This window comes from Streptomyces sp. NPDC048696, assembly GCF_043198895.1.
Classification (GTDB): Bacteria; Actinomycetota; Actinomycetes; order Streptomycetales; family Streptomycetaceae; genus Streptomyces.
Map to the genome: position 1 here is coordinate 120,700 of NZ_JBICVJ010000007.1, position 114,411 is coordinate 235,110.

Genomic DNA, 114,411 nt, shown 5'->3' on the forward strand with positions numbered 1-114,411 from the left:
AAAAAAACAACCCCAAACCAAACAAAAACACCCACCACAACAAAAACCCCCCCGCGCCGGCCCCCCGCCCGCCGCCGGCCCCCATCATCGTGCCGGCCCGCCCCCCACGGCCGTCTCGTTTTCATCACTGTCTTCACAGGTGGCTCAAATAACCTTCACAGAAATTCGTGACTCTCATTAGAGTGACAGGTGCCGCGGTCGTGGACCCGGCGCGGGGGCATTCATGGGGGAGGCAGCGAGCTTTTTGGCGTGCCCGCGTGCATGTCTGCGCTCGTGACCCCTGTGAGGAGCCCTTTCCTTATGCTGAGTTCAGTCAGCCGCTCGGTTCGACGGGTGGTGGTGTACGCAACGGCTTTCGCCCTGGCCGTTGTCGCGGTGTTGGTGGCGAGATCGGCTTTGCCGGTCATCGGGGATCGGACAGCGGATACAGCGGCACAGAAAGCGAGTGCGGCGGACGGTTCGCCCCCAACCCCGCAGATGTTCCCGCTGTTTGGCCGGAAGGCGAACGGCCACCTGGTCGACTACGAGCCAAGCGGCACCGGTGGCGTCAAAGCCGGGGTGGACATGGGCGGTGGGTTCGGCGACATGACGGCCATCGTCCAGGCGAATGTCTCGGCCAATGGCACGGGTAATGATCTCTACTACCGGATGAACGGCAACCTCTACTACACCGCCGAGCGCGACAACGACACCAAACTGATCGGCGGCGGGTGGGACATGTTCAACCTCCTGGTCTCGGTGGGGAATATGGGCGGCAGCCCGCAGCCCGATCTGATCGGGCGGGACGCGGCAGGAGCGCTCTGGCTCTACCAGGGCCGGGCCGACGGCCAGCTGGAGACCAGGATCAGGATCGGGAGTGGTGGCTGGAACGGCATGGACCGTCTGGTCGGCCGAGGTGACTACACCGGTGACGGCAAAGCCGATCTCATAGCCCGTGGAACAGACGGCACCCTCTACATCTATCCGGGTACGGGCAACGCCGTGGCGGATGCCGCGCTCGGCAACCGCATCACGGTCGGCAAGGGGTGGGACGCGTACGTACTGCTGGCCTCGACCGGCGACAACGACGGTGACGGCAAAGCGGACTTGATCGCCAGCGACAAGGCCGGAGCGCTGTGGCTGTTCAAGGGCACCGGCAACCCGAGTGCCCCCTTCGCCCCCCGGGTGCAGATCGGCACCGGCGGCTGGGACGGCTTCGACACTCTCTTCTGAGCGCCGCGTTCCCTCCCTCACCCAGCAGAAGGCTGATTCCCCATGCGTACGAACGCACCCTGGACCAGACGCCGGCGCCTCGGCAGATGGTCGAAACTCCTGGCCTCCACGGCCTTGGCCACATCGGTGGCTGTCACCGTCTCCGGCAGCGGAGTGCAACCCTTCCCCGCCACCCGCTCGGCCGCGGCAAGCTCAGATGGACCCGACCAATTCGATCTCAACGCGGCGGCGCAGGTCCGTGAGGACCAATGCAGGCTCGGCTTCGTCCTGCGCAAGGGCGGCGCCGAGATGAAAGCTGTGGCTCGGGCCGGCCTGCACGGAACCGACGCCGAACTGCACACCGCTGCAGCCCCCAACTTCTGGGATCACACGCCGCTCAGCCAGGCCTATGCCAAGGACCGGGAGTGGGCGAGTGTGAAAATGGCTGAACTGTCCAGCCCCTTCGATGACGACCACGGCCGCGTCACGGTCTGGCAGAAGGAGATACCGCTCCTATGGCCCACCGGCGCTGACGTTCCGAGCTACAACCTGCGAGACCTGTTCGGTGAAACGGGGTATGCGAATTGGATTGCAGCCCAGTTCTGGACCACTGAGAGCGACTTCTATGCGGATCTCACTCCGCTGGCGAGCAAGGAGTCGGCGGCCGCGGTCACGGAGATCGGGAAGACCCGCTACTCCTCGGATTCCGGCAGCACCCTCGAAGAGCGTCAAGCTCTTGAGGACATGACGTCCATGCATGGCATGTATGCGGATGACGCGCGCCTCTTCCTGCAGACCGGCGGATTCCCCACCGCCGCGCCGGACTCGGGCTCTCTGGAGTTCCGGATCGATGTCGAAAATCTCAAGGCGCGCTTCGCTTCCTGTGCCAGCAAGAACCCGCACGACCCGAACAAGGTGCTCGGCCCCGAGCTGACCATCGCGTCCACAGAGTGGCAGTCGGAGATAGCAGGCCAGAAAGACCAGCGCGACACCATCCTCGCTGCCGAGGCCAATGCCAACAAGGATCTGCAGGTCGCCGCGCAGGCGATGGGTGAAGCCATTGCCCAGTCGACGATCGCGAGCGTTTTGACGTCCTGGCAGGATTCTTGGGCCAAGAGTGACCCGAAGACGGATCCGCGCCCTCCCACGCCGGACCAATTCGCCGAGGTAAAGAGACGCATCGGCAATGCTCAGGCCCGCGCCACCGGCCGGGTGTTCGTGGCCTCACGTGCCGCTTTGGACGCGAACACGCAAGCCGCCGCAGTGGACCCCGCTCAGCAGGCGGCCTATGCCATCGCCGACGCCGCAGGACTGCCGCGTGGCCGCGGCCTGATGTACGCGCAGCAGGCCGCTCAGATCACCAAGGCGTCGGCAGCCGCCACCCTGGCCGCATCGAAGGCCACGGAGACCGCGATGAACGCGACCCGTGCCTCGGTTGCGGACGGTAAGACCCTCAGCGCCCTGGCCATGACGCAGGCCCACGCCTCCAAGGCGGAGTTCCGCCGAAAGGCGGCCGAAGAGGCAGCGGCGCAGGCCAAGGCTGCTGCCGACGGTGCTGCTCTTCAGGCCACCAAGGCCGCCGAGAACGCGGCCAAGGCCAAGGCCGCCCAGGCCAAGGCGGAGGCTGCCGAGACGACGGCCAAGAACGCCGCGGCCGACGCCAAGGCGAAGCGGGCCACCGCCGAGGCGGAGCGCGACAACGCCAAGGCACAGAAGGAAGTCGCGGCCGCCGAGCAGGCCAAGGCCGCCGCTGCCGACAAGCAGGCTCAAGGCCAACGGGACATCGCCGCAACGAAGTTGAGCGAGGCGCAGGCGGCGGGCAAGACCGCGTCGGAGAAGAAGGACGCGGCGGTGGCTGCCGAAGGCAAGGCGGCCACGGCGCGCAACGGTGCCCTTGAGGCCGAGGCCAACCGGGACGCCCTGGCGGCCAAGGCGAACGCTCTCGAAGCGAAGGCCGACGCTGACGAGAGCACCGATGCGGCTCAAGCATCGCGCGCAGCTGCAACCCAGGCGCGGACCGCTGCCAATGAGGCGGCAACCGCGGCTACCAACGCCCGCGCGGCGGCGAACACGGCCACCACAGCCGCAGCCAACGCCCGCGAAGCGGCGACAAAGGCCGAAGCGTCGGCAGCGCGTGCCAAGGCGGCGTCGGACGGCGCACAGCGGGATGTCGCGACTACCCACGCCGCCGTGACGAAGGCGCACGCAGCAGCTGCCGACGCGATCTCCGCGTCCGAGGCGGCGGCGCAGAACGCCCGTACCGCCAAGGCGCTGGCCAATACGGCCCGAGCCAAGGCGACCGAGGCCAAGGCTAATGCCGCCATCGCCCGCACCGAGGCGAACGCGGCTTCGGACACCTCGATTCAGGCGGCGGGCTTCGCCTACGCCACTTCGCTGGCGTCCTTGGCTGCCCGCGACTCCGCAGCTCAGGTTGTGCAACCTGCCAACGATGCTATCGAGTTGGGTTCTCCGTACAAGGAAACCGACTCCTCGGCGGGCCTAGCCGTGCTGACCGGTCAGGCAGCCAAGAACGCAGCCGAGCAACAGCAGGCGGTTGCCAAGGCGAAGGCTGATCAGGCCGCGAAAGCGGCGGCCGACGCAGCCAAGCTCGCTGCCCAGGCCGACGCTGACGCGAAGGCTGCCGCCACCGCTGCCGCAGAGGCCGCCGCCTCCGCCGCGCAGGCCGTGGTCTCCCTGGCGAAAGCCCAGGCATCGGCGAAGGAAGCAGCGGACGCGGCCAAGGCAGCGAAGAGGGCTGAAGCCAACACCATTGAGTACGACCGCCAGGCGACGGAGGACGCAGCGGCAGCACTTGCCGCGTCCACCGAGGCCGGCGGCTATGCCACGGATGCCCGTGGTTCGGCAGACGCGGCCGAATCGGACGCTTCATCTGCCCGCAAGGCCGCTGATGAGGCCGAATCGGACGCTGCCACCGCAAGCGGCGTCGCCGACCAAGCCGAAAAAGATGCCACGACCGCCGAGACAGCAGCCGCGCACGCGCAGGAGCTCGCGACGGAAGCCCAACAGGCGGCTCAACGAACGGAAACCACCCAGGACGAGGCGAAGCGGGAGAGCGACAGGTCTACTGATGGTCCTGTCGGACTGGACGGCGTGGTGATGCGCCCCAGCCCGGACACGCTCGTCGATATCGATCCCAAGAGCGACTGCGTTGGTACGCACAGTGGTGGTGGGATCGGCTGCGAGATCGATCTTGAGTACCACGTGTACGGCCACATGGACTTCTTCCTGGAGACGTGCCCCCTGCCCGGCGTCTCGCGTGCGAATTGTGGCGCGAGTATCCAGCGCGACTACTTGGCGAGTTCGCCGCTGGACGTCCGCTTCCAGGAGAACAGCGTTCACATCGACGGATTGAAGCTGACTGAAAGCATCCTCAAGGCGTTGGTCACCGCGGCATTCAGAGACGTGATCGACTGTCGTCACGGCAAGCTCAAGAGTTGTGCCTGGCTTGTCGGCAGCATCGTCATCCCCTCGGCACTCGGCGCGGGATTGCGCTTCGCCGTGGGGCTGCGCGCGGCCATGATGAACGGCGGCCGGATCAGCGAAGCCCTGTGGGGTCTGCGCTTCTCCGGGCTCAGTGCCGAGGCCATCGCGGGGCTGGAGCGGGTGGGGGCTGAGGCTCTGGTCGGACGTTGCTTCCCAGCTGGGACCAAGGTCGCGACTGCAGACGGCCCGAAACCCATCGAGCAGGTCACGGTCGGCGACCGGGTCTGGTCCACCGATCTGGTGACAGGGAAAAAGTCCCTGCAGCCGGTTCTCAAGCTGTTCAACCGGACGGTGGAACAGCTCGTAGAGATCCGCACTGCCGGGGGAAGAGTCGAGGCGACTGACTCCCATCGGTTCTGGGTCAAGGGCCGGGGCTGGGTCGAGTCCCGCAATCTGCGGACAGGCGACCAGTTCCAGACGAAGGACGGCTCCACGGAGCGGGTCCTCGGCACGACTCTCGTCAAGAGGAAGACACGGGTCTTCAACTTCGAGGTCGACAACGGCCACACCTACTATGTGTACTCGGGTTCGAAGCCCATCCTCGTCCACAACGAGTGCATCGATGCAATCCTCAAGGATCTCGTCAACGACGGGGACCATATTCTGCTGGGGATCAACCCCATGGCCGACGATCTCGCAAAGAGCCTCGGTGCCCACACGTTCAACGGAAAGTCATTCGGCAGGGAACTGCCTGAGAGCCTGGGCATGGGCAAGCGGCCGATCTGGACCGTGGGTGTGGAAAGAGCTGTGAGCAACCCAACGGTCCCCATCTCGGTGTCGTTGGACGGTGTCGAGGGTGCCAAGACCGCCGATGAGGCTCTGGAACTGCTACTGAAGCGAGGAGAGACGATCAAGCCAGGCGACTGGGAGACCGTGCGGAGCCGCGGTTACGGCACCGCGTGGGAGATGACCAAACTCCGGACGGCAGTCAGGCTGGGGGAAGGCGAAGGTGGTCGCAACTGGTCGTCGATCGAGTGGTACATGACCAATGCCGAGGGCAAGGTCGTGAGGGTCCACCCGGAACGCTTCAAGCTGGCCAACGGAACGCCTGTACCCGACAACTGAGGAGACCATTCCAGTCATGACGGACTTTATCCGGGAGGGACGGCTGTTCAGGGTCGTCGGCTTCGATCCTTCGCATCGCCAGCTCATGCTGCAGAGCGACGCGCTGGCGGTGGACCGGACCACTACGCGGGTCGAGGTCTACATTGGGCATGTGGAGCTGATGTTCCTCAAGCCGTACTACCGGAACGGCCTCCACATTCGGCGTGCCACCGCCGCCGAGTTTGCCGTACTGAGTGAGCGGCATGGCATCCCGGCGGACGACAGTGCGTACACGTGGATGCTGGAGCCCGATGACGGCGGCAGCTTCGTCGTTGGCGGTAACCCTGGCTGGCGTGAAGCCGAGTACGAGCTGATGGGCGACCGGGAGTTCTTGTACGACTGGTCCAAGCCCTGGCCACCGGAGTTCCCGGCGGAGTCGGGCACGGTGGACTGACCGCTCAGAGATGGAGAGAGCTGGGGCTGCACGCGGGCAGAATGGCGTGCAGCCCCAGCTCTGTTGGGCTCAGCCTCGCCGAATGTCTCGTCGCCTTCCACCGCCGCGACGGTCCGTCAAGCCGCTCACCTTGGCGGTCCCCCTCCGTCGCCGCCGCTTTCGGCAGGCACCTGGCCATCCAACCCGGCACGGATCGCCTCCGCCACAGCCTCCGCCAGAGACGCCGGGATCATGCCAAGCTCCACCCACGGCGTTCCTCTGCCGCTGACGATGGGCCTGAGCCGTTCGCGGGCTCGGTCAGCGGCTCCGAGTTCTTCCAGCACTTTCCTGAGTGCTTCCGTGGCATCCGAGGCTCGGTCCCAGCCGTCGCGCCACTGTTGCATTTCCATCACGCTCGGCACCCCGCCTTCGGGTATGTGCCGCGGCGGCTTGGTGGGTTGGGTGCCCACGTGCGGGGCTCGGGGATAGGGTCGGTCATGTCGTCAGCTCCTACGAGGTTGGTCGACGTACCCCGGTGACCGGTGCCACGGTCGCCGGGGTGTTTTCGTCGGGGGCGGGCTCTGGTGGTCTGACCCTTAACTCGAACCAGACCTCTTTCCCGGTGGTGGTCGCGGTGGCGCCCCATGCGTGGGCTGTGTGCTCGATCAGGAACAGCCCCCGGCCGCTCTCGGCCAGGAGGTCCGGCTCCCTCGCGATCGGCAGAGTGCGTGCCGTGTCGCGAACCGTGGCGCGGATGCGGTCGCCGTGGTGGTGGAGGGTGAGCAGGCACTCCGTCGAGCCGGTGTGTTTGTCGACGTTGGCCAGTAGCTCGGTCACGCAGAGGGCTGCGGGGTCGGCCAGGTCGCCGAGACCCCATGAGTCGAGGTGTGCGCGTACGGTCCTACGTACGACTGTCAGGGCTTCCGGGCAGGCGTGCAGTTGCTGCTCGTAACGCTTGAGGTTGTGTTCTGCCATGGGGTCCATGGCGCGCCTCCAGGGGCATGACGAGATACGGGGTGATCACTCAGCGTGTGCGATCCCTTACGCCCAGAGTGGCCTTCAACTCCTCGACGTGCAAGCTGAATTGGGAATCAGTAAATTTGCATATCTTGTCGAACCTGGCAGGTAGTAGCGTGCGAACTCGTAGCGCCCGCAATCACTGTGGGTGCAGACTGAGCCCATCGACATGCAGAGCAGGGGGAGATGAGCGCACCGACGGTACGGCGCCGCCGACTCGGCGCCACGCTGCGTCAGCTCCGTGAGGACAAGGGCCTGAAGCTCGAAGAAGTCGCGGTGAGGACGGGGTTCACCGGCGCCAAGCTCTCGCGCGTCGAAACCGGGCGCGTCGCGGCGAAGCCCGCGGACGTCGAGAAGCTGCTCGACCTGTACGGAGTGCGTGACCGCAGTCGGCGTGAAGGGCTCGTCGGGCTGGCCCGTGAGGGTGGCAAGCGCGGGTGGTGGCAGACGTACAAGGACATCTTGTCACCGGTCTACAGCGACTTGATCAGTCTGGAGGCAGAGGCGTCGGGTGTGCGCACCTTCCAGCCGCTGCTGATTCCCGGACTGCTTCAGACCGCTGCGTACGCCCGAGCTGTGATCGCAGCGATCAACATGACCGCCACTCCAGGCAAGGTGAACGCGCTGGTCGATGTGCGCATCGCTCGCCAGTCCGTCCTGAACAGGCCGGAGCCGCTGGCTTTTTGGGCGATCGTTCATGAAGCAGCGCTGAAACCGGTGGTCATGGGTGGAGCGGGCGCAGGCATCATGAGGGACCAGTTGCAGCGCCTGCTCGACCTCGCCGAACTTCCTCATGTAAACGTGCAGGTCATGCCTGCGGACGCCGCTCCGCACCCCGGCGCGGCCGGAGGGTTCACGATCCTGGGGTTCCCCGAGCGGACGGACCTCGATGTTGTGCTGCTGGAGAACCTTTCGAACAGCCTCTACATCGAGGAGGCCGCTGACGTACAACTGTACGGAGAAGCGTTCGAGCGACTGAGGGCTGCGGCCCTGCCCTTCGACCGGTCGCTGGAACTCATCGAGCAAACGAAGGAACAGGCCAAGTGAGCAAGCACATTCCCGATTCCTCTGCGCTCGGCGTTGCGTGGATCAAGTCCAGCTACAGCGGCGGGAACAGCGACTGCGTAGAAACAGCCCGGCTCAACGCCGCACTCTTGGCTATACGCGACTCGAAGCGTCCCACTGGACCGGCCCTCGTGTTCGGACGGGCCGCGATACAGGACTTTGTCGACGGCATCAGGGGCGGGGAGCATGCCCGTTCGTCATTTCTGAGCTGACGACGTGGCCGCAGGGAGACGGTTGACCCGGTCGGTGGTGGCCTTCGCGCGGGCTGAAGCCCTCCGGGATGACCTGGTACGTCACGCTTCATCTCCGCCGAAGACACGGCGGAACGCCTCGCCGTGCGGCACACCGGCCGACTCCCCGCGTCCCTGCCGCTCCCAATAGGCGGCCAGCGCCCGCGCCTCCTGGAGCTCCAGGGCATCCGCCGGGCTCACCAGCATCGCGATGGTGTGTCCGTGGTCAGTGATGGCGACGGGCTCGCCCGTGGTGCTGACCTCGCGGGCGATGGCGCCGAGCCGGGTGCAGGCTTCGGCGAGCGAGTAGGTGGTCTCCGTCATGGCCATCAGGTTCATGGCCACCAGGTTAGAGATGCGGGCACACTCCGGGGCCGAGTCGAGACAGAGCGCGCCCGTGTGGACGGGCCGGTGCCGACCCGGCCGGGATCCGGACACGGATCCGAACCGGGGCCGAGGCGCCCCCACCCCCCTACCCCCTCCGCCGCCCCCGAACAGGCCTCCGCTTAAGCACCACATACACCGCCCCGACCCCCACAACCGCCGCCGCCCCCACACCCGTCCAGCCCAGGACGCCCAGCGAGCCCGACGAGTCGGTGGAAGCTGCCGCCGTGCCGGGGGACTTGGACGACGAGGACGGCTTCGCGAGGTCCAGGGTGCCGATCGACGGGGCGTGCGCCGCGATCGCCTTGAAGCCCCAGTCCAGCAGCGCGCGGGTTTCCGCGTAGACCTTGTCGCGCCTGTTCTCCTGGGGGTTCATCACCGTCACCAGGACCGTGTGGCCGTCGCGGGTGGCCGCCTCGGCCAGGGTGTTGCCGGCGTGGGTCGTGTAGCCGTTCTTGCCGCCGATCAGGCCGGGGTACTTGCTCACGCCGTCGATGCCGGACAGCATGCGGTTGGTGTTGGAGATGCCGAACGGCTTGCCCTTGGTGTTGGGGCCGCCGGGGAACATCGCGTCCGCCGTCGAGCAGTACTCCTTGAAGTCCTTGTTCGTCAGGCCCGAGCGGAGGAACAGCGTCAGGTCGTACGCCGAGGACACCTGGCCCTCCGCGTCATAGCCGTCGGGGCTGCGTACCTGCGTGTCCTTCGCGCCGAGACCGTCCGCCTTCGCCTGCATGTCCGCGACCGTCTTCGCCACGCCGCCGTTCATCGACGCGAGGACGTGCACCGCGTCGTTGCCCGAGCGCAGGAACACGCCGCGCCAGAGGTCCGCGCCCTGGTACGTCTGGCCCGGCACGATGCCGACCGCGCTGCTGCCGTCGCCCATGCCGGTGAGTTCGGCCGGTTCCACCTTGTGGCTGGCCGTGCCCGGGACCGCCGGCAGGACCGCGTCCGCGAAGAGCATCTTGAGGGTGGAGGCGGGCGGCAGCGGCCAGTGCGCGTTGCTCGCCGCGAGCACCTGGCCCGTGTCCGCGTCCGAGACCATCCAGGAGAGGGCGGACAGGTCGGGCGGGAGTGCGGGGGCGCCCGCGCCCGTCTGCGGGCCCGGCCGGCCCAGCTGCTCGCCGCCCGCGGTCGACATGTTTGCGGGGGGCTCCTTGCGGGCGGCCCCGGCTCGTGGCGGCCCCGGCGTCGGCTTTCCCGGCGCGGGCGTGCCCGGCTTCACCGGGTGGGCGGCCGCCGGCGTGCCCGGTTTGACGGTGTGGGCGGCCGCGGGGGCGGCGCCGCAGACCGCCGACGTCACGGCGAGGGCCGCGATGGCCAGCGGGCGGCTGAACTGCACAGTTATCGGGGCACGCATGAACGCGAACGTACCCCACGGAATGTGTAGATCCTGTTGCGGGCTCTCCGCGACTGCGCAACGGACCGTAACTCGTGCCCCCATAGCGGAAGGCGGCACCCCGGGAAACGTCCGGGATGCCGCCCTCGTGCGCGTACGACCGGGTACGACAGCGCGTAGCGCCGTGCGTACGAACTCAGCCCTGCTGGCCGCCGCCCAAGTGGTGTACCCGGACCATGTTGGTGGTGCCGGGGACGCCGGGGGGCGAGCCCGCCGTGATGATCATGGTGTCGCCCTCGGTGTACCGCTTCAGCTTCAGCAGCTCCGCGTCCACCAGGTCGACCATCGCGTCCGTGTTGTCCACGTGCGGCACGACGAACGACTCGACGCCCCAGCTCAGCGCCAGCTGGTTGCGGGTGCCGGCGTCCGTGGTGAAGGCCAGGATCGGCTGGACCGTGCGGTAGCGGGAAAGGCGGCGGGCCGTGTCGCCCGACTTGGTGAACGCGACCAGCGCCTTGCCGTCCAGGAAGTCCGCGATCTCGCAGGCCGCGCGGGCGACCGAACCGCCCTGGGTGCGCGGCTTCTTGCCGGGCACCAGCGGCTGCAGGCCCTTGGAGAGCAGCTCCTCCTCGGCGGCCTCGACGATGCGGGACATCGTCTTGACCGTCTCGATCGGGTACGCGCCGACCGAGGACTCGGCGGAGAGCATGACCGCGTCCGCGCCGTCCAGGATGGCGTTGGCCACGTCGGAGGCCTCCGCGCGGGTCGGGCGCGAGTTGGTGATCATCGACTCCATCATCTGGGTCGCGACGATCACCGGCTTGGCGTTGCGGCGGCAGAGCTCGATGAGGCGCTTCTGCACCATCGGGACCTTCTCCAGCGGGTACTCCACCGCCAGGTCGCCACGGGCCACCATCACACCGTCGAAGGCCGCGACGACGTCCGCCATGTTGGCGACGGCCTGCGGCTTCTCGACCTTGGCGATGACCGGCACCCGGCGGCCGACCTCGTCCATCACCGCGTGGACGTCCTTGACGTCGTCGGCGTCGCGGACGAAGGAGAGCGCGACCAGGTCGCAGCCCATCCGCAGGGCGAAGCGCAGGTCGTCCTTGTCCTTCTCGGACAGGGCCGGGACGTTCACGGCCGCGCCGGGCAGGTTGATGCCCTTGTGGTCGGAGATGACACCGCCCTCGATGACGATGGTCCTGACCCGGGGGCCGTCGACCGCGGTCACCTTGAGCTCGACGTTGCCGTCGTTGATCAGGATCGGGTCGCCCTTGGAGACGTCGCCCGGCAGGCCCTTGTAGGTGGTGCCGCAGATCGACTTGTCGCCCGGGACGTCCTCGGCGGTGATGGTGAACTCGTCACCGCGCACCAGCTCGACGGGGCCCTCGGCGAAGGTCTCCAGGCGGATCTTCGGTCCCTGGAGGTCGGCGAGGACGCCCACGGCCCGGCCGGTGTCCGCGGCGGCCTTGCGCACCCGGTCGTACCGCTCCTGGTGCTCTGCCTGGGAACCGTGGCTGAAGTTGAAGCGGGCCACATTCATTCCGGCCTCGATGAGAGCGGTCAGCTGCTCGTACGAGTCGACGGCGGGGCCCAGTGTGCAGACGATTTTGGAACGGCGCATGAGGCGGATCCTATCGGTTTGTTTCGCTGCGGAATATTCCGTCTGGTGGAAGATACAAATGGGCGGAGGTGCGCTCAGGCGAGGCCCGAAACCCGTGCCTCAGACGCCCGCGCCGGTCTCCGAGCGGACCAGTGCGTACGTCTGCTGCGCGATCTCCAGCTCCTCGTCCGTCGGTACCACCGCCACGGCCACCCGGGCGTACTCCGGCGAGATCAGCCGCGGCGTGTCGGCCCGTACGGCGTTCAGCTCGCCGTCGACCGCCAGGCCCAGCTCCTCCAGGCCCGCCACGGCCGCCGCGCGCACCGGCGCCGCGTTCTCGCCCACACCGGCGGTGAAGACGACCGCGTCCACCTTGCCCAGCACCGCGTAGTAGGCGCCGATGTACTTCTTCAGCCGGTGGATGTAGATGTCGAAGGCGAGCGCGGCCCGCTCGTCGCCCTCGTCGATACGGCGGCGGATCTCCCGCATGTCGTTGTCGCCGCAGAGCCCCACCAGGCCGCTCTTCTTGTTCAGCAGGGTGTCGATCTCGTCCTCCGACATCCCGGCGACCCGCTTGAGGTGGAACGTCACCGCCGGGTCGATGTCGCCCGAGCGGGTGCCCATGACCAGGCCCTCAAGGGGGGTCAGGCCCATCGAGGTGTCCACGCACCGGCCGCCCCGGACCGCCGACGCGGAGGCGCCGTTGCCCAGGTGCAGGACGATGACGTTGACCTCCGAAGGGTCCTTGCCGAGCAGCTTGGCGGCCTCGCGCGAGACGTACGCGTGCGAGGTGCCGTGGAAGCCGTAGCGGCGGATGCGGTGCGCGTCGGCGGTCTCCACGTCGATCGCGTAGCGCGCGGCGCTCTCCGGCATCGTCGTGTGGAACGCGGTGTCGAAGACCGCGACCTGCGGCAGGTCCGGGCGCAGCGCCTGCGCGGTGCGGATGCCGGTGATGTTCGCCGGGTTGTGCAGCGGGGCGACCGGGACGAGGCGCTCGATCTCCGCCATGACCTCCTCGGTGATCACGGTCGGCGCGCTGAACTTCAGACCGCCGTGCACCACGCGGTGGCCGATCGCGGCGAGCTCCGGCGAGTCCAGGCCGAGCCCGTCCTTGGCCAGCTCCTCGGCGACCGCCTTGAGGGCGGCCGCGTGGTCGGCGATCGGGCCGGTCGTCTCGCGCTTGTCGCCGCCCGTCGCCAGCGGGCTGTGCACCAGGCGCGAGGTGGCCTCGCCGATCCGCTCGACCAGGCCCGCGGCCAGGCGCGCGGAACCGTTCATGTCGAGCAGCTGGTACTTCACCGACGACGAGCCCGAGTTGAGCACGAGGACGCGCGAGGGGAGCGCCTGGGTCGGGTGGGCGGTGGTCATGCGGAGGTCTCCTGCCCCTGTGCCTGGGCCTGGATGGCCGTGATGGCGACGGTGTTGACGATGTCCTGGACGAGGGCGCCGCGCGAGAGGTCGTTGACCGGCTTGCGCAGACCCTGGAGCACCGGGCCCACGGCCACGGCGCCGGCCGAGCGCTGCACGGCCTTGTAGGTGTTGTTGCCGGTGTTGAGGTCCGGGAAGATCAGTACGGTCGCCTGCCCGGCCACCTCCGAGCCCGGCAGCTTGGTCGCGGCCACGGACGGCTCGACGGCCGCGTCGTACTGGATCGGGCCCTCGACGCGCAGGTCCGGGCGCGCCTCGCGGACCAGCTTGGTGGCCTCGCGCACCTTGTCGACGTCGGCGCCGGAGCCGGAGGTGCCCGTCGAGTACGAGAGCATCGCGATCCTCGGCTCCACGCCGAAGCGGGCCGCGGTGGCGGCCGCCTGGACCGCGATGTCGGCCAGCTGCTCGGCGTTCGGGTCCGGGTTGACCGCGCAGTCGCCGTACACCAGCACCTTGTCGGCGAGGCACATGAAGAAGACGGACGAGACGATCGAGGCGTCCGGCTTCGTCTTGATGATCTCGAAGGCGGGGCGGATGGTGGCGGCGGTGGAGTGCACCGAGCCGGAGACCATGCCGTCGGCCAGGCCCTCCTGGACCATCAGCGTGCCGAAGTAGTTCACGTCCGCGACCACGTCGTACGCGAGCTCCACCGTCACGCCCTTGTGCGCGCGCAGCTGGGCGTACCGCTCGGCGAAGCGCTGGCGCAGCTCGGAGGTCTGCGGGTCGGTGATCTCGCACCTGGTGACGTCGATGCCGAGGTCGGCGGCCTTCTTGCGGATGACCTCGACGTCGCCGAGCAGGGTGAGGTCGCAGACGTTGCGGCGCAGCAGGACATCGGCGGCGCGCAGCACGCGCTCCTCGGCGCCCTCGGGCAGCACGACGCGGCGCCGGTTCGCGCGGGCGGTCTCCAGGAGATCGTGCTCGAACATCATCGGGGTGACGCGGCCGCTGCGGGCCACCGACATCCGGGCCAGCAGATCGGCGGTGTCGGTGTGGCGCTCGAAGAGGCCGAGCGCGGTCTCCGCCTTGCGCGGGGTCGCGGCGTTCAACTTGCCCTCAAGCGCGAACAGTTCCTGCGCGGTGGGGAAGGAGCCGCCGCTCACCGCGACCACCGGGGTGCCGGGCGCGAGCCTGTCGGCGAGCGTGAGGATGGCCTCGCCGGGCCGCTCGTCCAGGGTGAGCAGGACGCCCGCTATCGGCGGAGTGCCGGCGCTGTGCGCGGCCAGCGAGCCGACGACCAGGTCGGCGCGGTCGCCCGGGGTCACCACGAGGCAGCCGGGGGTCAGGGCGTTCAGGAAGTTCGGCAGCATCGCGCCGCCGAAGACGAAGTCGAGCGCGTCGCGGGCGAGCCCCGCGTCATCGCCGAGCAGAACCGTTCCGCCGAGTGCCGAGGTGATCTGGGCGACGGTCGGCGCGGCCAGCGCGGCCTCGTCGGGCAGCACATAGCAGGGCACCGGGAAGCGGGCGCCGAGCCGCTCGGCGATCGCGTCGCGGTCCTGCGGATTCACCCGGTTGACGACCAGCGCGAGCACATCGCAGCCCAGGCCCTCGTAGGCGCGGTGGGCGTTGCGCGCTTCGGCCCGCACCGACTCGGCCGTCTGGCCCTTGCCGCCGACCACCGGGATCACGGACGCGCCGAACTCGTTGGCGAGCCGTGCGTTGAGCGCCAGCTCGTCCGGGAGCTGGGTGTCCGCGAAGTCGGTGCCGAGCACGAGGACCACTTCGTAGTCGCGGGCGACCTTGTGGAAGCGGTCGACGAGCTGGGAGACCAGCTCGTCGGTGCCGCGCTCGGCCTGGAGCGCGGACGCCTCGTGGTAGTCCATCCCGTACACGGTCGCCGCGTCCTGCGACAGCCGGTAGCGGGCGCGGAGCAGATCGAACAGCCGGTCGGGGCCGTCGTGCACCAGCGGACGGAACACGCCCACCCGGTCCACCTGGCGGGTCAGGAGCTCCATGACTCCCAGCTCGATGACCTGGCGGCCGTCTCCCCGGTCGATCCCGGTCACGTACACGCTGCGCGTCACGCGTGCTCTCCCCTTCTTGTCTTCGTCGCCTGGCTTCATGGGTGGAAAAAGTGCAGATGGGGCACGGTTTCCCTCTTGACAATACCTCTGCGGGTGGTTAAAGCGCCCGCCGGGCCGAGGGTCCGGGTGGAGGCTGGGAAGAAGGTCCCGGACGGGTGGGACCAAGGACCTGGGGGCCGGTCGGCCGGGACGCAGTGGGCGGGCGGGGCCCGTGCTGTGCGTGTGACAATCGGGTCGTCGGCGCGGTTGCGGGACGTCTGTCGGGACATCTGTCGGATGTTCCGGGTACGTCTTCTCGTACGTCCGCTTCCCGCGCCGCCGAGCACGGCACCGAACGAGCAGGAGACTGAGCACGATGCGCATCGGAGTTCTCACCGCAGGCGGCGACTGTCCCGGCCTGAACGCAGTGATCCGGTCGGTCGTGCACCGGGCCATGACCGGCCACGGCGACGAGGTCATCGGCTTCGAGGACGGCTTCAAGGGCCTGCTCGACGGACACTTCCGCCCGCTCGACCTCAACGCGGTCAGCGGCATCCTCGCGCGCGGCGGCACCATCCTGGGCTCGGCCCGCCTGGAGCGCGCCCGGCTGCGCGAGGCCGCCGAGAACTGCGCGGAGCTCGCCCGCCGCTACGGCATCGACGCGCTCATCCCGATCGGCGGCGAGGGCACGCTGACGGCCGCGCGGATGCTGTCGGACGCCGGGATGCCGGTGGTCGGCGTGCCCAAGACCATCGACAACGACATCTCCTCCACCGACCGCACCTTCGGCTTCGACACCGCCGTCATGGTCGCCACCGAAGCCATCGACCGGCTGAAGACGACCGCCGAGTCGCATCAGCGGGTGATGGTCGTCGAGGTGATGGGACGCCACGCGGGGTGGATCGCGCTGGAGTCCGGCATGGCGGGCGGCGCGCACGGCATCTGTCTGCCGGAGCGGCAGTTCGAGGTGGACGACCTGGTCAAGATGGTCGAGGAGCGGTTCGCGCGGGGCAAGAAGTTCGCGGTCATCTGCGTCGCCGAGGGCGCGCACCCGGCCGAGGGCTCCATGCCGTACGAGAAGGGCGCGATCGACCAGTACGGACACGAGCGGTTCGCGGGCATCGGCAACCGGCTCGCGGTGGAGCTGGAGCGGCGCCTGGGCAAGGAGGCCCGGCCGGTCATCCTCGGCCATGTGCAGCGCGGCGGTGTGCCGACCGCGTACGACCGGGTCCTGGCGACCCGGTTCGGGTGGCACGCGGTGGAGGCGGTGCACCGGGGCGACTTCGGCAACATGACCGCGCTGCGGGGCACGGACATCGTGATGGCCCCGCTGGCGTCGGCGGTCACCGAACTGAAGACGGTCCCGGCGGACCGGATGTTCGAGGCGGAGTCGGTGTTCTGACCTGATCCGGTCCCCGGTGCGGGTGGCCTACTCCTGCGCCAGTGCCCAGAAGTGGTCCACTATGCGGTCCAGGAACTCGCGGCCCGCGTCGCCCGTCGTCTGGTCCGCCGGTGTGCCGCTGGTGCCCCAGCTCATCGTGGACACCATGCGGCCCTGGTAGTCGGTGTGCAGTTGTTCCAGGACGTCCTGGAGGTGGTGGCGGGGCAGCGGCAGGAGCTTGGTGGCCGGGCGGACGTAGGCCTGCCAGCGGGTGGTGACCGCGCTGCGCAGCAGTTCCGCCAGCTCGTCCTCCTGGCCGGTCGCCGTGACGTACTCGCGCAGGCTCAGGCCAAGGGCCTCGGACAGCGCCTGGGACTGGCGTTCGTTGCCGCGCCAGCGGCCCGACTCCTCCATCTTCAGATACGCCCCGGCCTCCACCCCGACCCGCCGCGCCAGGTCCTCGGCGCTGAGCCCGCGCGCCATCCGGTGCTCGCGCAGCGTGGCCGCCGCGGCCATCAGATCGCCCGGCGAGCACCACAGCACCCCCGCGAGCGCGGTGAGCTCACGGGAGTCGGGGGTGGCCAGGCCCCGCTCCCACAGGAGGACGGTCTCGGGGGAGACCCGCAGCCCGTACTGGGCGTACAGGCCGTAGGCGACATGGCCGGGCGCCATGCCCAGCGCCTCGCGCAGACGGCGCATGGCGGGGGCGTTGAAGGGCGGGGTGGGGTGCACGGGCACACCGTAGGTGCACAGGGTGACGGGTGACCACGGTGTGTTCGCCCAAATCTGGCAGTCCGTAGGAACGTACGTCTCCATTTATCGGATACGTCACGACGGCCCGCTCACCCCTTGACCGCTCCTCCCAGCGCGAATCCGCCGCCCAGGCGCCCCGCGATCGCCACGTACAGGAGGAGCACAGGTGTCGAGTAGAGGATCGAGAAGGCGGCGAGTTCGCCGTAGACCGCCGAACCGTAGTTGCCGAAGAAGGTGAAGATCGAGACCGAGGCGGGCAGTCGGTCGGGGGAGAGCAGGAGCATGAAGGGGACGAAGAAGTTCCCCCACAGCATGATGAAGGTGTAGATCGTCACGACCAGCACGCCCGGCCCCATCAGCGGCAGGATCACCCGCCACAGCGTCTGCGGCATCGACGCCCCGTCGGTCCAGGCCGCCTCCTCCAGGACGCGCGGCACCCCGTCCATGAAGTTCTTCATCAGCCAGATGGCGAACGGGAGTTGGGAGGCGGCGAGGAAGAGCGCCGTGCCGTACATCGTGTCGATCAGGTCGACCTGCACGAACAGCCCGTACACCGGCACCATGACCGCCGTGATCGGCAGACACGTGGTGAACAGGACCGTCAGGAGGTACGGGCGGGTCAGCCGCGAGCGGTAGCGCGAGAGCGGGTAGGCGGCGAGCACCGCGCACGCCACCGTCAGCGCGGTCGCCCCGCCGCACAGGATCAGGCTGTTGAGCATCGGTGTGAAGGTGATGTCGTCGGTCCACACGGCCGAGAAGTTGTCCAGGGTCGGCGAGCCGGGCACCCGTACCCGCAGGTCCGCCTCGGTGTCCAGCGACGAGAGCAGCACCCACAGCAGCGGGAGCGCGAAGGCCGCGGCGGCGCCGAGCAGCGCGGCGTCGGCCGCGAGGCGCTGCTTGGTGCGGCGCCGCATCACACCTCCACCCGCATCAGCCGCAGATAGACCACGGAGAACAACGCTCCCACCACAAGGAGCAGCAGGGCAACGGCCGTTCCGTATCCGATCAGGCTCTTCAGGAACGCCTGGTCGTACATGAACACCGGGAGCGTCTGGCTGCGCCGGCCCGGGCCGCCCCGGGTCATCGCCCAGATCAGCCCGAAGACGGAGAGCGTCTGGAGGGTGTTGAGCATCAGGTTGGTGCCGATGGAGCGGCGGATCATCGGCAGCGTGATGTGCCACAGGCGCCGGATCCCGCTGGCGCCGTCGACCTCTGCCGCCTCGGTGATCTCCCGCGGGATCTCGGCGAGCGCGGCCGAGTAGATCAGCATCGAGAACGCGGTTCCGCGCCACACGTTGGCGAACGACACCGCCAGGATCGGCAGCCCGAACAGCCAGTTCTGGGTGGGCAGATGGAGCCAGCCGAGGATCGCGTCGAGGGTGCCCTCGCGGCGGAAGAACGCGTACAGCAGGAACGCGGCGACGATCTCCGGCAGCACCCAGGCCGCGATCACCAGCGTCCCGGTGAGGGTGCGCACCGGCCGCGAGGCGCGCCGCATCAGCGCGGCGAGCGCGAGCCCGAGGGTGTTCTGCCCGACGATCGAGGAGAGCACCGTGAACACCACGGTCAGCCAGACGGCGTTGCGGAACCCGGGGTCGGCGAACGCCCGCCGGAAGTTGGCGAACCCGACGAAGCTGGTGCCGGACGAGCCGGTCAACTGCATGTCCGTGAAGGCGATGTAGACGCAGTAGCCGATGGGGCCGGCCAGAAAGAGCAGCAGGAGCAGGGTGGCGGGGGCGAGCGGGAGCCAGCGCAGCGGCCGGGCCGTCACCGGGCCGTCACCGCGCCCTGCGCGATCGCCTTCAGCTGGCCGTCATACGCCTTGGCCGCGTCCGCCGCCGAGGAGTCGCCCGTGGTCACCGCCTCCATCGCCTCCCCGATCGCGGTCGACACCTGCGGATAGACCGGCAGCGCGGGGCGGTAGCGGGTGTCCTTCACCAGGCCGGTGAAGAAGTCGATCCCCGGCATCGACTTCAGATACGCCGGGTCCGCGGCCACGTCGTCGCGCACCGCGATCTGCGCGTCCACCACATCCCACTTCACCGCGTTGGCGGGCGTCTGCAACAGCTTGACGAACTCCCAGGCCAGGTCCGGGTTCTTGGCCTTCTGCGGGATCGCCCAGGTCCAGCCGCCGGACATGGAGATCCGGCCGGGCGCCTGTCCGTCCTTGGTCGGCATCGCGGCCCGGCCGAGCGCGGTCGGCCAGGACGGCCACGGTTTGGCGCCCTTGGCGGTCCAGAACTGCCCCAGCCACGAGCCGTCGAGCGCGATCGCCAGCTTCCCCTCGGGCAGCCACTCGGTGGCGACCCGGGTGTTCACATTGGCGTCGAGCGCGTCGGAGACGTCCGGGCCCAGCTTCTCCCCGTACACCGTCCGTACGAAGGAGAGCGCGTCCCGGAACCCCTGCGAGCCGGTGATCCATTTGCGCTGGGCCGGGTCGTACAGCGGGTTCTCGCCCGTGCCGTACAGAAGCATCTCGAAGCCCTGCATCACCGCCGCCTCGCCGACCGCCTTGCCGGTCAGGACGTTGAGCGGGATGACGCCGGGGACCATCTTCTTGATGGTGCGGGCGGCGTCCAGGATGTCCGCCCAGTTCCTCGGCTGCCAGTCGACGGGCAGCCCGGCCTTGGTGAAGATCGCCTTGTTGAACCACAGGCCCCGGGTGTCCGTGCCGTCCGGCACCCCGTACGTCCTGCCGTCCTCCGCCTTGGCGGCCGCCTTCGCCGTGGGGACGAAGCGGCTCCAGGAGTCCCAGGCGGCCAGCTTGTCGTCGAGGGGTCTCAAGTACCCGGCCTTGATATCCGAGTTGATGCGGAAGGTGTCCTCGTAGACGAGGTCCGGCGCGGTCTTGGCGGAGCGCATCATCTGCTGCGCCTTGGTGGCGTAGTCGTTGTCCGGGGCCTGGATCGGGACGAGCTTGATCTTCTTGCCGGGGTGGTCCTTCTCGAACCGCTCCTTCACCGACGAGAGGAAGTCGTCCTTGAAGCGGACCTTGTTGTCGGTCGAGCGGTTGTAGGCGACCTTGACGGTGCCCGAGTCGCCGCCGGAGCCGCCGCAGGCGGCGAGCGAACCGGCGGCGAGCGCGGTGGCGAGGACGAACGGGGCAACGGCGGTGGGGCGCACGGCACGACCTCCTCTGGCCACGAATGGCTGCCCGGTGAACGTAAAGCCGCCGGTGGTCATGGTCAATGGGGCCGAATCGGACTGACGGTCCGTCAACTTCCCTGTCAGTGGCGGGAGTCGACCCAGCGGTACTGGAGCTCCGGGCGCCCGATCTGCCCGTACTGCGGGGTGCGCTCGGCGCGGCCCGTGTCGACCAGGTGCTCCAGATAGCGGCGGGCGGTGATCCGCGAGATGCCGACCGCCTCGCCCGCCGCCGTCGCCGTGACGCCCGCCGCCGAGGCGCGCAGGGTGCGGGTGACGGCCTGGAGGGTGGGGGCGCTGAGCCCCTTGGGCAGGGCGGTGGGTTGCGGCGCGCGCAGCGTGGACAGCGCCCGGTCCACCTCCTCCTGCCCGCTGGCCTCCCCGGCCGTGGCACGGAACTCGGCGTAGCGCACCAGCCGGTCGCGCAGGGTGGCGAAGGTGAAGGGCTTCAGTACGTACTGGACCACGCCGAGCGAGACGCCCTCGCGGACCATCGTCAGATCGCGGGCCGAGGTCACCGCGATCACATCGGCGCTGTGTCCGGCCGCCCGCAGCGAGCGGACCAGCTGGAGGCCGTGCCCGTCGGGGAGGTAGAGGTCGAGGAGCAGCAGGTCGGCCTCGACGCGGTCGAGCGCGCGCAGCGCCTCGGCCCGCGAGTGGGCGACCCCGGCGACCGTGAAGCCGGGCACCCGCCCGACGTAGAGCCGGTGCGCGTCGGCGGCGACCGGGTCGTCCTCGACGACCAGCACTCTGATGGGACCGTCGGCGCTCATACCGGCACGGCCTCACTGCGCACCAGCGGCAGCCGTACGGTGAACTCGGCTCCCCCGTAAGGCCCTTGGGCGAGCTCCACGTTCCCGCCGTGCCGCGCCACGGTCAGCCGGACCAGCGCGAGCCCGATCCCGCGGCCGGGGCTCTTGGTGGACCAGCCGCGCTCGAAGACCGCGTCGGCCGCCGCCGGGTCGACGCCCGCCCCGCTGTCCGCCACCCGTACGAGAAGGTGCTCGTCCTCGGTGGCCAGCGTGACCGCCACCCGGGCGAGCGTGCTGCCCTGGGCCGCGTCGACCGCGTTGTCCACCAGGTTGCCGAGGACGGTGACCAGGTCGCGCGAGGGCAGGGTGGGCGGCAGCAGGCCGTCCTCGATCGCGCTGCCCTCGGTCAGGGTCAGCTCGACGCCGCGCTCGTTGGCCTGGGCGGCCTTGCCGAGCAGCAGCGCGGCGAGCACCGGCTCGCCGACCGCCGTGACGACCTGGTCGGTGAGGGCCTGGGCGAGCTCCAGCTCGGCGGTGGCGAACCGCACGGCCTCCTCGGCCCGGCCCAGCTCGATCAGCGAGACCACCGTGTGCAGCCGGTTGGCGGCCTCGTGCGCCTGCGCCCGCAGCGCCTGGGTGAATCCGCGCTCGGAGTCCAACTCCCCTGAAAGGGCCTGGAGTTCCGTGTGGTCGCGCAGGGTCACCACGGTGCCCCGGCGGCCGCCGCTGGAGACCGGCCGGGTGTTCACCACCACGATCCGGTCGGCGGTCATATGCACCTCGTCCGCCCTCGGCTCGCTCGCGAGCAGCGCCCCGACGAGCGGCGCGGGCAGCCCGAGCCCGGCGACCGAGCGGCCCACCGCGTCCTCGCCGAGCCCCAGGAGCTCGCGGCCGCCGTCGTTGATCAGCGCGATCCGGCGCTGCCCGTCCAGCATGAGCAGCCCCTCGCGCACGGCGTGCAGGGCGGCCTGGTGGTAGTCGTGCATCCGGCTCAGCTCGGCCGCGTTCATGCCGTGGGTGTGCCGCCGCAGCCGCGCGTTGATCACGTATGTGCCGAGCCCGCCGAACGCCAGCACCCCGGAGGCGACCGCGAGCAGCGCCGCGACCTGCTTGCGCACCTGCTCGCTGATCTTGTCGATGGTGATGCCCGCGCTGACCAGGGCGGTGATCCGGCCGTGGTCGCGCACCGGCGCCACGACCCGCACCGAGGGCCCGAGCACGCCCATGTGGGTCTCGCTGAACGTCTCGCCGCGCAGCGCGGGCCGGATGTCGCCTAGGTACTTGCGGCCGATCTCGCCGGGCACCGGATGCGTCCAGCGCGTCCCGTCGGGCGCCAGGACCACCACGAAGTCGACGCCCGAGGTGTGCCGCAGCGTCTCCGCGTACGGCTGCAGGACGGCCGTCGGGTCCTTGGAGCGGGCCGCCTCCACCACGGCGGGGGAGGTGGCGACGGCGGTCGCGATCGCGGTGGTCTGCCGCCGCGCGGTCTCCTCGGCCTGCGCCCTGTCCTGGACGTACGAGTAGAGCGCGCAGCCCGCCACGATCGCCGCGACCAGCACCGCCTGCATGGCGAAGAGCTGGCCCGCGAGGGAGCGGGGACGGGGAATGCGCATGCCGGACAGTCTGCACCTGCGCAGGTCGCGGTTTGAACAAGGTGCGTGAACGAAATGCACGCAACGGTGACCCGCGTCACAGCCTGGTGGATAGTCGCGGGGATCCACCGGGACGTGGACCGACGTACGCGGGACGCGTACGGGAAGCATCAGGAGGCACCCCGTGACCACAGCAGCCGCCAGGCGGGACCGACCCCAGGCCCCCGAGGGCCGGGGGGAGCGCCGTACCCACTACCTCTACCTCGCCGTCGTCGGCGCGGTACTGATCGGCATCGCGGTGGGCTTCGCAGCCCCCGGCGTCGCCGTCGAGCTGAAGCCCATCGGCACCGGTTTCGTGAACCTGATCAAGATGCTGATCTCGCCGATCATCTTCTGCACGATCGTGCTCGGCATCGGCTCGGTCCGCAAAGCCGCCAAGGTCGGCGTGGTCGGCGGCCTCGCGCTCGGCTACTTCCTGGTGATGTCGACCGTGGCGCTCGCCATCGGCCTGGTCGTCGGCAACATCCTGGAGCCCGGCTCCGGACTGCACCTGACCGAGGCCACCCGGCACGCGGGTGCCAAGCAGGCGGCCGGGGCCAGCGAGTCGACCGCCGACTTCCTGCTCGGGATCATCCCCAAGACGATGGTCTCGGCGTTCACCGAGGGCCAGGTCCTCCAGACGCTCCTGATCGCGCTGCTCGTCGGCTTCGCGCTGCAGGCCATGGGCTCGGCGGGCGAGCCGGTGCTGCGCGGCATCGGCCACATCCAGAAGCTGGTCTTCCGGATCCTCTCGATGGTGATGTGGGCGGCGCCGGTCGGCGCGTTCGGCGCCATCGCGGCGGTGGTCGGCGAGACCGGCACGGACGCGCTGAAATCGCTGGCCGTGATCATGATCGGCTTCTACATCACCTGCGCGCTCTTCGTCTTCGTGGTCCTCGGCACCCTGCTGCGGCTGCTCGCCGGAGTGAACATCTTCCGGCTCCTGAAGTACCTGGGCCGCGAGTTCCTGCTGATCCTGTCCACCTCGTCCTCGGAGACCGCGCTGCCGCGCCTGATCGCCAAGATGGAGCACCTGGGGGTCAGCCGCGCGGTGGCCGGCATCACGGTCCCGACCGGCTACTCCTTCAACCTCGACGGCACCGCGATCTACCTCACGATGTCCTCGCTCTTCATCGCCAACGCGATGGGCCAGCCGATGAGCGCGGGCCAGCAGATCTCGCTGCTCCTGTTCATGATCGTCGCCTCCAAGGGTGCGGCGGGCGTGACCGGCGCGGGCCTGGCCACCCTGGCCGGCGGCCTCCAGTCGCACCGCCCCGGACTGGTCGACGGCGTCGGCCTGATCGTCGGCATCGACCGTTTCATGAGCGAGGCGCGGGCGCTGACCAACTTCGCGGGCAACGCGGTGGCGACGGTTCTGGTGGGTACCTGGACCAAGGAGATCGACAAGGCGCGGGTGGAGGAGGTGCTGGCGGGCAGGGCGCCGTTCGACGACGTGACGTTCGCGTCGGGCGACGGCCACGGCGACCAGGACTCTCCCGGTTCGCCTGCCGACGCCCCGGCGGAAGTCCCTGATCAGCGGGAACCCGCCACCCCGTGAGCGCGTCTGGACAGGCGTCCACTACGGTGCGGGGCGTCCGTCCGGAAGCGGGTGACGGGGAGAGAAGGCGAGCATGAAGATCGACTGGGACCGGCGTACGTGCGCACGGCGCGGCCATGTGACGTACGAGCCGCACGAGGCGGAGCTGAAGCAGCGGCTGCGCGCCCACACCGGGCTCGGCGAGGCCTGGCGCTGTCTGCGCTGCGGCGACTTCGCCCTCGGCACCCCGCACGGCTCGGGACCGGCGGACGACGCGCCGCTGGTGCCGCGCGGAAAGGTCCTGCGGGACCTGTTCATCCTGCGGTTCCTGGCCGTCGAGCGGCTGGTGCGCGGGGTGTTCATCGTCCTGGTGGCGCTCGCCATCTGGAAGTTCAGCAACAGCCAGGACTCGGTGCGCCGGCTCTTCGACGAGAACCTGGACGTCTTCCGCCCGGTCTTCCAGCACTTCCACTACGACCTGGACCACTCGCCGGTCGTCGACTCCATCCGCAAGTCGTTCGGCTACAAGCACTCCACGCTGGTGGGCGTGGCGGTGGCGCTGCTCGTGTACGCGCTGATCGAGATCGTCGAGGCGGTCGGCCTGTGGCGGGCCAAGCGCTGGGCGGAGTACCTGACGGTGGTGGCGACGGCGATGTTCCTGCCGCTGGAGATCTACGAACTCACCGAGAAGGTCAGCTACTTCAAGATCGTCACGCTGGCGCTCAATGCGCTCGCCGTGCTCTACATCCTGCTCTCCAAGCGCCTGTTCGGCCTGCGCGGCGGGCGGGCAGCCTTTGAGGCGGAGCGACACAGCGCGTCGCTGATGGAAGTCGAGGCGACGGCCGGTCTCGCGGTGGGGACGACGTGAAGGGACTCGGACGATGACAACAACGACAACGGCGACAACAGCGGTGCGGACGACGAGGACGACCACCCTGACCAGCAGGGGTGTCCGGCGGGCGGCCGTGGTGCTGGCCCTGCTGCTCGGCGGGGCCCTGGTGGCCCCGGCGGCGGCGGAGGCCGCGCCGCCGAGCGCGGTGGTGCGTACGGTGGCGGCGACGGTGTCCGAGGCGCGTACGACGGGCGCACAGGCGCCCGCCGCGCAGACGGTGGCCTACAGGGCGCACGACAAGTCGGCGCACACCACCCTCGCCAAGCCGAAGAAGAAAAAGAAGAAGAGCTTCCTCAAGAAGCTGGGCATCTTCCTGCTGGTGATCTTCCTGCTCTTCGTCGCGCTGGTGGTCCTGGTGATCTGGTGGATCGTGCGGAAGATCCGCAACCGGCGCCGCCACTGAGCCGGTCGTACGGCGAGGCCGGTCAGGGCAGCAGCGCCAGTTCCTCCTCGCCGAGCACGAGGTCGGCGGCCGCGGCCGAGTCCCGTACGGACTCGGGGCGGCTGCCGCCCGGGATGGGCACGACGTTCGGCGACCGGCCGAGCAGCCAGGCCAGCGCGACCTGTTGAGGGCTGACTCCGCGTTCGCGGGCCACCGTGTGGAACCCGTCGAACGCGGGGTCGGCCGCCACCGCCGACGCCCCGTCCAGCGAGCTGCGGGAGATGCCGCCGAGGGGGCTCCAGGGCAGGAAGGCCAGGCCCAGCTCGGCGGTGAGACGCAGCTCGGGCTCGGTGTCGCGCACGGCGGGGGAGTACCGGTTCTGCACGGAGACCAGCCGGTCCCCGAGGATGTCCCGCGCCTGCCGGATCTGCGCCTCGGTGACGTTGGAGATCCCGGCGAGCCGGATGACGCCCTCGTCGAGGAGTTCGCGCAGCGCGCCGAGCGATTCCGTGAACGGGACGGCGGGGTCGGGCTTGTGCAGCTGGTACAGCCCGATGGCGTCGGTGCCGAGCCGGCGCAGCGAGCCCTTCGCGGCCGCCTTCAGGTGCTCCGGCCGCCCGTCGACACTCCAGTCCCCGTCGTCCGTACGCCCCCGCCCGCCCTTCGTCGCGACCAGTACGCCGTCGAGGGAGCCGCCGTACGAGCCGAGCGCGCGGGCGAGCAGCAGCTCGTTGTGGCCCCTTTCGCCGCCGGGGGCGTAGTACGAGTCGGCGGTGTCGAGGAGGGTGACGCCCGCGTCGAGGGCGGCGTGGACGGTGGCGAGGGCACGGCTCTCGTCGGGGTGCCCTTCGATGGAGAGCGGCATGGCGCCGTACCCGATGGCGCTGACCAACAGATCCCCAAGTGCGCGGTACCGCATGGCTAGTTGGCTCCTGTGGTGCTGGTGCTGGTGGCGAGGGTCTGGTTCACGGCGTCCGTGAGCCAGTCCCTGGTGTGGGAGAAGGTGAAGCCGAGGCGTTCGGCGCGGGAGTTGTCCATGGCGTACGAGCGCCGGAAGGAGAAGGGCGAGACTTCGCCGACCTCGACGGGCTGATAGACGACGGGCCCGAGGGGGCCGATCGCGGCCACGATGTCCTCGGTGGTGAGCGCCCCGTGGGAGGCGGCGTTGACGGGCCCGGTGAAGTCCTGCCGACCGGTCCAGAACAGGAAGTCGGCGATCTCGTCGACGTTGATGTAGGTGGCCGGGTGGTTGCGGCTGGCGGGCACAGCGACGGGCTCGCCGTTGCGGATGCGGTCCGCGTAGTGCGCGACGCGCCCGGTGAAGTCGTCGGCGCCGCCGAGGACGTGGGCGACGCGGACGCAGACGTACGGGAAGTCGGCACCGGCGAGGACGGCTTCGGCCTGCCGCTTGCCTTCACCGTAGTGCTCGCCACGGAACTCCGCCTGCTCCCAGGGGAGTTGAAGGTCGACGTCGATGTCGGCGGGCTCGACGGCGGATTCCGGTACCGGCCGGGGTGAGTCCTCGTACTCGTACACCTCGACGGTGGAGGTCATCACATAACGGCGGGTGCGGTGGGCGAAGACGCGGCGGGCGACGGCGGCCTGGCGCGGGGTGTAGCAGACCTGGTCGAAGACGACGTCGAACGTCCGGTGCGCGAGGGCGGTTTCGAGCGCGGCCTCGTCGCCGCGGTCGGCGACGAGGTGTTCGGCGCCGGGCGGGGGTGGCGCGGACCCCCGGTTCAGTACGGTGACCCGGTCCCCGGCGTCGAGCAGCCGGGCGATGAGCCGCTTGCCGAAGTAGCGGTTACCGCCGATGACCAGCACGTTTCGCGTTGTTGTCGCCTCTTGTGTCATGTCCACAAGTGTTACGTTGACGGGGCGCGTCCTGAAGGGGGAATCATGGGAGAACTGGCCGCAGTACCAAAGGAATCGCGGAGTTCAAGGGGGACCGCCAACGATTCCTCACCGGCCTTCGATCAGGTGGATCGCCACCTGCTGGAACTGGTCCAGGCGGAGGGCCGCATCAAGCTGAGCGAACTGGGCCGCCGGGTGCGGCTGAGCCCGGCGGCGGTGACGGAACGGCTGCGGCGCCTGGAGTCGAGCGGCGCGATCACGGGCTACGGCGCCCGAGTCGACCCGGCCCGCCTCGGCTACGGCATCCAGGCCTTCATCCGCGTCAACCCGCACGGCGGCTACACCCTGAAGCACCCCAGAACCCTGGAGCTGACGTCCCGCCAGGAGATCCGCGAGGTCCACCACGTGGTGGGCGAGGACTGCTGGATCATCAAGGTCGCGGTCGCGGACACGGGCCACCTGGAGGAGATCCTCTCGGAGGTGTCGGCGCTGGGGCGCACGACGACGTCGATCGTGCTGTCCTCTCCGGTGGAGGGGAGGGGGTTGGTGCCGGTGGGGTGAGGTCGCCCGGCGCGGATGCCGTGACGGTCACGACGTTCCCTGTCGGCCGGTCGGCGAAGCGGCGTGATCGGCTCCGGCTCGCAGGACCTCCGCGACCTTCTCGGCCAGGCCGACGGGGATCGCCCCGCCCTCGACCCAGGGCGTGCCCCGACCGCTCACGACGGGCCGTAGCCGCATCTTGGCGCTCTCCGATGCCCCGATGGCGCCGAGTGCGCCCTTGAGCGTCTCGGTGGCTTCTGCGGCTCGGTCCCAGCCGCTCTTCCATTTGCGACATCTCCATGCCGAATCACCCGTCTTGGCGTAGCTGCTGGTCGTGCTGCGACTGAGGCAGGCTGGACAGATCGGGGGGCATGAGCACGGCACTCCGCGTTGAGCCGGGTTCTGTCCTTGTTTCTCCCTGTTCCATCACGTCCGAGAGGCTCGCCTCGCTAACATGGCCCTCTGATGGGCCGTTGGTCTGCAGTGGGGCGGGCGCCAGGGGGAGGCGGCTCATGGCTGAGGCGACGGGGGTGGCCAGGCCAGGGGGCGGGGTGGCCGCGGGCTGGAAAGCCTCGTCTGGATGGGTGCGGCTTGCGCCACGGGCGGAGGCGGTCGGGCTGGCCGTCGGCGGGATGGGGTTCGGGGCTTATGTGCTCGCCGTGAGCGCACCCGGGCGGTACGACACGACAACCACGACGTGGTTCTCCGGCGCGGTCGGCGGGCTGTATCTCGGGGCGGGGCTGCTCGCGTGCGTGCGGCGGCCGAGCAATCCGGTCGGACTGGTGATGCTGCGGGTGGGGATCGGCTGGTTCGCCGAGGATCTCCAGATCAGCCCGGATCCGCTTGTGCACACCGTGGGACTGCTGGTGCGGTCGGCGTCGGTCGGATTTCTGATCCCGCTGCTGCTGATGTTCCCCGACGGGGTGCTGCGTTCCCGGCTGGACCGGCTCCTGGTGGCGGCCGGTTACGCGACGGCTTTCGGGCTGGTTCCGCTGAGCACGCTGTTCTACGACTCGTTGGTACGGAACCTGCTTCTGGTGCACCCCGTGACCTGGTTGCCCGAGGTGATCGACAGGGTCCAGCTCGTCATGAGCGCGGCCGTCGTCGCCGTCCTGCTCGGCCGGTGGGTGAGCGCCACGCGCCCGGCGCGGCGGGTGCTCGCGCCGTTGTTCGCCGCAGGACTGGTAGGCGGGCTGGCCTCCACTCTCGGCGCGATGCTTGGAACGGGACCCGACTCGCCGACCCATCCACCGCTCATCGCCATCGCGCACGCGGCGGTGCTCGCGCTGCCGCTGGCCTTCCTGGCCGGAGTCTGGCGTGTCCGCATGGGACGTACGGCCGTGGCCGACCTCCTGCGCTGCATGCCGGTCGCCACGCGGGCGCAGCTGCGCGACGCGCTCGCGCGGGCGCTGGGCGACCCGTCGGTACAGGTCGGGTACCCCGCCCCGGACACCGTCGGGTACCTCGACAGTCAGGGCGCCGCGCTCGCCATCGCGCCCGGGCGGCAGGTCAACACGCTGAAGCGCGACGGCCAGTGTGTCGGAGTGCTCGTACACGACCCGGCGCTGCACGAGGATCGTTACGTTCTGGAGGCAGTCGTCTCGGCGGCGGCACTGGAGCTGGACAATCAGCGCCTCGCCGCCGAGGTGCGTGCCCAACTGGCCGAGGTGCGGGCCTCACGGGCCCGCCTCGTCAAGGCAGAGGACGAGCAGCGCCGCCGGATCGAGCAGGACCTGCACGACGGGGCGCAGTCGACGTTCGTCACCGCACTGGCGACCTTGCAGGTGACCCGGCAGGAGTTCGTCGGTCGGGAGGCGCCCGACCCCGAACTGGTCGGCCTGCTCGACGGGATCTCCGCGCTGGTGAAGGAGGGCATCGACCAGCTGCGCGACCTCGCGCACGGCATCCATCCCGCTGTACTGACCGAAACGGGCCTGGTGGCGGCCTTGGAAGCGCTCGCCGCCCGGGTGCGCTGCCCGGTCGAGGTGACCGCGTGCGCGGTCCCGGCCCTGCCGCTACCGCTTGCCGCCACCGTGTACTTCGTCGCCACGGAGGCGGTCACCAATGCCCTGAAACACGCTCACGCGCGGACCATCGGTATCGACGTCCGCCACCGGGCCGAGGACGGTGTGCTGCGCCTGACGGTCGCCGACGACGGCGTCGGCGGCGCCGACCCCGGCGGCGGTACCGGGCTGCTCGGGCTTCGGGACAGAGTGGCGGCGTTCGACGGCACCATGACGGTCCGCAGCGAGCGTGGGCGGGGAACGGTGGTATCGGCGGAACTACCGCTTGGAAGAGGGGAATCGGCCGTGCCGACGTCTGCGGCCGCGGAGGCATTCGGCGAGGGGGAGGACGGACGGTCATGACGGAATACGATGCGGCGAAAAGCCTTCCGGGGCCGGAGCACGGCCCGTTCGGAGGCACCACGAGCGCTCCACCCCCGCCCAGGCCCCTGCGGATCGTGCTGGCCGACGACGAACGCCTCTTCCGGGCTGCCCTCGCCGCGCTGCTGGAGCGGCGCGGCCATCAGGTCACCGCTCAGGTCGGCGACGCGGACGCGCTGCGCGCGGCAGTGGACCGTACGGTCCCCGACCTTGCGGTGATCGACATCAGGATGCCGCCGACGAAACGCCTGGAAGGGCTCCAAGCGGCTGTGGACATCCGGCAGTTCCACCACGGCGTCGGGATCCTGCTGCTGTCCCAGAGCGTCCAGGTCACCCACCTCGCCGAATTGACCGCGTCCGATGTCAGGGGCGTCGGCTACCTGCTCAAGGAGCGCGTCGCCGACGAGCACTTCCTCGACACCGTCGGCCGCATCGCCGACGGCGAGTGCGAGTTCGACCAGGAGGTGCTGCAACTGCTCCTCAACGGCCCGCGTCGGCGCGGTGGTCTGGCCGGACTGAGTCCCCGGGAACTGGACGTGCTCGGACTCATGGCCCAGGGCCTGACCAATCCGGCGATCGCCGACCAGCTCGTCGTCACCGTGCAGACCGTCGAGACCCATATCAGCAGCATCTTCCGGCGGCTCGAACTGCCCAACGAGAGCAAGGGAAGGTACCACCGCCGGGTCCTGGCCGTGCTGACGTACCTCCAGTCCCGCGACCCCTGACGTGCGGTCCCTGTTCACGGCCCCCGGTCGGCGAGGTCCGACAGGGCCCTGACCGGCAGCCGGACCTTCGTCAGGAAGCCCTCCGCCGGGGAGTGGGCGATGCGCGCGGCGAACTCGTCGGCCGGCCTGCGCTCCGCGGGCGATCGCCGCCGCCCCGGAGGCCGCCCCGGAGGCTGCCTCGGTCACGGCACAATCCCCCTTCGCCTCCAACAGGGCTCGTGCGGCAGTCCGGTAGGCGGGGGCGTCGTCGACGATCAGCACGCTGCGACTCATGGCCCCATGCTGACGGTCGGCGGCGGCCACGGCATCAGGGCTGGCCCTGAGACTGCCCGCCCGGGGACTGGTGTCTGCCTGGAGGTTTCCCGACCTTGCCGCGTGAAGACTGGGCGGACATCGCGTCGGGGGCATCGGGGGGAACAACATGCAGGGGAACATACGGGGCAAAGCCATCAATCCGCTCGCCCTGGTCGTGCTCGCGGGGCTGCTCGCGACCGGCTGCGACGGCGGCAACTCGGGTTCGGTGTCCGTCAAACCGGAGTTCCTGCCGGTGTCGTTCACGATCGACTCGGCGGGCAACGTCAGTGTCTCCGCCGATGCGAAGGTCGTCACGCCGCTCGGCGAGGTGTCTGTCGGCGGATTCCAGCGGCCACTGGGCAGCGGCAAGGATTTGGTGGTCCTGATCCGGCATCTGGCGCACGCTGCGGCGACCGCCCGCAGCGCGGCGTTCGTCCAGGGCGCTCACGGCAGGGGATATGTCTATTCCGCGTACGAGGTCCACACCAAGGGCCGCCACGTACAGCCCTCTTTGAACGAGCGGGACCTCGCGCTCGCACAGGGTGGCACAGTGCTGGTCGACGCGACCCGTACGCAGCACGGCAAGGTGACGCGTCTGCAGATCGCCGATGCCCCCAAGTCCCAGGACTCTCCCGTGCCGACCAGTTCGGCATCCTCTTGCGCGCCCGGCACCGGCGACGTCCACATCACCCTGCCCGAGGTGACCGCCGGCGCCGACGTCACCGGCACCGTGGCGCTGCTGGCCGCGGACTGTCTCCAGGTGCAGTACGCCGCCGAGGCCACGGATGCCGTCAAGGAGGGCACGGTCTCCCGGATCGTGATCCCGACCGACGACGCGGCCGGCGCCGTCCGGTTGCCGCCCGCCAACGACACCACTCCCCGGCCGGGGAACCGGGTGACGGCGAGCCGCCGGACGCCGACGACGGTGTACGTGGCCGCCGCAGCGCCCGCGCCCTCGGACACACCGACAGCCACGCCGACGGACCCGCCCACGGACCCGCCCACCGACACCGCAACTCCCGGGACCGTGTCCGTCACCGGCGCCGTGGCGGCACCCGTACGCACCGGGTCCAGCGCTGCCGACGCGCAGATCGGCCACATCAAGGCGGGCGGCCGGTACCAGGCGCTGTGCACGGCGCGAGGCGACCGCGTGCAGGCCCACGGCTACGACAGCGATCTGTGGGTCGAACTGCTCCGCGCTGCCGGCGGCACGGGCTGGGTCACAGCCACCGCGCTCACCGGCGGCCCGGACGCCCTGTCGCTCCCCGACTGCGCCGAGCCCTCCGGCTCGGCAACGGTCACGCCGGACCCGACGACCGATGCCCCGCCGACCGCGACCGAATGAGAGACGACGAACAGTGATGAGCAGGACGAAGAAGAAAGTCGGAGACATCCGCATCGCCAAGCGGGTCGTCACCATCGGCCACGAGACCTACCCGCTCGCCAACATCTCGCGGGTCCAGACCCTGCATGTCGTCTGGCGCGGCAAGCTCGCGACGTTCTACCCGCTCCGCGAGATCGCCGTCCTCCTTCCCCTGTGCGGCGCGATCGCCCTGGTCCTGCCGCGCATCGGCCTCGGATCCCGGCTCGGCGCCGCCGACACGGAGACCGTCCGGCGGGTCGCCACCGCCTTCGCCGCACTGCTGGCCGTCCGGATCGCGTACCTGCTGGGCGTATTGCTCTACCGGCTGCTGTTCCGGCGCAAGCCGTACGCACTGCTCATCGAGACGGCGGGCACGCAGTACACCGCGCTGTCCGGGACGGCCCGCGACGAGATCCAGCGCATCCAGGCGGCGATCGTCGCCGCGATCGAGGACCCGCCGTCCACAGAACAGATCCTGCACGTGCGAGGGGATCTCGTCATGGGGGACAAATTCGGCGGCGACAAGATCGGCCGCGACATGAACGTCCGAAGCGGATCCCCCGCATAACCATCAGGACCACGATCGCGATCAAGAGGAGAAGGGGCGACGGATGTCCGACTATGTCTTCGGGGACAAGTTCGGCGGCGACAAGATCGGCCGCGACAAGAACGTCCAGACCGGCGGCAGCGGCAACACCTGGAGGATCGACAACTCCCAGGGGGTCTCCCCCGCCGAGCTGGACGCCGCCGTGGATGAACTACAGGCCTTCGTCGCCCAGTTGATCCGAGAGGGGGTGGTGGCTGCGGACGGCAGCGTCACCGATCCCGGTGCGGTCGTCACGGCGGTGCGCTCTCGGCCCGGCCGCCTGCGGGCGGTCAGCCGGGCGGTCGCCGGCGGCGCCACCGAGGCCGTGTTGGCGGGAGTGCGGGGCGGAGTGGCGGCGCTGGTCGCGGCGCTCGTCGGGGGGACGTGAGCCGGCCGCCGGGTGATCCCCCGACGATTCGAAGGCGTCGCCGTCCACGTCGCGCAGCGCGTCCCGGCCCTCGCCGCCGCGCTCTGGCACGACTTCCGCACCGGCCAGGCGGTCGGCCGCCCACTGACCGCCTGTGACCACTGACGGTGTTCGGAAGACTCGGCTAGTCGGACAGGTCCAGGGAGAGCCGGATCGCGCGGGACACCGCTTCCATCTGGTCTTCCGGCACGATCCCGAGGTAGGAACCGGAAGCGAGAAAGGAGACGGTGACCGTGTGGAGCTGGGTGCCGATCACCGTGGCGTCCAAGGGTTTGCTGATCGGCGCGGACAGCAGGGTGTCCGGTGCGGTGCCGGTGGTGTCGCACACGGCACCTACGACCGTCAGCGGATACGCCGACATGGCCGCGTCGGCCTGGATGACGAGCAGAGTGTGCTTGATGCCGCGCGGGGTTGTCGCGCTCCATACCTGGCCCCGGCGCACGGGCGGAGTTGCGCTCACCTCTCACCGCCGGGGAGCGCGTCGAGCGCTTCGACGGTGAGGGTCTGAAGGTCTTCGATCTGTTCGCGGCCATGTGTGGCCTGCCATTCGGCGAGCCGGGCGGCGGCGTCGCGGACGGCCTGTGCCTTGAGTGCCTTCGCGGTGTAGGCGGAGACGTTCCCGTCGGCGTCGGCGCGGATGGCGGCCAGTATGTCGGCTGGAAGAGTCACGGTGATGCGTTCAGTCGCTGCCATATCTGTAAGCGTACTGTGGCGCATACTTAGGCGCATATCACCTGGCCGGGGGACACTCCTCGGTCCGGCGCCTCACTTGCCTTGACGTCCACGTCAACGATTACCGTCGCAGCATGCGAATCGGCGAGCTGGCCGCTCGGGCCGGGACCACCACCCGGGCCCTGCGGTACTACGAGTCGCGCGGGCTGTTGACCGCGCGGCGGAGCGAGAACGGCTATCGCGCGTACGACGAGGAGGACCTGCGGCTGCTCCAGCAGATCCGGACCCTTCAGGACTTCGGGTTCGAGCTGGAGGAGACGCGGCCCTTCGTGGAGTGTCTGCGGGCGGGGCATCCGGCGGGGGACACCTGTCCGGCCTCGCTCGCCGTCTACCGGCGCAAGCTCGCCGAGCTCGACGGGCTGATCGGGCAGCTCAGCGCCGTACGGGATCAGGTCGGCGCGCAACTGGCGCGGGCCGAGCTGGAGGCCGGTTCGCGTGAGCCGCGGTGTGAGATGACCGGCGACGAGATGTCCGGCGATGAGATGACAGGGGAGTGGGAGTAATCGTGCAGGCTATTGGTGTTGATGTCGTTACGGACGAGACCTTCGCGCGTGAAGTGCTGGAGGCCGATCTTCCGGTTCTCGTGGAGTTCACCGCCGAGTGGTGCGGCCCGTGCCGCCAGCTCGCGCCGGTGCTCAGCGACATCGCCTTCGAGGAGGGCGACCGGCTCAAGGTCGTCCAGCTGGATGTGGACAAGGATCCGGAGACGACCGTGAAGTACGGCGTGCTCTCCATGCCCACCCTCATGGTGTTCCGTGCCGGCGAGCCCGTGAAGTCCATGGTCGGCGCGCGCCCCAAGCGCCGTCTGCTTCAGGAGCTCGAAGACGTGCTGTAGGGAGGGAAGAGGAAAAGGGGCCCCGTCGCGTGTTCGCGCCGCCCTAATACACCAAAACCCCGGTCCGATATTGCGGCCGGGGTTTTTCTCTGCGTATAGTGGGCTCTTCGTGTGTTCATGCACGGCAAACAAACGTAAAGCCCTCACGAAAAACACTGTATCGCGTCAGGAGCGGAATTGTCAACCGAGGAAATTCGGAAAGAACAGCAATTCATCGACGCGCTCTACTCGCGCCTCGACGATCTGCGCGAGCGGGCCGAGGCGTCGGTCCGGGGCGCGTTGGCGCGGGTCGGGACCGGGCAGCAGGCGCGGCTGGAGCGGGATGTGATCGTCGCCGAGCAGTCGGGGCTGCTCAGCGCGTACCAGGCCGGCGAGAACGGGCTCTGCTTCGGGCGGCTCGACCTCGCCGAGCCGGATGCCCGCTCCCACCACATCGGCCGCATCGGAATCCGCCGCGACGACCCGGACCGTACGCCGCTGGTCGTCGACTGGCGGGCCGACGTGGCGCGGCCGTTCTATCTGGCGACCGGGCACACCCCGATGGGGCTGCGCCGCAGGCGTCACATCACCACCCACGGGCGCACGGTCACCGCGCTCCATGACGAGATCCTGGACCTCGCCGACTCGGCCCGTACCGGGCACGAGGGCGCGGACGCCGACGACGTGCTGCTCGCCGCCCTCGACGCGGCCCGTACCGGCCGTATGCACGACATCGTGCAGACCATCCAGGCCGAGCAGGACCGGATCATCCGTGCCCCGCAGCGCGGTGTCCTCGTCGTCGAGGGCGGGCCCGGTACCGGCAAGACGGCGGTCGCGCTGCACCGCGCCGCGTATCTGCTGTACGCGCACCGCGAGCAGCTGGCCCGGCGTGCCGTCCTGATCGTCGGCCCCAACCCCGCCTTCCTCGGGTACATCGGGGAGGTGCTGCCTTCGCTGGGAGAGACCGGGGTGCTGCTGTCCACTATGGGCGAGCTCTTCCCCGGCGTCGTCGCCACCGGCGTCGACATCCCCGCCGCCGCCGAGATCAAGGGACGGGCCGCCATGGCCGATGTGCTCGCCCGGGTCGTCCGTGACCGGCAGACCGTCCCGGACGTCGCCGCCGAGATCGATCACGACGGGTACGGGACCCTCCTCCTCGATCGCGCCATGGCCGAGGACGCGCGCCACCGTGCCCGCGAGAGCGGGCTGCCGCACAACCTCGCCCGGCCCCACTTCGCCTTCCACATCATCGACGCGCTCACCGCGCAGCTCGCCGAGCGGATCGGCGCCGACCCCTTCGGCGGCGAGAACCTCCTCGGGCCCGACGACCTCGCCCAGATGGGGAAGGAGATCGCCATGAGCCCGGCCGTCCACGCCGCCATCGACGACTTCTGGCCCGACCTCACCCCGGAGCGTCTTGTCGAGGACTTCCTCGCCGAGCCCTCTCATCTGACGGAGGGAGAGGGGGAGTTGATTCGGCGGGCCCACGGGTCTTCCTGGACCGTCGGTGACGTTCCCCTTCTCGACGAAGCCGCCGAACTCCTCGGCGACGACGACTCCGCCGCCCGCGCCGCCGCCGAGGCCGAGCGGCAGGACCGGATCGCGTACGCGCAGGGCGTGCTCGACCTCTCGGCGGGCTCGGAGAGCTTCGAGTTCGAGGACGAGGAGTCGGAGGTGCTGGCCGCGCACGACATCATCGACGCCGAGCGGTTCGCCGACCGGCACGAGGAGGCCGACCACCGCAGCGCGGCCGAGCGGGCCGCCGCCGACCGTACCTGGGCGTTCGGCCACATCATCGTCGACGAGGCGCAGGAGCTCTCCGAGATGGCCTGGCGGCTGCTGATGCGGCGCTGCCCGACCCGCTCGTTCACCCTGGTCGGCGACCCGGCCCAGACCGCCGAACCGGCCGGTGTCGGCTCCTGGCAGCGGATCCTCGGACCGTACGTGGAGGACCGCTGGGAGCACGTCCGGCTCGGGGTCAACTACCGTACGCCCGCCGAGATCATGGAGGTCGCGGCGCAGGTGTGGCGCGCGCAGGACCCGGGCTTCGAACCGCCCAGTTCCGTGCGGGCCACCGGAGTGCGGCCGTGGGTGCGCGCGGCCGCGGCCGACGACCTCGCCCAGGCCGTCGCCCATGCCGTGAAGGAGGAGACGCCGGAGGTGGGGCGGCTCGCCGTCGTCGCGCCGCGCCGCCTCCATCCCGCCCTCGCCGCCGTGCTGCCCGGCATCGCGGCGGGCGAGCCCGATCTGACCCGCCCGGTCGTGCTGCTCGACCCCCGGCAGGCCAAGGGGCTCGAATTCGACACCGTGCTGGTGGTGGAGCCCGCGGAGTACGGCGTGAGCGACTTGTACGTGGCGCTCACCCGGGCCACTCAGCGGCTCGGCGTGCTCCACTCGGCCCCGCTGCCCAACGCGCTGGCCGACGCGCTCACACCGGCCGCAGCCACACCGTAGCCAGCGGCGGCAGGGTCAGCTCGATGCTGACCCGCTGCCCGTGACCCGGGACGGAGTCGGGCTTGAGGGGGTCCGGGTTGGCGACGCCGCCCCCTCCGTAGCGCGTGGCGTCGGTGTTCAGGACCTCCGTCCAGGCGCCGACGGTGTCGGGGACGCCCAGGCGGTAGTCGTGGCGCACCACCGGGGAGAAGTGGGAGACGGCGAGCAGGGGGGCGCCCGTGGTGTCGTAGCGGAGGAAGGCGAAGACGTTGTCCTCCGCCGCGTCGCCCGCCACCCACGCGAAGCCCCCGGGGTCGGTGTCGCGCTGCCACAGGGCGGGGGTGTCGCGGTAGACCGTGTTCAGGTCGCGGACCAGGTCGCGCACGCCCCGGTGGTCCGGCTCGGCCGCGTACGACGGGTCGAGCAGCCACCAGTCGGGTCCGGTCGTCTCGGACCACTCCGCGCCCTGGGCGAACTCCTGGCCCATGAAGAGCAGTTGCTTGCCGGGGTGCGCCCACATGAAGCCGAGGTAGGCGCGGTGGGTGGCGCGCTGCTGCCACCAGTCGCCGGGCATCTTGGAGACCAGCGAGCGTTTGCCGTGGACGACCTCGTCGTGCGAGATCGGCAGGACGTAGTTCTCGCTGTACGCGTAGACCATCGAGAAGGTCATCTCGTTGTGGTGGTACTTGCGGTGGACCGGCTCATGGGCCGCGTAGCCCAGCGAGTCGTGCATCCAGCCCATGTTCCACTTCAGGCCGAAGCCGAGGCCGCCGAAGCCGCCGGGGCCCACGTGGTGGGTCGCGCGGGTCACGCCGTCCCAGGCGGTGGACTCCTCGGCGATGGTGATCACGCCGGGGCAGCGGCGGTAGACCGTGGCGTTCATCTCCTGGAGGAAGGCCACCGCGTCCAGGTTCTCCCGGCCGCCGTGCTCGTTCGGGCTCCACTCGCCGTGCTCGCGCGAGTAGTCCAGGTAGAGCATGGAGGCGACCGCGTCCACCCGCAGGCCGTCGATGTGGAACTCCTGGCACCAGTACGTCGCGTTCGCCACCAGGAAGTTGCGGACCTCCTTGCGGCCGTAGTCGAATTCGAGGGTGCCCCAGTCCGGGTGCTCGGAGCGGGCCGGGTCCTCGTGCTCGTACAGCGTGCGCCCGTCGAAGGTGGCCAGCGCCCAGTCGTCCTTCGGGAAGTGCGCGGGCACCCAGTCGACGATCACCCCGATGCCGGCCCGGTGCAGCGCGTCCACCAGGAAGCGGAAGTCGTCGGGGGTGCCCATCCGGGCGGTGGGGGCGTAGAAGCCGGTCACCTGGTAGCCCCACGAGCCGCCGAAGGGGTGCTCGGCCACCGGCAGGAACTCGACGTGGGTGAAGCCCAGGTCGCGCACGTAGGCCGGGAGTTGCAGGGCCAGCTGGCGGTATGTCAGACGAGGTCGCCAGGACGGCAGGTGCACCTCGTACACCGAGAACGGCGACTCGTGCACCGGGCGGTCGCCGCGGGCCGCCATCCACCGCTCGTCCTGCCACTCGTGGTGCGACTCGGTCACGATCGACGCGGTCGCGGGCGGCACCTCGGTGCGCCGCGCCATCGGGTCGGCGCGCAGGGTGTGCGAGCCGTCGGGGCGGGTGATGTCGAACTTGTAGAGCGCGCCGTCGCCGATGCCCGGCAGGAACAGCTCCCACACGCCCGACGAGCCGAGCGAGCGCATGGGGTGCGCGGTGCCGTCCCAGTAGCAGAAGTCCCCGGTGACGCGGACGCCCAGGGCGTTGGGGGCCCACACCGTGAACCGGGTGCCCGGCACGCCCTGGTGGGTCATCGGGCGGGCGCCGAGCGCCGTCCACAGCTCCTCGTGGCGGCCCTCGCCGATCAGGTGCAGATCGAGGTCGCCGAGCGCGGGCAGGAAGCGGTACGGGTCCTCGGCCTCGATCTCGTTGTCGTCGTAGGTGACGAGCAGCGAGTACTCGGGCACCTCGCGCAGCGGCAGCACCCCGCTGAACAGTCCGTCGCCGTCCTCGTGCAGCTCGGCCCTGAGCCCCTTGGCCAGTACGGTCACGGCCTGCGCGTACGGGCGCAGCACGCGGAAGGCGACGCCGCCGCGCACCGAGTGGGCGCCCAGCAGCGCGTGCGGATCGTGGTGCGCCCCGGCGAGCAGCCGCGCCCGGTCGTCGGCGCCGAGCGGCCGTGCGGCCCGTACACCGTGGCTCCCCGCGCGCCTCGGCTTGGTACTCGGCTTCGCCGAAGCCTTCGCCGGCGCTTTCGCCTCGGGCTTCGCCGAAGGCTTCGACGTCGCGGGCTTCGCTGCGGGCTTCGGTGTCTCGGCGGCGCTCTTGCGTGTGCGGCGGTCGGGGGATTGCGGGCTGTCGCCGGTCGGCGGGCGGGCGGTCACGGGTACGGCCTCCTCGGGGTGGGGGAAAGCGGGGTCAGGTTCCGGCCAGGCGGCGGACGGCCGCCATCGGGACGGCCAGCCAGTCGGGGCGGTGGCGGGCCTCGTACAGCACCTCGTACACCGCCTTGTCGGTCTCGTACGCCCGCAGCAGCTCGGGCTCGTCGCGCGGATCGGTGCCGGCCGCGGCCGCGTAACCGGCGCAGTAGGCGCTGCGGCAGGACTCGGCCCACTCCAGGCGCCAGGGCTGCGGGGTCCGTTCGTCGTGACGGGGACCGGGGCCGGGCCCGGGGGTCCGCGGGAGCGTGCGGGCCGCGTAGTCGAAGGAGCGCAGCATGCCCGCCACGTCCCGGACCGGCGGCTGCGGGCGGCGGCGCTCGGCCAGCGGCCGGGCCGGCTCGCCCTCGAAGTCGATGACCGACCACTGCCCGCCCGCCGCCCGCAGGGTCTGGCCCAGATGCAGATCGCCGTGGACGCGCTGGGCGGGCCGGGGTGCGCGCACCGCCGTCACCGCGTCGAACGCGGCGCGCAGCCCCGGCACATGGGGCCGCAGCACCGGCACGGCCCGGGCGGCCGCCTCAAGGCGCTCGCGCATCGCGGTGGCCAGCAGCTCGGTCTGCGGGCGGCCGAGTGTGACCACCGGCAGCGCGGCCGCGAGCGCGGTGTGCACCTCCGCGGTGGCCCGGCCCAGGGCGTGCGCCTCGGTGGTGAAGTCGCGTTGTTCGGCGAGCGCGCGCAGCGCGAGCTCCCAGCCGTCCTGCGAGCCGCGCAGAAACGGCTGGAGCACCGCGAGGGTCGCGTCCTCGGGCCGGTCCGTCTGGATCCAGGCCGCGGGCGCGGGCACCCGCGCGCACCCGTGCCGGGCCAGGACCAGCGGAAGTTCCAGGTCGGGGTTGACCCCGAAGTGGATCCGACGAAATACCTTGAGGATGAACGTATCTCCGTACACCAGCGAGGAGTTGGACTGCTCGACGGCCAGCAGGCGGGGCGCGAGTCCGGCGGGGACGGGGACGTCCGCGTCGCAGCCGAAGCGCAGCGGTCCCAGCCGTCCCGGGGTGCGCAGCCGTTCCAGGAGCAGGGCCGCGATCTGGGGGTCCTGGAGCGCGTCGTACACGGTGAGCCCGGTCAGCGGCCCGGCGCAGGCGTGTCCGACGAGCGCGGGCGCGAGCGGTGGCGGCAGGACCTTCCGTACGCCGAGCAGCAGCTGGTAGACGTCGCCGGGGTCGGGAGCGGGGGTGGCGCTCGGCTGCTCGGCCCGTACCAGCAGATGCAGACAGCCGGGCAGCAGCTCGGTGACCGAGGTGAGCGAGAAGCCGGTGACCGGGCGCCCCTTGCCCGCGAACCAGCGCTGGCGGGGCAGCCACTCGTGCAGCAGCGGCGCCAGCGACGGGAGCAGCGCGACGGGAGTCAGGGTGGGTGCGGCCTTGGGCATGGCAGCGCGTCCTTTCCCCGGGCTCACAGCAGGATGTGCGCAGAGTGTCCCGGATTGCGGCGATGGCTGTCCGGCGGCGCGCGGGGCCTCCGGCGTGCCTCTGGGAGAGCGGTCCGGAGCGTCGCTGAGGAGAGTGCCCCGGGCGGGCCGGAGGAAACCGGCCCGCCCGGGGGCGCCCGAAAGGGGCCCTCGGTGGGTGGGGGCTAGCCGATCACGATGCAGTCCTTGCGCAGCCGGAACCAGTAGAAGCCGTGCCCCGCCAGGGTGAGCAGGTACGGCCACTGGCCGATGGCCGGGAACCGCACCCCGCCGATCAGCTCCACCGGATGGCGGCCGGCGAAGGCCCGCAGGTCCAGCTCGGTGGGCTGGGCGAACCGCGAGAAGTTGTTCACGCAGAGCACCAGGTCGTCGCCCCCGCCGTCAACAGCGGGTACCTCCCGCAGGAACGCCAGGACCGCCGGGTTGGACGACTGGAGTTCGGTGTACGAGCCGAGTCCGAAAGCGGGGTTCTGCTTGCGGATCTCGATCATGCGGCGGGTCCAGTGCAGCAGCGACGACGGCGACGCCATGGCCGCCTCGACGTTGGTGACCTGGTAGCCGTAGACGGGGTCCATGATCGTGGGAAGGAAGAGGCGTCCTGGATCGCAGGACGAGAAGCCCGCGTTGCGGTCGGGCGTCCACTGCATGGGGGTCCGTACGGCGTCCCGGTCGCCCAGCCAGATGTTGTCGCCCATCCCGATCTCGTCCCCGTAGTAGAGGATCGGCGAGCCGGGCAGCGACAGGAGCAGGGCGGTGAACAGTTCGATCTGGTTGCGGTCGTTGTCCAGCAGGGAGGCGAGCCGGCGCCGGATGCCGATGTTGGCGCGCATCCGGGGATCCTTGGCGTACTCCGCGTACATGTAGTCGCGCTCTTCGTCCGTCACCATTTCGAGGGTCAGCTCGTCGTGGTTGCGCAGGAAGATGCCCCACTGGCAGGTCTTGGGGATGGCCGGGGTCTTGGCCAGCACCTCGGAGACCGGGTAGCGGCTCTCGCGGCGCACGGCCATGAAGATGCGCGGCATCACGGGGAAGTGGAACGCCATGTGGCACTCGTCGCCGCCCGCCGAGTAGTCGCCGAAGTAGTCGACGACGTCCTCCGGCCACTGGTTGGCCTCGGCGAGCAGCACCGTGTCCGGGTAGCTCGCGTCGATCTCGGCCCGGACCCGCTTGAGGAAGTCGTGGGTCGCGGGCAGGTTCTCGCAGTTGGTGCCCTCCTCCTGGTAGAGGTACGGGACGGCGTCCAGGCGGAAGCCGTCGATGCCCAGGTCCAGCCAGAACCGCAGGGCGGCCAGGATCTCGTCCTGGACGGCCGGGTTCTCGTAGTTGAGGTCCGGCTGGTGGGAGAAGAAGCGGTGCCAGTAGTACTTCTTGCGGACGGGGTCGAAGGTCCAGTTGGAGGTCTCGGTGTCGACGAAGATGATCCGGGCGTCCTGGAACTGCTTGTCGTTGTCGGCCCAGACGTAGTAGTCGCCGTACGGGCCCTCGGGGTCCTTGCGCGACTCCTGGAACCACGGGTGCTGGTCGCTGGTGTGGTTCATGACGAAGTCGATGATCACGCGCATGCCGCGCTGGTGGGCGGCGTCCACGAACTCCACGAAGTCGGCGAGGTCGCCGAACTCGGGCAGTACCGCGGTGTAGTCCGAGACGTCGTAACCGCCGTCCCGCAGCGGGGACTTGAAGAAGGGCGGCAGCCAGAGGCAGTCCACCCCCAGCCACTGCAGGTAGTCCAGTTTGGCGGTGATGCCCTTGAGATCCCCGACGCCGTCGCCGTTGCTGTCCTGGAAGGACCGGACGAGCACCTCGTAGAACACCGCTCGCTTGAACCACTCGGGATCGCGGTCCTTGGCGGGGGTGTCCTCGAAGGTGTCGTGGACGGGCTCATTGACGATCATGGTGTGGGTGACCCTCCGATCGGCGGGGACGGTCGCAGGACCAGGATGTGCGCGGGCGCACGGCCCGGCTCTAGGCGCACGTAGTTGGCCCTGCCCCAGTGGTAGGTCTCACCGGTGAGCTCGTCGCGCACCGGGACGGTCTCGTGCCATTGGAGGCCGAGTTCCGGCATGTCCAACGAGACCGTGGCCTCCTGGGTGTGGTGGGGGTCGAGGTTGGCGACCACCAGGACGGTGTCGGCCCCCGAGCGCTTGCTGTACGCGATGACCGCGTCGTTGTCGGTGGGGTGGAAGCGGACCGTGCGCAGCCGGCGCAGCGCCGGGTGGTGCCGGCGGATGCGGTTGAGCGCGGTGATCAGCGGGGCCAGGGAGCGCCCCGCGCGCTCGGCCGCCGCCCAGTCGCGGGGCCGCAGCTCGTACTTCTCGGAGTGCAGGTACTCCTCGCTGCCCTCGCGCAGCGCGGTGTTCTCGCACAGCTCGTACCCCGCGTACACGCCCCAGCTGGGCGACAGGGTGGCGGCGAGCACCGCCCGCACCTCGAACGCGGGGCGGCCGCCGTGCTGGAGGTAGGCGTGCAGGATGTCGGGGGTGTTCACGAAGAAGTTGGGCCGCATGTACGCGGCGCTCTCGCCGGAGAGCTCGGTGAGGTAGTCCGTGAGCTCCTGCTTGGAGTTGCGCCAGGTGAAGTACGTGTACGACTGCTGGAAGCCGATCTTGGCGAGGGTGTGCATCATCGCGGGCCGGGTGAAGGCCTCGGCCAGGAAGACGACGTCGGGGTCGGTGCCGTTGACCTCGGCCAGCACCTGTTCCCAGAAGACCACCGGCTTGGTGTGCGGATTGTCGACGCGGAAGATCCGTACGCCGTGGTCCATCCAGAACCGCAGCAGCCGCACGGTCTCGGCGACCAGGCCCGGCATGTCCCGGTCGAAGGCGAGCGGGTAGATGTCCTGGTACTTCTTGGGCGGGTTCTCGGCGTACGCGATGGTGCCGTCCACCCGGTGGTGGAACCACTCGGGGTGCTTGTCCACCCAGGGGTGGTCCGGCGAGCACTGGAGCGCGAAGTCGAGGGCGACCTCCATGCGCAGATCGCGGGCCGTCGCCACGAAGTCGTCGAAGTCGTCGAGGGTGCCCAGATCCGGGTGGATCGCGTCGTGGCCGCCGTCCGGGGAGCCGATCGCCCAGGGCACGCCCACGTCACCGGGCGCCGCCGTCAGACTGTTGTCGCGGCCCTTGCGGAAGGTGGTGCCGATGGGGTGCACGGGCGGCAGATAGACCACGTCGAAGCCCATCGCGGCGACCGCGGGAAGCCGTTCGGCGGCGGTCCGCAGCGTGCCGCTCACCGGCGGCCTGCCCGCTTCGACCACCGCGCCCTCGGAGCGCGGGAACAGCTCGTACCAGGAGCCGAAGAGCGCCCGCTCGCGCTCGACGAGCAGCGGCAACGGCTCGCAGGCGCTGACCAGTTCGCGCAGCGGATGGCGGGCCAGCGCCTCGTCGGCCGCCGGGGTCAGGGCCGCGGCGAGCCGGGCGGCGGCCGGGCGGGAGGTGTCGCGCAGCGCGTCCGCCGCGGCCAGCACCGCCTCGCGCCCCGCGTCCTTCGGCACCCCGGGCGCGGCCCGCTCGTACAGCTCGGCGCCCTCGGCGAGCACCAGTTCGGTGTCCAGGCCCGCCGGGACCTTGATGCGGGCGTGGTGGCGCCAGGTGGCGACCGGGTCGCTCCACGCCTCGACCGTGTACGACCAGCGGCCCTCGGCGTCCGGGGTGACCTCGGCGCCCCAGCGGTCGGTGCCGGGGGCGAGCTCGCGCATCGGCGTCCAGGGCCCCGGCCGCCCGCGCGGGTCGCGCAGCACGACGTTGGCGGCGACCGCGTCATGGCCCTCGCGGAAGACGGTGGCGGTGACCAGGAACGTCTCGTGGACCACCGCCTTCGCGGGCCTCTTGCCGCAGTCGACGGCGGGGCGGACGTCCAGGACGGGGATACGGCCGATCGGCAGATTCACGGTCTCACCTGGTGGCTGGGGTGTGCGGGGCGTGGCGGGGTCTGTTCTTTTTAGCTCCGCTGACGGTTGACGGGCTGCGGGCATGGCCGCTCCTGTCCGCGTTCACTCGGGTGGCGGGTGACGGGTGTCTCAGACGGCGTCGTACCGGATGAGCCTTCCACAGGGTCCGAGTGCGCATTCCGGTGGTTTGTTAACTACCTGGGCGTAACGGTTCAGGCAACGAAACGGCCCCGGATTTCGGCGGAACCGCCCCAGAATTTGCCTACCCACAAGTTCCTTGGGCATCAGGGGAGTTCAGTGCTGACGGGCACACGGAGTTCAGTCCTGGCCGGTCACCTGGAGCAGCCGGTCGGGGGATCCGGGGCCCGCGTTGCCGATCCGCCCGGTGGCCGAGCGGGCCACCAGCGCGTCGCTCACCTCGGCCGGGGCGGCCGACGGGTGGCCGCCGAGGTAGAGCGCCGCCGCGCCCGCCGCGTACGGGGCCGCCATCGAGGTGCCGGTCAGGGTCCTGGTCGCGGTGTCGTCCGTGTTCCACGCCGAGGTGACCGACACGCCCGGCGCGAACAGGTCGAGTGCCGCACCCCAGTTCGAGAAGGCCGCCCGGGCGCCGTCGCGGTCGCTCGCCCCGACCGTGACCGCCTCCGGGACCCGGGCCGGCGAGAACCGCGCGGCCGGGGCCCCCTCGTTCCCGGCGGCGACCGTGAACGTCACCCCGGCCGCGATCGCGTTCCGTACGGCCTGGTCGAGCTCCGGGTTGGCGGCGCCGCCCAGGCTCAGATTGGCGACGGCCGGGCGGCGGGCGTTGCGGGCCACCCAGTCGATACCGGCGATGACCTGGGCTGTGGTGCCGACGCCGTGGTCGTCCAGGACACGCACCGCGACCACGTCGGCCCGCTTCGCCACACCGTAGGTCGCGCCCGCGAGGGTCGCCGCGACGTGGGTGCCGTGCCCGCTGCCGTCCTCGGCGTCCGCGTCGTCGTCGACGAAGTCCCAGCCGCTGCTCGCCCGGCCGCCGAACTCGCGGTGCGTGGTGCGGACGCCGGTGTCGATGACGTACGCGGTGACGCCCGCGCCCTGGCCGGGGGGCCAGGCCGGGGCCTGGTCCTGGGCCTGGGCTCGGGGTTGGGTCTGGGATGCCGGATCGGGCGGGGCGGTCCGGTCCGCGACCCCGCCGAACTGGCTGTTCCCGCCGCCCCCGCCCCCGCTCCAGCCGCCGCCCTCGCCGTCGTCGAGCGAGACCGCCGTGTCCTGGACCACCGACGCCACGGCCGGATCGGCCGCGAGCTGCCCGGCCCCCTCGGCGTCGACCCGGACCGCGTACCCGTTCAGGGCGGTGGCGTACGTACGGCTGATGTGCGCGCCGTACTTCGCGGCGATGGCGCGGCCCGCCCCGGTGGACGCGCCGGAGGAGCCCTTGAGCGTGACGATGTAGCTGCCGCCGACCGCGCCCGGCGCGGCCGCGCCGAGCACGCGCCCCTCGGGCGGCGGGGGCGGTGCGGCGTGCGCGGGCAGCGCGCAGGACAGCGCCGCCGCCGTGACCAGTGTGGTCAGCGCCCCGGCCGCGCGCAGGCGCCCGGTGTGTGTCCGTCCCATGGCGTCTCTTCCCCTCCTCGGTCCGGCGCGCGCCCGGCGGAGCCGATCCGCCGGGCTCGGAACCCCCTCCGCGTACGCCGGACGGCCCGATTGGCAGCCTGCCGCCCGGACGGGAGAGCCCACAAGGGCGCACTCGGGGGGCGCCCGCTTCCGTGCGCCGTGGTTGTGCGGCGCCGGGGCCCACTACCGTCGGGGGTGAAGGACCGACGAACTGAGCGGTACGTGCACCCAGTTGCGTACATCCCCTGCGAAGGTGGAACACGTGAAGGCAATCCGTCGATTCACCGTACGTCCCGTCCTCCCCGAGCCCCTGCGGCCGCTGAGCGGACTGGCCCGCAATCTGCGCTGGTCCTGGCATACCGAGACCCGCGAACTGTTCGAATCCGTCGACCCCGAGGGGTGGCGGGCGGCCCAGGAGGACCCCGTGCGGCTGCTCGGGGCGGTCTCCGCCGACCGGCTCGCCGCGCTGGCCGAGGACCGCCGCTTCCTGCGCGCCCTGACCGCCTGCGCCGACGACCTGGCCGACTATCTGGGCGGGCGGCGGTGGTACCAGGAACAGCCCGAGGGGCTGCCCCGCGCGGTCGCCTACTTCTCGCCGGAGTTCGGTATCACGGCGGCGCTGCCGCAGTACTCGGGCGGGCTCGGCATCCTCGCCGGCGACCATCTCAAATCCGCCTCCGACCTCGGCGTACCGCTCGTCGGGGTCGGACTCCTGTACAGACACGGCTACTTCCGCCAGTCGCTCTCGCGCGACGGCTGGCAGCAGGAGCACTATCCCGTCCTCGACCCCAACGAACTGCCGCTGGCACTGCTGCGCGAGAGCGACGGCGAGCCCGCCCGGATCTGTCTGCGGCTGCCCGGCGGGCGCTCGCTGCACGCCGTGGTCTGGATCGCGCGCGTCGGCCGCGTCCCGCTGCTGATGCTCGACTCGGACGTGGAGGAGAACGGCCCGGGCGAGCGGAACGTCACCGACCGGCTGTACGGCGGCGGCAGCGAGCACCGCCTCCTCCAGGAGATGCTGCTCGGCATCGGCGGGGTGCGGGCGGTGCGCGCGTACTGCCGGATCAGCGGCCACCCCGAGCCCGAGGTCTTCCACACCAACGAGGGCCACGCCGGGTTCCTGGGCCTGGAGCGGATCCGTGAACTCGCCGGTGAGGGGCTGGAGTTCGACGCCGCCCTGGAGTCCGTGCGGGCCGGGACCGTCTTCACCACGCACACCCCGGTCCCGGCCGGGATCGACCGGTTCGACCGCGAGCTGGTCGCCCGCCACCTCGGCGACGACGGCGAACTGGAGGGCGTCGACGTCGCGAAGATCCTCCAGCTGGGCATGGAGACCTACCCCGGCGGCGAGCCGAACCTCTTCAACATGGCCGTGATGGGGCTGCGGCTCGCCCAGCGCGCCAACGGCGTCTCCACCCTGCACGGCGCGGTGAGCCGGGAGATGTTCGCCGGTCTGTGGCCGGGGTTCGACCCCGCCGAGGTGCCGATCGCCTCGGTCACCAACGGGGTGCACGCGCCGACCTGGGTGGCGCCCGAGGTGTTCCGGCTCGGCGCCCGCCAGGTCGGGGCCGGGCGGGTCGAGGACGCGCTGAGCGTCGGCGGTACGCCCCGCTGGGACGCGGTCGCCGCCATCCCGGACGCGGAGATCTGGGAGCTGCGGCGGGAGCTCCGCGAGCAGCTGGTGCTCGAAGTGCGCGAGCGGCTGTACGCGTCGTGGCGCGGGCGCGGCGCCGGGACGGCGGAACTGGGCTGGGTGGACGGCGTGCTCGACCCGTCCGTCCTGACCATCGGCTTCGCCCGCCGCGTCCCCTCGTACAAGCGCCTCACCCTGATGCTGCGCGACCGCGACCGGCTGATGGAGCTGCTGCTGCATCCGACCCGGCCGGTGCAGATCGTGGTGGCGGGCAAGGCGCACCCCGCCGACGACAGCGGCAAGCGGCTGGTCCAGGAGCTGGTGCGGTTCGCGGACGATCCCCGGGTGCGCCACCGGATCGTCTTCCTGCCCGACTACGGCATGGCGATGGCCAAGCGGCTCTACCCCGGCTGCGACGTCTGGCTCAACAATCCGCTGCGGCCGCTTGAGGCGTGCGGGACCAGCGGGATGAAGGCCGCGCTCAACGGGTGCCTCAACCTGTCGGTCCTGGACGGCTGGTGGGACGAGTGGTTCGAGCCGGACTTCGGCTGGGCGATCCCCACCGCCGACGGCGCGGCCACCGACGAGGACCGCCGGGACCAGCTGGAGGCGACCGCGCTCTACGACCTGATCGAGGACCGGGTCGCGCCGCGCTTCTACGACCGGGGCGCGGACGGACTGCCCGGCCGCTGGATCGAGATGGTCCGCGAGACCCTGGCGGCGCTGGGCCCGAAGGTGCTGGCGGGGCGGATGGTGCGGGAATATGTGGAGCGGCTCTACGCCCCCGCCGCCCGCGCCCACCGCTCCCTTGAGCACGACACGGCCCGGGAGCTGGCGAGCTGGAAGGCGCGGGTGCGGGCGGCCTGGCCGCAGGTCGGCGTCGACCATGTGGAGGCGCTGGCCGCCACCGCCCTCAACGGCAACGCCGAGCTCGGCTCCACGCTGTCGCTGCGGGTGTGCGTGCGGCTCGGCGGGTTGCAGCCGGACGACGTCGAGGTGCAGGCGGTCTCGGGCCGGGTGGACGCCGCCGACACGATCGGGGAGGCCCGGACGGTCGCGCTGAAGCCCGCGGGCGGCCCCGACCTGGAGGGCCGCTGGGTGTACGAGGGCCCGCTCGCCCTGGACCGGACCGGCGCGTACGGCTACACGGTCCGGGTCCTGCCGGCCCACCGCCTGCTGGCCAGCGGAGCCGACCTCGGCCTGGTCGCGCTGCCCACGGAGACCACGGGGGAGGGCGCGGGGGTGCTGATGCGCTGAAGTCCCGTCGCACCCGGTGAACATGGCGGTGCCCGGACCCTCGCGGGGTCCGGGCACCTTCATCACGTCCCGGTCAGCCGCCTGACCGAAAGGTGAGCTCCGAGGCTCAGAACGTGAGCTTGAAGTCGGTGATGTAACCGACGTCCTGCCGCGCCTTGTCCTGGACCTTCAGCTTCCAGGTCCCGTTCGCGGCCACCGCCGAGGCGTTGACCGTGTACGTGGTGTCCAGGTTCTGCGTGGAGTCGCCGGAGGAGTTCTTCAGGCGGTAGCTCGTCCCGTTCGGGGCCACCAGGTCGATCTGGAGGTCGCCGATGTACGTGTGGGTGATCTTCACGCCGACCTTGAGGGCGCTGGGCGCGTTACCCGTGATGCCGGTGACGTTGACCGACGAGGTCACGGCCGCACCCGGGTAGTCCGGGATGTTGACCTTGGTGCTGTTGTCGAAGACGTTGCCGCCGCTCGGCGGCTGGCCGCCGTCGTGGCGGGCGCCGACGTTGATGGCCGCCCACGCGTCGGTGATGTTGTTGACCTCGGCGCTGCCCGCGCCGTACAGCTCGGTCGCCGCGGCGATCGTGCCGTCACGCGCGCCCGCGTAGTCGGTGGAGGAGTTGAACTTGGTGGTGAGCGCCTTGTACCAGATCAGCTGGGCCTTCTCGCGGCCGATGCCGGTGACGGGCAGGCCGTCGGAGGTCGGCGAGTCGTAGCTGAAGCCGTTGATGGTCTTGGCGCCGCTGCCCTCGGAGGCCAGGTAGAACCAGTGGTTGGCCGGGCCCGAGGAGTAGTGGACGTCCAGGTTGCCGACGCCGGAGTACCAGCTGTCCGCGGAGCCGCCGTCCTTGCTCGGCTTGTCCATGTAGCGCAGCGGGGTGCCGTTGCCGTTGATGTTGATCTGCTCGCCGATGAGGTAGTTGCCCGGCGCGCTGGGGTTGTTGGCGTAGAACTCGACCGACGTGCCCATGATGTCCGAGGTCGCCTCGTTCAGACCGCCGGACTCGTCCGCGTAGTTGAGGCCCGCGGTGGCGGCGGTGACGCCGTGCGTCATCTCGTGGCCGGCCACGTCCAGCGAGGTCAGCGGGTCGTTGTCGCCCGAGCCGTCGCCGTACGTCATGCAGAAGCAGCTGTCGTCCCAGAACGCGTTGACGTACGCGTTGCCGTAGTGGACGCGCGAGTACGCGGCGACGCCGTCGCCGCGGATGCCGCTGCGGCCGAAGACGTTCTTGTAGAAGTCCCAGGTGACCCCGGCGCCGTAGGCGGCGTCGGCGCCCGCCGTGGCGGCGTTGGAGTTGGTGCCGTCGCCCCAGGTGTCGTTGTTCTGCGTGAACAGCGAACCGGTGCCGGACGAGCCGTGGTTCAGGTTGTACGTCTTGTGGCCGCCGCGGGCGGTGTCGTTCAGCGTGAAGCTGGACCCGGACTGCGAGGTGCCCAGGGTGACCTGACCGCTGTAGTGGGTGTTGCCGATGCCGGTCTCGATGCCCTGGTACTGGTAGAGCTTGGCGCCGGTCGCCGCGTCCGTGATGACGTGCAGCTGGTTCGGCGTGCCGTCGTCCTGCACACCGCCGACGACCGTCTCGTACGCGAGGGTCGGCGTGCCGTGGGCCATCCAGACCACCTTGCGCGGGGCGCGGTCGGCGGTGGGCTTCTTCGCGCCCTTGCTCGCGGCGGCCGCGAGGGCCTGCTTCTGGGCGGTGGCGGGGCCCTGCTTGGCGGTGGTGGCGATGTTCTTCAGCTCGGCGCGGTTCGCCTTGATCACGCCCTGGGTCCGCCCGGCGGCGGACGCGTCGACGACCAGGTCGCCGCCGAGGACGGGGAGTCCGGCGTAGGTGCGCTCGTAGCGGGTGTGCGTCGTGCCGTTCTGGTCCTTGATGACATCACGGACGACGAGCTTCTCCTGCGCGCCGAGACCGAGCTGCTTGGCGGTCTGCGCCGACTTGTCGCCGGCCTGGCGTATCAGCTCGGCGCGCTGCGAGGGCGAGAGCTTGGTGGGCAGCGCGCCCGGGTTGCGGACCGCCTGCGCCTTGAGGGCGTTGGTGGCCGCGGAGTCGTCGGGCCGTGCGCTGGCGCTGCCTGCCTGGAACCCGACGGAGAGCATGGCGGCTGCGGAGAGCAGGGCGGCGGTGGCGGTGGCACGACGACGGTGCGTGGATCTCACGCGAACTCCTTCTGCGAGGGGGGTACCGGGCGGCTGGGTGGGCCGTCCGGGCGGGGCATGCGGAGCAGTTGGTGCGTGGTGGTGCGTGATGCGGTGGTGCCTGGTGGTGCCTCGATCCGTGGTGCCGGGTCGTACTCGGCGGTACGGGATTGGGGAGAGAGTGCCAGTTGTTGAGAACTCCTGTCAGGAGCGCGTCAAGAACTTGGCTGGAATTCGTCCGTTGTACGAAAGACGGCGTTCGTTAAGCGGACGTTTCACGGGTCAACACCAGGACGCAACCGGGGTGTCGGAGGCGACCGGATCGACGGGAGTGTCCGGATAAGCACCGTGGCCGACCTGTGCGAACGGGGTGGCGGCGGTGCTCTGGGCCGCCCGCCACAATGGCCCTAATCCGACTCCGCACTTGCCCGCGGAGTTGTCCGCCTGCCGGACGATGCCCCACCCCACCCCTTCACCTAGACCCTCCGGGGGTGGGTGGGGGCGGAGGTGGTGTTCCCGGGGGCGGGGCCCCCGGACCCCCTGCGGGGCCTGCGGCCCCTGCACCCCGCTACGGGGCTGCGCCCCGGACCCAGGCCGGGGCGCGGGGTGGGTGGGCAGCGGGGCGCGCCCCTGCTGGTGGGTGGGTACGCGGGGCTGCGCCCGCTGCACCTCGCTGGGTGGGTGGGTACGCGGGGCTGCCGCCCCTGCGCTCCGCGGTGCGGTGATTCGGCTGCGGATCGTGCTGGGTTGCTCGCGCCCACGCGGCGGAGCCGCACAATGTCACAGCCCCGCGCCCCTTAGATGGGCCCTCCGGGCCCTCCTTCAGGGGCGCGGGGAACTGCGCGACCAGCCCCCACCGGCCCGCAGACGCAACGACCACCGCCGGAGGCTTTCGGGAAGGGGTGGGGTGGGGGAAGACGGGCGTCAGCCCCCACCGGGCCGCAGGCGTACCACCGCACGCGGAAGCCAAGGGGCGCGGGGAACTGCGCGATCAGCCCACGGCGGCCCGCAGTCGAAACGACCACCGCCGGAGGCTTTAGGGAAGGGGTGGGGTGGGGGGAAGACGGGCGTCAGCCCCCACCGGGCCGCAGGCGTACCACCGCACGCGGGAGCCAAGGCGCGCGGGGTGCAGTCGGCCCGATGTGACCCGCGTCCCCGACCGTCACACCAGGCTCTCCCGCCACGCCCGGTGGAGGTCGGCGAAGCGGCCCGTTCCGGTGATCAGGTCCGAGGGGGTGCCGTCCTCCACCACCCGGCCGTGTTCCATCACCAGCACCCGGTCCGCGATCTCCACCGTCGACAGACGATGGGCGATCACCACGGCCGTGCGGCCGTGCAGGACCGTGTGCATCGCCCGCTGCACCGCCCGCTCCCCGGGGATGTCCAGCGACGACGTCGCCTCGTCGAGGATCAGGACCGCCGGGTCCGCGAGCAACGCGCGCGCGAACGCGACCAGTTGCCGCTGCCCCGCCGAGATGCGGCCGCCCCGCTTGCGTACGTCCGTGTCGTACCCGTCCGGCAGCCGCGTGATGAAGTCGTGCGCGCCGATCGCCTTCGCGGCCCGCTCGATCTCCTCGCGGGTCGCGTCCGGGCGGCCGATGGCGATGTTGTCGGCGACCGTGCCGGAGAAGAGGAACGCCTCCTGGGTGACCATGACCACCCCGCGGCGCAGATCCGTACCGGCGAGGTCGCGCAGGTCCTCGCCGTCCAGCAGGACGCGGCCCGCCGTCGGGTCGTAGAAGCGGGCCAGCAGCTTCGCCAGCGTCGACTTGCCCGCGCCCGTCGAGCCGACCACCGCGACCGTCTGCCCGGCCGGGATCGTCAGGTCGAAGCGGGGCAGCACCTCGCCGCCCGTACGGTACGAGAAGCCCACGCCCTCGAACTCGACCGTGCGGCCCGGCAGTTCGGTGCGCCGCTGCGGCAGCGGCCGGGGGTGCTCCGGCTCCGGCACCGTCGGCGTCTGGGCGAGCAGCCCGGCGATCTTCCCCAGCGACGCGGCCGCCGACTCGTACGAGTTGAGGAACATCCCCAGCCGGTCGATCGGGTCGTACAGCCGCCGCATGTACAGCACGGCCGCCGCCAGCACGCCGAGCGCGAGCGTGCCGTCCGCGACCCGGTAGGCGCCCCACAGCACCATCGCGGCGACGGCGGTGTTGGCCACCAGACGGGAGCCGACCACGTACTGGGCCATTTCGAGGATCGCGTCGCCGTTGGCGCGCTCATGGGTGCGGTTGAGCCGCTGGAACTCCGCGTCGTTGGCCCGCTCGCGGCGGAACGCCTGGACGGGGCGGATGCCGTTCAGGGTCTCCGCGAACTTCACGATCACGGCGGCGATCGCCGTCGAGCGGGCGTCGAACGCGCGTGACGCCCGGCGCCGGTAGCGCCGGATCAGCAGATGCAGCGGCGCGTACGAGGCCACCGCGACCGCGCCGATGCCCCAGTCGAGCCAGAGCAGCATCGCGCAGATGTAGACGGACGAGAGCACCACGCCGATGAGCTCCTGAAGCCCCTCGTTGAGGAGTTCGCGCAGCGACTCCACGTCGGAGGTGGAGCGGGAGATGAGGCGGCCCGAGGTGTAGCGCTCGTGGAAGTCGACGCTCAGCGCCTGCGCGTGCCGGAAGATCCGGCCGCGCAGATCGAGCAGTACGTCCTGGCCGACCCGGCTGGACACGGCGATGAACGCGTACTGGAGCAGGCCCGAGCCCACCGCGCACACCAGGTAGCCCACGGCGACGGCGATCAGCGGCCCGTGGTCGTGCGCCCGGAAGGCGGGCACGCCCCGGTCGATCGCGTACGCCACCAGCAGCGGTCCGGCCTGCACGGCGGCCTGTTGGAGGAGGATGAGCAGGACGGTGAGCCGGACACGGCCGCGCATCGGCCGCAGCAGATCCCGCAGCAGCGCCCGCGTCGCCCCCACGGGCGAGGGCAACTCGTCCCGGTCGAACGGGTCCCCGGCGGCGGACGAGCCGTCACCGGACGCGTCGCCGACCGCGTCCTCGCGGCCCGACGCGGCGGGCGCGTCCACGGCGGCCTTCGCCGACGGAACGTCGCCCGTCGCATCGGACCCCGCCGGTTCCTCCGGGTCCGTCCGGTGTTCCGCGCCCGCTGCCGTCGTCATCGGTTGTCCCCCTCGTCGCCCGCGCCCGACATCAGCCAGGCGTACTCGGCGTTGCCACGCAGTAGTTCCTGATGTGTGCCCACGGCGGTGACGCGGCCGCCGGAGAGCAGTGCGACCCGGTCGGCGAGCATCACCGTCGACGGGCGGTGCGCCACCACCAGCGCGGTCGTGTCGCGCAGTACGTCGCGCAGGGCCGCCTCCACCTTCGCCTCGGTGTGCACGTCGAGCGCCGAGAGCGGGTCGTCGAGGACGAGGAACCGGGGCCGCCCCACCACCGCCCGCGCCAGCGCGAGCCGTTGGCGCTGGCCGCCGGAGAGGCTGAGCCCCTGCTCGCCGACCTGGGTGTCGACGCCGTGCGGGAGCTCGCGTACGAAGGCGGCCTGGGCGACGTCGAGCGCGCGGTCCAGGTCCTCGGGCCCGCCGCCGCCCATGAGGACGTTCTCGCCCACGGCGGCGGAGAACAGCGTGGGCTCCTCGAAGGCCACGGCCACGAGTTCGCGCACCCGCTCGCGCGGCAGCGTGGCGATGTCGACGCCGTCGAGGGTGATGCGCCCGCCGGTCGCGTCGTACAGCCTCGGCACGAGCGCGGTCAGGGTCGTCTTGCCGGACCCGGTCCCGCCGACGATGGCCATGGTCTCGCCGGAGCGGATGTGCAGATCGACGCCGTCGAGTACGGGGGTGGTGTCGTCGGGTGCGTCCGGGTAGCGGAAGCTGACCCCTTCGAAGCGCAGCCCGTCGCCGACGGCCGGTGCGCCGTCCCGGCGCGGCGCGGGAACGCGGGGGCCACCGGCGAAGGCGGCCTCCTCCTCCCGCTCGTCCATCGCCTCGAAGAACCGCTCTGTCGCCGTCGCCGCCTCCTGGCTCATCGCGAGCAGGAACCCGATGGAGTCGACCGGCCAGCGCAGGGCCAGCGCGGTGGACAGGAACGCCACCAGCGTCCCGGCCGACAGATCGCCGTCCGCGACCCGTACCGTGCCCAGCACCAGCGCCGCCCCGATGGCCAGTTCGGGGATCGTGGTGATCAGGCCCCACAGGGCAGCGAGCAGCCGGGCCTTGTGCAGCTCGGTGCCGCGCAGCCCGCGCGCGTGGTCGGCGAAGGCGCGCGCCTGGCTGCGGTGGCGGCCGAAGCCCTTGATGATGCGGATGCCGAGCACGCTCTCCTCGACCACCGTCGTCAGATCGCCCACCTGGTCCTGGGCCTTGCGCGCCGCCAGCGAGTAGCGCGTCTCGAAGAGCGAGCACAGGATCATCAGCGGCAGCACCGGGATGATCAGGACCAGCCCGAGACTCCACTCCTGCGACAGCAGGATCACAAAGCCCGCCACGATCGTCACACTGTTGACCAGCAGGAACGTCAGCGGGAACGCCAGGAACATCCGGACCAGGCTCAGATCCGTCGTGCCGCGCGACAGCAGCTGGCCCGACGGCCACCGGTCGTGGAACGCCACCGGCAGCCGTTGCACATGTCGGTACAGATCCGCCCGCATCGCCGCCTCGACCCCCGCCAGCGGCCGCGCCACCAGCCACCGCCGCAGCCCGAAGAGCAGCGCCTCCGCGAGCCCGAGCAGCAGCAGGACGAACGCGCCCAGCCACACCCCGCCGGGGTCGCCGTCGCCCACCGGGCCGTCGACGATCCACTTCAGTACGAGCGGGATCACCAGCCCGAGGCAGGAGGCGATCACCGCGACAAATGCCGCGCTGAACAGGCGGGTTCGGATCGGGCGTACATACGGCCACAGCCTCAGCAGCGTACGTACGGACGACTGGTTCTTGGTGGGTGCATGTATATCTGGCATCAATCACCGAGCCTAAACTTCGGCACTGACAACTCCCACTGGCTTTTCGACCGAGGACCAAGGTCGCATGCGGGGGCGCGGCCGAGGTCGTATCCGCGGTCGTAGTGGCCCATCAACCGATCGGTTGATGGGCGGTCGAGCGCGTTGGGCGATGTGGGCGACCCCCGCCCCGGGCGATTCTCGACGCATGCCCATCATCGAAGTCAGTGCACTCCACAAGGCGTACGGCCGCACCAAGGCCGTCGACGGGGTGAGCCTCGCGGTCGAGGAAGGCGAGATCTTCGGCGTCCTCGGCCCCAACGGCGCCGGCAAGACCACCACCGTCGAGTGCGTCGAGGGACTGCGCGTCCCGGACGCCGGTACGGTCCGGGTCGCCGGATACGACCCCGTTGCCGACCACGCCGAGGTCACCCGCGTCCTCGGCGCCCAGCTCCAGGAGAGCGAGCTCCAGCCCAAGCTCACCGTCCGCGAGGCGCTTGAGCTGTACGCCGCGTTCCACCCGAGCCCGGCCGACTGGCGCCCGCTCGCCGAACGCCTCGGCCTCACCGGGCACTTGGGGACCCGCTTCGGCAAGCTCTCCGGTGGCCGCAAGCAGCGCCTGTCCATCGCGCTCGCGCTCATCGGCAACCCCCGGGTGGTGGTCCTCGACGAGCTGACCACCGGCCTGGACCCGCGCGCCCGGCGCGACACCTGGGAGCTCATCGAGGACGTGCGGCGCGGCGGGGTCACGGTCCTGCTCGTCACCCACTTCATGGAGGAGGCCGAGCGCCTCTGCGACCGGATCGCGGTCATCGACAAGGGCCGGGTCGTCGCCCTGGACACCCCGTCCGGCCTGATCCGACGGGCGCCCGGCTCGACGGTCGTCTCCTTCATCCCGTCCGCCCCGCTCGACGCCGACCGACTGCGCGGGCTGCCGGGGGTGTCCTCGGTCGAGCACGGCGGCGGCCGCTGGAGCGTGCACGGCGGCGACGACACGGTCAACGCCGTCCTCACCCTGCTCGCCCGCCTCCACATCACCGCCCACCAGCTCCGCGTCACCGAGGCGACGCTGGACGACGCCTTCCTCGACCTCACCGAGAGCGCTGTCGAAGGCGCCGACGCCCCCCACGGAAAGGCCCGTTGAGCCATGTCTGCCGCCACCGCGACCGCCCCCGCCGTCCGCACCCCCTCCGCCACCCGTGCCGTACTCCGCGCCGAACTGCGGCTCTTCCGCCGTGAACCCGGCGCCCTCTTCTGGATCATGGCGTTCCCGACCCTGCTCCTCACCGTGCTCGGCTGCATCCCGTACTTCCGTGAGCCGGCCGCCTCGCTCGGGCGGCTGCGGCCGATCGATGTGTACGTCCCGGTGAGCGTGCTGCTCGCGATGGTGATGGCCGGGCTCCAGGCGATGCCGCCGGTGCTCACCGGATACCGCGAGCGCGGCATCCTGCGCCGGATGTCGACCACGCCGGTACGGCCCGGCGCGCTGCTCTCCGCTCAGATGGGGCTGCACGGCGCAGCCGCGCTCGTCTCGGCGCTGCTCGCGCTCACCGTCGGCCGCCTCGCCTTCGACGTACCGCTGCCCGGCCAACCGGGCGGATACGTCCTGGCGTTGGCGCTCTCCATCGTCGCGGCCCTCTCGCTCGGCGCGCTGGTCAGCGCCCTCTGCCGGACCGCGAAGGCCGCCAACTCGGCCGGTGCCGCGATGTTCTTCCCGATGATGTTCAGCGCCGGACTGTGGCTGCCGGTCCGCTCGATGCCCGATGTGCTGGCCCGGATCGTCGAGTCGCTGCCGTTCGGCGCCGCCGCCCAGGCGCTGACCGAGGCCGGGGCGGGCGACTGGCCCGACTGGCGCTACCTCGGCGTGCTCGCCCTGTGGACGGCGGTGCTGACGGGCGCCGCGACCCGCTGGTTCCGCTGGGAGTAGGCGAGGGACTGTGCAGACTGGTGGCATGAACGCGGCAGACCGGCAGATCGAACGATGGCAGGACCAGTTCCACACCTGGGGTCCCTACGGGCTGCTCGCCGTGGGCACCCTCCTCGCGGTCACGACAAGCGACCTGACGGGGGGCCTCGCCCCGTGGTGCGAGGCCGGAGGGCTGATCGTCGCCGCGGTGTCGCTCCAGGTGTGGCACGGGCCCCGCCGGGGCCGCCGTACCCCGTCCCGCCGAGGGACCGTCTACTACGCCCTGCGCTGGGCGATCGCCTTCGCCCTCACCTGGCTGAACCCGTTCTTCGCGTTCTACGCGGTCACCGGCTACTTCGACACGGACGAGGTGATCCCCGGAACGCGCCGGCAGCGGCTCGGCCTGTTCGCCACCTCCATCATGGTGGCGGGCTCGCAGTCCGGCGGCATGCCGATCCGCGGCACGACCCAGTGGGCGGTGTTCGCCGGACTCCTGGTCGCCAACAACGCGCTGCTGTTCATCGGTACCCACTTCGCCTTCCAGGAGGAGCAGCGCTCCAGGGAACGCGCCGCCACCATCGTCGAACTCGAACGCACCAACGCGGCGTTGCAGCAGGCGCTCGACGAGAACGCGGCGCTGCACGCCCAGCTCCTGGTCCAGGCCCGCGAGGCGGGCGTGGCCGACGAGCGGCGCCGGCTCGCCGCCGAGATCCACGACACGATCGCCCAGGGACTGACGGGCATCATCGCCCAGCTCCAGGTGGTGACGAGCAGCCAGGATCCGGCGGTGGTCCGTACCCACCTGGCCAGCGCCCAGTCGCTGGCCCGCGCCAGCCTCGGCGAGGCCCGCCGCTCGGTGCAGAACCTCGGCCCGGCCGCCCTGGAGCACGACGCGCTGCCCGAGGCGCTGAAGAAGACGGTCGCCGAGTGGGGCGAGCGGCACGGCGTACGCGCCGAGTTCACGGTCACCGGCACCGCCGAGCCGCTGCACGACGAGATCGAGGCGACGCTGCTCAGGATCGCGCAGGAGGCGCTGTCCAACGCGGGGCGGCACTCGGGCGCCGGCCGGGTCGGCGTGACCCTCTCGTACATGGGCGACGAGGTCTCCGTCGATGTCCGCGACGACGGGCGGGGGTTCGACCCGCTGAACGTGGCGCCGCGCTCCGGCACCGGCGGCTTCGGCCTGGACGGGATGCGGGCCCGCGCCGAGCGGATCGCCGGCTCGGTGGCCGTCGAGGCCGAGCCCGGACATGGCACGGCGGTCTCGGCCCGCGTACCGTTGGTCCGCCATGGCTGACGAAAGCTCCACCATCACGCTTCTGATCTGCGACGACCATCCCGTGGTACGGGACGGTCTGCGCGGCATGTTCGCCCTCGCCGACGGCTTCGAGGTCCTGGGTGAGGCGTCCGACGGCGTCGAGGGGGTGGAACTCGCCGCCCGCCTCGACCCGGACGTGGTCCTGATGGACCTGCGGATGCCCGGTGGCGGGGGAGTGGCGGCGATCGCCGAGCTCACCCGGCGCGGCCTGCGCTCCAAGGTGCTGGTCCTCACCACGTACGACACGGACTCGGACACGCTCCCCGCGATCGAGGCGGGCGCGACGGGCTATCTGCTCAAGGACGCGCCGCGCGACGAGCTGTTCACGGCGGTGCGCGCGGCCGCCGAGGGCCGCACGGTGCTCTCCCCGGCGGTCGCCTCCCGGCTCGTCTCCCGGGTGCGCACCCCGGCCCGCCCCGACGAGTCGCTCTCGGCCCGCGAGCGGGAGGTGCTGGCGCTGGTGGCGAAGGGCACCTCGAACCGCGAGATCGCCCGGGTGCTGTTCATCAGCGAGGCGACGGTGAAGACCCATCTGACACACATCTACGGCAAGTTGGACGTCAAGGACCGCGCGGCGGCGGTGGCGGTCGGCTACGACCGCAAGATCCTCGGCTGACCCGGCTGACCCGGCTGACCCGGCTGACACCTCCTTCGCTTTCGCGCTACGCCGTCACCCGCAGCACAAGGACCGACCGCGCCCCCACCGTCACCCCCTCCCCGCCCCGATGGGTGCGCGCGGGCGCGTCGGACTGCGGCTCAAGGGCCGTGTCCACCAGCACCTCGTACGCCTCGGCCCACGGCGCCCCCGGGACCACGAAGCGGGCCGGGCGGGGTCCCGCGTGCAGGACGATCAGGAAGCTGTCGTCCGTGATCGGCGCGCCCCGGGCGTCCCGGCCAGGGATGTCGCGGCCGGAGAGATAGAGGCCGAGCGTTGCCGTCTGCCCGTACCAGTCCCGCTCGGTCATCTCCTCGCCCCGCGCCGTGAACCACGCCAGGTCCCGCAGCCCGTCCGCCCCCTGGGCCCGGCCGGAGAAGAACGCGCGGCGGCGCAGCACCGGGTGGCGGTGGCGCAGCCCGACCAGGCGGCGCGCCAGATCGAGCAGCCCGCGCGGGCCGGGCTGATCGAGCAGGGACCAGTCGACCCACCCCACCTCGCCGTCCTGGCAGTACGCGTTGTTGTTGCCGCCCTGGGTGCGCCCCATCTCGTCCCCGGCGACCAGCATCGGCACCCCGGTCGAGACGAGCAGGGTCGTCAGCAGATTGCGCAGCTGGCGGCGGCGCAGCGCGTTGACCCTCGGGTCGTCCGTCTCACCCTCCACCCCGCAGTTCCAGGACCGGTTGTCGTCCGTGCCGTCCCGGTTGCCCTCGCCGTTCGCCTCGTTGTGCTTGCGCTCGTACGAGACCAGGTCGCGCAGCGTGAAGCCGTCGTGGGCGGTGATGAAGTTGATGGAGGCGTACGGGCGCCGGCCGCCCCACGCGTACAGGTCGCTCGATCCCGACAGGCGGTAGCCCAGATCGCGCACGTCCGGCAGCGCGCCGCGCCAGAAGTCCCGTACCGCGTCCCGGTAGCGGTCGTTCCACTCGGTCCACAGCGGGGGGAACGAGCCGACCTGGTAGCCGCCGCGCCCCACGTCCCACGGCTCCGCGATCAGCTTGACCCGGCGCAGCACCGGGTCCTGCGCGATCACCGCCAGGAACGGGGAGAGCATGTCCACGTCGTGCATCGAGCGGGCCAGCGCCGCCGCCAGGTCGAAGCGGAAGCCGTCCACGCCCATCTCGGTGACCCAGTACCGCAGCGAGTCCGTGATCAGCCGCAGCACCTGCGGCTGCACCACGTGCAGGGTGTTGCCGCAGCCCGTGTAGTCGGCGTACCGGCGCCCGTCCGACTGGAGGCGGTAGTAGCCCCGGTTGTCGATGCCGCGCAGCGACAGGGTCGGGCCCAGCTCGCCCGCCTCCGCCGTGTGGTTGTAGACCACGTCGAGGATGACCTCGATGCCCGCCGTGTGCAGCGCCCGCACCATCCGCTTGAACTCGCCGACCTGCTGCCCGGCCGTGCCGGACGCCGAGTACGCGGCGTGCGGCGCGAAGTAGCCGATCGAGTTGTAGCCCCAGTAGTTGCGCAGTCCCCGCCGCAGCAGATGGTCCTCGTGGGCGAACTGGTGCACCGGCAGCAGCTCGACCGCCGTCACCCCCAGCCGTACGAGATGGTCGAGCGCGGCCGGGTGCGCCAGGCCCGCGTAGGTGCCGCGCAGCTCCTCGGGGATGTCCGGGTGCAGCTTGGTGAAGCCGCGCACGTGCAGCTCGTAGATGACCGAGTCCGCCCAGGGCGTCTTGGGGCGGCGGTCGTCCGCCCAGTCGTCGTCATCGTGCACGACGACGCCCTTGGGGACGTACGGGGCCGAGTCGCGGTCGTCGCGCACGGTGTCCGCGACATGCTGCTGGGTCCAGTCCCGCACATGCCCGTACACCTGCGGCGGCAGCGCGAAGTCCCCGTCCACCGCCCGCGCGTACGGGTCGAGAAGCAGCTTCGCCGGGTTCCAGCGCGCGCCGGTCCACGGGTCCCAGCGGCCGTGCACCCGGTAGCCGTAGCGCTGGCCCGGCCGGATGCCGGGCACGAAGCCGTGCCAGATCTCATGGGTGAGTTCGGCCAGCGCCAGGCGCCGCTCGGCGCCCGCCGCGTCGAACAGACACAGCTCGACCGACTCCGCCCCGCCCGCCCACAGCGCGAAGTTGGTGCCCGCCACCCCGTCGGGTCCGACCCGGAACCGGGCCCCCAGCGGGGTCGGCGCGCCCGGCCAGACCGGTGGGCGCAGCGCCCCCGGCTCGCCCCGATGGCCCCGGTGCCCGTTGAGCCCATGGCGGCGGTCCCCCTCCGGAACCGGCCGCCCCACCCCCCGCTCTGCCTCCTGCTCGGCTGCGCTCGACACCCCTCGGCCTCCCGCGGCTCGGCGCCTGGACGGAGCGCGGCGTCCCGGCCGTGCTCCCCACGCGTGTCCTTGCACGTTTTCTTCCCGTTACCCGGCTCGTACTCACGTTTCCCTGGGCGGGGCGCGGTCGTTGAGCGGGCGTGAGATTCGTACTGAAGCGGGCAGGAGCGACCGGCGCGGGCGCTCCTACATGGGTGGTGCTGGCGGTCGCACTGGTGGCCGGGCTGAGCGGGTGCAGCGGCGACCGCCTCGACATCGGCGACGTCGGCGGCCACGTCGTCGGCAAGGTCGGCGACGTGGTCGCGGGCAAGGCGCGGTCGCCCCGGGAGGCGATCCTGGTGACCCCCGAGGACGGCGCCAAGGGCGTCAAGGCGGACGGGAGGATCGAGGTGCGGGTGCCGGGCGGGCGCCTGGAGCGGGTCAGGGTCATGAAGGCGGAGGACGCCCAGCCCGAGGAGGTGCCCGGCACGATCGCCGACGACGGGCTCTCCTGGTCGCCGAGCCAGGAGGCGGCGGGGCGGCTCGAACTGGCCGCCAAATACACGGTGGACGCGGTGGCGCTCGACGGCCAAGGCCACCGCCAGGCCCGGCACACCAGCTTCACCACGCTGGTGCCCGAGCACCGGTTCATCGGCTACTTCAAGCCCGAGAACCGCTCGACCGTCGGCGTCGGCATGATCGTCTCCTTCAGCTTCAACCAGGCGATCCAGAACCGGGCGGCCGTCGAGCGCGCCATCAGGATCACCTCGCGGCCGCCGGTCGCGGTGGTCGGCCACTGGTTCGGCAAGGAGCGCCTGGACTTCCGGCCCAAGGAGTACTGGAAGCCCGGCACCAAGGTCACCGTGGACATGAAGCTGCGCGACGTGCCGGGGGCGCCGGGGGTCTACGGCATCCAGGAGAAGAAGGTCGGCTTCACCATCGGCCGGGACCAGGAGTCCCTGGTGGACGCCGAGGCGCACACCATGGAGGTACGCCGGGGCGGCGACCTGATCAGTACGATCCCGATCTCGGCGGGCTCGCCCAAGAACACCACGTACAACGGCAAGATGGTCGCGATGGAGATGTTCGACGTGACCCGGATGAACAGCCGGACCGTCGGCTTCGGCGGCGAGTACGACATTCCGGACGTCCCGCACGCCATCCGGCTCACCGCCTCCGGGACCTTCCTGCACGGCAACTACTGGGCCACCTCCGGCACGTTCGGCAGCTCCAACACCAGCCACGGCTGCGTCGGGCTGCGCGATGTGAAGGGCGGCAGCCCGGACACCCCGGCCGGCTGGTTCTTCGACCGCACGCTCGTCGGGGACGTGGTGGAGGTCGTCAACTCCCGCGACCGTACGGTCGCCGCCGACAACGGGCTCGGTGGCTGGAACCTCGACTGGGCGAAGTGGAGGGCGGGCTCGGCCCTCTGACCCCCTCTCGCCCCGCGGTACGGCTTGTACAGGTTCCGGTGACGTCCGGATGTCGCCACAGCGAACGCACGGGACCATTGGGACTGAACAGTGACATTCGCGTGGCCTTGAGCGTGCGTCCGGTGTGATTACCTAGGCAACCGTGCGCGCGCGAGGACGTGCGCGGGGGTGATTGTCAGTGCGGGCCGTGGCGTGAAGCAGGCCGTGCGAGGGGAGAGAACTGTCGTGAACGGGCAGCCAATTTCGGGGGCTCCGGACAGAGCGGCGGGACATCGGCGTGGTACGCCGGGCCTGCTGGCTCTGCTGCTGGGGGCGCTGCTTCTGCTGGTCACCGCGTGCGGTGGCGGCGACGACTCGGGTGGCGGCGACGGCAAGGGCAAGGTCGGCGCCGGAAAGGCGGCCGAGGACACCAAGGCCTCGGCCGCCGTCGTGACGATCGCGCCCAAGGACGGCGCCGACGACGTGCAGACCAGCGGGGCGCTGAAGATATCCGCGGCGCAGGGCAAGCTCACCGCCGTCGCGGTCGCCGACACCAAGGGCAACGCGGTGGCCGGAAAGATATCCGCCGACGGCGGTTCCTGGACACCGGACCTGAACCTCGCCTCGGCCACCAAGTACAAGGTCCACGCGGTCGCCAAGGACGACAAGGGCCGCGAGTCCGCCAAGGACACCACCTTCACCACGCTGGTCCCCAAGGACACCTTCGTCGGCCAGTACACCCCGGAGGACGGCGACACCGTCGGCGTCGGGATGCCGGTCTCCATCAACTTCAGCCGGGGCATCACCAACCCGGAAGCCGTCCAGAAGGCCATCAAGGTGACGGCCGACCCGGCCGTCCCGGTCGAGGGCCACTGGTTCGGCAACGACCGCCTCGACTTCCGCCCCGAGAAGTACTGGGCGGCGGGCACCAAGGTGACCGTCAAGTTCAACCTCGACGGCGTCGAGGGCCGCCCCGGCGTCTACGGCAAGCAGACCCGTACGGTGAAGTTCACCGTCGGCCGCTCGCAGGTCTCCACGGTCGACGCCAAGGCCCACACGATGACGATCGTGAACGACGGCAAGGTCCTCAAGACCATCCCGATCAGCGCGGGCGCGCCCTCGACGACCACGTACAACGGTCAGATGGTCATCAGCGAGAAGTACGAGATCACCCGGATGAACGGCGCCACCGTGGGCTTCGGCGGCGAGTACGACATCAAGGACGTGCCGCACGCGATGCGCCTGTCCAGCTCGGGCACCTTCATCCACGGCAACTACTGGGGCGACCCGTCGGTGTTCGGCTCGACCAACACCAGCCACGGCTGTGTCGGCCTGGAGGACGACCGCGGCGCGGGCAACCCCTCGACCCCGGCGGCCTGGTTCTACAACCACTCGCTGATCGGTGACGTGGTCATCGTCAAGAACTCCAAGGACAAGCAGATCCAGCCCGACAACGGCCTCAACGGCTGGAACCTGTCCTGGGCGGACTGGACGAAGAAGTAACAGGAACAAGCATCCGGCAGGCGCGCCCGGCGCGCCCCGGCCCGACGACGGACCCGGTCGCTGTGACGCACAGCACCGGGTCCGTAGTGGTTAACGCCGATTAACCTGCTGCCATGACTGTGACCCTCGAAGTCTCCGAAGGCGTAGGCACCATCCGCCTGGACCGCCCCCCGATGAACGCCCTGGACATCGCCGTGCAGGACCGGCTGCGCGAGCTCGCCGAGGAGGCGACCCGCCGCGAGGACGTGCGCGCGGTCGTCCTCTACGGAGGCGAGAAGGTGTTCGCGGCCGGCGCGGACATCAAGGAGATGCAGGCGATGGACCACACGGCGATGGTCGTACGGTCCCGAGCCCTGCAGGACTCCTTCACCGCCGTCGCCCGCATCCCCAAGCCGGTCGTCGCGGCGGTCACCGGCTACGCGCTGGGCGGCGGCTGCGAGCTCGCGCTCTGCGCCGACATCCGGATCGCCGCCGACAACGCCAAGCTCGGCCAGCCGGAGATCCTGCTCGGTCTGATCCCGGGCGCGGGCGGCACCCAGCGCCTGTCCCGCCTGATCGGCCCCTCCAAGGCCAAGGACCTCATCTTCACCGGCCGGATGGTCAAGGCCGACGAGGCCCTGGCGCTCGGCCTCGTCGACCGCGTGGTGGCGGCGGACAAGGTGTACGAGGAGGCGCACGCGTGGGCGGCGAAGCTCGCCCAGGGCCCCGCGCTGGCGCTGCGCGCGGCCAAGGAGTGCGTGGACGCGGGTCTGGAGGCGGACATCGAGACCGGGCTCGCCATCGAACGGAACTGGTTCGCGGGCCTGTTCGCGACCGAGGACCGCGAGCGCGGGATGCGCAGCTTCGTCGAGGAGGGCCCGGGCAAGGCCAAGTTCCTCTGAGCGACGGACGGTTGACCGGGCGGCGGGCGTGCGGCCGCGGTGCGGTGGACGGCCTCGCGGACAACGGCCGTCCACCCTGCGGGTGGATTAGCCTGGCCTTAAAGAAACCTTAAGTACGACCGCTTCCGAACGCTTGGTGATCATTCGAGCGCGCGGTGTCATCGCAGGCCGGGGGTGGTCTGCGCGAAGTCGAACGCCCCCGGCATATGCTGAACCAGCCCTGCGGAACCTCGGGTTCCGGGGGCCGTTTTCCCGAGGAACGGCCCCGTGGACCTCTTCGGGCGGCCATGATGGAGCCATGGCGGGGCTGGAGGGTGTGGAACAACCGCGGCAGCGCGGCAGCGCGACCGCGGCTCGGTGGACGCCGGCCGTCGAGGACGAACGGGCGCTCCAGGCACTGGAGTTGTTCGGAAACCCGACGGAAGAAGAGGTGCGGCTGCCGTCCCGCCCCGAGTCGGCCGCCACCGCGAGACGGCTCACGCAGTGCGTGATACTGCGCCAGTGGGGCCTGTCCCCGGCGCTCGCCGAGCAGGCGATCCTGCTCGTCTCCGAACTGGTCGGCAACGCCGTGCGGCACACCGGTGCCCGCGCCTTCGGGCTGCGGATGCTGCGCCGCCGGGGCTGGATCAGGATCGAGGTGCGCGACCCCTCGCGCGGGCTGCCCTGTCTGATGCCGGTCCACGAGATGGACACCAGCGGCCGGGGGCTCTTCCTCGTCGACAAGCTCTCCGACCGCTGGGGCGTCGATCTGCTGCCCCGGGGCAAGACGACATGGTTCGAGATGCGGGTCGCCGACCGCTGAGCCGGCCGCCGAATCGGGCCGCCGGGCCGGGTCGGCGTGGCGTGCTCCGGATGCGCCGAAGCCCCCGTGCGTGCCGGGGTGTGGCGTGGCTGCGGGGGCTTCTGCGGAGCGCCGCCGCGGATCGGAAGGGGTGTGATCCACGGCGACTGAAGACGACCGAGCTCGGGTCAATGAGGGGTCGTGTCTCCGACTATGGCAGACGGGGGGCCTTCACGCCAAAAGTCCTTACTCGGACAAACTTCCACGAACCATCACAGTTTAGCTGTGAATCGTAGGTGAGCTAGAGCACGGACCTTCCAAATGATGAATAGATATCGAACTCGATGGGTATTTCATCGATCCGGAAGAACTCGATCATGGCGTGTCCGGGGCGACCCGCAAAGGTCCTCAATCGGATCAATCATTACGTTCCGCCCCCTGCCGCACTTAAATGTCCATGTGCTGAATCCATTTCCCCGTGGGGTCGACCGCCGCAGCGCACTGCGAGCCGGGGCGGGGGCGGCCGTCGCGGGGGCTCTCGCGGCCGGCTGCTCGGACGACAGGGGCGGCGCGGCCCCGGCGTCCCGCTCGCCCACGCCCGCCGCGTCCCGCGCCTCCGCCCGGCCCGGTACCACCCGCGCCGCGCCCGCGCCCCGCTCGTACCCCGGTCAGCCCGGCCAGATCGACCACGGGCCCCGGGACCGCCCGATGGTCGCGCTCACCTTCCACGGCCAGGGCGACCCCAAGATCGCCAACGCCGTCCTCGCCGAGGCCGAGCGCGGCGGCGCCCATGTCACGGTCCTCGCCGTCGGCAGCTGGCTCGACGAACACCCCGAGATGGCCCGGCGCATCCTCGACGGCGGCCATGACCTCGGCAACCACACCCAGCGCCACATCGACATCTCGGCCCTGCCGGAGCAGGAGGCGTACGCCGAGATCACCGGGTGCGCCGACCGGCTGCGCCGGCTCACCGGTTCCGTCGGGACCTGGTTCCGGCCGTCCCGTACCCAGTACGCGACGCCGCTCGTGCTGAGACTGGCCCGGCGGGCGGGGTACCCGCACGTCCTGTCGTACGACGTCGACTCGCTCGACTTCACCTCGCCCGGCGCCTCGGCCGTGACGCGCAACGTCACCGGGCGGATCCGCAACGGATCCGTGGTGAGTCTGCACTTCGGCTACGCGGACACGGTCGCCGCGCTGCCGGCCCTCCTCGCCGACCTCGACCGCCGCCATCTGCGCGCGGTGACCACCACGGAGTTGCTGACCTGATGCTGACCGCCACCAAGAGGACCGCCGCGCTGCTCGCCGGCCTCCTGCTCGCCGCGCTAGCCGGCTGCTCGTCCGGGGACAAGGGCGGGGACGAGGCTCTGGGCACCAAGGCCGTCGCGCCGCCCGTGCCGAAGAAGGCCGCCGTGCAGGGCCTGCCCGGGATGCCGCCCGTCCTGGACCCCAAGGACGCCTACGCCGCCGACCGGCCGAACGCCCTCCAGCCCGCTGTGAAGAACTTCCTGGACCGCGTCTACGTGCCGAACACCAACTCCAACACGGTCTCGGTGATCGACCCCAAGACGTACAAGGTCATCGAGACCATCCGGGTCGGCCACCAGCCCCAGCACGTGGTCCCGTCCTGGGACATGAAGACGCTGTGGGTCAACAACGACCTCGGGGACAGCCTCACCGCCATCGACCCGGCGACCGGCAAGGCCGGCCGCACGGTCCAGGTCTCCGACCCGTACAACCTCTACTTCACGCCCAACGGCAAGTACGCGGTCGTGATGGCCTCGATGGACCGCGAGCTGGCGTTCCGCGACCCGGTCACCATGAAGCGGGTCAAGACCGTCCCGGTCCACTGCGCGGGCGTCAACCACGCGGACTTCTCCATGGACGGGCGGTACTTCATCGTCTCCTGCGAGTTCTCCGGCGAACTGCTCAAGGTCGACACCGAGAAGATGGAGGTCGTCGCCCACCAGAAGCTGCCGTTCGACGGGGCGATGCCGCAGGACGTCAAGATGTCCCCGGACGGCAAAACGTTTTACGTCGCCGACATGATGGCGCACGGGATGTGGGTCCTGGACGGCGACCGGTTCAGCACGCCGACGCTGCTGCCCACCGGCAAGGGCTGCCACGGCCTCTACATCAGCCGCGACTCCAAGGAGATGTACATCTCCAACCGCGGCGAGGGCTCCATCTCCATCTTCGACTTCGCCCAGAACAAGCTCACCAAGAAATGGCATCTGCCGGACGGCGGCAGCCCCGACATGGGGGGTGTCTCGGCGGACGGCAAGGTCCTGTGGCTGTCGGGCCGTTACGACGGTGAGGTGTACGCGATCGACACCACCACCGGCAAGGAGCTCGCCCGGATCCCGGTCGGCTCCGGCCCGCACGGCCTGGCGGTCTACCCGCAGCCGGGCCGCTACTCACTGGGCCACACCGGCATCTTCCGCTGAGGCGGGGCGCCTTCGCGCCTGCGGCTGCCCCCGGGGATCGCCCGGGGGCAGCCGCATGTCCTCCGCCGCCCCTGGAGGTCACCAGAGGACGGGCAGCCGTTCCGGCAGGCGCTTGATGAAGCCGGTGCGCCACACCAGTTGCCCGGGCGGCACCGCGAGCCGCAGTCCCGGCAGCCGTTCGACCAGGGCGGTGAGCGCGATCTCCGCGTGCGCGCGGCCCAGGCCCGTCGCCGGGCAGAAGTGGCGGCCCGCGCCGAAGGAGAGGTGCGGGTTGTGCTCGCGGTCCAGGTCGAGCCGGTCGGGGTCGGCGAAGACCTCCGGGTCGAAGTTGGCCCCCTCGACCAGGACGAGCACCAACTCGCCCTTGCGCACCAGGACGTCGCCCACCTGGGCGTCCTGGGTCGCCAGCCTCGGCAGGCCGTCGCCGATGGACAGGTTCCAGCGCAGCAGCTCGTCGACGGCCCGGCCGATCCGGTCGGGGTGCTCGCGCAGATACGCGATGAGCTCGGGGCGCTGGAGCAGCGCGAGCACCGCCAGGACCAGGAACGCGGACGTCGAGACGGCGCCCGCGCCGAAGAGCGAGACCGCGACCGTGGCCAGCATCTCGTCGGTCAGATGCGCGGACTCCTCCTCCGTGCGCAGATCGGCGAGCCGGGCGAGCAGGCCCGCGCGCTGGTCCGGCGGCGCGTTCAGCCGGTCGACCATGTACCCGAGGTCCTTGTACCAGTTCAGGCGCGACCCCTCGAAGGAGTGCGGGCTGGTCATGAACGCGATGTCCAGGCCCGACATCAGCCGCCGCCAGTCCGCGAACGGCACCCCGATGACCTTGCAGTGCAGCGCCGCCGAGAAGGGGTCGGCGAACCCCGCCCGGAAGTCCGCCGGAGGCCCCTCGGCGAGCAGTGCGTCGATGAACTCGTCGGCCCGCTCCCGCAGCCACTCGCGCAGGCCGTCGGTGCGCGGGTTGAGCGCCTTCATCACGGCGCCGCGCAGCCCCGCGCTGTTGATGTTGCCCATGTTGTTGACGACTTCCGGCGGAATCGTCAGGGCGTACTGGCGCGGCGCGTCGGGGGCGGCGGTGTCCTTGAGGCTGAACCGGTCGTCCTCCAGGACGCGTTTGGCCAGCGCGTAACTGCTCACCAGCCAGGCGGTGTCGCCGGTCATGGTGCGCACCCGAGCCACCGGCTCCTTCGCGCGCAGCGCGGCGCACTCCTCGGGGAGCACGTCGCCGCGCCGGGCGAGCGGGAAGTCGAGCAGCCGCCGGGTGCCGATGCCGCCCGTGCCGCTCGTGGCGCTGATGCCGCTCATGCCGCGACTCCTTCCGCGGGGACGGGGTGCGGGCGCACGACCGCGTACGCCTGGTTGCGGGAGGCGCGCAGCCCGCCGCCCTTGGCGTAGAGGAGTTCGGTGAGCGGGATCAGCGCGTGGTAGCAGGACACCGAGGAGGGGACGCCGAGAATGCCCGGGGTGTCGAGGAAGAAGGGGAGTTCGGCGGCGATGTAGTCGAGGCAGGCGGACAGCTGCTCCGGGCTCGCCGAGGCCCCGTCCGCCTTTCCGGCGAGGAAGGCGGTGGCCATCTCCTCGCAGCCGGTGCGGAATTCGCGGTCGGTGGCGAGGAAGTGCCTCACCCGGCGGTGCAGCAGGTCGTACACCTGGTTCCCGGCGAACTCCGAGAGCGCGTGCACGCCGACCGGCTGACCCGGCCGGGCCGCCTCCTCGACGCCGCGCACGATGCGCCTGCGGACCGCCTTGAGCTCCTTCGACGCCCGCCGCTCGGCGTGCTCCTCGTCGTAGCCGAACGCGGCGAACATCCTGGCCACATGGCGGTCGGCGTAGACGAGATCGACCCGGTCGAAGCGGGCGGAGGCCCAGCGGACGAGCTCGGCGATGCGGTCCGCGCTGAAGTAGCTGTTGCCCGGGCTCACCCCGATGAGGACGTGGTCACCCTCGTCCCAGATGAACCGGCAGCTGCGGGTGAATGGCTGGAAGGTGAACGTGGTGGTTGCTTCAGTGGTGGCAGTCACTCCTGAATCGCCCCAGCGCCGCGAGTCCCTGGGAGCCCTGTGCTCCCGGTGTGGCGGCGACAGCACGAAGTTATCGCCCGGGTGCGGAGCGTAGGGAAGGGGGTCCCGGTCTTTTGGCGAGAATTCGTCCCCTCGAAACACCGTGGGCGATGTTTGCGGGCGGGGCGACGACCAAGGGTGTCCGTCGACCGGCCGCCGCACCGGGCGGGTCCGGAGCCCGTTAGTCTGACCCCCGTCAAAAACGCACCAAGATAGGGGTGGACCCAGTGGCGGACATCGAAGAGGCCCGCAAGGCGTTCGCGAAGCTCGACGTCAACGGCGACGGTGAGATCACCGCGGCCGAGTACAAGCAGGTCATGGCGCAGCTGGGCGACTACCACGTCACCGAGACCGTGGCCAAGGCGATCATCGCGGCCAAGGACGCCAACGGCGACGGCAAGCTCTCCTTCGAGGAGTTCTGGGCGTCCCTGAACAAGTGACCCCGCCTCGGGCGGGCGGCCCGCTCGATACGTGCCGCCCGCCCGGAATTTCCTCGTGGCCACCCGAGTTGTGGATCTCGCACGCCAACGCAACGACACGGGGAAGGCCAGTTTCATGAAGATCGGCATCATCGGCGCGGGCAACATCGGCGGCAATCTGACCCGCCGTCTCACCGCGCTCGGGCACGACGTGTCCATCGCCAACTCGCGCGGCCCGCACACCCTGACCGCGCTCGCCGAGGAGACCGGGGCCACGCCCGCCGAGGTCACCGAGGTCGCCAAGGGCGCCCGGCTCGTCGTCGTCACCATCCCGGTCAAGAGCGTCCCCGACCTGCCCGCCGGGTTCCTGGACGGCGCCGCCGAGGACGTGGCTGTGCTCGACACCGGCAACTACTACCCCCAGCAGCGCGACGGCCTGATCGCCGAGATCGAGTCGGGGGTGACCGAGAGCCGCTGGACCGAGCGCCAGATCGGCCACGCGGTCGTGAAGGCGTTCAACGGCACGTATGCCGAGGACATCATCGACAAGGCGCTGCCCCAGGGCGACCCCGGCCGTATCGCGCTGCCGGTGGCGGGCGACGACGAGGCCGCCAAGCGGCTGATCCGCGACCTCATCGACGAGCTGGGCTTCGACACGGTGGACGCGGGCGGCATCGACGAGTCCTGGCGCCAGCAGCCGAACACCCCGGTCTACGGGCTGCGGGGCGGCGTCGAGGAGGTCACCAAGGCGCTGGCGGCGGCCTCGCCGGAGCGCACGGCCGACTTCAAGGCGTAACCGCGCAACCGCGTAACCACGCAATACGGCCGGCGGGCGTGCTCCCCAAAGGGCACGCCCGCCGGGTCCCCACGGATCAGCAAGCCATCAGCAGGTGATCCGTGGATGTCTCAGCACTCGATGATGTTGACCGCGAGGCCGCCGCGCGCGGTCTCCTTGTACTTCACCGACATGTCCGCGCCGGTCTCCTTCATGGTCTTGATGACCTTGTCCAGGGAGACCTTGTGGCTGCCGTCGCCGCGCATCGCCATCTTCGCGGCGGTCACGGCCTTCACGGCCGCCATGCCGTTGCGCTCGATGCACGGGATCTGGACCAGACCACCGACGGGGTCGCAGGTCAGGCCGAGGTTGTGCTCCATGCCGATCTCGGCGGCGTTCTCGACCTGCTCGGGGGTGCCGCCCAGGACCTCGGCCAGCGCGCCCGCGGCCATCGAGCAGGCGGAGCCGACCTCGCCCTGGCAGCCGACCTCGGCGCCGGAGATCGAGGCGTTCTCCTTGAAGAGCATGCCGATGGCGCCGGCCGAGAGCAGGAAGCGCACCACGCCCTCGTCGTCGGCGCCGGGCACGAAGTTCATGTAGTAGTGCAGCACGGCCGGGATGATGCCCGCGGCGCCGTTGGTGGGCGCGGTGACCACGCGGCCGCCCGCCGCGTTCTCCTCGTTCACGGCCATCGCGTACAGCGTCGCCCACTCCATCGCGTGCGCGTCCGGGTTGCCCTCGGCGCGCAGCTGGCGGGCGGTGGTGGCGGCGCGGCGGCGGACCTTCAGGCCGCCCGGCAGGATGCCCTCGCGGGACATGCCGCGCGAGACGCACGCCTGCATCACGCGCCAGATCTCCAGGAGCCCGGTGCGGATCTCGTCCTCGGTGCGCCAGGCCTTCTCGTTCTCCAGCATCATCGCGGAGATCGACAGGCCGGTCTCCTTCGCCAGGCGCAGCAGCTCGTCACCGGTGCGGAAGGGGTACTTCAGCACGGTGTCGTCGGGCATGATCGGGTTCTCGCCCGCCACGGCGTCCTCGTCGACGACGAAGCCGCCGCCCACCGAGTAGTACGTCTTCTCCAGGACCAGCGCGCCCTCGCTGTCGTACGCGAAGACCGTCATCCCGTTGGCGTGGTACGGCAGCGCCTTGCGGCGGTGCAGGATCAGGTCCTCGTCGAAGTCGAAGGGGATCTCGTGGGCGCCGAGCAGGTTGATCCGCCCGTCCGCCTTGATCCGCTCGACCTGCTCGTCGGCGCTCTCCACGTCGACCGTGCGCGGCGAGTTGCCCTCCAGGCCCAGCAGGACCGCCTTGGGGGTGCCGTGGCCGTGGCCGGTGGCGCCGAGCGAGCCGTACAGCTCGGCCCGTATCGAGGCGGTGTGGGCCAGCAGGCCCTCGTTCTTCAGGCGGCGCGCGAACATCCGGGCGGCGCGCATCGGGCCGACCGTGTGGGAGCTGGACGGGCCGATGCCGATCGAGAACAGGTCGAAGACCGAGATGGCCACGGGAGGACTCCTTGATGAGGTAGACGCCGTTGTCTGCCGGGGCGGTGCAGAGCGAGCAGGTGGAACGGGCGGTGCAAGGGTTCGGGGCACCGCACTCACTGTCCAGTGTGCGCGGTGCCCCGAAGGTTCGTACGAATAAAAGGGTACGAAACTACTTCAGGCCGGGGTACAGCGGGTGCTTCGCGGCCAGGGCGGAGACCCGGGCTGCGAGAGCGTCCTTGTCGAAGTCCGGCTTCAGGGTCTCGGCGATGATGTCGGCGACCTCACGGAAGTCGTCCGCGCCGAAACCGCGGGTGGCCAGGGCCGGGGTGCCGATCCGCAGGCCCGAGGTGACCATCGGGGGCCGCGGGTCGTTCGGGATGGCGTTCCGGTTGACCGTGATGCCGACCTCGTGGAGGCGGTCCTCGGCCTGCTGGCCGTCGAGCTCGGAGTTGCGCAGGTCCACCAGGACCAGGTGCACGTCCGTGCCGCCGGACAGGACCGAGACACCGTGCGCGGTGACGTCGTCCTGGACCAGGCGCTCGGCCAGGATGCGGGCGCCGTCCAGGGTGCGCTGCTGGCGCTCCTTGAACTCCTCCGAGGCCGCGACCTTGAAGGACACCGCCTTGGCCGCGATCACGTGCTCCAGCGGGCCGCCCTGGAAGCCGGGGAAGACCGCGGAGTTCAGCTTCTTCGCGAAGTCCTTGTTCCGGGCCAGGATGATGCCGCCGCGCGGGCCGCCGAGGGTCTTGTGCGTGGTGGAGGTGACCACGTCCGCGAACGGCACCGGGTTGGGGTGCAGCCCGGCGGCGACCAGACCGGCGAAGTGCGCCATGTCGACCCACAGCAGGGCCTCGACCTCGTCCGCGATGCGGCGGAACTCGGCGAAGTCCAGCTGGCGCGGGTACGCGGACCAGCCCGCGATGATCACCTTGGGGCGGTGCTCCTTGGCCAGGCGCTCGACCTCGGCCATGTCGACCAGACCGGCCTCGTCCACGTGGTACGGGACCACGTTGAACTGCTTGCCGGAGAAGTTCAGCCGCATGCCGTGGGTGAGGTGGCCGCCGTGCGCCAGGTCCAGGCCGAGGATCGTGTCGCCGGGCTGGGCGATCGCGAACAGGGCGGCCTGGTTGGCGGAGGCGCCGGAGTGCGGCTGGACGTTGGCGTACTCCGCGCCGAACAGGTCCTTGACCCGGTCGATAGCGATCTGCTCGGTCACGTCCACGTGCTCGCAGCCACCGTAGTAGCGGCGTCCGGGGTAGCCCTCGGCGTACTTGTTGGTGAGGACCGTGCCCTGGGCCTCCATGACCGCGACCGGAGCGAAGTTCTCCGAGGCGATCATTTCGAGGGTGGACTGCTGACGGTGGAGCTCGGCGTCGACGGCGGCGGCGACGTCCGGGTCCAGCTCATGAAGGGGAGTGTTCAGAAGCGACATCGGAAGATCCCTGGAGGTGGTGGGTCAGCTGGCGAAGTCGGTGTACTCGTCGGCGGAGAGCAGGTCGCCCGGCTCCTCCGCGACGCGCACCTTGAACAGCCAACCGCCCTCGAACGGGGCCGAGTTGACCAGCGAGGGGTCGTCCACGACGTCCTGGTTGGCCGCGACGACCTCGCCCGTCACGGGGGAGTACAGGTCGCTGACCGACTTGGTCGACTCCAGCTCGCCGCAGGTCTCGCCCGCGGTCACCGTGTCACCGACCTCCGGGAGCTGGACGAACACCACGTCACCGAGCGCGTTGGCCGCGTGCTCCGTGATGCCGACCGTCGAGACGCCGTCCTCGGCGCCCGACAGCCACTCGTGCTCCTTGCTGTAGCGCAGCTGCTGGGGGTTGCTCATGACCTGAATTCTCCTGTACGAGGGGGAGTGGTGGTGAACAAGGAAGTCGTGCGGGGCGTGTGCGAGGGGTCACTTCTGGCGCTTGTAGAACGGCAGCGCCACGACCTCGTACGGCTCATGCGTACCGCGAATGTCGACGCCGACACCGGAGGTGCCCGGTTCGGCGTGCGCGGCGTCCACGTACGCCATGGCGATCGGCTTGCCCAGCGTGGGCGAGGGGGCGCCGGAGGTGACCTCGCCGATCACCTGGACGTCGGCTCCGCCCACGGCAACAACGGAGAACCCGGCGCGCGGCACCCGGCGGCCCTCGGCGACCAGGCCGACCAGCTTGCGCGGCGCCTTGGCGGCGGCGCGCTCGGCGGCCGCCTCCAGGGCCGCGCGCCCCACGAAGTCGCCCTCCTTCTCGAACTTCACGACCCGGCCGAGCCCCGCGTCGAACGGGGTCAGCGAGGTGGTCAGCTCGTGCCCGTACAGCGGCATGCCCGCCTCAAGGCGCAGCGTGTCGCGGCAGGACAGGCCGCACGGCACCAGGCCCGCGTCCTTGCCCGCCTCGGTCAGCGCCTGCCACAGCTTCTCGGCGTCGGCCGGGGCCACGAAGAGCTCGAAGCCGTCCTCACCGGTGTACCCCGTACGGGCGATCAGCGCCGGGACACCGGCGACGGTGCCGGGCAGGCCCGCGTAGTACTTCAGACCGTCCAGGTCGGCGTCGGTGACGGCCTTCAGGATGCCGGGGGACTCGGGGCCCTGCACGGCGATCAGCGCGTAGTTGTCGCGGTCGTCGCGCACCTCGGCGTCGAACCCGGCCGCGCGCTCGGTGACCGCGTCCAGGACGACCTGGGCGTTGCCCGCGTTGGCCACGACCATGTACTCGTGCTCGCCGAGGCGGTAGACGATCAGGTCGTCCACGATGCCGCCGTCCTCCTGGCAGATCATCGTGTAGCGGGCGCGGCCGACGCCGATGGTGCCCATGTTGCCGACCAGCGCGTAGTCCAGGGCCTTGACGGCCTCGGGGCCGGTGACGGTGATCTCGCCCATGTGGGAGAGGTCGAAGAGACCGGCCTTGGTGCGTACGGCGGTGTGCTCGTCGCGCTCGCTGCCGTACCGCAGCGGCATGTCCCAGCCCGCGAAGTCGGTCATGGTCGCGCCCAGCGAACGGTGCAGCGTGTCGAGGGCGGTGAGACGGGGGTTGCTCATGAGGGTGTGGCTCCCAGGGCATGACGGCGAGGACGATCCTCCCCATCTGTCATCGGAACCTGAGAGGTTCGCCGGGAGACCCGGCTTGCACCTTGGGTGGGACCGCCCCGTCCGTGGACGTGCGGCCCGCTTTTCAGATCTGCCTCATCCACGCGGTACGGGGCCTGAGAGATTCAAGGGAGGGACTTGCTCCTTCGGCGCCCCAGCGCAACACATCTGGGGACTCTCCCGCGCGGATTCAAGCGGCCGGTATGCAGTTGGCGCGCACATCATTGCACGCATCCCCCGACCGGCAAATCGCCTGCGTCGCATTACCGGTTCTTTACACTGCGTGGGCAGGGTCCGTACGACCCCGCGGGGGGAGGCTCGATGAAGGTGCACAGGCAGGCGGCGGCGCAGGGGTACGCGGCCCAGTGCTCGGCGCAGCGCTCGGCGGAGCGCTCGGCCGTGCCCGCGCGGATGCCGGTGGTCTCGGATCTGCGCGGGCGCGGCGGGCGGACCCCGCACACGCTGTCGTTCGCGGCCGGGGACGTGGTGGTGGTCTCCGGGCTGCCCGGCAGCGGCAAGACGACACTGCTGCGCCGGGCCGCCGCGGGCCTCGGCATCGACTCCCAGGACACCCGCCGGGCCTGGGAGGCCCGGATGGGCCCGGTGCCGTACGTGCTGTACCGCCCGGTCGTACGGGTCGCCCACTTCCTGCGGACGCACTGGGCGCTGCGCACGGGCGCGAGCCTGGTCGTCCACGACTGCGGCACGCACGCGTGGGTGCGGTGGTCGCTGGCCCGGGGCGCGGCGCGCGGCGGCCGCGCGCTCCATCTGGTGCTGCTCGACGTCCCGCCGGAGCTCGCCCTTGAGGGCCAGCGCTCCCGTGGCCGCAAGGTCTCCGCGTACGCCTTCGCCCGCCACCGCAGGGCGGTGCCGCGCCTGATAGACGAGGTGGCGGCGGGGCGCCTGCCGCGCGGGGTGGCGTCGGCGGTGCTGCTCGACCGGCAGGCGGCGCAGACGGTGACCCGGATCGCTTTCGGGGCGAGCCCCGGCCAACGCTAAGGTTTCCATACGGGGGACCCGTACCCCCATCTTGAGGGGCGCGGGGCTGTGACATTTGCGGCTCTGCCGCGTTGGGGGTCCCCCCTGCTCCTTGAGAGCTCGGGGGCGCGACCAGCCACAGACGGCTCGCAGACGAAGGACAACGGCACATGGATTTCCCGCGGCACGCGGTCCCGCACCCCCACGGTGGTGGCGGCTGGCCGGGCAACGAGCTGGAGGAGGCCCTGGCGGCGGCCCTGGGCAACCCCGCGGCGGGCCCGAGGCTGATAGAGGTCCTGGGGCGCAACCCGGTCTGGGTCCCGCTCCCCAACGGCGGCAGCCAGGACAGCCGCGACCTCGACCTCCCCACGATGGAGATCGACGGCGCCGCCTATGTCCCGGTCTACAGCTCCGAGCAGCAGTTCCTCCAGTGCGTCGGTCCCCATATGTCGTTCGCGATCGCGCCCGCCGTGGAGTTCGCCCGCGGGCTGCCCCCGCAGCTGGGCATCGCGGTGAACCCGGAGGGCGCGGTCGGGGTGCCCCTGCCGCCGCCCGCCGTCGCCGAGCTGTGCCGCACCGGGCGCACCGCGCTGGACGGCCCCGCCACCGGCGGCCGGGTGCGGCTCTTCGAGCCGGACTGGCAGGAGGAGCCGGTCGACTTCCTGGCCGCCGCCGCCGGTGAGTTCGAGGCGACCGGGGTGGTGCGCACCGCCCGCCGCGCGCTCGCCTCCATCGAGGGCGACGAGCCGGTCCTGTTCATCGGCGTCGAGTTCTCCACCTGGGACGGGGCGGGCCGAGGCGCCCCCATGGAGGCGCTGGGCCGGGCGCTGGGCCGGGTCCCGGTGGGCTGGCCGGTGAACCTGGTCCTGCTCGACGTGGCCCAGGACCCGGTCGGCGACTGGATGCGGGACCGGGTGCGCCCCTTCTACACCCGGGCCACGGCCCAGTAGTCCCGCATAAGCTGGTTTCATAATCCGTAGACCCCCACGGCGGCACGCCTGTGTACCGGCGGCGCGGGGGACCGAAGAGGGGCGGGACCCAGGGTGAGTGCGTCAGGCACCGCGGCGGCCGGGCAGGTCGAGCACATGCTGCGCCAGGTGGCCCCCGGACGCTACGACGCGTACGAGGCGCTGCTGCACGCCCTCGCCGACCCGTCCGCCGGCCGGCTCTGGATGCTGCTCTGGCACGGCCGGGCCGGCGCCCCCGACGCCCAGTACGGGAACATGGAGGTCGACGGGATCGCGTACGCGCCCTGTGTGACCTCCGCCCAGGAGCTCGCCGCCAGCGGCTGGAACCGGGAGCACGAGGTGGTCACCGGCCGCGACATCGCGCGCGCTCTCTACCCCGACCGGTACGGGATCTGGCTGAATCCGCACGCCCCCGGCGGCGGCGTCGGCATCCCCTGGCCGGATCTGCGCCGGATCGCCACCGGGCTCGACCGGATGCCCGCGGGCCCGCTGCGCATGTCCGAACCGGTCGTGGACATCCCGCAGTTCTACGCCCTGCTCGCGCAGAACGCGCACCACACCCCGGCCGTGCGCTCGCTGCGGCGGGCCTGGGTGCAGCCCGCGATCGGTGCGCCCTATCTGGCCATCGGTCTCGATCTCTACGACACCGGGCGGCAGTCCGTGGACGCGGTGCGCGCCATGATGCAGCAGTCCGTGGCCGCCGTGCCGGACGGGCTGCCGGTCTCCACGGTCGCGATGTCGGACGAGTACGACCCGGTCGGGATGTGGCTGCGCGCCCACTCGCGCCCGTTCTACGACCGCGAGGCGCACGCCGCCCCGGCGGCTCCCACCGGCGGATACGGCTACCCGCCGGCCGCCCCGCGCGCCTACTGACGTACGCGCCCGCCTGCTGACGTACCCACCTCGCGTACGCACGCGTCCGTCTCGCGCGTCCACCGACGCACCCGCCCTCGCGCCTACTGGCGGTAACCGCCCCACGCGCCCGCGGATGTCACTCCTCTCTCTCCCGCACCACCCCTCTTCATTTCTCGCGTCCCCGCGCCTCCTTCAAAAGCGCCGGACAATTCCCTCATCCGCCTTTCTATCCGAGGCGATGGCCCCCCTTGCTCCGGCATTGCACTCAATTACGCTCGTCTTCAAGGGAGTTGGGTGACATGACCGTTCTGGTCGCTTAGTGACCGACTGGTCCGCTCAGACGATCACGGCGTTCGGATAACGGAAACCGTTTGACCGCATCACGTTTAGGCAACCATTCCCCGCCAGGTCTGGCGGGTGATCGCAAACGCGTTGAAGACTCCCGGCTAACAGAGGGCCGGTTGGCCCGTCGCAGCATCACCGCACCACCTGATGGAACAAGCCGCCACAGCGGCTGGTACGGGCCGGCCACCGCCGGCCGGGAGGGGTCAGAGGCACTGTGACCGCACCGCTAGAGACCACCGGATCGGCTGCCGAGGTGCCGCCGGAGGCAGTACTCACGGGGGCCAAGCAGAGCCAGATCGAAGGCCGTTCACTCGGACAGATCGCCTGGACGCGCTTCAAGCGCGACAAACTGGCCGTCGCGGGTGGGGTGGTCGTCGTCCTGCTCATCCTGCTGGCCGTTCTCTCCAAGCCCATCCAGTGGGCGTTCGGGCTCGACCCGAACGAGTTCCACCAGGAGCTGATCGACCCGGCCCTCCTGGCGCCCAAGGGCGCCTGGGGCGGCATGAGTTGGGAGCACCCGCTGGGTGTCGACCCGCAGTACGGACGCGACATCCTCTCTCGGATCATCGAGGGATCCTGGGTGTCGCTGCTCGTCGCGGGCGGCGCCACGCTGCTCTCGGTCGTCATCGGCGTGATCATGGGTGTCACGGCAGGCTTCTACGGCGGCTGGGCGGACTCCCTGATCAGCCGCGCGATGGACGTCTTCCTGGCGTTCCCGCTCCTGCTCTTCGCCATCTCCATCTCCGCGTCCCTGCAGGACGGGGCGTTCGGAATGAGCGGGCTGCCACTGAGGATCAGCGTGCTGATCTTCGTGATCGGCTTCTTCAGCTGGCCGTACATGGGACGTATCGTCCGGGCCCAGACGCTCAGCCTGCGTGAACGCGAGTTCGTCGAGGCCGCCAGGAGCCTCGGCGCCCGCGGTCCGTTCATCCTGATCCGGGAGCTGCTGCCGAACCTGATCGCCCCGATCCTGGTCTACGCCACGCTCCTGATCCCCACGAACATCCTGTTCGAGGCCGGACTCAGCTTCCTCGGCGTCGGCATCTCGCCGCCGCAGGCCAGCTGGGGCGGAATGCTCTCCACCGCGACCGACCTCTACGAGGCGGACCCGCAGTACATGATCGTGCCGGGCCTGGCGATCTTCATCACGGTCCTGGCGTTCAACCTGCTGGGCGACGGGCTGCGAGACGCCCTCGACCCGCGCAGCAAGTAAGCACGCGGCACAGTCACATGCTCATGTCCGCCGCAACCATCCATAGAGGGGGCATTCCTCCGGTGAAGTCAAGAAAAGCGACCCTTGTGATCGCCACTGCCGTGGCGCTGACCCTTGGTCTGTCCGCGTGCAACGACTCCAAGAGCGACAAGGGCGACGGGAAGAAGAGCGTCACCGACGCCGCCCTGAGCTCCATCGTCAACAAGTCCGACAAGAAGGGGGGCACGGCCACCTACGCGATGTCGGACGTGCCGGACTCCCTGGACCCGGGCAACACGTACTACGGCTGGGTGCAGAACTTCTCCCGGCTGTACGGCCGCACCCTCACCTCGTTCAAGCCGGCCGCCGGCAAGGACGGCCTGACCGTGGTCCCGGACCTCGCGGAGTCGCTCGGCAAGGCCAGCCCCGACGCGAAGACCTGGACGTACACCCTGAAGAAGGGTCTGAAGTTCGAGGACGGCACGCCGATCACCTCGAAGGACGTCAAGTACGCCGTCGAGCGCTCGAACTTCGCCCCCGAGGCGCTGTCCAACGGCCCGACCTACTTCAAGTCCCACCTGGAGGGTGGCGACAAGTACCAGGGTCCGTACAAGGACAAGAACCCGAACGGCATCGCGTCGATCGAGACCCCGGACGACACCACCATCGTCTTCAAGCTGAAGGACGCCTTCGCGGACTTCGACTACCTCGCGACCTTCTCGCAGACGGCCCCCGTGCCGCAGTCGAAGGACAAGGGCGCGGCGTACGTCCAGCACATCGTCTCCTCCGGCCCGTACAAGTTCGAGTCGTACGAGGAGGGCAAGAGCGCGACCCTCGTCCGCAACCCGCAGTGGGACCCGAAGACCGACCCGATCCGCCCGGCCCTGCCGGACAAGATCAACATCCGGTTCAAGGTCAACGCGGTCACGGTCGACAACGACCTGCTCGCCGACAACCTGACGGTCGACGCGGCCGGTACCGGTGTCTCCCCGCAGACCCAGCCGAAGGTGCTCCAGAGCGCCAAGTACAAGTCGCAGACGGACGGTTCGTACGCCGGCGCGACCTCGTACATCGGTCTGAACGTGAACGTCGCGCCGTTCGACAACATCCACTGCCGCAAGGCCGTCCAGTGGGGCATCGACAAGGCGTCGATCCAGGCCGCGGCCGGTGGCGCGCCCAAGGGTGACGTCGCCACCACGCTGCTGCCGCCGACCGTCAACGGGTACAGCAAGTTCAACCTGTACGAGACCCCCGGTGACAAGGGCGACGAGGCCAAGGCCAAGGACGAGCTCAAGCAGTGCGGTCAGCCGAACGGCTTCACGACCAGCCTGACCGCTCGCTCGGACCGCCCGTCCGAGATGTCGATGGCGACCGCTGTTCAGGCGTCGCTGAAGAAGATCGGCATCAACATGGACATCAAGTCCTTCCCCGCGGGCAAGTACTTCCAGAACTTCGCCGGCAACCCGCAGTACGTGCACGACCACAAGCTCGGCATGATCATGACCGCGTGGGGTGCCGACTGGCCGACCGGCTTCGGCTTCCTGGACCAGGTCGTCAACGGTGCGGCCATCAAGCCGTCCGGTGGCAACAACGTCCAGGAGCTGAACGACCCGGCGATCAACAAGGCGCTGAACGACGCCATCGCCAACACGGACAAGACCGCCCGTGAGAAGGCCTGGGGCGACATCGACAAGATGGTCGCCGAGAACGCCTCCGCCGTTCCGCTGATCTACCGCAAGAACCTGCTGTTCCGCCCGACGTCGGCCACCAACGTCACCGTCACCCAGGCGTACCTCGGTATGTACGACTACCTGCTGATGGGTTCCTCCAAGTAAGTAAGCGGCTGAACACCCGAGTTCTTTTGAAAGGCAGGTGAAGGCACCGGTGCCCGCCGGGTCGGGAGACCCCCGGCCGGGCGGGCACCGGTTGCCGGACAGCTGTGGCTGCGTACATCATCCGACGCGTTTTCGGCGCGGTGCTCCTGCTGCTGATCGTCAGCGCGGTCACCTTCGCGATTTACTTCCTGGTGCCCCGGCTCGCCGGCCAGACGATGGACCAGCTGGCCGCCCAGTACGTGGGCAAGGACGCCAATGCCAGTGCGATCGCAGCGGTGAAGAAGAACCTCGGGTTCGATCAACCGCTCTACACCCAGTACTGGCACTTCATCAAGCAGATCTTCGTCGGCGCGACCTACAAGTTCGGTCCCGACGCCTCGGTCTGCAACGCCCCCTGCTTCGGCTACTCGTTCAAGAACCACGTCGAGGTCTGGCCGCAGCTGACCGCGCGTATCCCGGTCACCTTCTCGCTCGCCATCGGTGCGGCCGTCATCTGGCTGGTCTCCGGTGTGGGCGTGGGTGTGGTCTCCGCCCTCAAGCGCGGATCACTCCTGGACCGGTTCTTCATGGGCGTCGCCCTGGCCGGCGTCTCCCTCCCGATCTTCTTCACCGGAATGCTCTTCCTGGGGCTGTTCACGGTCCAATGGCCGATCTGGTCCGGCGTGAACTACGTACCGTTCACGGACAATCCGGCCGACTGGGCATGGAACCTGCTGATCCCCTGGTGCAGCCTCGCCTTCCTCTACTCCGCGCTCTACGCCCGGCTCACCCGGGCCGGAATGCTGGAGACCATGGGGGAGGACTACATCCGCACCGCCCGCGCCAAGGGCCTGCGGGAGCGGACCGTCATCGGCAAGCACGGCCTGCGCGCCGCGCTCACCCCGATCGTCACCATCTTCGGCATGGACTTCGGCCTGCTGATCGGCGGCGCCGTCATCACCGAGCAGGTCTTCTCCTTCCAGGGCCTCGGCTTCTACGCGGTCGACGGCGTCCGGAACAACGACCTCCCGGTCGTCATGGGAGTGACCCTGGTCGCCGCCTTCTTCATCGTTCTCTGCAATCTGCTGGTGGACCTGGTGTACGCCGCGATCGACCCCAGGGTGAGGCTCTCGTGAGCGACCTGAACAAGACCGGCGCCGCCGTGGGCGAGCCCGTGGCCGAGCGTCCCGCCGACGCGGGTGACGCGTTCCTGTCCGTACGGGACCTGCGCATCCACTTCGACACCGACGACGGCCTGGTCAAGTCCGTCGACGGGGTCAGCTTCGACATCAAGCCCGGCCAGACCCTCGGCATCGTGGGCGAGTCCGGCTCCGGCAAGTCGGTGACCTCGCTCGGCGTGATGGGGCTGCACCGCAGCACCAACGCCAAGATCTCCGGCGAGGTCTGGCTGGACGGCGAGGAGCTGATCGGCGCCGACGCCGACCACGTGCGGCGGCTGCGCGGCCGGAAGATGGCGATGATCTTCCAGGACCCGCTCTCCGCGATGCACCCGTACTACTCGGTCGGCGCGCAGATCGTGGAGGCCTACCGGGTCCACAACGAGGTCACCAAGAAGGTCGCCCGCACCCGCGCCATCGAGATGCTCGACCGGGTCGGCATCCCCGAGCCCGGCAAGCGCGTGGACTCCTACCCGCACGAGTTCTCCGGCGGTATGCGCCAGCGCGCGATGATCGCGATGGCGCTGGTCAACAACCCCGAGCTCCTGATCGCGGACGAGCCGACCACCGCCCTGGACGTCACCGTCCAGGCGCAGATCCTGGACCTGATCCGGGATCTGCAGAAGGAGTTCGGCTCCGCCGTCATCATGATCACGCACGACCTGGGCGTCGTCGCCGAGATGGCGGACCACCTCCTGGTCATGTACGGCGGCCGGTGCATCGAGCGGGGACCCGCCGAACAGGTCTTCTACGAGCCCCAGCACCCCTACACCTGGGGCCTGTTGGGCTCCATGCCGCGCATCGACCGGGAGGAGACGGACCGGCTGATCCCGGTCAAGGGCTCCCCGCCGTCCCTGATCAACGTGCCGTCCGGCTGCGCCTTCAACCCGCGCTGCCCGTACGCGGACATCCCCAAGGACGACGTCACGCGCACCGTGCGTCCCGAGCTCAAGCAGTGGGACGACACCGAGGGGCACTTCTCGGCCTGCCATATGTCGCAGGAGGAGCGGACCCGTATCTGGACCGAAGAGATTGCGCCGAAGCTGTGAGCGAGAGCAAGCCCGCCGAGGGCACTGAGGGCACTGAGGGCACCAAGGTCACCGACAAGGCGATCCCGGCGCAGTCGGCCGCCTCGCCCGAGCCGCTTCTCAAGGTGGAAGGGCTCGTCAAGCACTTCCCCATCAAGAAGGGGCTGTTCGGGCGGCAGAGCGGCGCGGTCAAGGCGGTCGACGGCATCTCGTTCGACGTGCTGCCGGGCGAGACCCTGGGCGTCGTCGGTGAGTCCGGCTGCGGCAAGTCGACGATGGGCCGGCTGGTGACGCGGCTGCTCGAACCGACCGGCGGCAAGGTCGAGTTCCAGGGCAACGACATCACGCACATGTCGGCCGGGCAGATGCGTCCGCTCCGCCGCGACATGCAGATGATCTTCCAGGACCCGTACGGCTCGCTCAACCCGCGCCACACCATCGGCGGGATCGTCTCCACCCCGTTCCGGCTCCAGGGCGTCACGCCCGAGGGCGGGGTGAAGAAGGAGGTCCAGCGGCTGATGGAGCTGGTGGGCCTCAACCCCGAGCACTACAACCGCTATCCGCACGAGTTCTCCGGCGGCCAGCGCCAGCGCATCGGCATCGCCCGCGCGCTCGCGCTCAACCCGAAGCTGGTCGTGGCGGACGAGCCGGTCTCCGCGCTCGACGTGTCGATCCAGGCGCAGGTGGTCAACCTCCTGGACGACCTCCAGAGCGAGCTGGGCCTCACGTACGTGATCATCGCCCACGACCTGTCGGTGATCCGGCACGTCTCGGACCGGATCGCGGTGATGTACCTCGGCAAGATCGTGGAGCTCGCCGACCGCAAGTCGCTGTACTCGGCGCCCATGCACCCGTACACCAAGGCGCTGCTCTCGGCCGTGCCGGTGCCGGACCCCAAGCGCAAGGGCCTCAAGAGCGAGCGGATCCTGCTCAAGGGGGATGTCCCCTCGCCGATCTCGCCGCCCAGCGGCTGCCGCTTCCACACCCGGTGCTGGAAGGCGACGGAGGTCTGCAAGACGCAGGAGCCGCCGCTGATCGCGCTGAAGACCGGCCACCAGGTGGCCTGCCACCACCCGGAGAACGCACCGGACCAGGCCCCGGGCGAGACGGTGCTGGCGTCGGCGCGGGATTCGGCGCAGCTGGTGTCGACGGCCAAGGACGAGGCTCCCGCTGACGCGGCTTCTGCCGAGGCGGCTCCCGCTGAGGTGGCGGAGACCGAGGCGGCAGCGGCCGCCGACGCCGAGACGGAAGCCGTTGCCGACGCCGAGACGGAAGCCGTTGCCGACGCCGAGTCGGAGGCGGCTGGTACCGCCGAGCCGGTGGCCGAAACCGGACCGGACTCCGCCGCTCAGGAGTCAACCGACAAGTAAGGCATGACAGTTCGGCAAAGTCATGTTCATGTCGAAACGGGAGAGTGCAGAGTCTGCGTGTCCGTATCAACGGAAACGCGTTCGAAGGGCAGACTCATGGCACTCTCCCGTTCGGCCCGTCGCACCTCCAGACTGCTCGCCCTCGCCACCGCGGCGGCATCGGCCTTCACCATCGCCGCCGCACCGGGTGGCGGCTCGCCCGGCGCCCCCGGCATCGGCGACCCGTACTTCCCCAACCTCGGCAACGGCGGCTTCGACGCCCTCCACTACGACCTCGGCGTCAGCTACCACCCCGACTCCGGGCGGCTCGACGGGCGTACGACCCTCACGGCCCGCGCCACCCAGACACTGACCAGCTTCGACCTCGATCTGCAGAAGCTCACCGTGGACGCGATACGGGTGGACGGCAGACCTGCCGACTTCACGCGCGACGGCGACGAGATCGTCATCACGCCCCGTCATAAGCTGCGCAAGGGCCATGAGTTCGAGGTCACCGTCGTCTACGGCGGGGTGCCGATGCCGCTCAACGGCCCCATCGTCTTCGGCTCCGACTACGGCTGGATGAAGACCAAGGACGGTGTGTTCGTCGCCTGCGAGCCCAACGCCGCCTCCACCTGGTTCCCCTCCAGCGACCACCCCGCCGACAAGGCCACGTACGACATCCGTATCGACGCGCCCAAGGGCCTGACCGGCGTCTCCAACGGCAAGCTCGTCTCCTCGTACGACAAGGGCGGCCGCTCGTACTTCCACTGGCGCGAGAGCAAGCCGATGGCGACGTATCTGGCGACCGCGACCATCGGCAAGTTCGATGTGCGGACCGGCAGGACACCTGCCGGGACGCCGATCTATGTGGCCATCGACCCGGTGCTCAAGGGGCAGAACAAGGTCGATGTGTACGCGGTGACGGCCGAGGCGACCGATTACTGGTCCAAGCTCTTCGGCCCGTACCCCTTCGAGGAGACCGGCGCGATCGTCGACGACATGCCGCAGGCGGGCTTCTCCCTGGAGGTCCAGTCCAAGCCGGCGTACTCGGCGGTGCGCAACGAGACGACCATCGTCCATGAGCTCGCCCACCAGTGGTTCGGCGATTCCGTCTCGGTGGCCCAGTGGAAGGACATCTGGCTCAACGAGGGCTTCGCGAGCTACGCGCAGTGGCTGTGGGAGGAGCACAAGGGGCGGGGGACCGCCCATGACCTGGCCCGCGCCTACTACAACCGGGTGCCGGCCACGGACGCGTTCTGGCAGCGGGAGGTCGCGGACCCGCAGCGCGACACGATGTTCGACTCGGCCGTCTACCGGCGCGGCGCGCTGACCCTCCAGGTGCTGCGCGAGCGCATCGGCGACGACGCGTTCTTCAAGCTGCTGCCCGCGTGGACCACACTGCACCGGTACGGCAACGCGAACACGGCCCAGTTCGTGAAGCTGGCCGAGAAGATCTCGGGGCAGCGGCTCGGCGACCTGTTCCAGAAGTGGATCTACACGACCGGCAAGCCGGCCTGGTAGGAGAGCGGGAGCACCCGATGTGTGCGAGCGGGGAACACGTGTCGGGGTAAAAATATCGGGTGCTCCACGAACTGTTCACCCCCTCCGTCCAGCATGCCCTCGACCTCGTCGGGATCTTCGTCTTCGCGATCTCCGGCGCGCTGCTCGCCGTACGCAAGAACTTCGACGTGTTCGGCATCGCGGTACTGGCCGAGGTCACCGCGCTGGGCGGAGGGCTGTTCCGCGACCTGATCATCGGCGCGGTGCCGCCTGCCGCGTTCAGCGATCTCGGCTACTTCCTCACCCCGCTGTTCGCCGCCGCCCTGGTCTTCTTCCTTCACCCGGAGGTCGAGCGCACCCAGAACGCGGTCAACGTCTTCGACGCGGCGGGCCTGGGCCTGTTCTGTGTCACGGGTACGACCAAGGCGTACGACTACGGGCTCGGGCTCACCTCGTCCGCGACGCTGGGTCTCGCGACGGCGGTCGGCGGCGGCGTCCTGCGCGACATCCTGGCCAACGAGGTTCCCTCGCTGCTGCGCTGGGACCGCGATCTGTACGCGGTCCCGGCGATCGTGGGCGCCACGATCGTGGCGCTGTGCATCCGCTTCGACGCCCTGAACGCGGCGACCAGCGGCGTCGCCATCGTCACCGCGTTCTCGCTGCGGCTCGCGGCGATGCGCTACCACTGGCGGGCGCCGAGGGCGTGGAACCGCAGGAGCGCGGCGGCGGAGGAGGGGTAGGGCGGAGGGCTCCGGGTGGCCTCGCGACGGGCCCCGGATGGGCCTCGCGACGGGCCCCGCATGGGCCTCGCGGTGACCTCGAAAGAAAAGCTACCGCTCAGTAACGTAACCGTGTACCGTACGCCGCATGGCACAGGCAACGATCGGGGACAGCGAGTTCGACCGGGACACCGCAGTCATCCCGCGTGAAGACGAAGAAGGCGTCTACGACGCCCACCTCTCCGCCGGCTGGACGATCATCCAGGCCGTCAACGGCGGCTACCTGCTCGCACTGCTCGGCCGCACACTCGGCCAGGCGCTCCCGCACCCGGACCCGTTCAGCGTGACGGCGCACTACCTCACGCCGTCCGCCCCCGGCCCGGCCGTCGTGCGCACCCAGCGCGTACGCACCGGCCGCACGCTCTCCACCGGCCAGGCGTCGCTCTTCCAGTTCGACGAGAACGGCGCCGAGGTCGAGCGGATCCGCGTCCTCGCCTCCTACGGCGACCTGGACGCGCTCCCCGACGACGTGCGCACCACCGCCAAGCCGCCCGCGATCCCGCCGCTCGAACACTGCCTCGGCCCGGCCGACGGCCCGGCGCCGATCCCCGGCAGCTCGGCGATCACCGACCGCCTGATGCTGAAGCTCGACCCGACGACGCTCGGCTGGGCGGTCGGCGCGCCCTCCGGCAAGGGGGAGATGCGCGGCTGGTTCGGCCTGGCCGACGGGCGTGACGCCGACCCGTACTCGTTGCTGCTCGCGGTCGACGCACTGCCGCCCACCGCGTTCGAGATGGGCCTGACCGGCTGGACCCCGACGGTCGAACTCACCGCCCACATCCGCTGCCGCCCGGCGCCCGGACCCCTGCGTGTCTCCATCACCACCCGCAACCTGGCGGGCGGCTTCCTGGAGGAGGACGCGGAAGTCTGGGACACCGCGGACCGGCTGGTCGCCCAGTCCCGCCAACTGGCGCGGGCGCAGCGGTAGCCCTCCGGGGGGCGTGGTTTTCGGCTGCGGACCGTGTGTGGCTGGTCGCGCAGTTCCCCGCGCCCCTCAGATGGGCCCTTCGGGCCCCCTCAGGGGCGCGGGGAACTGCGCGACCAGCCACAATGGACCCGCAGCCGACCAGCGTGCTCAATCCAGCCAGTGCCGACGCCCCAGCGTCACCAACCGCAACTGCCGCCGCGCGGTGGCGATCACCGCCTCCTCGGCCCGGCGAGCCGCGACCTCGCTGTCGCACGAGGCTCCGGCCTCAAGGATCGTGGACGCGGTCACCACCATGTGATCCACGTACACACCCGCCAGCATCCGCAGATCCTCCGCACTCCACCCCACCGACTCCGGATCCGCCCCCAGCGCCGCCGCGACCTCATCGGCGAACCGGCGCAGCTGGACGCCGATGGCCTCCCGTACCGGCGCGACCCCGCCGTGCCGCTCCCGCGCGATGAAGCGGACATGCGCCGGGTGCGCGCGTACATGCGCGGCGATCAGATCCACGGCCCGGTCGATGCGCTCCTCGCTCCCCCCGGTCGTCACGATCGCCGCCCGGATCGTCTCGTGCAGACTGCCCAGCGCCTCCTCGACGAGGGCGACGCCGAGGTCGGCGGTGTCCTTGAAGTGCCGGTAGAACGCGGCGGGGGCGACCCCCACGGCCCGGGTCACCTCGCGCAACCCCAGGCTGCTGAGGCTCTGGTGCTCCAGCAGCCCGAGCGCCGCGTCCAGGAGCGCCTGACGGGTCTTCTGCTTCTGGGCCTGCCGGATCCCGAGAGTGTGGCTCATACCACTCAGTAAACAGCTGTTCGCCCAATTTGAAAAGGCTAGACTGAGGAGTCAGTGAACAGTCGTACTCTGAAATCGACTTGAGAGGCACGTCATGCTTTTCCTCGTCGCAGCCCTCCTCCTGCTGGGGGTCGTGCTGGGCTCAGCGGCGCACCTTCCGCTCCCGGTCACCCTGGTCGCCGCCGGCGCCATCGGCCTCTGGCTGCTCGTCTTCGCCGTACGTGAACGCCTCGCCTCGCACCGGAGGGCCTGACCATGGAACTCGTCCTGAACCGCCGCCGCGCCCGCGACAAGGACGCCGACGGTATGGCCGTCGCCGCCTTCGTCCTCGGTCTGCTCGGGCTGCTCGTCATGAACATCGTGCTCGGCCCGATGGCCATCGTGCTGGCCGGACTCGCCCTGCGCTACGGCACCGCACGGCGCGGCCGCGCCTGGCTCGGCCTGGCCCTCGGCGTCGCCGATCTCGCGGTGCTCGCGGGTCTGGTCATGGCCGACGGAACCGTCTCCTGGGGGCTCGGCGGCTGAGAGCCCGTGAGCTGGGAGGCCCTCGGGAGCGCTTAGGGAGTGCCTGGGAGGTGCCTGGGGAGTGCCTGGGGATCCTCTCGGGAGCCCTTCCAGGGGGCTCGGGGCCGGGGTGCGCTCCGGGTGGCTCGTAGAATCGGGCCCACCATGGCTTACCTCGACCACGCCGCGACCACGCCCATGCTCCCCGAGGCGGTCCGGGCGATGACCGCCCAGTTGGCCGTCACCGGCAACGCGTCCTCGCTGCACGCCGCCGGACGCCGGGCCCGCCGCAGCGCCGAGGAGGCCCGCGAGGAACTCGCCGAGGCACTCGGCGCGCGCCCCAGCGAGGTCGTCTTCACGGCCGGCGGCACCGAGGCCGACAACCTCGCCGTCAAGGGCCTGTACTGGGCCCGCCGCGACGCCGACCCGCGCCGGGTCCGCGTCCTGGCCAGCCCCGTCGAGCACCACGCCGTACTCGACGCGGTCGACTGGCTCGCCGGGCACGAGGGCGCCACCGTCGAGTACCTGCCGGTGGACTCGTACGGACGGGTGCACCCGGCGGCGCTGCGCGAGGCGATCGAGCGCGACCCCTCCGACGTGGCCCTGGCCACCGTCATGTGGGCCAACAACGAGATCGGCACGGTCCAGCCGGTACGCGAACTCGCCGATGTGGCCCGGGAGTTCGACATCCCGCTGCACGCGGACGCGGTCCAGGCGGTCGGCCAGCTCGACGTGGACTTCGCGGCGTCCGGCCTCGCGGCCATGACCGTGTCGGGCCACAAGATCGGCGGCCCGTACGGCATCGGCGCCCTGCTCCTCGGCCGTGAGTACACCCCCGTCCCCGTGCTGCACGGCGGCGGCCAGGAGCGCCATGTCCGCTCCGGCACGCTCGACGTCCCGGCGATCGCCGCGTTCGCCGTGGCGGGGCGGCTGGCCGCCGAGCGCCGCGCCGACTTCGCCCGCGAGGTCGGCGGCCTGCGCGACGCCCTGGTCGACGCGGTCCGCACGGCGGTCCCGGACGCGATCCTCGGCGGCGACCCGGCCCCCGGCGGCCGCCTCCCCGCCAACGCCCACTTCACCTTCCCCGGCTGCGAGGGCGACTCCCTTCTGCTCCTCCTGGACGCCCAGGGCATCGAATGTTCCACCGGCTCCGCCTGCACGGCCGGCGTGGCCCAGCCCAGCCACGTCCTGCTGGCCACCGGCACCCCGCCCGACCTCGCCCGAGGCACCCTCCGCTTCTCCCTCGGCCACACCTCGACGCGGGCGGACATCGACGCGGTCGCGACGGCGATCGGCCCGGCGGTGGAACGGGCCCGGACGGCGGGCCTGAGCTGACGCCGCACGGGGTGCGGCGCGGTCCGCACCCCCGCGCCGGGATACTCGCGAGCCACCACCCGCGCGGCCCACGTACCCTGGTGGGTGCTATGACGAAGACATCCCCGCGCCCCCTCCGCGTGCTCGCCGCCATGTCCGGCGGTGTCGACTCGGCCGTCGCCGCCGCCCGCGCCGCCGAGGCGGGCCACGACGTCACCGGCGTCCACCTCGCCCTGTCCGCGAATCCGCAGTCCTTCCGCACCGGCGCGCGCGGCTGCTGCACCATCGAGGACTCGCGCGACGCCCGCCGCGCCGCCGACGTCATCGGCATCCCGTTCTACGTCTGGGACCTGGCGGAACGCTTCCGCGAGGACGTCGTCGAGGACTTCATCGCGGAGTACGAGGCCGGCCGCACCCCCAATCCGTGTCTGCGCTGCAACGAGAAGATCAAGTTCGCCGCGCTGCTGGACAAGGCGCTCGCCCTCGGCTTCGACGCGGTCTGCACCGGCCACTACGCCACGGTCGTCCTCAACGAGAACGGCGGCCGCGAACTGCACCGCGCCAGCGACATGGCCAAGGACCAGTCGTATGTGCTCGGCGTCCTCGACGAGAAGCAGCTCGCGCACGCCATGTTCCCGCTCGGCGACACCCTCACCACCAAGGACGAGATCCGAGCCGAGGCCGAGCGCCGGGGCCTGGCCGTCGCCAAGAAGCCCGACAGCCACGACATCTGCTTTATCGCCGACGGCGACACCCAGGGCTTCCTGGCCGACCGCCTCGGCAAGGCGGAGGGCGACATCGTGGACGAGTCCGGCGCGAAGCTGGGCACCCACGAGGGCGCGTTCGGCTTCACCATCGGTCAGCGCAAGGGTCTGCGCATCGGCCACCCCGCCGCCGACGGCAAGCCCCGCTACGTCCTGGACATCTCCCCGGTGAACAACACGGTCACCGTCGGCCCGGTGGAGGCCCTGGACGTCACCGGACTCACCGCGATCAAGCCCCGCTGGTGCGGCGACGCCCCGGTGGGCCCCGGCACGTACACCGCCCAGCTGCGCGCCCACGGCGGCGAGAGTGAGGTCACGGCCGAACTCGTCGGCGACGAGCTGCGGGTGAGCTTCACCGAGCCGGTCCGCGGCGTGGCGCCCGGCCAGGCGATCGTGCTGTACGACGGCACGCGCGTGGTCGGCTCGGCGACGATCGCGACGACGGCCCGGGCCACGGCCGCGCTGGCCTAGCCCGGCTGCCTGGCCGGCTCGCGCGGCCGGCCAGGCAGCCACCCGGGCCCGCGCCGGCCAGCCAGCACGGCCAGCCCGCCCGGGCCCGCGTCGGTCGCGGGTGATCAGCTCCCGGTGGCCGTGCTCTCGGACTCCGTCCCCATGAAGCACAGGTGGTCCTTTATCAGCGTCACGGCCGCCAGCGGCTCGTGATACGCCCAGGCTATGTCGGGCGCGTCCGGCAGCGACCAGTACGAGGCAACTCCCTTGTACGGGCACGTGGTTCGCGTGTCGGACGGGGTCAGCAGATCCAGTCGGACGTCCTCGGGCGGCAGGTAATAGCGGACCGGCAGGCCGTCCTCGCGCACCAGCAGCGGGCGGGTGCTCTCGGCGAGCACCTGTCCGTCCCGCAGCACGCGGACGCGGAGCGCGCCCTCCTCGGCGGCCTCGGCCGTGACGAGGTGTTCCGGGTCGTAGGGCGGCGGCGAACCCGGCGGGGGCGCGGCGGCGTTCGTGGGCTCGGCGAGAATCGTGTAAATCGTCGTCATGCCCGCTCAACGGCCGGTCGCCCGCCGCTTGTTCCCCCGTTCACCGTTCGGGGCACTGTTCACCCGTTCGAGTGGCGAGGTGTCCCGTCGTACTGTTGAGCCATGAACATCTGCGTCTTCCTCTCCGCCGCCGACCTCGACGACCGCTACACCGGCCCGGCCCGTGAGTTCGCCGAACTGCTCGGCAAGGGCGGTCACACGCTGGTGTGGGGCGGCTCGGAGAGCGGGCTGATGAAGGTCGTCGCCGACGGGGTGCGGCAGGCGGGCGGGCGGCTCGTCGGGGTCTCCGTCGACTTCCTGGCCGCCACCGCCCGGGCGGACGCCGACGAGATGGTGATCGCCAAGGACCTCGCCGAGCGCAAGGCGCTGCTCCTGGAGAAGGCCGACGCCGTCGTGATCATGGTCGGTGGCACCGGCACGCTCGACGAGGCGACCGAGATCCTGGAGCTGAAGAAGCACGGCAGGACCACCAAGCCGGTCGTCCTGCTGAACACGGCGGGCTTCTACGACGGGCTCAAGCAGCAGTTCCGCCGCATGGACGAGGAGGGGTTCCTGCCCGTTCCCCTCACTGACCTGGTCTTCTTCGCGGAGGACGGCGTCGGCGCGCTCGCCTACCTGGAGGCTGTGACATCAGCGGCGTCCGCCGCGGGCACGGGCGTCCAGTAGTGCGAGCATTACGGGTATGGCTACACACCTGATCACCGGGGCAGGCTCCGGCATCGGCGCGGCGGTGGCGCGGCGGCTGCACGCGCGCGGCGACGAGCTCCTCCTCCTCGCACGCGACGCCGGGCGCGCCAAGGAACTCGCGGGGCGCTTCCCCGGCGCCCGCACCCTGGTCGGCGACCTCGCCGAGCCGGACCGGCTCTCCTGGGCCTTCTCGCACCAGGCGCTGCCCGACCGCCTCGACTCGCTCCTGCACATCGCGGGAGTCGTCGACCTCGGGCCCATCGGCGAACTGCGCCCCAAGACCTGGCACCAGCAGCTCAACGTCAACCTGATCGCGCCCGCCGAGATCACCCGCCATGTGCTGCCCCAACTGCGGGCCTCCCAGGGTCATGTGGTGTTCGTGAACTCCGGCGCCGGGCTCAACGCGCACGCCGAGTGGGGCGCCTACGCCGCGTCCAAGCACGGCCTGAAGGCGCTCGCCGACTCGCTGCGCCAGGAGGAGCACCCCAACGGCGTCCGCGTCACCTCCGTCTACCCGGGCCGCACCGCCAGCCCGATGCAGGCGAAGGTGCACTCGCAGGAGGGCAAGGAGTACGTCCCGGCCCGGTTCATCGACCCCGAGTCGGTCGCGACGACCGTCGTCATGGCCATCGACCTGCCGCGCGACGCGGAGGTCAACGACCTGACCGTACGGCCGGGCCGATGAGCGACGCGGCCACCGACTTCCCCTGGGGCGCCGCGACCGGCGTCGGGTCCATGCCCGGCGGCGACGCGCGCGAGGCCGCCAAGACGGTCACCGGGTCCTTCATCGGGTCCGGCGGGTCGGCCGGTGACTTCCCGTTCCTGGCGGAGCTGCCCGCGCGCGGCCCCGGCGCCGACATGATCGGGCGCACCACCGGGCTGCTCGTCGAGATGTACGCGCGCGTGGAGCCCAGCGGCTGGCGGCTGGGCGACCGGCCCGGCCGGGACACCAAGCGGGCCGTCTCCTGGCTCGGCGAGGACCTGGACGCCCTGGAGGAGTTCACCCAGGGCTACGAGGGCCCGCTGAAGGTCCAGGCGGTCGGGCCGTGGACGCTCGCCGCGGCCCTGGAACTGCGCGGCGGCGAGGCGGCCCTCGGGGACCCCGGCGCCTGCCGCGACCTGGCCGGTTCGCTCGCCGAGGGCCTGCGCGGCCATCTCGCGGACGTGCGCCGCCGGGTGCCCGGCGCCAAGGTCGTGCTCCAGCTCGACGAGCCGTCGCTGACCGCCGTGCTGCGCGGGCAGATCAGGACCGCCAGCGGCTACCGGACCCACCGGGCCGTCGACCGCCAGGTCGTCGAGGGTGCGCTGCGCGATGTCCTCGCGGTGCACGACGGCCCGGTCGTCGTCCACTCCTGCGCGCCCGACGTGCCGTTCGCCCTGCTGCGCCGTGCCGGAGTCGCCGGTGTCTCGTTCGATTTCTCCCTGCTCACCGAGCGTGACGAGGACGCGATCGGCGAGGCGGTGGAGAGCGGCACCAAGCTGCTCGCCGGAGTGGTCGGCGGCGTGGACGGCCCATTGTCAGACCCTGCCGGTAGCGTCATGGGTGTCAGGACGTTGTGGCGCAGGCTGGGGCTGCATCCGGGGACTCTCGCCGAGTCCGTGGTGATCACCCCGTCGTGCGGGCTCGCGGGTGCTTCGCCGGCGTACGCCCGCGCGGCCCTCGCCCACTGCGTCAAGGCGGCGAGATCGCTCGCGGACAACCCTGAGTGACGGGGAAGACGGGAAACGGGAGGACATGACAGTGGCTGGCGAACAGAACGCAGTGGTGCCCGCGGACGCACGGGAGAAGCACGCGCTCCTCGCCGAGCAGGTCGAGGAGCACCGCTTCCGGTACTACGTGAAGGACCAACCGGTCATCAGCGACGGCGACTTCGACAAGCTGTTGCGCTCGCTGGAGGCACTGGAGGAGGAGTACCCGGAGCTGCGCACGCCGGACTCACCGACCCAGAAGGTCGCCGGGGCGTACGAGACGGACTTCGCCTCGGTCGAGCACCGCGAGCGGATGCTGTCGCTGGACAACGCGTTCGACGACGAGGAGCTGGCCGCCTGGGCCGAGCGCGTCGCCAAGGACGTCGGCACCGCCGAGTTCCACTACCTGTGCGAGCTGAAGGTCGACGGGCTCGCGGTCAACCTGACGTACGAGCACGGGCGGCTGACCCGCGCCGCCACCCGGGGCGACGGCCGCACCGGCGAGGACATCACGCCCAACGTCCGCACCATCGCCGACATCCCCGACCGCCTCAAGGGCGACCGCGTCCCGGACCTCGTCGAGATCCGCGGCGAGGTCTACTTCCCGATGGAGGCGTTCGAGGGGCTGAACGCGCGTCTGGTGGAGGCGGGCGACAAGCCGTTCGCCAACCCGCGCAACGCCGCGGCCGGTTCGCTGCGCCAGAAGGACCCCAAGGTCACCGCCACCCGCCCGCTCCACATGGTGGTGCACGGCATCGGCGCGCGCGACGGCTTCACCATCGACTGCCTCTCGCACGCGTACGAGCTGCTGCGCGAGTGGGGCCTGCCCACCGCCCAGCACAACAAGGTGGTCTCCTCGCTCGACGAAGTACGCGAGTTCATCGGGTACTTCGGGGAGAACCGGCACTCGGTGGAGCACGAGATCGACGGCGTCGTCGTCAAGCTCGACGAGATCCCGCTCCAGGGCCGCCTCGGCTCCACCGCGCGCGCCCCGCGCTGGGCGATCGCCTGGAAGTACGCGCCGGAGGAGGTCAACAGCAAGCTGCTCAACATCCGGGTCGGCGTCGGCCGCACCGGCCGCGTCACGCCGTACGCCCAGGTGGAGCCGGTCACCGTGGCGGGCTCCGAGGTCGAGTTCGCCACCCTGCACAACCAGGAGGTGGTGAAGGCCAAGGGCGTCCTCATCGGCGACACGGTGGTGCTGCGCAAGGCCGGTGACGTGATCCCGGAGATCCTGGGGCCCGTCGCGGATCTGCGGGACGGCACCGAGCGGGAGTTCGTGATGCCCGCCGAGTGCCCCGAGTGCGGCACCGCGCTGCGGCCCATGAAGGAGGGCGACATCGACCTGCGCTGCCCCAACGCGCGGTCGTGCCCCGCCCAGTTGCGCGAGCGGCTGTTCTATCTGGCGGGCCGCAAGAGCCTGGACATCGAGAACTTCGGCTATGTCGCCGCCGCGGCCCTCACCAAGCCGCTGGAGCCGTCCCCCGAGTTCTCGGCTTCGCTCGAACAGGGGGCACCCCCACCGCCGCCGCTGCTCGACGAGGGCGACCTCTTCGACCTCACGATGGAACAGCTGCTGCCCATCAAGGCGTACGTCCTGGACCAGGACAGCGGGCTGCCCAAGCGCGATCCGAAGACCGGCGAGGAGAAGATCGCCCTGGTCTTCGCCAATATGAACGGCGAGCCGCGCAAGAACGCGGTCTCGATGCTGGAGAACATCGCCGCCGCCAAGGAGCGCCCGCTGGCCCGGTTCCTCACCGGTCTGTCGATCCGTCATGTCGGCCCGGTCGCCGCCGAGGCGCTGGCCCGCGAGTTCCGCTCCATCGACCGCATCGAACAGGCCACGGAGGAGGAGCTGACCGCGGTCGACGGTGTCGGAGACATCGTGGCGAAGTCGCTCAAGGAGTGGTTCGCCGAGGACTGGCACCGCGAGATCCTGCGCAAGTGGAAGGCGGCCGGCGTCCGGATGGAGGACGAAGGCGCAGGTGAGGACGAGGGGCCGCGTCCGCTGGAAGGTCTCACGGTGGTCGTCACGGGAACGCTGGAGCGGCACACCAGAGATGGCGCGAAAGAAGCGCTGCAGAGCCGTGGAGCGAAGGTGACCGGTTCCGTTTCCAAGAAGACATCGTTCGTTGTCGTCGGGGACAACCCTGGTTCCAAGTACGACAAGGCGATGCAGCTGAAAGTTCCGGTTCTCGACGAGGACGGCTTCGCTGTCCTGCTGGAACAGGGTCCGGAAGCCGCCCTCGCCGCAGCTGTGCCGACGTCGCAGGAGGGGGAATAAGAGGAGGGGAGGGCTCCCTTCGGGGCGCCTTCGGTCACCCGTTCAGCGCATACCAGACGGATCAGGGTGGCCAGGCCGCATTCGGGCAAGACCTGTAGACCGCTGCCCGTCAGAGCCCTGTGCGGCCTACTGTTGGGATGTGCGCCGGTCGTGCACGGCTGAAACGGGGTGCCTCCGCTCACCGCGAGCTGGGGGAAGGGTCCCAGTCGTGGTGCCATGACAACGGGGCCATCGCGTGGCATCGGCACCGCCGGCTGTGAGAGGGACGGGAATGAAACCGACCGAGAGCGCCGCCCCGGCCGCACGGCTGCGCGGGTTCGCGGGATTCTCCTCCAGGCTGACCGCCGGCATCCTCTCGACCGCCGCCGTCGCCCTGGCCGCCGGGTTCTACCGCGTCCTGCACGCGGGTGACGCCCTGTTCCCCGGCTCCACCACGGGCTGGGCGCTGGCCGTCCTGACCGGGATCATCGTGGGCCACCTCGTCGCGCTCGGCCGCGACCGCTGGTGGGGCGGCACCGGCTCCGGCGCCGCCCTCACCCTGGCCGTACTGCTCCTGTACGGCTGGGTGCCCGCCGGGCTCGTCTCGCTCGCGGTGGTGGCGCTGGTCGGCGCGGCGCGCCGGCACCGCTGGCGCCAGGGCCTGCTGCACGGCTCGGTGGACGTCCTGGGAATCGGCGCGGCCGCGCTGGTGCTCGCCGCGTTCGGCCACACCCCGACCGTCGGCGCCCCCTGGTGGCCCACCGACTGGAGCATCGCCTCGGTGCCCGTGGTGGTGCTCGCCGCCGGCACGTATCTGGTGGTCACCCGGATACTGCTGTGGTACGCGCTGGCGCCCCGGGGCGGCGGGCTGCCCACGGTCGCCCGGACGGCCCTGCTGCGCCAGGGCCTGGTGGCGGTGGCGCTGCTCGGTATCGCCCCGCTGATCTGCGTCGTCGCGATGGCGATGCCGGTCCTGCTGCCGCTCTTCGCGGTGCCGCTGATCGCGCTCGACTCCACGCTCTGGATCGCCCGGGCCCGCGCCGAGGAGCAGCTGCGCGACCCGCTCACCGGCCTGCCCAACCGACAGTGGCTGCTGGAGCGGACCTGGGCGGCCCTGGAGGAGGCCGAGGACCACGGCGCCCGCGCCGCGCTCGTCCTCATCGACATGGACCGCTTCCGCTCGGTCAACGACACCCTCGGCCACCTCGCGGGCGACCGGCTGCTGCTCCAGATCGCCGACCGGCTGCGGCTCGCCCTCCCGCGCGGCGCGGAGGCGGCCCGGCTCGGCGGCGACGAGTTCGCCGTACTGCTGCCGGTGGCCGACTCCGCGACCAGCACCATGCGTATAGCCCGAGGCCTGGTCGCCGAGCTCTCCTCGCCACTCGACCTCGACGGCCTCACCCTGGTCCTTGAGGCCAGCGCGGGCGTCGCCGTCTACCCCGAGCACGCGCTCGACGCGGAAGGGCTGCTGCGCCGGGCGGATGTGGCGATGTACCAGGCGAAGCGGGACCGTACCGGGGTGGAGGTGTACGAGTCGAAGCGGGACTCCAACACCCCCGACCGGCTCGGCCTGTTGGGCGATCTGCGGCGCGCGCTCGACGCGGGCGACGTGGAGCTCCACTACCAGCCGAAGGTCCGCTTCGACGGCCAGGTGGCCGGGCTCGAAGCCCTGGTGCGCTGGGTGCACCCGGAGCGCGGGCGGGTGCCTCCCGACGAGTTCATCGCGATCGCCGAGTCGTCCGGGCTGATGCCGCATCTGACGGAGTACGTCCTGGAGACGGCGCTCGCCCAGGTCGCCCGCTGGCGGGCGCAGGGCCTCACCGTCCCGGTCGCCGTGAACGTGTCGCCGCGCGATGTCCACACCCCGGGCTTCGCGGGGGCGGTCGCGGCGCGGCTGGCCCGGCACGGCGTCCCGGCCGGTTCGCTCCAGCTGGAGATAACCGAGCACGTCCTTCTTGAGGACCCGCAGCGGGCCGCCGACACCCTGGCCGGGCTCACCGGCCACGGCGTGAAGATGTCCCTGGACGACTTCGGTACGGGGTACTCGTCGCTGGTCCATCTGCGTCGGCTGCCGGTCAGCGAGCTCAAGATCGACCGCTCCTTCGTGGCCCGCCTCGCCGTGGACAACGAGGACGCCGAGATCGTCCGCTGCACCCTCGACCTCGCCCACTCCCTCGGTCTCCTCGTCGTCGCCGAGGGCGTGGAGGACGACGAGACCTGGGAGCGCCTGCGGGACCTGGGCTGCGACGCCGTCCAGGGGTGGCTGGTCGCCGCCGCGATGCCGCCCGCCGAGACCACGGCATGGCTGCTCGCCCGTGGCTCGCGCGGCTGGCAGCGCCCCGCCGACCTGGAGGCGGCCGCCAGGTCCGCCGCGGCCGCTGCCGAGGAGCCGTCGGGCACCCGGGTCCAGTGACCGGCGCGCCCGTCCGCCCGGGCCGGGCGCGTCCGACGTCACCGTAACGCCGTAACGGCCCCGGAAGTCACGGCAGTTCCGGGACGGATGCCGGGGCGGATGTCGGGCCGAGCCGGGCCACCGCGGCGCCGACCTCGCGCGCCCGCGCGCGAGGGGCGTGCCGACCCTCGGCCCGCTGAGACGGGGCCCCTGGGGCCGCGATCCGGGGCCCCAGGCGAAACCGTTTCGTGCGGTGGCCACCCCGCCCCATAGGATTGGCCCCAAACCACACACACTCACCCCAGAGGATCGCTGCATGCCTGGCATTACGCGCGAGGAGGTCGCCCACCTCGCCCGGCTGGCACGTCTGGAGCTGAAGAGCGAAGAGCTGGACCACTTCGCCGGACAGCTCGACGACATTCTTGGCGCGGTCGCCCGCGTCTCCGAGGTCGCCGACCAAGACGTACCCCCGACCTCCCACCCGCTGCCGCTGACCAACGTCATGCGCGCGGACGAGGTCCGTCCGTCGCTCACCCCCGCGCAGGCGCTCTCCGGCGCCCCGGCCCAGGAGCAGCAGCGTTTCAAGGTGCCGCAGATCCTGGGGGAGGACTAATCACCATGACGGACAGCAACATCATCAAGCTCACCGCCGCCGAGATCGCCGCGAAGATCGCCTCCGGCGAGCTCACGGCCGTCGAGGTCACCGAGGCCCACCTGGCCCGGATCGAGGCCGTCGACGAGAAGGTGCACGCCTTCCTGCACGTCGACCGCGAGGGCGCGCTCGCGCAGGCCCGCGCCGTGGACGCGAAGCGGGCAGCCGGCGAGAAGCTGGGCCCCCTCGCGGGCGTCCCGCTCGCCCTGAAGGACATCTTCACCACCGAGGGCATCCCGACCACGGTCGGCTCGAAGATCCTCGAAGGCTGGATCCCGCCGTACGACGCCACGCTCACCAAGCGTCTGAAGGCCGCCGACGTCGTCATCCTCGGCAAGACCAACATGGACGAGTTCGCCATGGGGTCCTCGACGGAGAACAGCGCGTACGGGCCGACCGGCAACCCGTGGGACCTCACCCGGATCCCCGGCGGCTCCGGCGGCGGCTCCTCCGCCGCCCTCGCGTCCTACGAGGCGCCGCTCGCGATCGGCACGGACACCGGCGGCTCGATCCGCCAGCCCGCCGCCGTCACCGGCACCGTCGGCGTCAAGCCGACCTACGGCGCGGTCTCCCGCTTCGGCATGGTCGCGTTCTCCTCCTCCCTCGACCAGGGCGGGCCCTGCGCCCGTACGGTCCTGGACGCGGCGCTGCTGCACGAGGTCATCGCCGGGCACGACCCGCTCGACTCGACGTCCATCGACGCGTCGGTCCCGCCGGTCGTCGAGGCCGCGCGGAACGGCTCCGTCGCCGGGATGCGCGTCGGTGTCGTCAAGCAGTTCGCGGGCGAGGGCTACCAGGCCGGTGTCGTCCAGCGCTTCAACGAGTCGGTCGAGCTGCTGAAGTCGCTCGGCGCCGAGATCGTCGAGCTGGACTGCCCCTCCTTCGACCTGGCGCTCTCCGCGTACTACCTGATCGCGCCCTCCGAGTGCTCCTCGAACCTGGCCCGCTTCGACGCCATGCGCTACGGCCTGCGGGTCGGCGACGACGGCACGAAGTCGGCCGAGGAGGTCACTGCGCTCACCCGCGAGGCGGGCTTCGGCGACGAGGTCAAGCGCCGCGTCATCCTCGGTACGTACGCGCTGAGCTCCGGCTACTACGACGCGTACTACGGCAGCGCCCAGAAGGTCCGCACGCTCATCACGCGCGACTTCGAGAAGGCCTTCGAGCAGGTCGACGTGATCGTCTCGCCGACCACGCCGACCACCGCCTTCCCGATCGGCGAGCGCGCCGACGACCCGATGGCGATGTACCTCGCGGACCTGTGCACCATCCCGACCAACATGGCCGGCAACGCCGCCATGTCGCTGCCCTGCGGCCTCGCGCCGGAGGACGGGCTGCCGGTCGGGCTGCAGATCATCGCCCCCGCCATGAAGGACGACCGCCTGTACAAGGTGGGCGCGGCCGTCGAGGCCGCCTTCGTGGAAAAGTGGGGTCACCCGCTGCTGGAGGAGGCACCGTCGCTGTGAGCGCACTGACCAAGGCCAAGGGCTTCAAGAAGTCCAAGACCGGTACGTACCTGTCCATCGGCACCACCGCGTTCGGCGCCATCAGCGTGATCAAGCAGGCCAAGAAGGCCCGCACCGAGCACGACACGCTGAAGCTGCTCGACGCTGTCGTCTCCGCCGCCGCCATCGCCACCGGCATCGCTCTGCTCTACCGCGAGCTGAAGCGCCTGGGCGACGACGACGTCCTGCTGGGCTAGAGAGGGAAAGCTTCACCGTGACTGTCACTGATCTGGTCTCGTACGAGGACGCCCTCGCGTCGTACGACCCCGTCATGGGCCTTGAGGTCCATGTCGAGCTCGGCACGAAGACCAAGATGTTCTGCGGCTGCTCCACCGAGCTGGGCGCCGAGCCCAACTCGCAGACCTGCCCCACCTGCCTCGGCCTGCCCGGCTCGCTCCCGGTCGTCAACGCGATCGGCGTCGAGTCGGCCGTCAAGATCGGCCTCGCGCTGAACTGCGAGATCGCCGAGTGGTGCCGCTTCGCCCGGAAGAACTACTTCTATCCGGACATGCCGAAGAACTTCCAGACCTCGCAGTACGACGAGCCGATCGCCTTCAACGGCTATCTGGACGTCCAGCTGGAGGACGGCGAGATCTTCCGCGTGGAGATCGAGCGCGCCCACATGGAGGAGGACACCGGCAAGTCGACGCACGTCGGCGGCGCGACGGGCCGTATCCACGGCGCCTCGCACTCCCTCCTGGACTACAACCGGGCCGGCATCCCGCTCATCGAGATCGTCACCAAGCCGATCGAGGGCGCGGGCGAGCGGGCCCCCGAGGTCGCCAAGGCGTACGTCGCCGAGCTGCGCGAGCTCATCAAGGCGCTCGACGTCTCCGAGGCCCGGATGGACAAGGGCCAGATGCGCTGCGACGTGAACCTGTCGCTGCGCCCGAACGGGACGAAGGAGTTCGGCACCCGCAGCGAGACGAAGAACGTCAACTCGCTGCGCTCGGTCGAGCGCGCGGCCCGCTTCGAGATCCAGCGCCACGCCGCGGTGCTGAGCTCCGGCGGGACGATCATCCAGGAGACCCGTCACTTCCACGAGGAGGACGGCTCCACCACCTCGGGCCGCATCAAGGACAACGCCGAGGACTACCGGTACTTCCCGGAGCCCGACCTCGTCCCCGTCGCCCCGGCCCGCGAGTGGGTCGAGGAGCTGCGCAAGGGGCTGCCCGAGCTGCCGCGCGTGCGCCGCAACCGGCTGCGCGAGGAGTGGGGCGTCTCCGAGCACGACATGCAGTCGATCCTCAACGCGGGCGCGGTCGACCCGATCGTCGCCACGATCGAGGCGGGCGCGGACTCCGCCGCCGCGCGCAAGTGGTGGATGGGCGAGCTGGCCCGTAACGCCAACGAGCAGGGCGTCGCCCTGGACGAGCTGCCCGTCACCCCGGCGCAGGTCGCCCGGGTCGCGGCCCTGGTGGCCTCCGGCGACCTCAACGACAAGCTGGCGCGCCAGGTCATCGAGGGTGTCCTCGCGGGCGAGGGCGACCCGGACGCGGTCGTCGACAAGCGCGGCCTCAAGGTCGTCTCGGACGAGGGCGCGCTGGGCGCTGCCGTGGACGAGGCCATCGCGGGCAACGCGGCCATCGCGGACAAGATCCGCGGCGGCAAGGTGCAGGCCGTCGGCGCACTGGTGGGCGCGGTCATGAAGACCACGCGCGGCCAGGCGGACGCGGCCCGCGTCAAGGAGCTCATCCTGGAGAAGCTGGGCGTCAGCGAGGGCTGATCCCCGCAGCTTTCCCTACGTACGCAGTACGTGTACGAGTCGGCCCCGCCGCATCAGCTGATGCGGCGGGGCCGACTCGTATGCGGTCATGCCCAGGGGATCAGGCGGACTCGGTGGGCAGGCCCGCCTCCGTCCAGTCCTCTATGCCCTCCTTGTACTTGCGGACGTCGGTGTAGCCGAGCGCGGTGAGCCGGTCGGCGACCTGGCCGCTGTTGGGGCAGGCGGGGTTGGAGCAGTAGGTGACGATCGCGGCGTCGCGGTCGGGCAGCAGGGCCGGCGCGTGCGCGTCGACGTCCGCCCGGACCAGCGCGATCGCGCCGGGCAGATGCTGCTTCGCGTAGTACTCGCCGCCGAGCGCGTCGACGACGGTCACCGTGCCGGCGTCGATCGCCTTCTTGAGTTCGTCACGGGAAATGAGCGCGGTCATGGGACACCCTCCAGGGTTCCGGACTATAGTCCGCTTGTGATGAACGACAGTACCGGACCGCAGTCCGTTTTCGCTATCCCGCTTGAGCTGCTGCGCACCCGGCCGCCCAAGGAGCGCGCCGACGCGGCCCGCAACCGCGCGGCCGTGCTCGACGCGGCGGCGCGGCTCTTCGCCGAACACGGAGTGACGGCGGTCTCGATGGACCAGATCGCGGCGGCCGCGGGCGTCGGCAAGGGCACGCTCTTCCGCCGCTTCGGCGACAAGGCGGGGCTCGCGACCGCGCTGCTCGACGCGCGCGAGAAGGAGCTCCAGGAGGCGATCATCTCCGGCCCGCCACCGCTGGGCCCGGGCGCGCCGGCCGGGGAGCGCCTGGTCGCCTTCGTCGGGGCGTACGTGGACTACCTCCTCGACCACCTGGAGCTCAGCCGGATGTCCGAGAACGCCTCCCCGGGCGCGCGCTACCGCATCGGCGCCTACCGCTTCTGGCACCAGCACCTGTCGATCCTGCTGGCCGGCACCCCGGATCCGGCGTACACGGCGCACGCGCTGCTGGCTCCGCTGGGGGCCGAGCATGTCACCGCCGTACTGGCCGAGTTGGGGGCGGAGCGGGTGCGCGAGGGGGCGCTGCGGATGGCGCGGGCGCTGGCGCCCTGAGACCTCGCGCCCCGCGTCAACATGACGCGGAACTAAACCTTCCTGTCGGGTGACCCTGTCCGGAATCGTCTATAGGGTGCCGAGCGTGGACGGGCGAGAAGCGGTGAGAATGCTCGGGCGGCGTACGGCGCTGCGGTATCTGGCGCTGGGGACGGTGTCGGCCGCCGTGTCCGCCTGCACAGGCGCGGGCGCCGTGGAGGGCCCCCGCAAGCAGGCGCTGAAGGCGTTCGTGAAGGGCGACTGGGTCTACCGCTCGAACCGGGACCACGAGGGCGTCCTGACCGTCACCCCCGACGGCCACTGGTCCGTCACTCAATGGGGTGGACTGTCCGGACAGTGGATGCTCGACGGCGCGGTCCTCTCGGTGAGCGCGGACTTGCCCACCGGCGACGCGGAGGCCGAGGAGCAGGAGGCGTTCACGGTGTCGAGCATGCCGGAGAAGGTGTCCGGCTCGTTCTCCGAGCTGCTGACGCTGACGGGCGGCTGGTCGCGGGTCGGCTCGGCCGTCGAGGCCGGGTACAAGAAGGGTGCGCTGACCCTGGCGTTCCGGGGCGACGGTTCCGAGGATCTGCTGGTCACCTGCACGCGTCGCAAGTGAGCCGCTCGTACGTCCCGTAGGCGACGGGTGGGGCCCGTGAGGCCCTTGTGCGCGCTTCCCTGTGAGTAAGCCCACGAAACGGGCAAACGATCACTATTCGCTGTCAGAGTGGCAGCGCGTAGGTCATGCGTTCTTTGTGGGCTGTTCAATCGTATCGTCTGCTCCCGTACCGGCTGTTCCCGGGCAAAGATCCACGAACCATCCAGGGAGCACATTCGTTGGCAGCCATCGCACGGTGGTGCATCAGGCACCGCCTCGTCGCCGTCCTGCTCTGGCTCCTCGCGTTCGGCGGCGCGACCGCCGCCTCCGCCGCCGCGGGCTCCGCGTACTCCAACGACTACGAAGTCCCCGGGACCGAGTCCGGCCGCGCCACCGCCCTCCTCGACGCCGGGTTCCACGGCGGCCGGGGCGGCGACACCGACACCGTCGTCTGGCACACCGACAGCGGCCCCGTGCGCGCCCCCGACGTCCAGCAGCGCATGACCAAGGCGCTCGACAAGGTGGCCAAGCTGCCCGGCGTGGCCCAGGTGAGCGGCCCGTACGGACGGGACGGCGGCGCGCAGATCAGCCGGGACGGGCACACCGCCTACGCCACGGTCACCTTCGACCGGACCGCCGACACGCTCCCCAAGGCACAGGCCCAGGCGTTCGTCGACACCGCGCGGGCCGCCTCGGCGCCCGGCCTCGACGTCGCGGTCGGCGGCAGCGCCGCGGCCCTCACCGAGACCACCTCCGCGCATCTCAGCGAGATCGTCGGCGTGGTCGTCGCGGCCGTCGTCCTCTTCCTCGCCTTCGGCTCGCTCGCCGCAAGCACCCTGCCCATCGTCACCGCCGTGATCTCGGTCGGCACCGCGTACGCGGGGATAGGGCTGCTCGGCCACGCGATGTCCGTCGCCGACTTCGCGCCCATGCTCGGCCTCCTGATCGGGCTCGGCGTCGGCATCGACTACGCGCTGTTCATCGTCACCCGGCACCGGCGCGGACTGCGCCAGGGCCTCACCGTCGACGAGGCCGCGACCCGGGCGGTGGCGACGACCGGGCGGGCCGTGGTGTTCGCGGGTGCGACGGTCTGCATCGCGCTGCTCGGCATGCTCATCCTGCGGCTGGGCTTCCTCAACGGCGTCGCCGTCGCGGCCTCGCTGACCGTCGTCCTCACCGTCGCCGCGTCCGTGACGCTGCTGCCCGCGCTGCTCTCGCTCATCGGGACGCGGGCGCTCAGCCGCCGCGAACGGCGCAGGCTGCGCGAGCACGGGCCCGAACCGGAGCTGCCCACCGGGTTCGCGGCGCGCTGGTCGGCGTTCGTCGAGCGGCACCCCAAACTCCTGGGCGGCCTCGCCGCCGTGGTGATGCTGGCGCTCGCGCTGCCCACCCTCTCGCTCCACCTCGGCACCTCCGACCAGGGCAACAACCCCGCCAAGTCGACCACCCGGGTCGCCTACGACCTGCTCGCCGACGGCTTCGGGCCCGGCGTCAACGGGCCGCTGACGCTGGCCGCGAAGCTGGACGGCGCCGACGACCGGATCGCGATGGAGCAGCTGCCGAAGCTGCTGCGGCACACCTCGGGCGTCGCCTCGGTCGGGCCGGTGACGTACAACGGCAGCGGCGAGGTCGCCGTCCTCACCGTGGTGCCCGACTCGGCGCCGCAGTCCCAGCAGACCAGCGCGCTCGTCGACCGGCTGCGCCACGAGGTGCTTCCGGCCGCCGAGAAGGGCACCTCGCTCGATGTGCACGTCGGCGGTGTCACCGCGAGCTACGACGACTTCGCGGGCGTGATCATCGGCAAACTGCCGCTCTTCATCGGCGTGGTGATCACCCTCGGCTGCGTCCTGCTGCTGCTCGCCTTCCGCTCGATCGGCATCCCGCTGAAGGCGGCCGCGATGAACGTGGCGGCGGTGGCGTCCGCGTTCGGCATCGTCGTCGCGGTCTTCCAGTGGGGCTGGGGGAGCGAACTCCTGGGCCTGGGCCGCTCCGGCCCGATCGAGCCCTTCCTGCCGGTGATCATGGTCTCGGTGCTCTTCGGGCTCTCCATGGACTACCAGGTGTTCCTGGTCAGCCGCATGTACGAGGAGTGGCTGGAGACCGGGGACAACCGGCGGGCGGTCCGGGTCGGCCTCGCCGAGACCAGCCGCGTGATCAACTCCGCGGCCGTGATCATGATTTCGGTCTTCCTCGCGTTCGTCCTCAGCGGGGAACGGGTGATCGCGATGTTCGGCATCGGGCTGGCGGCGGCCGTCGCCCTCGACGCGTTCGTCCTGCGCACCCTGCTCGTACCGGCCCTGATGCACATGCTCGGCGGCGCGAACTGGTGGCTGCCCGGGTGGCTGGACCGGCGGCTGCCCAGGATCAGCATCGAACCGCCCGAGTGCCGCCGTGCGACGATCTCTGTGCAGCGCACGGGCGAGCCGGTGGACGAGCCGGTGGACGAGCTCGTGGGCTCGTAGAACGTTGTTTTCAAAGGGACGTGAGGGACGGGATGTTCGCGATATCGCTGGGTGACGACGGTGGCGAGCTGCGGCCGCTGGAGCCGCACCACGCCGAGGAGTACCTGGCCCACATGGACCGGGGGCGCGAGTTCATCGGGCGGTTCATCTCGCTGGCCGAGGTGTGCCGCGACCTCGACTCCTCGCGCGCCTTCCTCCAGGCGTACGCGGACAAGACCGCGGCGGACCAGGGGCGGCTGTACGGCATCTGGTCCGACGGCACGCTGGTCGGCGGCGTCCTGTTCCGCACCTTCGACGCGAAGCTCGGCACGGCCGAGGCGGGGTGCTGGCTGGAGGAGGCCGCGGCCGGGCGCGGACTGGTCACACGGGCGGTCCGGGTACTGATCGACTGGGCCGTGGAGCAGCGCGGGATCCACCGCGTGGAGTGGCGCGTGGCGTCCGGCAACACGCCGAGCATCAATGTGGCGAAGCGGCTGGGCATGGTGCGGGACGGGGTGCTGCGGGACAACCATCCCCACCGGGGCGAGCGGCAGGACACGGAGATCTGGTCGGTGCTCGCCCCCGAGTGGCGGGCGGCTCGCCAACAGCGCGCCGCCTGTTAAGAGGACTCTCAGAATCGGCACCTAGCGTCGGGCGCATGAATGCCACCCCCTCCGACACCAAGACCGACAACGAGACCGACGTCGACGTGGAGATCGACGAGAACGAAGAGCACGAGGACTCGTACGGCGACGACGTGACGCCGCCCGGGGGTGATGTCCGTACCGGTATCGGTGCCGGGGCCGCCGCCATCGTGTCCGCCGCCCTCGGGGCCGTCGCGCTCAGCGGGACCTGGATGGGCAAGGTGCTCTCCGAGCGGGAGACCCTGGTCGGGCAGATCAAGACCGCCCAGGGCGGCTCCGCGGCCGCGCAGATCAAGGAGATCTACGGCAACTCCTGGCACACCACCGCCGCCGTGAACGGCGGCTTCGCGCTGCTCGCGCTGCTGGTCGGCGCGTTCGTGCTGGCCCGCCCGGCGTTCGGCGCCCCCCGTGCCCACGAGCAGCCCGTGTGGGTGCGGGCGGTCGCGCTGGGCGGGGTCGTCCTCGGCGCGATCGGGCTGCTGATCTCCGTCGGGATGTACTTCGACCTGTTCGCCGCGCTGCCCGCCACGCCCACCACCAAGGGGTAGCGCTCACAGCGCCGGCGGCGCCATCGTGAAGCGGGCGAGCACGGCGGCGCGCACGGTCTGGCGCTGGGGTTCGAGATCGAGCTCCAGGGCGCCCTGCGGCTCCGGCGCGCCGGAGCCGTACGCCGTCCGCAGCATCCCCGGCGCGGGCGCCGGATAGGGCCGCGCGTCCTCGGCGCCCTCGTCGGCGAGTTCCAGCAGGGCCACCAGATCGCTGCCGAGCGCGGCCGCGTACTCGCGGGCGCGCTCCACGGCCTGCTCGACGGCCCGGCGGCGCGCCTTCGCGTACGCGGGGGAGGCGGGGCGCAGGCCCCACCAGGGGCCGTCGACGCGGGTCAGCTCCAGGGCGGCAAGGCGCGAGGCGAGTTCGCCGAGCGCGGTGAAGTCGCCGAGCTCGGCGGTCAGCCGCACCTGCCCCTGGTACGCGCGGACCCGCTCGCCCCGGCCGTGCCGGCCGAGCTCCGGGCTGACCGAGAACGAGCCCGTCTCCAACTGCTCCACCGCGTCCCCGTACGACTTCACCAGGTCCAGGACGGCCGCGTTGCGGCGGGTGAGGTCCTCAAGGGCGCTGCGGCGGTCGGTGCCGCGCGCGATCACCGTCACGCCGAGCCGGGCGATCTCCGGGTCGACGTCGAGGACGGCCTCGCCCCGGACCGCGATGCGCGGCGCCTCGGGGGTGCCGTAGGGAAGGTGCGGGGACGGGGACGGCTGCGACGGCTGGGTCATCTCGACTCCCTGAGTGGGTGGTTGCGGCCACTCTGCCATCCTCTAAGGCACCCGCCGGGTGCCTAGGGCACGCGCACCCCGGTACGCCCTCGTTCTAAGGCCCCGCCGCCCCACAGATGCGGCACTCTCCCGATGTGGCGACACCCCCTGGGAAGCGAGAGTTGAGACATCGCAAAGAGCGGTGGAACAACAAAGAAGCCCCGGACGACGGGGCACCAGGGAGCAGAAAATGTTCGAGTACGAGCTGCACAAGGTGAACCGCGACGAACTGCTGCGCGAGGCCGCCGCCCAGCGCCTCGTCGGCGAGGCCCGCCGGGCCCGTCGCCGTACGGCCGACCGCACCGCGGACGGGCGGGTGAGCCACCTGCGGGACCTGCGCGACCTCTTCGCACGCGCCGCCTGAGCACCCCGAGATGACCGTGATCCCGATCAGGGGTGCCGCCGGAGCGGAGTGCTGTGCGATGCTCACCGGCGTGGAGACCAGGTCTTTCAGCCCCGTGTTCGTCGGCCGCGCCGGTGAACTGACCGCCTTGAACGAAGCGCTCGCCCGCGCCCACGCGGGCGAGCCCCAGGCGTTGCTCGTCGGCGGTGAGGCCGGGGTCGGCAAGACCCGGCTCGTCGAGGAGTTCACCTCGGCCGCGTGCGCGGCGGGGGCCGTCGTCGCGGTCGGCGGCTGTGTCGAGATCGGCGCCGACGGACTGCCGTTCGCCCCCTTCTCCACCGCCCTGCGCACCCTGCGCCGCCGTCTGCCCGACGAGCTCGCCGCGGCCGCCGAGGGCCAGGAGGAGGAGCTGGCCCGGCTGCTGCCGGAGCTCGGCGAGGCCAGCCGGGAGAGCGCCCAGGACGGCACGGCCCGCCTGTTCGAACTGACCGTACGGCTCCTGGAGCGGATCGCCGCCGAGCGTACGGTCGTGCTCGTCCTGGAGGACCTGCACTGGGCGGACACCTCGACCCGGCATCTGCTCGCCTACCTCTTCCGCACCCTGCGGCGCGGCCGGCTCGTCGTCGTCGCCACCTACCGCGCGGACGACATCCACCGCCGCCACCCGCTGCGCCCGCTGCTCGCCGAGCTGGACCGGCTGCGCACGGTGCGCCGTATCGAGCTGTCCCGGTTCAACCGGGGCGAGGTCCGCCGCCAGCTCACCGGGATCCTCGCCGCCGAGCCCGAACAGTGGCTGGTGGACGAGATATTCGAGCGCTCCGACGGCAACGCCTTCTTCGTGGAGGAGCTGAGCGTCTGCCACGAGTCGGGCTGCACCCCCGGCGGCATGAGCGAGTCCCTGCGCGATCTGCTGCTCGTACGGGTCGAGGCGCTGCCCGAGAACGCCCAGCTCGTCATCCGCATCCTCGCCGAGGGCGGCTCCACGGTCGAGCATCCGCTGCTCGTCGCCGTGTGCAAGCTCGCCGAGGACGACCTCATCGAGGCGCTGCGGGCCGCCGTCGGCGCCAACATCCTGCTGCCCGCGCCGGACGGCGACGGCTACCGGTTCCGGCACTCCCTGGTCCGCGAGGCCGTCAGCGACGATCTGCTGCCCGGCGAGCGCTCCCGCCTCAACCGCCGTTACGCCGAGGCCCTGGAGGCCGACGCCTCCCTGGTCCGCGCCGACGAGCGCGCCACCCGGCTCGCCAGCTACTGGTACTCCGCGCACGACGCCGCCAAGGCACTGCCCATGGTGCTGACCGCCGCCGCCGAGGCCCGCAAGCGGCACGCGTACGCGGAGCAGCTGAGCCTGCTGGAGCGCGGCATGGAGCTGTGGGACTCGGTCCCGGCCGAAGTCCGCGCCGGGCTGCGGCCGTTGGACTACGCGGGTGCCTACCCGGCCTGCGGCTGCGACCCCGACAGCACACCCCTGCGCTATCTCGACCTGCTCGCCGAGGCGAGCGTCGCGGCACGGCTGTGCGGCGAGCGCGAGCGCGCCCTGAAGATCGCCAAGCGCGCGCTGCGGCTGATCGACGCGGAGGACCAGAACGCGCCCTGCGACCAGGTGCCGTGCGACCCGCTGCGGGCCGCCTGGTTCTGGACCGAGGTGTCCAAGCTGGTGCAGAACCTGGGCCGCGGTGACGGCTGGGACGAGATCGCCACCGCCCAGGAGCTGGTGCGCGGGCTGCCGCCGTCCGCCGTGCAC

The 114,411-nt window shown here is 70.9% G+C and carries 98 protein-coding genes and 1 riboswitch (1 of these 99 only partly in view); of the genes, 63 read left to right on the top strand and 35 right to left on the bottom strand.

Annotated features, from left to right (window positions below):
- The first annotated feature begins 477 nt into the window (after positions 1 to 477).
- The 3 genes from ACGFRG_RS16820 to ACGFRG_RS16830 all read left to right on the top strand — a co-directional run bounded on the left by ACGFRG_RS16820 (position 478) and on the right by ACGFRG_RS16830 (position 6,193).
- Positions 478 to 1,212, top strand: a complete 735-nt coding sequence (locus tag ACGFRG_RS16820) for an FG-GAP-like repeat-containing protein (RefSeq protein WP_393264571.1) — start codon at positions 478 to 480, stop codon at positions 1,210 to 1,212.
- Between the two features lie 126 nt (positions 1,213 to 1,338).
- A complete protein-coding gene (locus ACGFRG_RS16825; RefSeq protein WP_393264574.1) occupies positions 1,339 to 5,760 on the top strand; it encodes a polymorphic toxin type 27 domain-containing protein in 4,422 nt (1,473 codons plus the stop codon).
- A 16-nt stretch (positions 5,761 to 5,776) separates the two neighbouring features.
- Entirely contained in the window at positions 5,777 to 6,193 is a 417-nt protein-coding gene (locus tag ACGFRG_RS16830; protein ID WP_393264578.1) for a hypothetical protein, read from the top strand.
- 489 nt (positions 6,194 to 6,682) lie between these two features.
- Here ACGFRG_RS16830 and ACGFRG_RS16835 read toward each other — a convergent pair whose 3' ends face one another.
- Complete coding sequence (locus tag ACGFRG_RS16835; protein WP_393264581.1) at positions 6,683 to 7,156, bottom strand: ATP-binding protein; 474 nt, start codon at positions 7,154 to 7,156, stop codon at positions 6,683 to 6,685.
- Positions 7,157 to 7,375: 219 nt separating this feature from the next.
- Here ACGFRG_RS16835 and ACGFRG_RS16840 point away from each other — a divergent pair, with 219 nt between their 5' ends.
- The gene (locus ACGFRG_RS16840; protein WP_393264584.1) at positions 7,376 to 8,236 is read left to right on the top strand and encodes a helix-turn-helix domain-containing protein; all 861 of its coding nucleotides are present in this window, start codon (positions 7,376 to 7,378) and stop codon (positions 8,234 to 8,236) included.
- Positions 8,233 to 8,466, top strand: coding sequence for a DUF397 domain-containing protein (locus ACGFRG_RS16845; RefSeq protein WP_393264586.1), 234 nt, complete (start codon positions 8,233 to 8,235; stop codon positions 8,464 to 8,466). Before ACGFRG_RS16840 ends, ACGFRG_RS16845 begins: the two co-directional genes overlap by 4 nt.
- 81 nt (positions 8,467 to 8,547) lie before the next feature.
- Here ACGFRG_RS16845 and ACGFRG_RS16850 read toward each other — a convergent pair whose 3' ends face one another.
- From ACGFRG_RS16850 to pta, 5 genes are all read right to left on the bottom strand, one after another.
- Entirely contained in the window at positions 8,548 to 8,823 is a 276-nt protein-coding gene (locus ACGFRG_RS16850) for a type II toxin-antitoxin system Phd/YefM family antitoxin (protein ID WP_393264589.1), read from the bottom strand.
- A gap of 133 nt (positions 8,824 to 8,956) precedes the next feature.
- Positions 8,957 to 10,225 (bottom strand): D-alanyl-D-alanine carboxypeptidase, encoded by a 1,269-nt coding sequence (locus tag ACGFRG_RS16855; protein WP_393264591.1) that lies wholly within the window; start codon positions 10,223 to 10,225, stop codon positions 8,957 to 8,959.
- 175 nt (positions 10,226 to 10,400) lie between these two features.
- Positions 10,401 to 11,831 carry a pyruvate kinase gene (gene pyk / locus ACGFRG_RS16860; protein ID WP_361420752.1) on the bottom strand — a complete coding sequence of 477 codons (1,431 nt, stop codon included), beginning with the start codon at positions 11,829 to 11,831 and terminating at the stop codon, positions 10,401 to 10,403.
- A 99-nt stretch (positions 11,832 to 11,930) separates the two neighbouring features.
- Entirely contained in the window at positions 11,931 to 13,178 is a 1,248-nt protein-coding gene (locus tag ACGFRG_RS16865) for an acetate kinase (RefSeq protein ID WP_361420749.1), read from the bottom strand.
- On the bottom strand, positions 13,175 to 15,262 hold the full coding sequence (gene pta, locus ACGFRG_RS16870; protein WP_361420746.1) for a phosphate acetyltransferase: 2,088 nt from the start codon (positions 15,260 to 15,262) through the stop codon (positions 13,175 to 13,177). Before pta ends, ACGFRG_RS16865 begins: the two co-directional genes overlap by 4 nt.
- Positions 15,263 to 15,617: 355 nt before the next feature.
- Here pta and ACGFRG_RS16875 point away from each other — a divergent pair, with 355 nt between their 5' ends.
- Positions 15,618 to 16,643 (top strand): ATP-dependent 6-phosphofructokinase, encoded by a 1,026-nt coding sequence (locus tag ACGFRG_RS16875; protein ID WP_361420743.1) that lies wholly within the window; start codon positions 15,618 to 15,620, stop codon positions 16,641 to 16,643.
- Positions 16,644 to 16,670: 27 nt separating this feature from the next.
- On the opposite strand, the gene ACGFRG_RS16880 is transcribed toward ACGFRG_RS16875, so the two are convergent.
- From ACGFRG_RS16880 to ACGFRG_RS16905, 6 genes are all read right to left on the bottom strand, one after another.
- On the bottom strand, positions 16,671 to 17,321 hold the full coding sequence (locus ACGFRG_RS16880; RefSeq protein ID WP_393264910.1) for a helix-turn-helix domain-containing protein: 651 nt from the start codon (positions 17,319 to 17,321) through the stop codon (positions 16,671 to 16,673).
- Positions 17,322 to 17,464: 143 nt separating this feature from the next.
- Positions 17,465 to 18,289 carry a carbohydrate ABC transporter permease gene (locus ACGFRG_RS16885; protein WP_361420740.1) on the bottom strand — a complete coding sequence of 275 codons (825 nt, stop codon included), beginning with the start codon at positions 18,287 to 18,289 and terminating at the stop codon, positions 17,465 to 17,467.
- Positions 18,289 to 19,146, bottom strand: coding sequence for a sugar ABC transporter permease (locus ACGFRG_RS16890; RefSeq protein WP_361420737.1), 858 nt, complete (start codon positions 19,144 to 19,146; stop codon positions 18,289 to 18,291). The genes ACGFRG_RS16885 and ACGFRG_RS16890 overlap by 1 nt, the downstream gene beginning before the upstream one ends.
- The gene (locus tag ACGFRG_RS16895) at positions 19,143 to 20,498 is read right to left on the bottom strand and encodes an extracellular solute-binding protein (RefSeq protein WP_361420734.1); all 1,356 of its coding nucleotides are present in this window, start codon (positions 20,496 to 20,498) and stop codon (positions 19,143 to 19,145) included. Before ACGFRG_RS16895 ends, ACGFRG_RS16890 begins: the two co-directional genes overlap by 4 nt.
- 104 nt (positions 20,499 to 20,602) lie before the next feature.
- Positions 20,603 to 21,292 (bottom strand): response regulator, encoded by a 690-nt coding sequence (locus ACGFRG_RS16900; RefSeq protein ID WP_361420731.1) that lies wholly within the window; start codon positions 21,290 to 21,292, stop codon positions 20,603 to 20,605.
- Complete coding sequence (locus tag ACGFRG_RS16905; protein ID WP_393264598.1) at positions 21,289 to 22,884, bottom strand: ATP-binding protein; 1,596 nt, start codon at positions 22,882 to 22,884, stop codon at positions 21,289 to 21,291. Before ACGFRG_RS16905 ends, ACGFRG_RS16900 begins: the two co-directional genes overlap by 4 nt.
- A gap of 163 nt (positions 22,885 to 23,047) precedes the next feature.
- Here ACGFRG_RS16905 and ACGFRG_RS16910 point away from each other — a divergent pair, with 163 nt between their 5' ends.
- The 3 genes from ACGFRG_RS16910 (at position 23,048) to ACGFRG_RS16920 (ending at position 25,734) form a co-directional block, all read left to right on the top strand.
- Entirely contained in the window at positions 23,048 to 24,460 is a 1,413-nt protein-coding gene (locus ACGFRG_RS16910; RefSeq protein ID WP_393264601.1) for a cation:dicarboxylate symporter family transporter, read from the top strand.
- Between the two features lie 73 nt (positions 24,461 to 24,533).
- Positions 24,534 to 25,307 carry a DUF2127 domain-containing protein gene (locus tag ACGFRG_RS16915; RefSeq protein WP_361420722.1) on the top strand — a complete coding sequence of 258 codons (774 nt, stop codon included), beginning with the start codon at positions 24,534 to 24,536 and terminating at the stop codon, positions 25,305 to 25,307.
- Between the two features lie 13 nt (positions 25,308 to 25,320).
- Positions 25,321 to 25,734: a hypothetical protein gene (locus ACGFRG_RS16920; RefSeq protein ID WP_393264604.1), complete on the top strand. Its 414-nt coding sequence runs from the start codon at positions 25,321 to 25,323 to the stop codon at positions 25,732 to 25,734.
- Positions 25,735 to 25,756: 22 nt separating this feature from the next.
- Here the strand turns inward: ACGFRG_RS16920 and ACGFRG_RS16925 are convergent, their stop codons facing one another.
- A complete protein-coding gene (locus ACGFRG_RS16925) occupies positions 25,757 to 26,632 on the bottom strand; it encodes an aldo/keto reductase (protein WP_393264606.1) in 876 nt (291 codons plus the stop codon).
- A 2-nt stretch (positions 26,633 to 26,634) separates the two neighbouring features.
- Entirely contained in the window at positions 26,635 to 27,567 is a 933-nt protein-coding gene (locus tag ACGFRG_RS16930) for an NAD-dependent epimerase/dehydratase family protein (RefSeq protein WP_393264611.1), read from the bottom strand.
- Between the two features lie 45 nt (positions 27,568 to 27,612).
- Here ACGFRG_RS16930 and ACGFRG_RS16935 point away from each other — a divergent pair, with 45 nt between their 5' ends.
- The 7 genes from ACGFRG_RS16935 to ACGFRG_RS16965 all read left to right on the top strand — a co-directional run bounded on the left by ACGFRG_RS16935 (position 27,613) and on the right by ACGFRG_RS16965 (position 33,991).
- Positions 27,613 to 28,128, top strand: a complete 516-nt coding sequence (locus ACGFRG_RS16935) for an Lrp/AsnC family transcriptional regulator (protein ID WP_393264613.1) — start codon at positions 27,613 to 27,615, stop codon at positions 28,126 to 28,128.
- 491 nt (positions 28,129 to 28,619) lie between these two features.
- A complete protein-coding gene (locus tag ACGFRG_RS16940; RefSeq protein ID WP_393264616.1) occupies positions 28,620 to 30,473 on the top strand; it encodes a sensor histidine kinase in 1,854 nt (617 codons plus the stop codon).
- Positions 30,474 to 30,559: 86 nt separating this feature from the next.
- The gene (locus tag ACGFRG_RS16945) at positions 30,560 to 31,216 is read left to right on the top strand and encodes a response regulator transcription factor (protein ID WP_361420893.1); all 657 of its coding nucleotides are present in this window, start codon (positions 30,560 to 30,562) and stop codon (positions 31,214 to 31,216) included.
- Positions 31,217 to 31,637: 421 nt separating this feature from the next.
- Positions 31,638 to 32,855, top strand: a complete 1,218-nt coding sequence (locus ACGFRG_RS16950; RefSeq protein ID WP_361420704.1) for a hypothetical protein — start codon at positions 31,638 to 31,640, stop codon at positions 32,853 to 32,855.
- Positions 32,856 to 32,871: 16 nt separating this feature from the next.
- Positions 32,872 to 33,441: a DUF6232 family protein gene (locus ACGFRG_RS16955; RefSeq protein WP_393264620.1), complete on the top strand. Its 570-nt coding sequence runs from the start codon at positions 32,872 to 32,874 to the stop codon at positions 33,439 to 33,441.
- Positions 33,442 to 33,484: 43 nt separating this feature from the next.
- A complete protein-coding gene (locus tag ACGFRG_RS16960) occupies positions 33,485 to 33,847 on the top strand; it encodes a hypothetical protein (RefSeq protein ID WP_393264622.1) in 363 nt (120 codons plus the stop codon).
- Between the two features lie 12 nt (positions 33,848 to 33,859).
- On the top strand, positions 33,860 to 33,991 hold the full coding sequence (locus ACGFRG_RS16965; protein ID WP_361420695.1) for a hypothetical protein: 132 nt from the start codon (positions 33,860 to 33,862) through the stop codon (positions 33,989 to 33,991).
- 19 nt (positions 33,992 to 34,010) lie between these two features.
- On the opposite strand, the gene ACGFRG_RS16970 is transcribed toward ACGFRG_RS16965, so the two are convergent.
- Positions 34,011 to 34,346, bottom strand: a complete 336-nt coding sequence (locus ACGFRG_RS16970; RefSeq protein WP_361420692.1) for a type II toxin-antitoxin system PemK/MazF family toxin — start codon at positions 34,344 to 34,346, stop codon at positions 34,011 to 34,013.
- Complete coding sequence (locus ACGFRG_RS16975) at positions 34,343 to 34,579, bottom strand: hypothetical protein (protein ID WP_361420689.1); 237 nt, start codon at positions 34,577 to 34,579, stop codon at positions 34,343 to 34,345. The genes ACGFRG_RS16970 and ACGFRG_RS16975 overlap by 4 nt, the downstream gene beginning before the upstream one ends.
- Before the next feature lie 113 nt (positions 34,580 to 34,692).
- Between ACGFRG_RS16975 and ACGFRG_RS16980 the strand changes: the two genes are divergently transcribed.
- The 3 genes from ACGFRG_RS16980 (at position 34,693) to ACGFRG_RS16990 (ending at position 37,886) form a co-directional block, all read left to right on the top strand.
- Positions 34,693 to 35,121 (top strand): MerR family transcriptional regulator, encoded by a 429-nt coding sequence (locus ACGFRG_RS16980; protein ID WP_361420686.1) that lies wholly within the window; start codon positions 34,693 to 34,695, stop codon positions 35,119 to 35,121.
- Positions 35,121 to 35,453 carry a thioredoxin gene (gene trxA, locus ACGFRG_RS16985; RefSeq protein WP_361420890.1) on the top strand — a complete coding sequence of 111 codons (333 nt, stop codon included), beginning with the start codon at positions 35,121 to 35,123 and terminating at the stop codon, positions 35,451 to 35,453. Before ACGFRG_RS16980 ends, trxA begins: the two co-directional genes overlap by 1 nt.
- A 177-nt stretch (positions 35,454 to 35,630) precedes the next feature.
- Complete coding sequence (locus tag ACGFRG_RS16990) at positions 35,631 to 37,886, top strand: HelD family protein (RefSeq protein ID WP_393264627.1); 2,256 nt, start codon at positions 35,631 to 35,633, stop codon at positions 37,884 to 37,886.
- On the opposite strand, the gene glgB is transcribed toward ACGFRG_RS16990, so the two are convergent.
- The 5 genes from glgB to ACGFRG_RS17015 all read right to left on the bottom strand — a co-directional run bounded on the left by glgB (position 37,861) and on the right by ACGFRG_RS17015 (position 47,192).
- Complete coding sequence (gene glgB / locus ACGFRG_RS16995) at positions 37,861 to 40,245, bottom strand: 1,4-alpha-glucan branching enzyme (protein WP_393264629.1); 2,385 nt, start codon at positions 40,243 to 40,245, stop codon at positions 37,861 to 37,863. The two genes, ACGFRG_RS16990 and glgB, sit on opposite strands and share 26 nt — an antisense overlap.
- A gap of 34 nt (positions 40,246 to 40,279) precedes the next feature.
- A complete protein-coding gene (locus ACGFRG_RS17000) occupies positions 40,280 to 41,674 on the bottom strand; it encodes a maltokinase (protein ID WP_393264632.1) in 1,395 nt (464 codons plus the stop codon).
- 203 nt (positions 41,675 to 41,877) lie between these two features.
- Complete coding sequence (gene treS / locus ACGFRG_RS17005) at positions 41,878 to 43,605, bottom strand: maltose alpha-D-glucosyltransferase (protein WP_361420674.1); 1,728 nt, start codon at positions 43,603 to 43,605, stop codon at positions 41,878 to 41,880.
- Positions 43,602 to 45,683 (bottom strand): alpha-1,4-glucan--maltose-1-phosphate maltosyltransferase, encoded by a 2,082-nt coding sequence (locus ACGFRG_RS17010; protein WP_393264636.1) that lies wholly within the window; start codon positions 45,681 to 45,683, stop codon positions 43,602 to 43,604. The genes treS and ACGFRG_RS17010 overlap by 4 nt, the downstream gene beginning before the upstream one ends.
- Positions 45,684 to 45,917: 234 nt before the next feature.
- Positions 45,918 to 47,192: a S8 family peptidase gene (locus ACGFRG_RS17015; RefSeq protein ID WP_393264639.1), complete on the bottom strand. Its 1,275-nt coding sequence runs from the start codon at positions 47,190 to 47,192 to the stop codon at positions 45,918 to 45,920.
- A 262-nt stretch (positions 47,193 to 47,454) separates the two neighbouring features.
- On the opposite strand from ACGFRG_RS17015, the gene glgP reads away from it, so the two are divergent.
- The gene (glgP, locus tag ACGFRG_RS17020) at positions 47,455 to 50,082 is read left to right on the top strand and encodes an alpha-glucan family phosphorylase (RefSeq protein ID WP_361420665.1); all 2,628 of its coding nucleotides are present in this window, start codon (positions 47,455 to 47,457) and stop codon (positions 50,080 to 50,082) included.
- A gap of 106 nt (positions 50,083 to 50,188) precedes the next feature.
- On the opposite strand, the gene ACGFRG_RS17025 is transcribed toward glgP, so the two are convergent.
- From ACGFRG_RS17025 to ACGFRG_RS17035, 3 genes are all read right to left on the bottom strand, one after another.
- Positions 50,189 to 52,231 (bottom strand): M4 family metallopeptidase, encoded by a 2,043-nt coding sequence (locus ACGFRG_RS17025; protein WP_361420662.1) that lies wholly within the window; start codon positions 52,229 to 52,231, stop codon positions 50,189 to 50,191.
- A 1,141-nt stretch (positions 52,232 to 53,372) separates the two neighbouring features.
- Positions 53,373 to 55,328 (bottom strand): ABC transporter ATP-binding protein, encoded by a 1,956-nt coding sequence (locus ACGFRG_RS17030; protein WP_393264643.1) that lies wholly within the window; start codon positions 55,326 to 55,328, stop codon positions 53,373 to 53,375.
- Positions 55,325 to 57,124 carry an ABC transporter ATP-binding protein gene (locus ACGFRG_RS17035; protein ID WP_361420656.1) on the bottom strand — a complete coding sequence of 600 codons (1,800 nt, stop codon included), beginning with the start codon at positions 57,122 to 57,124 and terminating at the stop codon, positions 55,325 to 55,327. Before ACGFRG_RS17035 ends, ACGFRG_RS17030 begins: the two co-directional genes overlap by 4 nt.
- Before the next feature lie 187 nt (positions 57,125 to 57,311).
- On the opposite strand from ACGFRG_RS17035, the gene ACGFRG_RS17040 reads away from it, so the two are divergent.
- From ACGFRG_RS17040 to ACGFRG_RS17055, 4 genes are read left to right on the top strand one after another with little or no spacing between them, the layout of a single operon-like run.
- The gene (locus ACGFRG_RS17040; protein WP_361420653.1) at positions 57,312 to 58,247 is read left to right on the top strand and encodes an ABC transporter ATP-binding protein; all 936 of its coding nucleotides are present in this window, start codon (positions 57,312 to 57,314) and stop codon (positions 58,245 to 58,247) included.
- A 3-nt stretch (positions 58,248 to 58,250) separates the two neighbouring features.
- Complete coding sequence (locus ACGFRG_RS17045; protein ID WP_361420650.1) at positions 58,251 to 59,030, top strand: ABC transporter permease; 780 nt, start codon at positions 58,251 to 58,253, stop codon at positions 59,028 to 59,030.
- Positions 59,031 to 59,055: 25 nt separating this feature from the next.
- The gene (locus tag ACGFRG_RS17050; protein WP_393264648.1) at positions 59,056 to 60,306 is read left to right on the top strand and encodes a sensor histidine kinase; all 1,251 of its coding nucleotides are present in this window, start codon (positions 59,056 to 59,058) and stop codon (positions 60,304 to 60,306) included.
- Entirely contained in the window at positions 60,299 to 60,943 is a 645-nt protein-coding gene (locus ACGFRG_RS17055) for a response regulator transcription factor (protein ID WP_361420644.1), read from the top strand. The genes ACGFRG_RS17050 and ACGFRG_RS17055 overlap by 8 nt, the downstream gene beginning before the upstream one ends.
- A gap of 46 nt (positions 60,944 to 60,989) precedes the next feature.
- On the opposite strand, the gene glgX is transcribed toward ACGFRG_RS17055, so the two are convergent.
- The gene (glgX, locus tag ACGFRG_RS17060) at positions 60,990 to 63,254 is read right to left on the bottom strand and encodes a glycogen debranching protein GlgX (protein WP_393264652.1); all 2,265 of its coding nucleotides are present in this window, start codon (positions 63,252 to 63,254) and stop codon (positions 60,990 to 60,992) included.
- A gap of 140 nt (positions 63,255 to 63,394) precedes the next feature.
- Here glgX and ACGFRG_RS17065 point away from each other — a divergent pair, with 140 nt between their 5' ends.
- The 6 genes from ACGFRG_RS17065 to ACGFRG_RS17090 all read left to right on the top strand — a co-directional run bounded on the left by ACGFRG_RS17065 (position 63,395) and on the right by ACGFRG_RS17090 (position 70,257).
- Positions 63,395 to 64,666 carry an Ig-like domain-containing protein gene (locus ACGFRG_RS17065; protein WP_361420641.1) on the top strand — a complete coding sequence of 424 codons (1,272 nt, stop codon included), beginning with the start codon at positions 63,395 to 63,397 and terminating at the stop codon, positions 64,664 to 64,666.
- A gap of 225 nt (positions 64,667 to 64,891) precedes the next feature.
- Entirely contained in the window at positions 64,892 to 66,148 is a 1,257-nt protein-coding gene (locus ACGFRG_RS17070; RefSeq protein ID WP_393264655.1) for an Ig-like domain-containing protein, read from the top strand.
- A 113-nt stretch (positions 66,149 to 66,261) separates the two neighbouring features.
- Complete coding sequence (locus tag ACGFRG_RS17075) at positions 66,262 to 67,029, top strand: enoyl-CoA hydratase-related protein (RefSeq protein ID WP_361420635.1); 768 nt, start codon at positions 66,262 to 66,264, stop codon at positions 67,027 to 67,029.
- A 298-nt stretch (positions 67,030 to 67,327) separates the two neighbouring features.
- A complete protein-coding gene (locus tag ACGFRG_RS17080; RefSeq protein ID WP_361420632.1) occupies positions 67,328 to 67,831 on the top strand; it encodes an ATP-binding protein in 504 nt (167 codons plus the stop codon).
- A gap of 441 nt (positions 67,832 to 68,272) precedes the next feature.
- Positions 68,273 to 69,079, top strand: a complete 807-nt coding sequence (locus ACGFRG_RS17085; protein ID WP_361420884.1) for a polysaccharide deacetylase family protein — start codon at positions 68,273 to 68,275, stop codon at positions 69,077 to 69,079.
- Entirely contained in the window at positions 69,079 to 70,257 is a 1,179-nt protein-coding gene (locus ACGFRG_RS17090) for a PQQ-binding-like beta-propeller repeat protein (protein ID WP_361420629.1), read from the top strand. Before ACGFRG_RS17085 ends, ACGFRG_RS17090 begins: the two co-directional genes overlap by 1 nt.
- Before the next feature lie 78 nt (positions 70,258 to 70,335).
- On the opposite strand, the gene ACGFRG_RS17095 is transcribed toward ACGFRG_RS17090, so the two are convergent.
- The gene (locus ACGFRG_RS17095; protein WP_361420626.1) at positions 70,336 to 71,562 is read right to left on the bottom strand and encodes a cytochrome P450; all 1,227 of its coding nucleotides are present in this window, start codon (positions 71,560 to 71,562) and stop codon (positions 70,336 to 70,338) included.
- Positions 71,559 to 72,278 carry a tRNA-dependent cyclodipeptide synthase gene (locus ACGFRG_RS17100; RefSeq protein ID WP_361420623.1) on the bottom strand — a complete coding sequence of 240 codons (720 nt, stop codon included), beginning with the start codon at positions 72,276 to 72,278 and terminating at the stop codon, positions 71,559 to 71,561. The genes ACGFRG_RS17095 and ACGFRG_RS17100 overlap by 4 nt, the downstream gene beginning before the upstream one ends.
- A gap of 266 nt (positions 72,279 to 72,544) precedes the next feature.
- On the opposite strand from ACGFRG_RS17100, the gene ACGFRG_RS17105 reads away from it, so the two are divergent.
- A complete protein-coding gene (locus tag ACGFRG_RS17105) occupies positions 72,545 to 72,757 on the top strand; it encodes an EF-hand domain-containing protein (RefSeq protein ID WP_361420620.1) in 213 nt (70 codons plus the stop codon).
- A gap of 70 nt (positions 72,758 to 72,827) precedes the next feature.
- Complete coding sequence (locus ACGFRG_RS17110) at positions 72,828 to 73,532, top strand: NAD(P)-binding domain-containing protein (RefSeq protein ID WP_361420881.1); 705 nt, start codon at positions 72,828 to 72,830, stop codon at positions 73,530 to 73,532.
- A gap of 110 nt (positions 73,533 to 73,642) precedes the next feature.
- Here ACGFRG_RS17110 and ACGFRG_RS17115 read toward each other — a convergent pair whose 3' ends face one another.
- The 4 genes from ACGFRG_RS17115 to gcvT form a co-directional block, all read right to left on the bottom strand.
- The gene (locus ACGFRG_RS17115; RefSeq protein ID WP_361420618.1) at positions 73,643 to 75,013 is read right to left on the bottom strand and encodes an L-serine ammonia-lyase; all 1,371 of its coding nucleotides are present in this window, start codon (positions 75,011 to 75,013) and stop codon (positions 73,643 to 73,645) included.
- A gap of 151 nt (positions 75,014 to 75,164) precedes the next feature.
- Entirely contained in the window at positions 75,165 to 76,427 is a 1,263-nt protein-coding gene (glyA, locus tag ACGFRG_RS17120; protein WP_361420615.1) for a serine hydroxymethyltransferase, read from the bottom strand.
- 24 nt (positions 76,428 to 76,451) lie between these two features.
- Positions 76,452 to 76,826, bottom strand: a complete 375-nt coding sequence (gene gcvH / locus ACGFRG_RS17125; protein ID WP_361420612.1) for a glycine cleavage system protein GcvH — start codon at positions 76,824 to 76,826, stop codon at positions 76,452 to 76,454.
- A gap of 69 nt (positions 76,827 to 76,895) precedes the next feature.
- Positions 76,896 to 78,020, bottom strand: coding sequence for a glycine cleavage system aminomethyltransferase GcvT (gene gcvT, locus ACGFRG_RS17130; RefSeq protein ID WP_393264662.1), 1,125 nt, complete (start codon positions 78,018 to 78,020; stop codon positions 76,896 to 76,898).
- A gap of 143 nt (positions 78,021 to 78,163) precedes the next feature.
- A riboswitch (glycine riboswitch) is annotated at positions 78,164 to 78,261 on the bottom strand.
- A 128-nt stretch (positions 78,262 to 78,389) separates the two neighbouring features.
- Here gcvT and ACGFRG_RS17135 point away from each other — a divergent pair.
- From ACGFRG_RS17135 to ACGFRG_RS17185, 11 genes are all read left to right on the top strand, one after another.
- Positions 78,390 to 79,067: an AAA family ATPase gene (locus ACGFRG_RS17135; protein ID WP_393264665.1), complete on the top strand. Its 678-nt coding sequence runs from the start codon at positions 78,390 to 78,392 to the stop codon at positions 79,065 to 79,067.
- Between the two features lie 149 nt (positions 79,068 to 79,216).
- Complete coding sequence (locus ACGFRG_RS17140) at positions 79,217 to 79,996, top strand: enhanced serine sensitivity protein SseB (protein ID WP_361420603.1); 780 nt, start codon at positions 79,217 to 79,219, stop codon at positions 79,994 to 79,996.
- Positions 79,997 to 80,089: 93 nt separating this feature from the next.
- Positions 80,090 to 80,887, top strand: coding sequence for an enhanced serine sensitivity protein SseB C-terminal domain-containing protein (locus tag ACGFRG_RS17145; protein WP_361420600.1), 798 nt, complete (start codon positions 80,090 to 80,092; stop codon positions 80,885 to 80,887).
- Between the two features lie 541 nt (positions 80,888 to 81,428).
- Positions 81,429 to 82,427 carry an ABC transporter permease gene (locus tag ACGFRG_RS17150; protein ID WP_361420597.1) on the top strand — a complete coding sequence of 333 codons (999 nt, stop codon included), beginning with the start codon at positions 81,429 to 81,431 and terminating at the stop codon, positions 82,425 to 82,427.
- Positions 82,428 to 82,489: 62 nt separating this feature from the next.
- Positions 82,490 to 84,241: an ABC transporter substrate-binding protein gene (locus ACGFRG_RS17155; RefSeq protein WP_361420594.1), complete on the top strand. Its 1,752-nt coding sequence runs from the start codon at positions 82,490 to 82,492 to the stop codon at positions 84,239 to 84,241.
- A 104-nt stretch (positions 84,242 to 84,345) separates the two neighbouring features.
- The gene (locus tag ACGFRG_RS17160) at positions 84,346 to 85,356 is read left to right on the top strand and encodes an ABC transporter permease (protein ID WP_361420591.1); all 1,011 of its coding nucleotides are present in this window, start codon (positions 84,346 to 84,348) and stop codon (positions 85,354 to 85,356) included.
- Positions 85,353 to 86,447 carry an ABC transporter ATP-binding protein gene (locus ACGFRG_RS17165; RefSeq protein WP_361420588.1) on the top strand — a complete coding sequence of 365 codons (1,095 nt, stop codon included), beginning with the start codon at positions 85,353 to 85,355 and terminating at the stop codon, positions 86,445 to 86,447. Before ACGFRG_RS17160 ends, ACGFRG_RS17165 begins: the two co-directional genes overlap by 4 nt.
- Before the next feature lie 62 nt (positions 86,448 to 86,509).
- Entirely contained in the window at positions 86,510 to 87,796 is a 1,287-nt protein-coding gene (locus tag ACGFRG_RS17170; protein WP_393264913.1) for an ABC transporter ATP-binding protein, read from the top strand.
- A 96-nt stretch (positions 87,797 to 87,892) separates the two neighbouring features.
- The gene (locus ACGFRG_RS17175) at positions 87,893 to 89,299 is read left to right on the top strand and encodes a M1 family metallopeptidase (RefSeq protein ID WP_393264670.1); all 1,407 of its coding nucleotides are present in this window, start codon (positions 87,893 to 87,895) and stop codon (positions 89,297 to 89,299) included.
- A gap of 59 nt (positions 89,300 to 89,358) precedes the next feature.
- Complete coding sequence (locus ACGFRG_RS17180; RefSeq protein WP_361420582.1) at positions 89,359 to 90,018, top strand: trimeric intracellular cation channel family protein; 660 nt, start codon at positions 89,359 to 89,361, stop codon at positions 90,016 to 90,018.
- 127 nt (positions 90,019 to 90,145) lie between these two features.
- Positions 90,146 to 90,985 (top strand): thioesterase family protein, encoded by an 840-nt coding sequence (locus tag ACGFRG_RS17185; protein ID WP_361420579.1) that lies wholly within the window; start codon positions 90,146 to 90,148, stop codon positions 90,983 to 90,985.
- A 147-nt stretch (positions 90,986 to 91,132) separates the two neighbouring features.
- Here the strand turns inward: ACGFRG_RS17185 and ACGFRG_RS17190 are convergent, their stop codons facing one another.
- A complete protein-coding gene (locus tag ACGFRG_RS17190; RefSeq protein ID WP_393264672.1) occupies positions 91,133 to 91,777 on the bottom strand; it encodes a TetR family transcriptional regulator in 645 nt (214 codons plus the stop codon).
- A gap of 94 nt (positions 91,778 to 91,871) precedes the next feature.
- Here ACGFRG_RS17190 and ACGFRG_RS17195 point away from each other — a divergent pair, with 94 nt between their 5' ends.
- The 4 genes from ACGFRG_RS17195 (at position 91,872) to mnmA (ending at position 94,830) form a co-directional block, all read left to right on the top strand.
- Positions 91,872 to 92,030 carry a hypothetical protein gene (locus ACGFRG_RS17195; RefSeq protein WP_361420573.1) on the top strand — a complete coding sequence of 53 codons (159 nt, stop codon included), beginning with the start codon at positions 91,872 to 91,874 and terminating at the stop codon, positions 92,028 to 92,030.
- A 2-nt stretch (positions 92,031 to 92,032) separates the two neighbouring features.
- A complete protein-coding gene (locus tag ACGFRG_RS17200; RefSeq protein WP_361420570.1) occupies positions 92,033 to 92,302 on the top strand; it encodes a DUF4190 domain-containing protein in 270 nt (89 codons plus the stop codon).
- Positions 92,303 to 92,446: 144 nt separating this feature from the next.
- Positions 92,447 to 93,616 (top strand): cysteine desulfurase family protein, encoded by a 1,170-nt coding sequence (locus ACGFRG_RS17205; protein WP_393264676.1) that lies wholly within the window; start codon positions 92,447 to 92,449, stop codon positions 93,614 to 93,616.
- Positions 93,617 to 93,705: 89 nt separating this feature from the next.
- Positions 93,706 to 94,830 carry a tRNA 2-thiouridine(34) synthase MnmA gene (mnmA, locus tag ACGFRG_RS17210; RefSeq protein ID WP_361420564.1) on the top strand — a complete coding sequence of 375 codons (1,125 nt, stop codon included), beginning with the start codon at positions 93,706 to 93,708 and terminating at the stop codon, positions 94,828 to 94,830.
- Between the two features lie 104 nt (positions 94,831 to 94,934).
- On the opposite strand, the gene ACGFRG_RS17215 is transcribed toward mnmA, so the two are convergent.
- Positions 94,935 to 95,357 (bottom strand): DUF427 domain-containing protein, encoded by a 423-nt coding sequence (locus ACGFRG_RS17215; RefSeq protein WP_393264678.1) that lies wholly within the window; start codon positions 95,355 to 95,357, stop codon positions 94,935 to 94,937.
- Between the two features lie 102 nt (positions 95,358 to 95,459).
- On the opposite strand from ACGFRG_RS17215, the gene ACGFRG_RS17220 reads away from it, so the two are divergent.
- From ACGFRG_RS17220 to gatB, 9 genes are all read left to right on the top strand, one after another.
- Positions 95,460 to 96,023: a TIGR00730 family Rossman fold protein gene (locus ACGFRG_RS17220; RefSeq protein WP_361420558.1), complete on the top strand. Its 564-nt coding sequence runs from the start codon at positions 95,460 to 95,462 to the stop codon at positions 96,021 to 96,023.
- A 16-nt stretch (positions 96,024 to 96,039) separates the two neighbouring features.
- Positions 96,040 to 96,729 (top strand): SDR family oxidoreductase, encoded by a 690-nt coding sequence (locus ACGFRG_RS17225; protein WP_361420555.1) that lies wholly within the window; start codon positions 96,040 to 96,042, stop codon positions 96,727 to 96,729.
- Positions 96,726 to 97,754, top strand: a complete 1,029-nt coding sequence (locus tag ACGFRG_RS17230; protein WP_393264681.1) for a methionine synthase — start codon at positions 96,726 to 96,728, stop codon at positions 97,752 to 97,754. Before ACGFRG_RS17225 ends, ACGFRG_RS17230 begins: the two co-directional genes overlap by 4 nt.
- Before the next feature lie 25 nt (positions 97,755 to 97,779).
- A complete protein-coding gene (gene ligA / locus ACGFRG_RS17235) occupies positions 97,780 to 100,017 on the top strand; it encodes an NAD-dependent DNA ligase LigA (protein ID WP_393264684.1) in 2,238 nt (745 codons plus the stop codon).
- A 271-nt stretch (positions 100,018 to 100,288) separates the two neighbouring features.
- The gene (locus ACGFRG_RS17240; RefSeq protein WP_393264687.1) at positions 100,289 to 102,409 is read left to right on the top strand and encodes a putative bifunctional diguanylate cyclase/phosphodiesterase; all 2,121 of its coding nucleotides are present in this window, start codon (positions 100,289 to 100,291) and stop codon (positions 102,407 to 102,409) included.
- A 295-nt stretch (positions 102,410 to 102,704) separates the two neighbouring features.
- Entirely contained in the window at positions 102,705 to 103,001 is a 297-nt protein-coding gene (gene gatC / locus ACGFRG_RS17245; RefSeq protein ID WP_188275625.1) for an Asp-tRNA(Asn)/Glu-tRNA(Gln) amidotransferase subunit GatC, read from the top strand.
- Positions 103,001 to 104,506, top strand: a complete 1,506-nt coding sequence (gene gatA, locus ACGFRG_RS17250) for an Asp-tRNA(Asn)/Glu-tRNA(Gln) amidotransferase subunit GatA (protein ID WP_393264915.1) — start codon at positions 103,001 to 103,003, stop codon at positions 104,504 to 104,506. The genes gatC and gatA overlap by 1 nt, the downstream gene beginning before the upstream one ends.
- On the top strand, positions 104,503 to 104,742 hold the full coding sequence (locus tag ACGFRG_RS17255) for a hypothetical protein (RefSeq protein WP_361420542.1): 240 nt from the start codon (positions 104,503 to 104,505) through the stop codon (positions 104,740 to 104,742). The genes gatA and ACGFRG_RS17255 overlap by 4 nt, the downstream gene beginning before the upstream one ends.
- 17 nt (positions 104,743 to 104,759) lie before the next feature.
- Complete coding sequence (gene gatB, locus ACGFRG_RS17260; RefSeq protein ID WP_393264690.1) at positions 104,760 to 106,271, top strand: Asp-tRNA(Asn)/Glu-tRNA(Gln) amidotransferase subunit GatB; 1,512 nt, start codon at positions 104,760 to 104,762, stop codon at positions 106,269 to 106,271.
- A 100-nt stretch (positions 106,272 to 106,371) separates the two neighbouring features.
- Here the strand turns inward: gatB and ACGFRG_RS17265 are convergent, their stop codons facing one another.
- Positions 106,372 to 106,698, bottom strand: a complete 327-nt coding sequence (locus tag ACGFRG_RS17265; RefSeq protein ID WP_361420536.1) for a rhodanese-like domain-containing protein — start codon at positions 106,696 to 106,698, stop codon at positions 106,372 to 106,374.
- A gap of 39 nt (positions 106,699 to 106,737) precedes the next feature.
- Between ACGFRG_RS17265 and ACGFRG_RS17270 the strand changes: the two genes are divergently transcribed.
- The 5 genes from ACGFRG_RS17270 (at position 106,738) to ACGFRG_RS17290 (ending at position 111,562) form a co-directional block, all read left to right on the top strand.
- Positions 106,738 to 107,352, top strand: a complete 615-nt coding sequence (locus ACGFRG_RS17270) for a TetR/AcrR family transcriptional regulator (RefSeq protein ID WP_393264694.1) — start codon at positions 106,738 to 106,740, stop codon at positions 107,350 to 107,352.
- 85 nt (positions 107,353 to 107,437) lie between these two features.
- Positions 107,438 to 107,950, top strand: a complete 513-nt coding sequence (locus ACGFRG_RS17275) for a hypothetical protein (RefSeq protein ID WP_393264697.1) — start codon at positions 107,438 to 107,440, stop codon at positions 107,948 to 107,950.
- Positions 107,951 to 108,168: 218 nt separating this feature from the next.
- Positions 108,169 to 110,391: an MMPL family transporter gene (locus ACGFRG_RS17280; protein ID WP_393264699.1), complete on the top strand. Its 2,223-nt coding sequence runs from the start codon at positions 108,169 to 108,171 to the stop codon at positions 110,389 to 110,391.
- Between the two features lie 32 nt (positions 110,392 to 110,423).
- Positions 110,424 to 110,993 (top strand): GNAT family protein, encoded by a 570-nt coding sequence (locus ACGFRG_RS17285; protein ID WP_361420524.1) that lies wholly within the window; start codon positions 110,424 to 110,426, stop codon positions 110,991 to 110,993.
- A 35-nt stretch (positions 110,994 to 111,028) separates the two neighbouring features.
- Entirely contained in the window at positions 111,029 to 111,562 is a 534-nt protein-coding gene (locus ACGFRG_RS17290) for a hypothetical protein (RefSeq protein ID WP_361420521.1), read from the top strand.
- 3 nt (positions 111,563 to 111,565) lie between these two features.
- Here ACGFRG_RS17290 and ACGFRG_RS17295 read toward each other — a convergent pair whose 3' ends face one another.
- On the bottom strand, positions 111,566 to 112,285 hold the full coding sequence (locus ACGFRG_RS17295; RefSeq protein WP_393264703.1) for an SIMPL domain-containing protein: 720 nt from the start codon (positions 112,283 to 112,285) through the stop codon (positions 111,566 to 111,568).
- A gap of 229 nt (positions 112,286 to 112,514) precedes the next feature.
- Here ACGFRG_RS17295 and ACGFRG_RS17300 point away from each other — a divergent pair, with 229 nt between their 5' ends.
- Entirely contained in the window at positions 112,515 to 112,688 is a 174-nt protein-coding gene (locus ACGFRG_RS17300) for a hypothetical protein (protein ID WP_393264706.1), read from the top strand.
- Between the two features lie 10 nt (positions 112,689 to 112,698).
- Positions 112,699 to 114,411 carry the 5' portion of an AAA family ATPase gene (locus ACGFRG_RS17305; RefSeq protein WP_393264707.1) on the top strand. Its footprint extends 1,389 nt past the window's final position, so 1,713 of the gene's 3,102 nt are visible here — the first part of the coding sequence; the start codon lies at positions 112,699 to 112,701; the stop codon falls past the right edge of the window.

Excerpts from the sequence above, each read along its gene's own strand:
- ACGFRG_RS16820 (WP_393264571.1), top strand. The coding sequence starts at position 478 with ATGTTCCCGCTGTTTGGCCGGAAGGCGAACGGCCACCTGGTCGACTAC.
- ACGFRG_RS16830 (WP_393264578.1), top strand. The coding sequence starts at position 5,777 with ATGACGGACTTTATCCGGGAGGGACGGCTGTTCAGGGTCGTCGGCTTC.
- ACGFRG_RS16835 (WP_393264581.1), bottom strand. The coding sequence starts at position 7,156 with ATGGACCCCATGGCAGAACACAACCTCAAGCGTTACGAGCAGCAACTG.
- ACGFRG_RS16840 (WP_393264584.1), top strand. The coding sequence starts at position 7,376 with ATGAGCGCACCGACGGTACGGCGCCGCCGACTCGGCGCCACGCTGCGT.
- ACGFRG_RS16850 (WP_393264589.1), bottom strand. The coding sequence starts at position 8,823 with ATGAACCTGATGGCCATGACGGAGACCACCTACTCGCTCGCCGAAGCC.
- ACGFRG_RS16855 (WP_393264591.1), bottom strand. The coding sequence starts at position 10,225 with ATGCGTGCCCCGATAACTGTGCAGTTCAGCCGCCCGCTGGCCATCGCG.
- pyk (WP_361420752.1), bottom strand. The coding sequence starts at position 11,831 with ATGCGCCGTTCCAAAATCGTCTGCACACTGGGCCCCGCCGTCGACTCG.
- ACGFRG_RS16865 (WP_361420749.1), bottom strand. The coding sequence starts at position 13,178 with ATGACCACCGCCCACCCGACCCAGGCGCTCCCCTCGCGCGTCCTCGTG.
- ACGFRG_RS16875 (WP_361420743.1), top strand. The coding sequence starts at position 15,618 with ATGCGCATCGGAGTTCTCACCGCAGGCGGCGACTGTCCCGGCCTGAAC.
- ACGFRG_RS16880 (WP_393264910.1), bottom strand. The coding sequence starts at position 17,321 with ATGCGCCGTCTGCGCGAGGCGCTGGGCATGGCGCCCGGCCATGTCGCC.
- ACGFRG_RS16885 (WP_361420740.1), bottom strand. The coding sequence starts at position 18,289 with ATGCGGCGCCGCACCAAGCAGCGCCTCGCGGCCGACGCCGCGCTGCTC.
- ACGFRG_RS16900 (WP_361420731.1), bottom strand. The coding sequence starts at position 21,292 with ATGAGCGCCGACGGTCCCATCAGAGTGCTGGTCGTCGAGGACGACCCG.
- ACGFRG_RS16905 (WP_393264598.1), bottom strand. The coding sequence starts at position 22,884 with ATGCGCATTCCCCGTCCCCGCTCCCTCGCGGGCCAGCTCTTCGCCATG.
- ACGFRG_RS16915 (WP_361420722.1), top strand. The coding sequence starts at position 24,534 with ATGAAGATCGACTGGGACCGGCGTACGTGCGCACGGCGCGGCCATGTG.
- ACGFRG_RS16920 (WP_393264604.1), top strand. The coding sequence starts at position 25,321 with ATGACAACAACGACAACGGCGACAACAGCGGTGCGGACGACGAGGACG.
- ACGFRG_RS16925 (WP_393264606.1), bottom strand. The coding sequence starts at position 26,632 with ATGCGGTACCGCGCACTTGGGGATCTGTTGGTCAGCGCCATCGGGTAC.
- ACGFRG_RS16930 (WP_393264611.1), bottom strand. The coding sequence starts at position 27,567 with ATGACACAAGAGGCGACAACAACGCGAAACGTGCTGGTCATCGGCGGT.
- ACGFRG_RS16935 (WP_393264613.1), top strand. The coding sequence starts at position 27,613 with ATGGGAGAACTGGCCGCAGTACCAAAGGAATCGCGGAGTTCAAGGGGG.
- ACGFRG_RS16940 (WP_393264616.1), top strand. The coding sequence starts at position 28,620 with ATGGCTGAGGCGACGGGGGTGGCCAGGCCAGGGGGCGGGGTGGCCGCG.
- ACGFRG_RS16950 (WP_361420704.1), top strand. The coding sequence starts at position 31,638 with ATGCAGGGGAACATACGGGGCAAAGCCATCAATCCGCTCGCCCTGGTC.
- ACGFRG_RS16955 (WP_393264620.1), top strand. The coding sequence starts at position 32,872 with ATGAGCAGGACGAAGAAGAAAGTCGGAGACATCCGCATCGCCAAGCGG.
- ACGFRG_RS16960 (WP_393264622.1), top strand. The coding sequence starts at position 33,485 with ATGTCCGACTATGTCTTCGGGGACAAGTTCGGCGGCGACAAGATCGGC.
- ACGFRG_RS16975 (WP_361420689.1), bottom strand. The coding sequence starts at position 34,579 with ATGGCAGCGACTGAACGCATCACCGTGACTCTTCCAGCCGACATACTG.
- ACGFRG_RS16980 (WP_361420686.1), top strand. The coding sequence starts at position 34,693 with ATGCGAATCGGCGAGCTGGCCGCTCGGGCCGGGACCACCACCCGGGCC.
- ACGFRG_RS17000 (WP_393264632.1), bottom strand. The coding sequence starts at position 41,674 with ATGCCCAAGGCCGCACCCACCCTGACTCCCGTCGCGCTGCTCCCGTCG.
- treS (WP_361420674.1), bottom strand. The coding sequence starts at position 43,605 with ATGATCGTCAATGAGCCCGTCCACGACACCTTCGAGGACACCCCCGCC.
- ACGFRG_RS17010 (WP_393264636.1), bottom strand. The coding sequence starts at position 45,683 with ATGCCCGCAGCCCGTCAACCGTCAGCGGAGCTAAAAAGAACAGACCCC.
- ACGFRG_RS17015 (WP_393264639.1), bottom strand. The coding sequence starts at position 47,192 with ATGGGACGGACACACACCGGGCGCCTGCGCGCGGCCGGGGCGCTGACC.
- ACGFRG_RS17030 (WP_393264643.1), bottom strand. The coding sequence starts at position 55,328 with ATGACGACGGCAGCGGGCGCGGAACACCGGACGGACCCGGAGGAACCG.
- ACGFRG_RS17035 (WP_361420656.1), bottom strand. The coding sequence starts at position 57,124 with ATGCCAGATATACATGCACCCACCAAGAACCAGTCGTCCGTACGTACG.
- ACGFRG_RS17040 (WP_361420653.1), top strand. The coding sequence starts at position 57,312 with ATGCCCATCATCGAAGTCAGTGCACTCCACAAGGCGTACGGCCGCACC.
- ACGFRG_RS17045 (WP_361420650.1), top strand. The coding sequence starts at position 58,251 with ATGTCTGCCGCCACCGCGACCGCCCCCGCCGTCCGCACCCCCTCCGCC.
- ACGFRG_RS17050 (WP_393264648.1), top strand. The coding sequence starts at position 59,056 with ATGAACGCGGCAGACCGGCAGATCGAACGATGGCAGGACCAGTTCCAC.
- ACGFRG_RS17055 (WP_361420644.1), top strand. The coding sequence starts at position 60,299 with ATGGCTGACGAAAGCTCCACCATCACGCTTCTGATCTGCGACGACCAT.
- ACGFRG_RS17075 (WP_361420635.1), top strand. The coding sequence starts at position 66,262 with ATGACTGTGACCCTCGAAGTCTCCGAAGGCGTAGGCACCATCCGCCTG.
- ACGFRG_RS17080 (WP_361420632.1), top strand. The coding sequence starts at position 67,328 with ATGGCGGGGCTGGAGGGTGTGGAACAACCGCGGCAGCGCGGCAGCGCG.
- ACGFRG_RS17090 (WP_361420629.1), top strand. The coding sequence starts at position 69,079 with ATGCTGACCGCCACCAAGAGGACCGCCGCGCTGCTCGCCGGCCTCCTG.
- ACGFRG_RS17095 (WP_361420626.1), bottom strand. The coding sequence starts at position 71,562 with ATGAGCGGCATCAGCGCCACGAGCGGCACGGGCGGCATCGGCACCCGG.
- glyA (WP_361420615.1), bottom strand. The coding sequence starts at position 76,427 with ATGTCGCTTCTGAACACTCCCCTTCATGAGCTGGACCCGGACGTCGCC.
- gcvH (WP_361420612.1), bottom strand. The coding sequence starts at position 76,826 with ATGAGCAACCCCCAGCAGCTGCGCTACAGCAAGGAGCACGAGTGGCTG.
- gcvT (WP_393264662.1), bottom strand. The coding sequence starts at position 78,020 with ATGAGCAACCCCCGTCTCACCGCCCTCGACACGCTGCACCGTTCGCTG.
- ACGFRG_RS17135 (WP_393264665.1), top strand. The coding sequence starts at position 78,390 with ATGAAGGTGCACAGGCAGGCGGCGGCGCAGGGGTACGCGGCCCAGTGC.
- ACGFRG_RS17140 (WP_361420603.1), top strand. The coding sequence starts at position 79,217 with ATGGATTTCCCGCGGCACGCGGTCCCGCACCCCCACGGTGGTGGCGGC.
- ACGFRG_RS17175 (WP_393264670.1), top strand. The coding sequence starts at position 87,893 with ATGGCACTCTCCCGTTCGGCCCGTCGCACCTCCAGACTGCTCGCCCTC.
- ACGFRG_RS17185 (WP_361420579.1), top strand. The coding sequence starts at position 90,146 with ATGGCACAGGCAACGATCGGGGACAGCGAGTTCGACCGGGACACCGCA.
- ACGFRG_RS17190 (WP_393264672.1), bottom strand. The coding sequence starts at position 91,777 with ATGAGCCACACTCTCGGGATCCGGCAGGCCCAGAAGCAGAAGACCCGT.
- ACGFRG_RS17195 (WP_361420573.1), top strand. The coding sequence starts at position 91,872 with ATGCTTTTCCTCGTCGCAGCCCTCCTCCTGCTGGGGGTCGTGCTGGGC.
- ACGFRG_RS17200 (WP_361420570.1), top strand. The coding sequence starts at position 92,033 with ATGGAACTCGTCCTGAACCGCCGCCGCGCCCGCGACAAGGACGCCGAC.
- ACGFRG_RS17205 (WP_393264676.1), top strand. The coding sequence starts at position 92,447 with ATGGCTTACCTCGACCACGCCGCGACCACGCCCATGCTCCCCGAGGCG.
- mnmA (WP_361420564.1), top strand. The coding sequence starts at position 93,706 with ATGACGAAGACATCCCCGCGCCCCCTCCGCGTGCTCGCCGCCATGTCC.
- ACGFRG_RS17215 (WP_393264678.1), bottom strand. The coding sequence starts at position 95,357 with ATGACGACGATTTACACGATTCTCGCCGAGCCCACGAACGCCGCCGCG.
- ACGFRG_RS17220 (WP_361420558.1), top strand. The coding sequence starts at position 95,460 with ATGAACATCTGCGTCTTCCTCTCCGCCGCCGACCTCGACGACCGCTAC.
- ACGFRG_RS17225 (WP_361420555.1), top strand. The coding sequence starts at position 96,040 with ATGGCTACACACCTGATCACCGGGGCAGGCTCCGGCATCGGCGCGGCG.
- ACGFRG_RS17230 (WP_393264681.1), top strand. The coding sequence starts at position 96,726 with ATGAGCGACGCGGCCACCGACTTCCCCTGGGGCGCCGCGACCGGCGTC.
- ligA (WP_393264684.1), top strand. The coding sequence starts at position 97,780 with ATGACAGTGGCTGGCGAACAGAACGCAGTGGTGCCCGCGGACGCACGG.
- ACGFRG_RS17240 (WP_393264687.1), top strand. The coding sequence starts at position 100,289 with ATGAAACCGACCGAGAGCGCCGCCCCGGCCGCACGGCTGCGCGGGTTC.
- gatC (WP_188275625.1), top strand. The coding sequence starts at position 102,705 with ATGCCTGGCATTACGCGCGAGGAGGTCGCCCACCTCGCCCGGCTGGCA.
- ACGFRG_RS17265 (WP_361420536.1), bottom strand. The coding sequence starts at position 106,698 with ATGACCGCGCTCATTTCCCGTGACGAACTCAAGAAGGCGATCGACGCC.
- ACGFRG_RS17270 (WP_393264694.1), top strand. The coding sequence starts at position 106,738 with ATGAACGACAGTACCGGACCGCAGTCCGTTTTCGCTATCCCGCTTGAG.
- ACGFRG_RS17285 (WP_361420524.1), top strand. The coding sequence starts at position 110,424 with ATGTTCGCGATATCGCTGGGTGACGACGGTGGCGAGCTGCGGCCGCTG.
- ACGFRG_RS17290 (WP_361420521.1), top strand. The coding sequence starts at position 111,029 with ATGAATGCCACCCCCTCCGACACCAAGACCGACAACGAGACCGACGTC.
- ACGFRG_RS17295 (WP_393264703.1), bottom strand. The coding sequence starts at position 112,285 with ATGACCCAGCCGTCGCAGCCGTCCCCGTCCCCGCACCTTCCCTACGGC.
- ACGFRG_RS17300 (WP_393264706.1), top strand. The coding sequence starts at position 112,515 with ATGTTCGAGTACGAGCTGCACAAGGTGAACCGCGACGAACTGCTGCGC.